At 52.3% G+C, this 114,659-nt stretch carries 108 protein-coding genes, 1 tRNA gene, 2 pseudogenes and 1 CRISPR repeat array (2 of these 112 running past the window's edge); of the genes and pseudogenes, 43 read left to right on the plus strand and 68 right to left on the minus strand.

Going from position 1 to position 114,659, the window contains the following annotated elements; all coding sequences use genetic code 11:
* The 17 genes from EBB_RS25825 to EBB_RS08045 form a co-directional block, all read right to left on the minus strand.
* Window positions 1-456, minus strand: partial view of a putative bifunctional diguanylate cyclase/phosphodiesterase gene (locus EBB_RS25825; RefSeq protein ID WP_223146812.1) — the 5' portion only. It extends 330 nt beyond the left edge of the window; only the first 456 of its 786 coding nucleotides appear in the window; its start codon is at window positions 454-456; its stop codon lies off the left edge, out of view.
* 45 nt (window positions 457-501) lie between these two features.
* Complete coding sequence (locus EBB_RS25830) at window positions 502-2,004, minus strand: diguanylate cyclase domain-containing protein (RefSeq protein WP_225587272.1); 1,503 nt, start codon at window positions 2,002-2,004, stop codon at window positions 502-504.
* A 59-nt stretch (window positions 2,005-2,063) separates the two neighbouring features.
* Window positions 2,064-2,975 (minus strand): phosphate/phosphite/phosphonate ABC transporter substrate-binding protein, encoded by a 912-nt coding sequence (locus tag EBB_RS07975; RefSeq protein ID WP_192393215.1) that lies wholly within the window; start codon window positions 2,973-2,975, stop codon window positions 2,064-2,066.
* 340 nt (window positions 2,976-3,315) lie between these two features.
* On the minus strand, window positions 3,316-3,624 hold the full coding sequence (locus EBB_RS07980) for a hypothetical protein (RefSeq protein WP_192393594.1): 309 nt from the start codon (window positions 3,622-3,624) through the stop codon (window positions 3,316-3,318).
* A 157-nt stretch (window positions 3,625-3,781) separates the two neighbouring features.
* Window positions 3,782-4,690, minus strand: coding sequence for a flagellar hook-associated protein FlgL (gene flgL / locus EBB_RS07985; RefSeq protein ID WP_192393216.1), 909 nt, complete (start codon window positions 4,688-4,690; stop codon window positions 3,782-3,784).
* 9 nt (window positions 4,691-4,699) lie between these two features.
* Entirely contained in the window at window positions 4,700-6,367 is a 1,668-nt protein-coding gene (gene flgK, locus EBB_RS07990; protein WP_192393217.1) for a flagellar hook-associated protein FlgK, read from the minus strand.
* Window positions 6,368-6,376: 9 nt separating this feature from the next.
* A complete protein-coding gene (gene flgJ / locus EBB_RS07995) occupies window positions 6,377-7,426 on the minus strand; it encodes a flagellar assembly peptidoglycan hydrolase FlgJ (protein ID WP_192393218.1) in 1,050 nt (349 codons plus the stop codon).
* A 45-nt stretch (window positions 7,427-7,471) separates the two neighbouring features.
* Window positions 7,472-8,560: a flagellar basal body P-ring protein FlgI gene (locus tag EBB_RS08000; RefSeq protein WP_192393219.1), complete on the minus strand. Its 1,089-nt coding sequence runs from the start codon at window positions 8,558-8,560 to the stop codon at window positions 7,472-7,474.
* Window positions 8,561-8,582: 22 nt separating this feature from the next.
* Window positions 8,583-9,287 carry a flagellar basal body L-ring protein FlgH gene (flgH, locus tag EBB_RS08005; RefSeq protein WP_192393220.1) on the minus strand — a complete coding sequence of 235 codons (705 nt, stop codon included), beginning with the start codon at window positions 9,285-9,287 and terminating at the stop codon, window positions 8,583-8,585.
* A 15-nt stretch (window positions 9,288-9,302) separates the two neighbouring features.
* On the minus strand, window positions 9,303-10,091 hold the full coding sequence (flgG, locus tag EBB_RS08010) for a flagellar basal-body rod protein FlgG (protein WP_033159262.1): 789 nt from the start codon (window positions 10,089-10,091) through the stop codon (window positions 9,303-9,305).
* Window positions 10,092-10,142: 51 nt separating this feature from the next.
* On the minus strand, window positions 10,143-10,886 hold the full coding sequence (flgF, locus tag EBB_RS08015) for a flagellar basal-body rod protein FlgF (protein WP_192393221.1): 744 nt from the start codon (window positions 10,884-10,886) through the stop codon (window positions 10,143-10,145).
* A 16-nt stretch (window positions 10,887-10,902) separates the two neighbouring features.
* Window positions 10,903-12,234: a flagellar hook protein FlgE gene (flgE, locus tag EBB_RS08020; RefSeq protein ID WP_192393222.1), complete on the minus strand. Its 1,332-nt coding sequence runs from the start codon at window positions 12,232-12,234 to the stop codon at window positions 10,903-10,905.
* A 13-nt stretch (window positions 12,235-12,247) separates the two neighbouring features.
* Window positions 12,248-12,928, minus strand: coding sequence for a flagellar hook assembly protein FlgD (locus EBB_RS08025; protein ID WP_192393223.1), 681 nt, complete (start codon window positions 12,926-12,928; stop codon window positions 12,248-12,250).
* Between the two features lie 7 nt (window positions 12,929-12,935).
* Window positions 12,936-13,352: a flagellar basal body rod protein FlgC gene (gene flgC, locus EBB_RS08030; RefSeq protein ID WP_192393224.1), complete on the minus strand. Its 417-nt coding sequence runs from the start codon at window positions 13,350-13,352 to the stop codon at window positions 12,936-12,938.
* Between the two features lie 2 nt (window positions 13,353-13,354).
* Entirely contained in the window at window positions 13,355-13,750 is a 396-nt protein-coding gene (flgB, locus tag EBB_RS08035) for a flagellar basal body rod protein FlgB (protein ID WP_192393225.1), read from the minus strand.
* Between the two features lie 178 nt (window positions 13,751-13,928).
* Window positions 13,929-14,795 carry a CheR family methyltransferase gene (locus EBB_RS08040; RefSeq protein ID WP_192393226.1) on the minus strand — a complete coding sequence of 289 codons (867 nt, stop codon included), beginning with the start codon at window positions 14,793-14,795 and terminating at the stop codon, window positions 13,929-13,931.
* 38 nt (window positions 14,796-14,833) lie between these two features.
* A complete protein-coding gene (locus EBB_RS08045) occupies window positions 14,834-15,766 on the minus strand; it encodes a chemotaxis protein CheV (protein WP_192393227.1) in 933 nt (310 codons plus the stop codon).
* A 117-nt stretch (window positions 15,767-15,883) separates the two neighbouring features.
* On the opposite strand from EBB_RS08045, the gene flgA reads away from it, so the two are divergent.
* From flgA to EBB_RS08080, 7 genes are all read left to right on the plus strand, one after another.
* Window positions 15,884-16,573 carry a flagellar basal body P-ring formation chaperone FlgA gene (flgA, locus tag EBB_RS08050; RefSeq protein ID WP_192393228.1) on the plus strand — a complete coding sequence of 230 codons (690 nt, stop codon included), beginning with the start codon at window positions 15,884-15,886 and terminating at the stop codon, window positions 16,571-16,573.
* A gap of 69 nt (window positions 16,574-16,642) precedes the next feature.
* The gene (gene flgM / locus EBB_RS08055) at window positions 16,643-16,948 is read left to right on the plus strand and encodes a flagellar biosynthesis anti-sigma factor FlgM (RefSeq protein ID WP_101052429.1); all 306 of its coding nucleotides are present in this window, start codon (window positions 16,643-16,645) and stop codon (window positions 16,946-16,948) included.
* Between the two features lie 4 nt (window positions 16,949-16,952).
* On the plus strand, window positions 16,953-17,447 hold the full coding sequence (locus tag EBB_RS08060) for a flagella synthesis protein FlgN (RefSeq protein WP_192393229.1): 495 nt from the start codon (window positions 16,953-16,955) through the stop codon (window positions 17,445-17,447).
* Between the two features lie 33 nt (window positions 17,448-17,480).
* Window positions 17,481-18,260 carry a flagellar brake protein gene (locus tag EBB_RS08065; RefSeq protein WP_192393230.1) on the plus strand — a complete coding sequence of 260 codons (780 nt, stop codon included), beginning with the start codon at window positions 17,481-17,483 and terminating at the stop codon, window positions 18,258-18,260.
* 32 nt (window positions 18,261-18,292) lie between these two features.
* Window positions 18,293-18,369 (plus strand) — tRNA-Arg (locus EBB_RS08070).
* Window positions 18,370-18,478: 109 nt separating this feature from the next.
* On the plus strand, window positions 18,479-19,456 hold the full coding sequence (locus tag EBB_RS08075; RefSeq protein WP_192393231.1) for a site-specific integrase: 978 nt from the start codon (window positions 18,479-18,481) through the stop codon (window positions 19,454-19,456).
* 115 nt (window positions 19,457-19,571) lie between these two features.
* Window positions 19,572-19,841: a CopG family ribbon-helix-helix protein gene (locus EBB_RS08080; protein ID WP_192393232.1), complete on the plus strand. Its 270-nt coding sequence runs from the start codon at window positions 19,572-19,574 to the stop codon at window positions 19,839-19,841.
* Between the two features lie 144 nt (window positions 19,842-19,985).
* Here EBB_RS08080 and istB read toward each other — a convergent pair whose 3' ends face one another.
* From istB to EBB_RS08095, 4 genes are all read right to left on the minus strand, one after another.
* Complete coding sequence (istB, locus tag EBB_RS08085; RefSeq protein ID WP_020485619.1) at window positions 19,986-20,735, minus strand: IS21-like element helper ATPase IstB; 750 nt, start codon at window positions 20,733-20,735, stop codon at window positions 19,986-19,988.
* Window positions 20,725-20,961: a hypothetical protein gene (locus tag EBB_RS25835; protein WP_225587273.1), complete on the minus strand. Its 237-nt coding sequence runs from the start codon at window positions 20,959-20,961 to the stop codon at window positions 20,725-20,727. Before EBB_RS25835 ends, istB begins: the two co-directional genes overlap by 11 nt.
* The gene (istA, locus tag EBB_RS08090) at window positions 20,904-22,259 is read right to left on the minus strand and encodes an IS21 family transposase (protein ID WP_225587274.1); all 1,356 of its coding nucleotides are present in this window, start codon (window positions 22,257-22,259) and stop codon (window positions 20,904-20,906) included. The genes EBB_RS25835 and istA overlap by 58 nt, the downstream gene beginning before the upstream one ends.
* 280 nt (window positions 22,260-22,539) lie before the next feature.
* A complete protein-coding gene (locus EBB_RS08095) occupies window positions 22,540-23,052 on the minus strand; it encodes a hypothetical protein (RefSeq protein ID WP_225587275.1) in 513 nt (170 codons plus the stop codon).
* Window positions 23,053-23,307: 255 nt separating this feature from the next.
* Here EBB_RS08095 and EBB_RS08100 point away from each other — a divergent pair, with 255 nt between their 5' ends.
* Window positions 23,308-24,147: a CvfB family protein gene (locus tag EBB_RS08100; RefSeq protein ID WP_192393233.1), complete on the plus strand. Its 840-nt coding sequence runs from the start codon at window positions 23,308-23,310 to the stop codon at window positions 24,145-24,147.
* Between the two features lie 62 nt (window positions 24,148-24,209).
* Here the strand turns inward: EBB_RS08100 and EBB_RS08105 are convergent, their stop codons facing one another.
* The 8 genes from EBB_RS08105 to gshA all read right to left on the minus strand — a co-directional run bounded on the left by EBB_RS08105 (window position 24,210) and on the right by gshA (window position 30,493).
* Window positions 24,210-24,692: a cytochrome P460 family protein gene (locus EBB_RS08105; RefSeq protein ID WP_192393234.1), complete on the minus strand. Its 483-nt coding sequence runs from the start codon at window positions 24,690-24,692 to the stop codon at window positions 24,210-24,212.
* Between the two features lie 246 nt (window positions 24,693-24,938).
* A complete protein-coding gene (gene fae / locus EBB_RS08110; RefSeq protein ID WP_192393235.1) occupies window positions 24,939-25,487 on the minus strand; it encodes a formaldehyde-activating enzyme in 549 nt (182 codons plus the stop codon).
* Between the two features lie 51 nt (window positions 25,488-25,538).
* Entirely contained in the window at window positions 25,539-26,195 is a 657-nt protein-coding gene (locus EBB_RS08115; protein ID WP_192393236.1) for a pyridoxamine 5'-phosphate oxidase family protein, read from the minus strand.
* 141 nt (window positions 26,196-26,336) lie between these two features.
* Complete coding sequence (locus EBB_RS08120; RefSeq protein WP_192393237.1) at window positions 26,337-26,816, minus strand: DUF4231 domain-containing protein; 480 nt, start codon at window positions 26,814-26,816, stop codon at window positions 26,337-26,339.
* Between the two features lie 363 nt (window positions 26,817-27,179).
* Window positions 27,180-27,644, minus strand: coding sequence for a hypothetical protein (locus EBB_RS08125; protein ID WP_192393238.1), 465 nt, complete (start codon window positions 27,642-27,644; stop codon window positions 27,180-27,182).
* A 236-nt stretch (window positions 27,645-27,880) separates the two neighbouring features.
* Window positions 27,881-28,120, minus strand: coding sequence for an integrase (locus EBB_RS08130; protein WP_101052192.1), 240 nt, complete (start codon window positions 28,118-28,120; stop codon window positions 27,881-27,883).
* A gap of 56 nt (window positions 28,121-28,176) precedes the next feature.
* A complete protein-coding gene (locus EBB_RS08135; protein WP_192393239.1) occupies window positions 28,177-28,902 on the minus strand; it encodes a phosphoadenylyl-sulfate reductase in 726 nt (241 codons plus the stop codon).
* A gap of 4 nt (window positions 28,903-28,906) precedes the next feature.
* Window positions 28,907-30,493, minus strand: a complete 1,587-nt coding sequence (gene gshA / locus EBB_RS08140) for a glutamate--cysteine ligase (RefSeq protein ID WP_192393240.1) — start codon at window positions 30,491-30,493, stop codon at window positions 28,907-28,909.
* Between the two features lie 85 nt (window positions 30,494-30,578).
* On the opposite strand from gshA, the gene EBB_RS08145 reads away from it, so the two are divergent.
* Together EBB_RS08145 and recQ are read left to right on the plus strand one after the other, a co-directional pair.
* Window positions 30,579-30,737: a hypothetical protein gene (locus EBB_RS08145; RefSeq protein ID WP_192393241.1), complete on the plus strand. Its 159-nt coding sequence runs from the start codon at window positions 30,579-30,581 to the stop codon at window positions 30,735-30,737.
* On the plus strand, window positions 30,734-32,866 hold the full coding sequence (recQ, locus tag EBB_RS08150) for a DNA helicase RecQ (protein WP_192393242.1): 2,133 nt from the start codon (window positions 30,734-30,736) through the stop codon (window positions 32,864-32,866). The genes EBB_RS08145 and recQ overlap by 4 nt, the downstream gene beginning before the upstream one ends.
* Here recQ and EBB_RS08155 read toward each other — a convergent pair.
* Genes EBB_RS08155 through EBB_RS08165 form a run of 3 tightly spaced genes read right to left on the minus strand, consistent with a single transcriptional unit; the run spans window position 32,835 to window position 34,042 of the window.
* Window positions 32,835-33,299 (minus strand): DUF1249 domain-containing protein, encoded by a 465-nt coding sequence (locus tag EBB_RS08155; RefSeq protein ID WP_192393243.1) that lies wholly within the window; start codon window positions 33,297-33,299, stop codon window positions 32,835-32,837. The genes recQ and EBB_RS08155 overlap by 32 nt on opposite strands.
* 2 nt (window positions 33,300-33,301) lie before the next feature.
* Window positions 33,302-33,706, minus strand: a complete 405-nt coding sequence (locus EBB_RS08160; RefSeq protein WP_192393244.1) for a 6-pyruvoyl trahydropterin synthase family protein — start codon at window positions 33,704-33,706, stop codon at window positions 33,302-33,304.
* 36 nt (window positions 33,707-33,742) lie between these two features.
* A complete protein-coding gene (locus tag EBB_RS08165; protein ID WP_192393245.1) occupies window positions 33,743-34,042 on the minus strand; it encodes a PilZ domain-containing protein in 300 nt (99 codons plus the stop codon).
* Between the two features lie 249 nt (window positions 34,043-34,291).
* Here EBB_RS08165 and EBB_RS08170 point away from each other — a divergent pair, with 249 nt between their 5' ends.
* The 6 genes from EBB_RS08170 (at window position 34,292) to EBB_RS08195 (ending at window position 41,486) form a co-directional block, all read left to right on the plus strand.
* Entirely contained in the window at window positions 34,292-35,305 is a 1,014-nt protein-coding gene (locus tag EBB_RS08170; RefSeq protein ID WP_192393246.1) for a tryptophan--tRNA ligase, read from the plus strand.
* Between the two features lie 107 nt (window positions 35,306-35,412).
* A complete protein-coding gene (locus tag EBB_RS08175) occupies window positions 35,413-36,171 on the plus strand; it encodes a YdcF family protein (protein ID WP_192393247.1) in 759 nt (252 codons plus the stop codon).
* A gap of 91 nt (window positions 36,172-36,262) precedes the next feature.
* The gene (locus EBB_RS08180; protein WP_192393248.1) at window positions 36,263-38,080 is read left to right on the plus strand and encodes an ABC transporter ATP-binding protein; all 1,818 of its coding nucleotides are present in this window, start codon (window positions 36,263-36,265) and stop codon (window positions 38,078-38,080) included.
* 129 nt (window positions 38,081-38,209) lie between these two features.
* A complete protein-coding gene (locus EBB_RS08185; RefSeq protein ID WP_192393249.1) occupies window positions 38,210-38,671 on the plus strand; it encodes a hypothetical protein in 462 nt (153 codons plus the stop codon).
* A complete protein-coding gene (locus EBB_RS08190) occupies window positions 38,668-40,011 on the plus strand; it encodes a ParA family protein (RefSeq protein ID WP_192393250.1) in 1,344 nt (447 codons plus the stop codon). Before EBB_RS08185 ends, EBB_RS08190 begins: the two co-directional genes overlap by 4 nt.
* Window positions 40,008-41,486 carry a hypothetical protein gene (locus EBB_RS08195; RefSeq protein ID WP_192393251.1) on the plus strand — a complete coding sequence of 493 codons (1,479 nt, stop codon included), beginning with the start codon at window positions 40,008-40,010 and terminating at the stop codon, window positions 41,484-41,486. The genes EBB_RS08190 and EBB_RS08195 overlap by 4 nt, the downstream gene beginning before the upstream one ends.
* A gap of 67 nt (window positions 41,487-41,553) precedes the next feature.
* Here the strand turns inward: EBB_RS08195 and EBB_RS08200 are convergent, their stop codons facing one another.
* The 4 genes from EBB_RS08200 to EBB_RS08215 form a co-directional block, all read right to left on the minus strand.
* Window positions 41,554-42,054, minus strand: coding sequence for a peroxiredoxin (locus EBB_RS08200; protein ID WP_192393252.1), 501 nt, complete (start codon window positions 42,052-42,054; stop codon window positions 41,554-41,556).
* A gap of 232 nt (window positions 42,055-42,286) precedes the next feature.
* A complete protein-coding gene (locus EBB_RS08205; RefSeq protein ID WP_225587276.1) occupies window positions 42,287-43,717 on the minus strand; it encodes a TolC family protein in 1,431 nt (476 codons plus the stop codon).
* A complete protein-coding gene (locus EBB_RS08210; RefSeq protein ID WP_192393254.1) occupies window positions 43,707-46,880 on the minus strand; it encodes an efflux RND transporter permease subunit in 3,174 nt (1,057 codons plus the stop codon). Before EBB_RS08210 ends, EBB_RS08205 begins: the two co-directional genes overlap by 11 nt.
* A gap of 21 nt (window positions 46,881-46,901) precedes the next feature.
* Entirely contained in the window at window positions 46,902-47,879 is a 978-nt protein-coding gene (locus EBB_RS08215) for an efflux RND transporter periplasmic adaptor subunit (RefSeq protein ID WP_225587277.1), read from the minus strand.
* Window positions 47,880-48,441: 562 nt separating this feature from the next.
* Here EBB_RS08215 and EBB_RS08220 point away from each other — a divergent pair.
* From EBB_RS08220 to EBB_RS08245, 6 genes are all read left to right on the plus strand, one after another.
* Window positions 48,442-49,116: a response regulator gene (locus tag EBB_RS08220; RefSeq protein WP_192393256.1), complete on the plus strand. Its 675-nt coding sequence runs from the start codon at window positions 48,442-48,444 to the stop codon at window positions 49,114-49,116.
* Window positions 49,109-50,506 (plus strand): sensor histidine kinase, encoded by a 1,398-nt coding sequence (locus tag EBB_RS08225; protein ID WP_192393257.1) that lies wholly within the window; start codon window positions 49,109-49,111, stop codon window positions 50,504-50,506. The genes EBB_RS08220 and EBB_RS08225 overlap by 8 nt, the downstream gene beginning before the upstream one ends.
* A 100-nt stretch (window positions 50,507-50,606) precedes the next feature.
* On the plus strand, window positions 50,607-51,233 hold the full coding sequence (gene can, locus EBB_RS08230) for a carbonate dehydratase (RefSeq protein WP_192393258.1): 627 nt from the start codon (window positions 50,607-50,609) through the stop codon (window positions 51,231-51,233).
* 170 nt (window positions 51,234-51,403) lie between these two features.
* Window positions 51,404-52,357 carry an MlaA family lipoprotein gene (locus EBB_RS08235; RefSeq protein WP_192393259.1) on the plus strand — a complete coding sequence of 318 codons (954 nt, stop codon included), beginning with the start codon at window positions 51,404-51,406 and terminating at the stop codon, window positions 52,355-52,357.
* A gap of 117 nt (window positions 52,358-52,474) precedes the next feature.
* The gene (locus tag EBB_RS08240) at window positions 52,475-52,831 is read left to right on the plus strand and encodes a hypothetical protein (RefSeq protein ID WP_192393260.1); all 357 of its coding nucleotides are present in this window, start codon (window positions 52,475-52,477) and stop codon (window positions 52,829-52,831) included.
* A 56-nt stretch (window positions 52,832-52,887) separates the two neighbouring features.
* On the plus strand, window positions 52,888-53,313 hold the full coding sequence (locus EBB_RS08245; protein ID WP_192393261.1) for a hypothetical protein: 426 nt from the start codon (window positions 52,888-52,890) through the stop codon (window positions 53,311-53,313).
* Window positions 53,314-53,392: 79 nt separating this feature from the next.
* Here the strand turns inward: EBB_RS08245 and rpiA are convergent, their stop codons facing one another.
* From rpiA to EBB_RS08260, 3 genes are all read right to left on the minus strand, one after another.
* Window positions 53,393-54,070, minus strand: a complete 678-nt coding sequence (rpiA, locus tag EBB_RS08250; protein WP_192393262.1) for a ribose-5-phosphate isomerase RpiA — start codon at window positions 54,068-54,070, stop codon at window positions 53,393-53,395.
* Between the two features lie 92 nt (window positions 54,071-54,162).
* Window positions 54,163-55,191 (minus strand): UDP-3-O-(3-hydroxymyristoyl)glucosamine N-acyltransferase, encoded by a 1,029-nt coding sequence (lpxD, locus tag EBB_RS08255; RefSeq protein ID WP_192393263.1) that lies wholly within the window; start codon window positions 55,189-55,191, stop codon window positions 54,163-54,165.
* 8 nt (window positions 55,192-55,199) lie between these two features.
* Window positions 55,200-57,428: a fused MFS/spermidine synthase gene (locus EBB_RS08260; RefSeq protein WP_192393264.1), complete on the minus strand. Its 2,229-nt coding sequence runs from the start codon at window positions 57,426-57,428 to the stop codon at window positions 55,200-55,202.
* A 152-nt stretch (window positions 57,429-57,580) separates the two neighbouring features.
* On the opposite strand from EBB_RS08260, the gene EBB_RS08265 reads away from it, so the two are divergent.
* Both EBB_RS08265 and EBB_RS08270 read left to right on the plus strand, forming a co-directional pair.
* Complete coding sequence (locus EBB_RS08265) at window positions 57,581-58,282, plus strand: penicillin-insensitive murein endopeptidase (protein ID WP_192393265.1); 702 nt, start codon at window positions 57,581-57,583, stop codon at window positions 58,280-58,282.
* Window positions 58,283-58,426: 144 nt separating this feature from the next.
* Window positions 58,427-59,680 (plus strand): glutamate-5-semialdehyde dehydrogenase, encoded by a 1,254-nt coding sequence (locus EBB_RS08270; RefSeq protein ID WP_192393266.1) that lies wholly within the window; start codon window positions 58,427-58,429, stop codon window positions 59,678-59,680.
* Between the two features lie 48 nt (window positions 59,681-59,728).
* Here EBB_RS08270 and EBB_RS08275 read toward each other — a convergent pair whose 3' ends face one another.
* The 4 genes from EBB_RS08275 to EBB_RS08290 form a co-directional block, all read right to left on the minus strand.
* Window positions 59,729-60,661 carry a hypothetical protein gene (locus EBB_RS08275; RefSeq protein WP_225587278.1) on the minus strand — a complete coding sequence of 311 codons (933 nt, stop codon included), beginning with the start codon at window positions 60,659-60,661 and terminating at the stop codon, window positions 59,729-59,731.
* 380 nt (window positions 60,662-61,041) lie between these two features.
* Window positions 61,042-61,491 (minus strand): hypothetical protein, encoded by a 450-nt coding sequence (locus EBB_RS08280; RefSeq protein WP_192393267.1) that lies wholly within the window; start codon window positions 61,489-61,491, stop codon window positions 61,042-61,044.
* A gap of 120 nt (window positions 61,492-61,611) precedes the next feature.
* Window positions 61,612-62,037, minus strand: coding sequence for a VOC family protein (locus tag EBB_RS08285; RefSeq protein WP_192393268.1), 426 nt, complete (start codon window positions 62,035-62,037; stop codon window positions 61,612-61,614).
* Window positions 62,038-62,119: 82 nt separating this feature from the next.
* The gene (locus EBB_RS08290; protein ID WP_192393269.1) at window positions 62,120-63,484 is read right to left on the minus strand and encodes a cytochrome P450; all 1,365 of its coding nucleotides are present in this window, start codon (window positions 63,482-63,484) and stop codon (window positions 62,120-62,122) included.
* A gap of 356 nt (window positions 63,485-63,840) precedes the next feature.
* On the opposite strand from EBB_RS08290, the gene EBB_RS08295 reads away from it, so the two are divergent.
* The 5 genes from EBB_RS08295 to csb2 all read left to right on the plus strand — a co-directional run bounded on the left by EBB_RS08295 (window position 63,841) and on the right by csb2 (window position 72,224).
* Complete coding sequence (locus EBB_RS08295) at window positions 63,841-64,812, plus strand: helix-turn-helix transcriptional regulator (protein WP_192393270.1); 972 nt, start codon at window positions 63,841-63,843, stop codon at window positions 64,810-64,812.
* A gap of 89 nt (window positions 64,813-64,901) precedes the next feature.
* On the plus strand, window positions 64,902-67,256 hold the full coding sequence (gene cas3g, locus EBB_RS08300) for a type I-G CRISPR-associated helicase/endonuclease Cas3g (protein ID WP_192393271.1): 2,355 nt from the start codon (window positions 64,902-64,904) through the stop codon (window positions 67,254-67,256).
* Window positions 67,253-69,544 (plus strand): type I-G CRISPR-associated protein Cas8g1/Csx17, encoded by a 2,292-nt coding sequence (gene cas8g1 / locus EBB_RS08305; protein ID WP_192393272.1) that lies wholly within the window; start codon window positions 67,253-67,255, stop codon window positions 69,542-69,544. Before cas3g ends, cas8g1 begins: the two co-directional genes overlap by 4 nt.
* A 163-nt stretch (window positions 69,545-69,707) precedes the next feature.
* Window positions 69,708-70,703: a type I-G CRISPR-associated RAMP protein Csb1/Cas7g gene (cas7g, locus tag EBB_RS08310; protein WP_192393273.1), complete on the plus strand. Its 996-nt coding sequence runs from the start codon at window positions 69,708-69,710 to the stop codon at window positions 70,701-70,703.
* A gap of 3 nt (window positions 70,704-70,706) precedes the next feature.
* Window positions 70,707-72,224 (plus strand): type I-G CRISPR-associated protein Csb2, encoded by a 1,518-nt coding sequence (csb2, locus tag EBB_RS08315; RefSeq protein ID WP_192393274.1) that lies wholly within the window; start codon window positions 70,707-70,709, stop codon window positions 72,222-72,224.
* A gap of 4 nt (window positions 72,225-72,228) precedes the next feature.
* Here csb2 and EBB_RS08320 read toward each other — a convergent pair whose 3' ends face one another.
* Complete coding sequence (locus EBB_RS08320; protein ID WP_223146814.1) at window positions 72,229-72,573, minus strand: type II toxin-antitoxin system PemK/MazF family toxin; 345 nt, start codon at window positions 72,571-72,573, stop codon at window positions 72,229-72,231.
* Entirely contained in the window at window positions 72,570-72,878 is a 309-nt protein-coding gene (locus tag EBB_RS08325) for a ribbon-helix-helix protein, CopG family (RefSeq protein WP_192393276.1), read from the minus strand. Before EBB_RS08325 ends, EBB_RS08320 begins: the two co-directional genes overlap by 4 nt.
* Before the next feature lie 46 nt (window positions 72,879-72,924).
* Here EBB_RS08325 and cas4g/cas1g point away from each other — a divergent pair, with 46 nt between their 5' ends.
* The 4 genes from cas4g/cas1g to EBB_RS08345 all read left to right on the plus strand — a co-directional run bounded on the left by cas4g/cas1g (window position 72,925) and on the right by EBB_RS08345 (window position 82,448).
* The gene (gene cas4g/cas1g, locus EBB_RS08330; RefSeq protein ID WP_192393277.1) at window positions 72,925-74,649 is read left to right on the plus strand and encodes a CRISPR-associated endonuclease Cas4g/Cas1g; all 1,725 of its coding nucleotides are present in this window, start codon (window positions 72,925-72,927) and stop codon (window positions 74,647-74,649) included.
* The gene (gene cas2 / locus EBB_RS08335; protein WP_054761773.1) at window positions 74,649-74,945 is read left to right on the plus strand and encodes a CRISPR-associated endonuclease Cas2; all 297 of its coding nucleotides are present in this window, start codon (window positions 74,649-74,651) and stop codon (window positions 74,943-74,945) included. The genes cas4g/cas1g and cas2 overlap by 1 nt, the downstream gene beginning before the upstream one ends.
* A gap of 209 nt (window positions 74,946-75,154) precedes the next feature.
* Window positions 75,155-76,566: a CRISPR direct-repeat array (repeat unit 36 nt; unit sequence GCATTCCCCGGCTTCCCGCCGGGGCCTCATTGAAGC).
* A gap of 416 nt (window positions 76,567-76,982) precedes the next feature.
* Window positions 76,983-80,879, plus strand: coding sequence for a PAS domain S-box protein (locus tag EBB_RS08340; RefSeq protein ID WP_192393278.1), 3,897 nt, complete (start codon window positions 76,983-76,985; stop codon window positions 80,877-80,879).
* A 306-nt stretch (window positions 80,880-81,185) separates the two neighbouring features.
* A complete protein-coding gene (locus tag EBB_RS08345) occupies window positions 81,186-82,448 on the plus strand; it encodes an alpha/beta hydrolase (RefSeq protein WP_192393279.1) in 1,263 nt (420 codons plus the stop codon).
* 90 nt (window positions 82,449-82,538) lie between these two features.
* On the opposite strand, the gene EBB_RS08350 is transcribed toward EBB_RS08345, so the two are convergent.
* Both EBB_RS08350 and EBB_RS08355 read right to left on the minus strand, forming a co-directional pair.
* Entirely contained in the window at window positions 82,539-83,162 is a 624-nt protein-coding gene (locus EBB_RS08350; RefSeq protein WP_192393280.1) for an NUDIX domain-containing protein, read from the minus strand.
* Window positions 83,159-84,268 carry a PQQ-dependent sugar dehydrogenase gene (locus EBB_RS08355; RefSeq protein WP_192393281.1) on the minus strand — a complete coding sequence of 370 codons (1,110 nt, stop codon included), beginning with the start codon at window positions 84,266-84,268 and terminating at the stop codon, window positions 83,159-83,161. The genes EBB_RS08350 and EBB_RS08355 overlap by 4 nt, the downstream gene beginning before the upstream one ends.
* A 112-nt stretch (window positions 84,269-84,380) precedes the next feature.
* On the opposite strand from EBB_RS08355, the gene htpX reads away from it, so the two are divergent.
* Both htpX and EBB_RS08365 read left to right on the plus strand, forming a co-directional pair.
* Window positions 84,381-85,256 (plus strand): protease HtpX, encoded by an 876-nt coding sequence (htpX, locus tag EBB_RS08360; protein ID WP_192393282.1) that lies wholly within the window; start codon window positions 84,381-84,383, stop codon window positions 85,254-85,256.
* Between the two features lie 42 nt (window positions 85,257-85,298).
* Complete coding sequence (locus tag EBB_RS08365; protein WP_192393283.1) at window positions 85,299-85,526, plus strand: DUF2835 domain-containing protein; 228 nt, start codon at window positions 85,299-85,301, stop codon at window positions 85,524-85,526.
* A gap of 174 nt (window positions 85,527-85,700) precedes the next feature.
* On the opposite strand, the gene EBB_RS08370 is transcribed toward EBB_RS08365, so the two are convergent.
* Window positions 85,701-86,207, minus strand: coding sequence for an RNA polymerase sigma factor (locus EBB_RS08370; RefSeq protein ID WP_192393284.1), 507 nt, complete (start codon window positions 86,205-86,207; stop codon window positions 85,701-85,703).
* A gap of 316 nt (window positions 86,208-86,523) precedes the next feature.
* A complete protein-coding gene (locus EBB_RS08375; protein WP_192393285.1) occupies window positions 86,524-88,917 on the minus strand; it encodes a TonB-dependent siderophore receptor in 2,394 nt (797 codons plus the stop codon).
* Between the two features lie 406 nt (window positions 88,918-89,323).
* Here EBB_RS08375 and EBB_RS08380 point away from each other — a divergent pair, with 406 nt between their 5' ends.
* Together EBB_RS08380 and EBB_RS08385 are read left to right on the plus strand one after the other, a co-directional pair.
* A complete protein-coding gene (locus EBB_RS08380) occupies window positions 89,324-89,569 on the plus strand; it encodes a type II toxin-antitoxin system Phd/YefM family antitoxin (protein WP_033157050.1) in 246 nt (81 codons plus the stop codon).
* A 5-nt stretch (window positions 89,570-89,574) separates the two neighbouring features.
* Window positions 89,575-89,982, plus strand: coding sequence for a type II toxin-antitoxin system VapC family toxin (locus EBB_RS08385; protein WP_225587363.1), 408 nt, complete (start codon window positions 89,575-89,577; stop codon window positions 89,980-89,982).
* A gap of 51 nt (window positions 89,983-90,033) precedes the next feature.
* Here the strand turns inward: EBB_RS08385 and EBB_RS08390 are convergent, their stop codons facing one another.
* From EBB_RS08390 to EBB_RS08440, 12 genes are all read right to left on the minus strand, one after another.
* Complete coding sequence (locus EBB_RS08390) at window positions 90,034-91,092, minus strand: FecR family protein (protein ID WP_192393287.1); 1,059 nt, start codon at window positions 91,090-91,092, stop codon at window positions 90,034-90,036.
* Between the two features lie 48 nt (window positions 91,093-91,140).
* A complete protein-coding gene (locus EBB_RS08395; protein WP_192393288.1) occupies window positions 91,141-91,662 on the minus strand; it encodes an RNA polymerase sigma factor in 522 nt (173 codons plus the stop codon).
* A gap of 610 nt (window positions 91,663-92,272) precedes the next feature.
* Entirely contained in the window at window positions 92,273-92,605 is a 333-nt protein-coding gene (locus EBB_RS08400) for an RNA polymerase sigma factor (RefSeq protein ID WP_192393289.1), read from the minus strand.
* A gap of 308 nt (window positions 92,606-92,913) precedes the next feature.
* On the minus strand, window positions 92,914-94,071 hold the full coding sequence (locus tag EBB_RS08405) for a PepSY-associated TM helix domain-containing protein (protein WP_225587279.1): 1,158 nt from the start codon (window positions 94,069-94,071) through the stop codon (window positions 92,914-92,916).
* Between the two features lie 17 nt (window positions 94,072-94,088).
* Window positions 94,089-95,006, minus strand: a complete 918-nt coding sequence (locus EBB_RS25840) for a TonB-dependent siderophore receptor (RefSeq protein ID WP_229427547.1) — start codon at window positions 95,004-95,006, stop codon at window positions 94,089-94,091.
* A gap of 11 nt (window positions 95,007-95,017) precedes the next feature.
* Complete coding sequence (locus tag EBB_RS25845) at window positions 95,018-96,502, minus strand: TonB-dependent siderophore receptor (RefSeq protein WP_225587280.1); 1,485 nt, start codon at window positions 96,500-96,502, stop codon at window positions 95,018-95,020.
* A 234-nt stretch (window positions 96,503-96,736) separates the two neighbouring features.
* A complete protein-coding gene (locus EBB_RS08415; protein ID WP_225587281.1) occupies window positions 96,737-97,717 on the minus strand; it encodes a FecR family protein in 981 nt (326 codons plus the stop codon).
* 96 nt (window positions 97,718-97,813) lie between these two features.
* Entirely contained in the window at window positions 97,814-98,338 is a 525-nt protein-coding gene (locus tag EBB_RS08420) for an RNA polymerase sigma factor (protein ID WP_192393290.1), read from the minus strand.
* Window positions 98,339-99,034: 696 nt separating this feature from the next.
* Window positions 99,035-99,286: a hypothetical protein gene (locus tag EBB_RS08425; protein WP_192393291.1), complete on the minus strand. Its 252-nt coding sequence runs from the start codon at window positions 99,284-99,286 to the stop codon at window positions 99,035-99,037.
* A 27-nt stretch (window positions 99,287-99,313) separates the two neighbouring features.
* The gene (locus tag EBB_RS08430; RefSeq protein ID WP_192393292.1) at window positions 99,314-99,820 is read right to left on the minus strand and encodes an RNA polymerase sigma factor; all 507 of its coding nucleotides are present in this window, start codon (window positions 99,818-99,820) and stop codon (window positions 99,314-99,316) included.
* A complete protein-coding gene (locus tag EBB_RS08435; RefSeq protein ID WP_192393293.1) occupies window positions 99,796-100,242 on the minus strand; it encodes an RNA polymerase sigma factor in 447 nt (148 codons plus the stop codon). The genes EBB_RS08430 and EBB_RS08435 overlap by 25 nt, the downstream gene beginning before the upstream one ends.
* A gap of 401 nt (window positions 100,243-100,643) precedes the next feature.
* A complete protein-coding gene (locus tag EBB_RS08440) occupies window positions 100,644-103,097 on the minus strand; it encodes a TonB-dependent siderophore receptor (protein WP_192393294.1) in 2,454 nt (817 codons plus the stop codon).
* A gap of 416 nt (window positions 103,098-103,513) precedes the next feature.
* Here EBB_RS08440 and EBB_RS08445 point away from each other — a divergent pair.
* Window positions 103,514-103,774 (plus strand): annotated as a pseudogene (locus EBB_RS08445) (BrnT family toxin); the annotation flags it as partial.
* Window positions 103,761-104,066, plus strand: coding sequence for a BrnA antitoxin family protein (locus tag EBB_RS08450; protein ID WP_192393295.1), 306 nt, complete (start codon window positions 103,761-103,763; stop codon window positions 104,064-104,066). The pseudogene EBB_RS08445 and the gene EBB_RS08450, both read left to right, overlap by 14 nt.
* A gap of 45 nt (window positions 104,067-104,111) precedes the next feature.
* On the opposite strand, the gene EBB_RS08455 is transcribed toward EBB_RS08450, so the two are convergent.
* Window positions 104,112-105,068, minus strand: coding sequence for a FecR domain-containing protein (locus tag EBB_RS08455; RefSeq protein ID WP_225587282.1), 957 nt, complete (start codon window positions 105,066-105,068; stop codon window positions 104,112-104,114).
* 15 nt (window positions 105,069-105,083) lie between these two features.
* The gene (locus EBB_RS08460; protein WP_192393297.1) at window positions 105,084-105,593 is read right to left on the minus strand and encodes a sigma-70 family RNA polymerase sigma factor; all 510 of its coding nucleotides are present in this window, start codon (window positions 105,591-105,593) and stop codon (window positions 105,084-105,086) included.
* 403 nt (window positions 105,594-105,996) lie between these two features.
* Between EBB_RS08460 and EBB_RS08465 the strand changes: the two genes are divergently transcribed.
* Window positions 105,997-107,289 (plus strand): MFS transporter, encoded by a 1,293-nt coding sequence (locus EBB_RS08465; RefSeq protein ID WP_192393298.1) that lies wholly within the window; start codon window positions 105,997-105,999, stop codon window positions 107,287-107,289.
* A 156-nt stretch (window positions 107,290-107,445) separates the two neighbouring features.
* Here EBB_RS08465 and EBB_RS08470 read toward each other — a convergent pair whose 3' ends face one another.
* The 4 genes and pseudogenes from EBB_RS08470 to EBB_RS08485 form a co-directional block, all read right to left on the minus strand.
* Window positions 107,446-107,655, minus strand: a complete 210-nt coding sequence (locus tag EBB_RS08470) for a hypothetical protein (protein WP_192393299.1) — start codon at window positions 107,653-107,655, stop codon at window positions 107,446-107,448.
* 28 nt (window positions 107,656-107,683) lie between these two features.
* Window positions 107,684-108,217, minus strand: a complete 534-nt coding sequence (locus tag EBB_RS08475; RefSeq protein WP_192393300.1) for a hypothetical protein — start codon at window positions 108,215-108,217, stop codon at window positions 107,684-107,686.
* A 76-nt stretch (window positions 108,218-108,293) separates the two neighbouring features.
* Window positions 108,294-109,699 (minus strand): annotated as a pseudogene (nhaD, locus tag EBB_RS26660) (sodium:proton antiporter NhaD).
* Between the two features lie 163 nt (window positions 109,700-109,862).
* The gene (locus EBB_RS08485; protein ID WP_192393301.1) at window positions 109,863-110,399 is read right to left on the minus strand and encodes a MarR family winged helix-turn-helix transcriptional regulator; all 537 of its coding nucleotides are present in this window, start codon (window positions 110,397-110,399) and stop codon (window positions 109,863-109,865) included.
* Between the two features lie 586 nt (window positions 110,400-110,985).
* Here EBB_RS08485 and EBB_RS08490 point away from each other — a divergent pair.
* Entirely contained in the window at window positions 110,986-111,216 is a 231-nt protein-coding gene (locus tag EBB_RS08490; protein WP_192393302.1) for a hypothetical protein, read from the plus strand.
* On the opposite strand, the gene EBB_RS08495 is transcribed toward EBB_RS08490, so the two are convergent.
* Window positions 111,204-111,374, minus strand: a complete 171-nt coding sequence (locus EBB_RS08495; RefSeq protein ID WP_192393303.1) for a hypothetical protein — start codon at window positions 111,372-111,374, stop codon at window positions 111,204-111,206. The two genes, EBB_RS08490 and EBB_RS08495, sit on opposite strands and share 13 nt — an antisense overlap.
* 752 nt (window positions 111,375-112,126) lie before the next feature.
* On the opposite strand from EBB_RS08495, the gene clcA reads away from it, so the two are divergent.
* Window positions 112,127-113,455: a H(+)/Cl(-) exchange transporter ClcA gene (gene clcA, locus EBB_RS08500; RefSeq protein WP_192393304.1), complete on the plus strand. Its 1,329-nt coding sequence runs from the start codon at window positions 112,127-112,129 to the stop codon at window positions 113,453-113,455.
* Window positions 113,452-114,659: the 5' portion of a cation:proton antiporter gene (locus EBB_RS08505; RefSeq protein WP_229427550.1), read on the plus strand. It continues 22 nt past the right edge of the window; 1,208 of the gene's 1,230 nt are visible here — the first part of the coding sequence; the start codon lies at window positions 113,452-113,454; its stop codon lies off the right edge, out of view. The genes clcA and EBB_RS08505 overlap by 4 nt, the downstream gene beginning before the upstream one ends.

Consider the following 114,659-nt stretch of genomic DNA (forward strand, 5'->3'; position numbering starts at 1 on the left):
CTTCATCTTGGTGATGGTCTCGTCAATATCGCTCAGTAACATGCTTTCGGTCAGTTCCAGTTTCAGCCGTTCGGGATCAATACCATGTTTCTGAACAGCGGCCTTTACAGCGCTGACAAATTCGGTTTGCTGAAATTGTTTGGCGCCGACGTTGACCGACAAAACCAGGTGTTTCTTCCTTTCACAGTGTTGCCAACTCATGATCACTCTGCATGCCGTATCGATAACCCATTGACCGATGGGCAGAATCAGTCCGGTTTCTTCAGCCAGTTCGATGAATTCAGAGGGAAGTAGTAAATGCCGCTGCTCACGTTGCCAGCGAATCAGGGCTTCTGCGCCTATGATATTTCCGCAATCATCAAGCTGACTTTGGTAATGAAGAATGAATTGACCGGCGTTAATAGCGTGTTGCAGGTCAGCTTCTAAGGCAACTCGATCATTGATGCTTTCCTGCATGCGCGGATCGAAGCAGCGAATACTGTTGCGCCCCGCTTTTTTGGCCTAGTACATGGCAATATCAGCTTGTTTCAGCAGATCGTCATGACTCAGTTGCTCACTGCCGTCGAACAGGACAACCCCAATGCTAGGGGTGTTGTTGTATGTATGTTGATCCAGCTGATAAGACTGATTAAGAGCGGTTATGATCTTATTCGCGATCAACTGGGCATGTTTAATCGCCTCCATAGGATAAGCGCTCAAGTTTTCCAGCATTACCACGAACTCGTCTCCACCCAGGCGGGCGACCGTGTCGCATTCGCGTACAGCCGCACTAAGACGCTGGGCAACCTGTTGCAGCAACAGGTCACCGGTAGCATGACCCAGGGTATCGTTCAGGGCCTTGAAATTATCGAGATCCAGAAACAACAACGCAGCCACCTTGCCGTTGCGTGCACACGACACGATCGCTTGTTTCAGGCGATCACTGAGCATGCGGCGATTCGGCAGGTTTGTCAGTGGATCGTAAAATGCCAGATTACGAATCTCACTTTCGAAGTGTTTACGCTCAGTAATGTCCTGCACCATAGCCGTAACATAATCCACACTGCGATCAGGTTTACGTACACAACCCACCACTAATTGCACGGGAATGTTTTTCCCGCTACGACTGATAAAGCGTTTTTCCAAGCTGTAGCCATCAATTTCGTTAGCCAGCATGCGATTGAACTGCGCGTCATCGGCAGCCAAATCATCGGGATGTGTCAATTGCGTCCAAGTCATGTTGCGCAATTCCGACTCCGAATATTCCAGCATGTGGCATAGACAATCATTGATGCGAATCCAGTCTTTTTCCGGCGAGATAATGGTCAAGCCCACCAGATTTAATTCGTAAAAAGAGCGGAGTTGCTGTTCCCGTTGATTTAAACTGTCCAGCATCCCATTGAACTGTCTGGCAAGCTTGGCAGCTTCATCATTACCCGACAGCTCGACGCGCACCTCAGGCCTTCCAAACTGCACGGCATCGGCAACTTTCTGGATAGCATAGAGCCGCCGCGTCAAAAAACGACTGGCAAGCGTAACAAAAAGCGCGCTGATGCCGATCGATACCAGGATGTACAGCAAGCCGTTGCGTTTTATCTTGGTCAATCTGGCTTTGAATGGCCTGCGATCCAGTCCAATCCGTACCCAGCCTACCTGTTTTTTACCGAGAATGATGGGACTTAAAACGTCTATCGTGCCCACTGTTTGCCGCAATTCTGGGGCAGCGGAACTTGATGGCAAGTCACTCAAGTACATTCCGATTTTACTTTTATCATTGTGCGCCAATATATGGCCACCAAGGTCAAGCACGATGGCGTAAAGCACAGCGGGATAAGCTGAAGTACTTTGCACGATTTCCTGCAAACCACTGTAGTCTCGCGAAAGGACCCATACCGCAGACGATGTGGCCAAACTATTGGAAAGCGCCGTTGCTTGTAGAGCATTTTGCTCCATTTCAGCAATCTCCTGACGACGCGTCATATCCCAGATGAACGTGACCATCATTAGAGCGACAATCAAGGTCATGCCCAAAATTAACTGTTTGCGCAGATTGCCGAAGAAAACCTGCCATAATTTTTTCAGCATTAGCGTATTTCCACGGGGCGTACTTCTTTTTCGAATCGTTCGATGTACTTCTGCACCAGGGCATAGCTGGCGTCGTCAGCCGCATAAAAATTGGCGATTTCCATGCCTGACAGTATGGCTTTGCCCTCATCTGTCTGTCGCAATCCCAGCAGCAAGGCTCTTATTTTGTCCCGGATGTCCTCCGGAATATCGTCACGCACCATGACCGAGTTATTGATCAGAGAGGGTGTTTGCCAGATCATCTTTAACTGAGCGGCTTCGTTCGGATGACTCTGTTGAAACAGTCGCCACGGCGGCGGCCAAGTGGCGCCCGCTGCTGATTTACCCAGATAGACATTCATGATGGTCGATTCCTGCGAACCGACGTAGATATTCTGAATGTCATGGTTGATATCGATACCCTGCAGGTGTAGAAAATATTGAGGCATGATCGCGGCAGCCAGAGCGGTGGGTGAAGGGTAGCTCACCACTTTACCCTTCAGATCTGTTGGTTTCTTGATATCACCGTCCTGTCGAACGATAAAGATGCCTTTGAAATCCGCGGCGTCGCCCGCCATCGCAATAACGTGGTAGCCGACTTTTTCTGCCTGTAGGGTATGCCAGGGATTGGGTAGTAAAAACTCGGGGCCACGTGCACGAAATTTCTGCTCGTACGCCTGATAATCGCGCGATGCTTCCAGTTCCAATTGGCAGTCGATCAATTGGTGATTTAGATAATCGATCAGTGGCTGATAAGCCTCGCTGAGTTTTTGCGGATTGTGCAGCGGGTGAACGGCAAAGTGATAAATGGGAAGAGCAGACTTTGGAGGCGTTAGGCTATATTGCAGCGCATTATCTTCAGGAAGTTGCTGATCACACGCCATTAAAAGCAGGCAAGCCAATAGGCATGTAAAGGCTTTGAATAGGCTCATGCGCGTCGGTTTCAATTGTTCTAAGAAGCATTAACGGTGCTGGTTAATGGCTGGTTTTGCAGTGGTTACTTATATCTTAAGACTAGCAAATATACGGCTAGTCTTAGCTATTCGATGGGAAAATTCTGTTGTCTATCGAAAAATATCTTGGCTTTACCGTTCGCCTATGAGTTACGTAATCCTTCATGACCAGCTTTATACCACAAAGTTGACTTAACTAAAGTAGCACTGCAACGGCAAGTATTGGCGGAAATTTGCCTATCAAGCCACTCCAGAAGGCCTACCGGATGATCAGGTTTGCGATAGGTTTAAAGACAATTCACAAAGATCCGAAACTACATCAGGCTTCAAAGCCTATCTCGAAGGAAGAGAAACCCGACTCGTCGCCGTATATCAACGACAGGCCGGAAGGATCGGGTATTTTGCTTTGTTTGGCCGAGTAGGCATCCAGGATTGGCGCGATGTGGCGTACCGATCTGGGCGTGGTGTAAACCAGGAAGGCGGTGTCGTCGTCGGACCAGCCGCCGAACATTGCCATGCCCTCGGGGCCGTTTCGCGCCACATAGGCGGCTCGGAACGCGCCTAACAGTACGTAGATTTCACCGGATTCATATTCCTGGCGGGAGAGGGTGATGCGGTGCCAACTCATGGTTTTTGCCATTTCATTCCTTCCGTCACTAAATCAACTTAATTGACCTAACTCGTGTTGCTGCTTGATTTTTCTCAGCCCCAAGAATCTTAACATCGGAAGGTAATATAGGCCATACAGGTGCTCACCGGGCTGCATAAATCTTGAGGCTAAAAAATTACGAAATGTAATTAAACAAAGACAAATTTTGCACCTTGGTAAACGCCTGTTGCGCGGCTTGCAGGGATATTTGTTGCAGATTAAATTTGCTCAAGGCTTCCGCATAGTCCAGATCGCCGATGTCCGAGGCGGTGGATTTGTTGTCCAGAATGTAGTCGGCATTTAAGTTTTCTTGGTCATCCAATGCGTTCAGGCGGGCGCCGGCCGAGGCGCGTATCGTATCGAAGCGCACCAGTGCGGCATCCATGTCGTTTAAAGAGCCTTTATTAGGGGTGTTGGCTTTTAAATCGGCGGATATTTGCGCGACTGCTTGAAACACGTTGCTGATGCTACCGGCTGTCAGTGGCGCGACTTGAATGCTGCCGAATACCGAGTCGCCCGGGTCGCCGTCGGTCACTTGCCGGCTGGGGCCAATAGCAATACTGCGTTGGTTGGCGTCACCTTGATAGGCGTAAGCCGGGGTGTCGGTAAATGCGGCCTGGTCGGTTTTGTATCCGGAAAAAATATACTCGCCGTTGGCATTTTTGGTATTGGCGATGCTTAACAATTGCTTGTTTAGCTCGTCGATTTCCATGGCGATTTGCTTACGGTTGGTGGCCGTGTTGCTGTCGTTCAAGCCTTGCACGGTCAATTCCCTGATCCTATGCAATACGCTGCCGGCGTTATCCAGCGCCGATTCTTCCAGGTCCAGCCTTTGCCGCGCCGCGCCGATATTGACCTGATATTGCTGGTTTTCCTTAATATTGTGATTCAAGTCGATTAGGCTGGTCGCGGCTACCGCATTTTCCGACGGGCTGAGGTATTTCTTGCCGGAGGATAGTTTTAGCTGAGTCTCGCTCAGTTTGGATTGCTGATCCAACATGGCGTTAAGCCCGAGCTGATTATTCCATGAGGTTGAAATGCGCATAATAGTCTCCTAGCGGAATGCTCCGATCAGGGTGTCGAACAGTGAATTGGCAACCGAAACAGCTTTGGCGGCCGCCTGATACGAATTTTGAAAATTGATCAGATTAGCGGCTTCTTCATCCAGATTGACGCCGGATACGCTTTCTTTAGCGCTGGTGGCTTGTTTTAACAGGGTTTCCTGCGCGGTGCGGCCAACCGAGGCGGCATGAGTTTGCGAACCCACATCGGAGATCATTTGCCCATAGACTTGGGTAAAGCTGGCTTTACCGCCGAACATTTTTGCTTGGGTTTCCAGGTTAGCCAATTTCAGCGCATTACTGTTGTCGCCGGGCAGGCCGGTGGCGCTGGCGGCGGCTATTTGCCTGGGATTGGTGATGGCCGCGTTCACTTTGATTTTGGCGGCAGCGTTAAAGTTGGGGCTGATTTGGAATGAGTCGCCAACGGTCAACGAACCGCCGCTAAAGCTGATGCTAAAACCGTTAGTCGCAGCGGTGGTCGCCAGAGTGGCGGCGCTTAAACCGGCCGTAGTGGTGTTGTCGCTTAAATTGGTCAGACTGAAAGTGGCCGCCGGCACTGTTGCGGTCACATCAAGCCGATAGGCGGCACCTAAACCCGCCGCGCTGGTCGGCGCGACAAACGCGCTGGAAACCACCAAGGTGCTATCGCTGACAGTGGCTTTGACTTGCGGAGTCGGCGAATTCAAATCAAAAAACGCTACATTGGTCGCGCCGTTGATGTCGTAGCCGGCTTTATGGATGTTGTTGAATTCGGTAGCCAAACCGGTTGCCAGCAAACCCAGCTGTTGTTGCGCGGGGTCCAGTACTTGATCTCTAAAACGCAAATTGCCGGAGATTTCGCCGCCGGATAACTGTTTTGAAATATCCTGGCCATTCAGCATGATCAGCTTTTGATTGACGTCGTTACTGTCGCCGACCACAGACAGCGTCGAAGCCGCGCTGCCCAACACCAGTGGTTGGCCCTTGCCGATAAACACGTTGTATGAGCCGTCAGCCTGACTGACATAAGTTACGTCGGCTTTTTCGGCGATTTTAGTCAGCAATAGGTCGCGCTGATCCATTAACTCGTTGGGCATTTGCTTGCCGGACGAGCGGCCGATGTCCGACACGATTTTCACATTCAATTCGGCCAGGGTTTTGGCAAAGCCGTTCAGTTCTTGAACCGAGCTGGTGATGTTATCGTTGACGCGTTTACGCAAGTCGCCGAAGCGCTCGCTCATGGTATTGAACTGCTGGGTTAACGATTCGGCTTCGGTCAACATCACCTGGCGGGCGGCCACCGAGCTGGGATCGTTGGCAACGCTGTCTATCGCATCGAAAAAGCTTTTCATGGCCGGCGCCAGACCGGTGGTTTCGTCGGCGGTGATGTTGTCGATTTGCGAAGACAAAGTGTAAAAACTGTCTATATCGTGAAACGTCGCGGTGCTGGAGCGGACCTGATTGCTGATGAACTGGTCGTAGCTGCGGGAGATATTAGCAACCTCGACGCCGTTGCCCATATAGCCGTTGCCGGTGAATTGCTCGGGGCGAGTAGCCAGTTCGACGCGTTGCCGGCTGTAGCCTTCGGTGTTGGCGTTGCTGATGTTGTTGCTGGTGGTTTCCAGCGAGCGCTGGAACGCTGTCAGCCCCGATAATGCATTGCCGAGAATGCCAATGGCCATGTTCGCCTCCTAACCCGCGCTTTTTAAAGCTGCTACCTGGGCCGCGGTTTGGCTTTGGTAGATGGTCATGACTTTTTCCGCATACCGCGGATCAGTGGCATAACCGGCTTGTTGCAGCTCGTGTAAATAGTGTCCGGCGTTGCCGGCTTTTTTCAAGGCTTCGCTGTAACGCGGATTGGTTTTGATAAAGTTCACGTAATCGTCGAAGCTCTCTTTATAGGAATCGTAAGCCCGGAAGCCGGCCATTTCTTTTTTGGCGACACCGCCGGCATATTCCAGCGTCATGGTTTTGGCTTGTTTGCCTTGCCAGGATCTGTCGGCCTTGATATTGAACAAGTTAAAGCTGTTATCGCCCTGGGGATTTTTCACCATGCCTTGGCCCCAGCCGGTTTCCAATGCCGCTTGAGCCAGTAATACATTGGGGTCCACTCCCAGGCTGCGCGCCGCTTGTTCGGCATGTGGACGCAATTGGTTAACGAACTCGTCTCTGGACGTTAGCGGCCGATCACTATCGCTGTTGACTTTGTCGTCCAGGGTTTGCCATTGGTCGGCCAGAGCATTCTGGCTACGTTCCAAGCGGGCCAAACTGCGTTCCAGGCTGCTTAAGCCGGAAGCATCCAGCGGCATCTGCTCTTCCGCCTCTTCGCTGCCGGCCCGCAGCGATTGGTGTTTGTCGGGGTTGCTGCTAGCGCCGGTGCCGGCTGCACGATTCAAGAAATCGCCAGTAGACAGTTGTTTGTCTTGTTCTTCGTCTTTATTTTGTTTGGGTGACAATTGTTGAGCAATCAAATCCGCAAAACCGAAGCCGGGTTTGCCGGCCAAGTGCACGGACATTTGTTGGTCGTACATGTCTTGATAAAACTGAGTTTGTTGGCTATCCAAAATGCCCTCGGCCAATTTAGCCTGACGCATGTTTTTCATCATCATGCCTAAAAACACCGACTCGAATTGTTTGGCGACTTCCTTGATCGCCTCGGGCGATTGCTCGCGGGCGCCTTGTTTAAGTTTCGCCAGGCCGTTGAAGTCGGTATAAACCGAAGCGCTGTCTACGTTTAACATGGGAATCTCCAAAAAATCATGCAATTGGCGGCTGTGTTACGTTGTTTAAATCACGATCAGCTCGGCCCTGAGCGCGCCGGCGGATTTCAATGCTTCCAAAATGGCCACCAAGTCGCTGGGGCCGGCGCCGACGCCGTTCACGGCTTGGACGATTTCGTCCAGCGATACGCCGGGGTTGAAGACAAACATGTGATTTTTATCTTCTTTTACTGACACATTCGATTGCGGTGTGACTACGGTACTGCCGCCGGATAAAGGGTTGGGCTGGCTGACCTGTTGGTTTTCGCTGATCGTCACCGTCAGGCTGCCATGAGACACCGCGGCCGGTTGTACTCTGACCTTGCTGTTGATAATCACGGTGCCGGTGCGGGAATTGACGATCACTTTGGCGGGCGCATCGTCCGGAGCCAATTCCAGATTTTCGATCACCGAAGCAAAGCCCACCCGTTGGTTGGGGTTAACCGGCGCTCTAACGCTGACCGAGGTGGCATCGACGGCCTGCGCGGTTTCGGCACCTAAGGCCTTATTGATGGAATCGGCCATGCGTTGCGCGGTGGTGAAGTCCGCGGAATTCAAGTTAAACACCAGGTCAGCGCTTTGATCGAAAGAGCTGGGGACGATGCGTTCCACCGTGGCGCCGTTGGGTACCCGGCCGACCAATGGATTGTTGACGGTAATTTTTGAGCCGTCCTGGCCGCCGGCGCTAAGGCCGCCCACCACTAAATTCCCTTGGGCCACCGCATAAACATTACCGTCGGCACCGCGTAAGGGGCTCATGAGCAGCGAGCCACCGCGCAGGCTTTTGGCATCGCCTATCGACGACACCGTGACGTCAATTTTTTGACCGGGTTTGGCAAAAGCGGGCAGGTCGGCGTGAATGCTGACCAACGCGACGTTTTTGGCTTTGGGGTCGGTATCGGGCGGCAAAGTCAGGCCCAGTTTGCCCATCATGCTGCGCAGGCTTTGGCCGGTAAATTTGGTTTTGTCGCCGGTTTTGTCCAGGCCTGTGACCAAGCCATAGCCCACCAATTGGTTGCTGCGCACGCCAGCGATGGCGGCGATGTCTTTAATGCGTTCCGCTTGCGCGGTATTTGCCAACAGCAGCAAGGCGATTGCAAAGAGTATTTTGTTCATCAGATTTCTCCGTCAGCCGCGGCTAGAAAGGAAACAAGGGGCTGGAAAGAATTCGCGAAATCCAGCCGGGCTTGCTGCTGTCGGCCAAGGCACCGTCGCCGGTGTACATGATGGTGGCATCGGCCACTTTGCTGGAGGACAGGGTGTTGGCGACGTTGATGTCGATAGGCCGCACGATGCCGGACAGGCGGATATATTCGCTGCCGTCGTTGAGCGTGACACGTTTCTCGCCGCGCACGCGCATATTGCCGTTGGGCAACACATCGACCACGGTCACGCTCATGCTGCCGGTCAACCGGTTACTTTGCCGGGAGTCGCCTTTGCCTTCGCTGCTGCGGTCGGTACTGTATTGGAGCGATGAGGCCAGATCATGTCCCAGCAAAGCCTCGCTGGCGACTCCGAATAGTGTTGGGGCGGAGCCTTTGATATTAATGTCAGAGTTTTTACTGGCCTTGGAATTGGCTTGCTTGGTGGCGTTGGTGTTCTCGTCGAAGGTTACCGTCAAAATATCGCCGACCCGGCGGGCGGCATGATCTTCGAATAAGCGCATGTCGTAGCCGGCCTGGTAAATCGCGCCGTTGCTTTGTTGCGGAGGACGCAGATCGGCGGGTTGGACCGGGGCGAAGTCGGGATCGCGTTTTGGCAAGGTATCGCAGCCTGCCAGTAACGCGATTGCCGCTACCAGCAAAATTTTGCCGCTTGCTTGCCGTGTGATGAATGTGTTCATTAGCTTTGTCCTGAATTAAAGTTGCTGCGTGACAAAGGACAGCATTTGGTCGGTGGTGGAAATGGCTTTGGAGTTCATCTCATAAGCACGCTGGGTTTCTATCATATTGACCAGCTCTTCCACGACGTTGACGTTCGAGGTTTCCAAGGAACCTTGAATCATGGTGCCAAGTTCGTTCTCGCCAGGCGCACCGATAATCGGCGCACCGCTAGCGACAGTTTCCCGGAATAGGTTGTCGCCAATCGGTTCCAGCCCGGCGGTGTTGATGAAGTCGGCGATCTGAATCTGTCCTACCTGATTGGCTGCCGCAGCGCCGGGTTGGGTCACCGAGACCGTGCCGTCTTGGCCGATAGTGACGCTCAGTGCGTCCTGCGGAATGGTGATGGCCGGTTCCAGGGGCATGCCGTTGGAAGTAACTACTTGGCCGGTAGAATCCATTTTGAACGAGCCGTCCCGGGTGTAGTTGATGTCGCCGTTGGGCATTAAAATCTGCATAAACCCGCGTCCGCTTACCGCTATATCCAGCGAGTTGCCGGTTTGCAGAATATTGCCTTGGGTGTGCAGTTTTTCGGTCGCCACTGTACGTACCCCGGTGCCAAGCTGTAAACCGGTGGGCAATTGGGTGTTCTGGGTGGACTGTGCACCGGCTTGACGGACGTTTTGATACATCAAGTCGGCGAAAATCGGTCTGGCTTTCTTGAAGCCGGTGGTATTGACGTTGGCCAGGTTATTGGAAATAACCGCCATGCGGGTTTGTTGGGCATCCAAACCGGATTTTGCGACCCATAATGCTCGTTCTGTCATGACAATCTCCTAATCTGACAATTTTTTGTCTTATCAGGAGTGAAGCAGTATCTATGCCACTTGCATCAACTTGGCGCTGGCGCCTGAGGTGTCGTCGATGTTTTTCATGACTTTGGATTGCAATTCGAAGTTGCGAGACAGCTCTATCATTTCCACCATCGCCGCCAAAGCATTGACGTTGCTGGATTCCAGCGAGCCTTGAATTAGCGTGACGTTGGCGTCGGGCGGGATGGCGCCGGCTTGCTTGGCGTGCATCAAGCCGTCTTCGCGTTTTTCCAGATTGGCCGGATCGGGGTTGACCAACTTGATCCGTTCAATAATCACACTGTTGGTGGCATTGACGCCTTGCGGGACGATGGAGATGGTGCCGTCGGTGCCGATTTCCATTTTTTGGGCGGGCGGAATCGTGATCGCTTCGCCACCTTCGCCAAGCACCGACAGTCCTGCGCCGTTTTGCAGTAAGCCTTCCGGTGTGATTCGCAGGTCACCGGCGCGGGTATAGGCTTCTTGGCCCTCTGCATTACGCACCGCGATCCAGCCTTGACCGTTGATTGCGACATCCAGGTCGCGGCCGGTGGTATGGATGCTGCCGCTGGCCATGTCGGTGCCGGGGCGTTCGGTCATCGAATACACCCTTGACGGGTAGCCGGGACCGAAAGCCGGCATTGCGCGAAATTGCTCGAAATCAGCCTTGAAGCCGGTGGTTTGGGCGTTGGCCAGATTATTGGCGTTGGCGCCTTGCGCCAGCAAGGTCTGCTTGGCGCCGTTCATCGCGATGTATAGGCTACGGTCCATGGTTATTCCCCATTAATTACCGAATTTGCAGTATGGTTTGCATGATGCTGTTTTCAGTGGTGATGGTTTGCGCATTGGCCTGATAATGTTGTTGGGCGACGATCAGGTTGACCAATTGCGCGGATAACTCGACATTCGAGCTTTCCAACGCGCCGGCCTGAATCAGGCCGAAGTTATTCGCGCCCGCCTCACCGGGAATCGGTTCCCCTGAGTTGGCGCTTTGTCCCCAGGCGGTGTCGCCGATTTTGGCCAAGCCGTTGGTATTGGCGAAGCGGGTCAATGCCACTTTACCCATGGTTTGCGAGCCGCCGTTACTGAAACGGGCAAATATCACCCCTTCATCGTCAATATCAATGCCCGTCAAGCGTCCGGCCGGTAAGCCGTTTTGCGTCATCGTATTCACGCTGAATTTTTCCTGGACCTGGGTGGAGCCGAAGAAGTCCATGGTGCCTATCTTCACGGGGGCCGCGCCGGTCGCTGGCAGTATGGTGTAATCACTCAAGGCGAAGCGTCCTGACACCGGGGATTGTAATTTGCCGGAGGAATCAAAAGTCATCACGGCCGGAGTCGGCAAGGTGGTGGTCGTGGCCGGAGCGGCAACTGCCGTGCCATAGGTACCGGCATTGATGGAGGTTCGGGCGGTTGGGGTGGCCGGCTCGGCCATATAATGATACACACTCCAATTCGTAGTGGAGGCTGTCGAGGCGCCCTTCACATAATAGGTGGAGAGAATATGCGGCGAGCCCAGCGAATCGTAAACAGTCACCGAGGTTTGCGAGTTGTAGGAGTTATTGTTGGTTGGGTCGAAGGGGGTTACGCTGGGAACTGTTTCGTTGGCGTTGAGATTCACCGCCAGAGAGACAGTGTCGGTCGCGCTGGGTAAACCGGTGAGAGTATTGATCTGCACCGGTTGCGTCACCCCGGTGCTGAAGCCGTCGGAGACCGCAGTGCCGTTGGGTTTATAAACCATCAGTGATTTGCCTTGGTTATTAACCAGATAGCCGTCCTTGTCCAGTTTGAATTCGCCGGATCGGGTATAAGTGATGTCATTGGTTTCTGTTGGGCTTTTTGCCATGGTAAAGAAGCCTTCGCCGCTGATCGCCAAATCCAGATTGTTGTCGGTGAACGACAAGCTGCCTTGATTAAATTGTTGAGCGACGTTGGCAACTCTGACGCCGGCGCCGGCGGTGGTGTTGCTGACGCCGCCCAGGCTGGAGGCGTAAACGTCGGCAAATTCCGAGCGCGACTTTTTAAAGCCTACGGTGTTGGCGTTGGCAATGTTGTTGCCGGTCACTGCCAGATTGTTGGATGCGGCGTTTAAGCCGCTTAATGCTGTTGTAAAAGCCATGATGCCTTCTCCTTCACAAGATTTGTTTAATTTGACTGAATTTTACGGTGCCGACGCCGTCCAGATTGACTTGCAAGCCGCTGCTGCCGCTGCCCATCGTCACGCTTTTCACCAGCGATTTAATATTGGTGGCTAATACCGTATTGACGCCGTCAATTTTGGCTTCAGCTTGAATTTTGTAGACGCCCGGGTCGGCAAATTGTTTGTTGCTGTCCTTGCCATCCCATTCAAAAGTGGTGGTGCCGGCGGCTTGCGCACCCATGTCGAGCTCTCTGACAGTTGCGCCGGTTTGCGGGTCTATGATTTTCACGCTGACATTTGGCGAGCTGCTGGGCATTTCGAAATCGCCCGAGACGCTGCCGCCGGCGCCCAGCAATGCTTCCTTGGCGGGTGCCGAAACATGGCGGCCAACCAAACCGGCTGCTTGCAGGGCCTGGTCGGAGCTGAGCGAGCTGGCAAACTCTTTGAACGAAGCCTGTAGATCTTGAATACCCGATACCGTGCTGAATTGCGCCATCTGCCCAAGAAATTCGCCGTTGTCCATGGGCTTCATCGGGTCTTGATGCGTCATTTGTGTGGTCAGCAGTTTCAGAAACTGGTCTTGCCCCAAGGTTTGTTTTTTCACGCCGCTCGATGTGTCGGCGCTGGTAGTGGCCAAGCCGAGGCTCTTAAATGTGTCTATTGCGCTGGTCATAAATGCCTCACTGTCCCATTTTCAGGGTTTGCAAAATCAGGTTTTTTGCGGTGTTCAACACCTCTACATTGTTTTCGTAGGAACGGGAAGCGGACATCATATTGGCCATTTCTTCCACGGTATTGACGTTGGATTTATAGATGTAGCCGGTCGCGTCCGCCAGCGGATGATTGGGGGCATATTCCATCACCGGCGGCGCCTGGTTTTCGACGATGCCCAGCACATTGACGCCGCTGGCGCTGCTGTTCTTGTCCATCGCGTTTTTCAGTTCGGCGGCAAACACCGGTTGGCGGGATTTATAGACCTGATCAATACTGCTACTGACGCTGCTGGCGTTGGAAATATTGCTGGCTACCAGATTGAGTCTCAGGTTTTGCGCGTTCATGCCGCTGCCGGCGACGTCGAAGATGCGAAATGCAGACATGGTTATTCTCCTTTAATGGCAGACATCAGGCCGGAAAACTTGTTGTTGATAAACCGTAAGCTGGCTTCGTACTGCACGGCGTTTTCCGCGTATTTGGCTTGCTCGATGTGCGATTCGACGGTATTGCCGTCCAGCGAGGCTTGTTGCGGATTGCGGTACAGCAGGTCTGCGCCGAGTACATTATTTTGGCTAGGCAGATGGCCTTGCTGGCTGCGTTTCAGCTCTGATCCTGCGCCGGCCAGGGTTTGTTGAAACACCGATTTGAAGTCCAGGTCGCGGGCTTTGTAATCGGGCGTGTCGGCGTTGGCCAGGTTTGAAGCCAGAATCTCGCTGCGCTTTTCGCGCAACGCCAACGCTTGCGGATGTATGCCTAAGGCACTGTCGAAATTAATAGCCATAATTGCCACCTTTGGGTTTTTTAAACCTTAAAGCAGTATATGTGCCATAAAATAAATGTGCTGTTATTTCATTTGTGTAGCGGTTTTGAGGGCTGGGGGGAGTGTCAAAAACCAGTGTTTCGGGCGGGGCGGCAAAATGCTGCCGCTGCGTTAAGTCGTCAATAAACTGACGAGCGGCTTAACCGATTTTTTTGAAGTAGCTGGTTAAGCCGGAGCGAACCAGTTCAAAGCTGTTTAAGCCTGTCGGCATCGCTTCGGTACTGCTTAGAAACAGATAGCCACCCGGTTCCAGGCTGTCGGCCATGCGGGTGAGGATGTCGCGTTTGACTTGATCGGAGAAATAGATCAGGACGTTGCGACAGAAGATCAGGTCAAAACGGCCCAAGGCAGTGAACGATTTGAGCAGGTTGAATTGTTGAAAACGCACGAGTTGGCTGACTTCCGGGGTAAGTAAGTAGCCGTCGTAATTTTTGTGGAAATACCGGGCTTTTGCCGCGCTATCCAGGCCGCGAGATAGTGCGGCTTCCGAATACACCGCTCTTTTGGCTTCCTCGAGAATGGCTTCGGAGATGTCCGTGCCGATAATTTGCACGGAGCGGGATTTGCTGGAGGCTCGGATGGCTTCCAGGGCGCATATGCCTATCGAGTAAGGTTCCTGGCCGGATGAGCAAGCGGCCGACCAAACTCTTACATTGCCGTTTTTGCGATTTAGCAAGTTGGGTAAGACTTGGTCTCTGAGTTCGACGAATTGCCGTTCGTCGCGAAACCAGAAGGTCTCGTTGGTGGTCATTGCGTCGATGACGGCGCTTTTGATTTTTTGCGCCGAAAATGACGCGGATTGCAGGCTGTTGGCCAGTTCAGCGAAGTTTGCGAATTCAAATTTGCCCATCAAGGGCAATAAACGGCTTTTTACCAAGTATTGTTTACTGTCGCCCAACTCGATGCCGCAGCTCTGGCTGAGGAATTGTTGTATGGTTTGGTATTCCGCGGCGGAAATGTCGATAATTTTACCCGCCTGACTACCCGGTTCAGCCTGGTTCAACATATCTGAGCTTTGCGGGTGTACGGCGCCTCGAGTAGCGGTCAGGAATGGGCTGCATGATAAAGTTTGAGCTGATGCTGGATGGAGTTCATCAGCGAGTCGGGATCAAATTTGGCCAGAAATTCGTTAGCACCGACTTTTTGGACCATTGATGTGTTAAACACCCCGCTTAATGAAGTATGCAAAATCAAATAGATTTTTTTCATGTTGGGGTCGGCCTTGATTTTGGTGGCGAGGGTATAGCCGTCCATGCGCGGCATTTCCACATCGGAAATGATCATCGAGTATTTGTCCTGAATATCGATACCGTCTGCCACCAGCGCGTTTAAATGATCCCAGGCTTCTTGGCCGTCTTTTAGCAGCGTACATTCGATGCCAATTTGTTGGCAAACCCGTTTAACCTGGTTTCTGGCCACCGATGAATCGTCTACCACCAGGATGTGATCGTTTTTGCTGGTGACTTCCATGTCGATGATTTCAGCAGAAGCTTCTTCACGGCCGCCGATGACTTCTTTCATCACTTTTTCGACGTCAATCACTTCTATCAGCTCACCGTCGATTTCAGTCACTGCGGTTAGATAGCTTTCTTTGCCGGTGCCGGTAGGTGGGGCTTTTACTTGTTCCCAGCCGATATTAATGATCCGGTCTACCGAGCCGACCAGGAAGCCTTGAATGGAGCGGTTGTATTCGGTCACGATGACGTAGCAGCCGGAGTCGCGCACCAAGGGCCTCATGCCGATAGCCATCGACAAATCGAGCACGGGAATGGTTTTGCCGCGTAGGTGGGCAACGCCGCAAATCACCGAATGCGAGTTGGGAATTTGCGTTAAGGGCGGGCATTGAATCACTTCCTGAACTTTGAAAACATTAATCCCAAAGCGTTGTTTACTAACAAGTTTAAACAACAAGAGTTCGAATCTGTTGTGCCCCGCCAGTTTGGTGCGCTGATCGACTCCGTCTAAGACTCCGGCCATAAAACCCCCTGAAATATACTGCTTGCAATTATAGACACTTTGCTTTTATTTACTTTATAAAATTACTGGTATGTTTCGTGCTTTGTTCTTGCAAAAGTCAAAAAAATGGCGACTGCAATGAAGATCAAAAACTTGAGAGTGATTTGGCTGTTGGTCTGCGAAACAGCGTTAGCGGGGCCGATGCAATCGGTGCCGTTGATCCAGGATGCTGTTAACCAATACATCAGTAACAACCTTGTTCCTGGCGGCAAATACGAAATAGGCGGCGCGCAAATTGATCCGCGTTTGCAATTGCCGCAGTGCGAACAACCATTGCAGGTATTTACCCAATCCGGCGAAATAAAGCCGGGCAGGAATACGGTGGGAGTGCGTTGCCAGGGTGAAAGAGGCTGGACGATTTACAGCATGGTATCGGTAAGGTCGTTTAAAGACGTATTGGTCTTGAATCGGTCATTACAGCGCAATGATGTGATTCGTGCCGAGTATTTGACTGCGGAAACCCGCGATATTGGCTTGTTGCAACAGGGTTATCTGACTGAGTTGGATGATGTCGTTGATAAGCAGGCGGTACGCAATATTCCCGCCGGCAGTGTGTTGAGCAAACTGCACGTTACCGAGTTGACGTTGGTCAAGCGGGGCGAACGGGTGAATATTCAATCAGGCAAGGCCGGAGTGCTGATTAGCGCGGTTGGCACGGCGATGGCTGATGGTGCCAAAGGTCAGAAAATCAACGTAAAAAACTTGTCTTCGCAACGCGTAATCCAGGCCACCGTGGTGGATTCCGGTCAGGTATCGGTTTATTTTTGATAAAGCGTTAAAGGAATTTATGATGATGCCGCTAAATGCTACAGATAAAACTAATTTAGGAATACCGTCATGGCTATCGACCCTATCACCAGCAAATCTGTTAGCACACCGCTACCGGCAAAACCAGCGGTTAAGGACTCGGCAGAGCTTAAAGAGAAGCCCGTCAGCGGCGCCTCCACGGACACAGTCAACATCACCGCGACCGCTCTGGACATTAAATCGGCAACCGCTGCAAGCGCTACCGCCCCGGTGGTGAACGAAGACCGAGTGGCGGCCATAAAAGCCGCTGTGCAGGACGGCAGCTATCAAGTAAACGCCGAGCGCGTTGCCGAGAAAATGTTGCAATTTGAAGGTCAACTAACCAATAGCACGTGACGTCATGATAGAGAAAACTTATCAAATTACCGAGAAACTACTAAATAACGGTTTAAAAGCAACGCAAAGTTTGCACGAGCTGCTGAACGCCGAAGCCGCAAACCTGAAACAAAAAACCGATCCGGATGCCATATCGGCAATCGCTGCCCACAAAAAAGATCTGGTTGCCCAGCTTGAGCAATTTACCAAGCAACTCGGGCAGGTACTCGCCACCGAGCAATTGGTGGTGAGTAACGATGGCATCAAAGCCTATCTTGTCAAAGCTAAGTCAGCCGGTATCAATATCTCCGAGTCCTGGAATTATTGGAATCACATCGTTAGGCTCTCCCAAACCTGTCGCACAATTAACGAACAAAACGGTGCCAGCATTGCGTTATTGAGTCGACATACGCAAAGATCACTGCAAATCTTAAGAGGCAAGTCGCCGTTAGCCGCTACCTATGGACCCGATGGCGTCACCCGCAACGAGCTGTTTTCGCATACATTAATTTCGGTGTAGACTGAGCGGCGAATAACCAGACAGGTCGCTCATATGCTGCGAAAACTCAAGCATTTATTTTCAAAACCGTTGCCGACGGAGTCCGCTCACGATGACGATGACGAGCTATTGAGTTTTGAGAACCCCAACTTTATTACCGATCCTGACAGGATTGCCAAGTTACTGGGTGAAATTGAAAATAGTTCGCCGCTATGTACCGTTCAGGTTGAGGGCGAGGACTTTAGTTCCTCGATATTGGCAGTCAAATTGGATAAGAAAGTCATTATCCTCGACGAACTGATGCCTAAACACGGTAACGATTTTTTGTTGCTTAGTCGTTCGTTGAAACTCTCTACCTTTCATAAGGGTATCCATTTATCGTTTAATCTGGCGGGAATCGAAGTCGGTCATTCACGGGGAATCAATTACTACAAAGCCCCATTCCCTGATCGCGTGTTTTATCCCCAGCGGCGGCGCACCCCGCGTCTGGAAATAAGCAGTATCGATATTCCGTTTTCCGGCGTTGTTCAGCGTACGGGTATTTCAGTCGGAGGTAGTCTGTTCGATTTATCCAGAGGCGGAGCAGGGATTACCGTTCCCGTTAATAGGGCGCGGGTTCAGCGCGGCGACACCGTCAAAAACTGCCAAATCACCTTTGAAGATTACGTAATGGATTTTGATCTGTCCGTACGCTTTGTAAAGCCGGTGTCGGCGGCATCAGCCAAAGTGCAAATCGGCGGATTATTCGAAAACCTGTCTGCAAAAAGCCAATCCAAGCTGTCCTATTTCATCACTTCGCTTGAACGCGTGGAGATTAGAAAACAGAAAGCCTAGTCTTCTGGCCTGTGGTAAAATAACGCGCTAAGGTCCCGGTAGCTCAGCAGGATAGAGCGGTCCCCTCCTAAGGGACAGGTCGGACGTTCGAATCGTCTCCGGGACGCCATAAAAATCAATTGCTTGCCAAGAGATCAGCTGGAAAAGTAGAATTCAGATTGATTTTTTGGGGCAAATTTGGGGCATTGCTTGCTACAGGGACACATTGGCAAGCTTATATGGCGACTTTCGAAAAGCGTGGTGATTATCAATGGCGGGCAAAAGTCCGCATTAAAGGCTTTCCGTCCCAATCGAAAACTTTTGATACCAAGTCTGATGCGGAATCATGGGCGAAAGTAGTGGAAAGCGAGATGGTGCGTGGCGTTTGGGTTTCTCACTCTGAAGCTGAGAAAACCACCCTTCGTGAATTACTGAGGAGGTATCAGGACGAAATACTTCCGACTAAAAAATCTCAACGCCCTGTAATTTACCAAATGAAAGCAATCAATCACCACATCGGTGATTATTTTTTAGCGTCTTTAACATCCAGTAAAATAGCCAGTTACAGGGATCAGCGCCTTAAAGAGGTTGACCCGCAAACAGTGCGCAAAGATTTATCTCTCATTCAAAGAGTCATCAATATAGCTATGAAAGAATGGGGCATTGCTTTACCTCAAGGTAATCCAGTCCTACAAATTAAGATGCCAAAACAACCTGAAGGCCGTGATCGCCGTCTACAAGATGGTGAAGAACAGAAAATCTCACTTGAATTAAGTGAAAATATTTTGATGCACTCAGTTTTTTTATTTGCTATTGAAACTGGGATGCGTAGAGGTGAAATTGTGTCTATGCGTTGGGAGGATGTTGACTTCAATGTTTGTGTCGTCAAAATTCCTCAAACAAAAACAGATGTTTCAAGAAAAATACCCCTGAGTTCTAAGGCTAGTGAGATTTTGATGGCTTTACCTCGCAGAATTGATCAGAGAGTTTGGAGTATCAAGCCAGATTCGATAACTCAGGCATTTGATCGCGCATGTGTCCGGGCAAATATTCAAAATCTTCGTTTCCACGATTTGCGCCACGAAGCCACTAGTCGCTTCTTTGAGCGTGGATTGAATATAATTGAGGTCGCAACCATCACAGGCCATAAGGATCTGAAAATGCTTAAACGGTATACTCATTTAAGAGCTGAGGATTTAGCAAAAAAACTTGGCTAGCTGTTTCGGTACTATCGGCAATCTGCTCTCGATAAGAGAAAAGCAGAGAAACTTGATTAGACTAACTGGGCAGAGTAGGATTGGGCATTACCTTTTAATACCGGATCGGTTAGCCATGACTACTAAAGCTGTTAAGTTAGATGATGCTCTTTATGATCGCTTGAAAGTTTTAGGCGAGTCACAGCAACGCTCACCACATTGGCTAATGAAAGAAGCAATCCGGCAATTTATAGACCGAGAAGAAGCTGCGCAACAAATTCGCCGAGATACGCTACAACGTTTAGCTACATATGAGCAAGATGGCAAAGCTATTAGCCATGACGAGGTGGATCTTTGGTTGGCTGCTTGGGGGACTGATAGCGAGGGGCAATGCCCCCTCGCCTGATCTGGCTACCACAAGCCCTCACTGATTTAGTCCGCCTTCGCGAGTTTATCCATGTACACAGTCCGACTGCTGTCAAACGGCTTAGAAAACTTTCCAAAAGTATCCAGGAAAGATCGTCGAAAAGTTTCCAGTTACAGCGACGGGTTATTGGTTTTCCACCGCCTTTTTTCGTTGCTTGAATCGATAGGAATCATTGCCGGTTTCCAAAATATCGCAGTGGTGGGTAATACGATCTAAAAGCGCCGTGGTCATCTTGGCATCGCCGAATACCTGAACCCATTCGCCGAAATTGAGATTGGTGGTGATGATCAAGGATGTTTTTTCATAGAGTTGGCTGATCAGGTGGAATAGCAAGGCGCCACCGGATGCGGGAAAAGGTAGATAACCCAATTCATCTAGGATGACAGCATCCATGGTGGTCAGTTGCTTCGCGAGATTACCGGCTTTGCCCTGCTGTTTTTCTTTATCCAATTGGTTGACGAGATCGACGGCGTTGTAGAAGCGTAACCGCTTGCCTTGGTGAATGGCCGCCACGCCCAAGGCCGTTGCGAGATGGGTTTTACCGGTGCCAGTACCGCCGACTAAAATGAGGTTGTAGGCTTGATCCATGAAGCCAGCGGTCGCGAGCTGTTCGATTCTGGCTTTGGGCAGCGGTGTTTCTACCCAGTCAAAATTCATCAAGTCACGATGAATGGGAAAGCGCGCCGCTTTGAGTTGATAATTCAAACTGCGTGCCTGGCGATCCGCTAGTTCCGTGGCAATCAAGCGATCCAACCAGACTTCCGGCATAACGGGTTTTTGCTGAAGCCCATATTCGGCTTGCCATTCGTTCCAGGCAGAGGCCATACCGAACAGATGCAGGGTTTTCAGTTGCGCAGCGCGATCAATGGACATGGCGAGCGCTCCGTAAGGTGTCGTAACGGCTGCAATCGGCGACGGGTTCGAGCGTGAGTGTGGGTGTCGATGCCGGTGTATTCGCCAACGGTTTTGGTTGAGCGGCTTCCGTTAGGCGTCGCATTTCATTGAGTACGATGGCCGCGCTAATCACGCCGGTTTGCAAGGTCAGATCACAGGCCACGTCCAGCGTGTCCAGACCGGCTTCCCCCAGGTCTCTCGCCACTTGTGCCCTGTGGGTATTAACAGCAGATCGACAAAGGCTCTATCGCCCTTGTCTTGCTTGAGGATACGATCATGTACCACTTTGATGGCAACCGGCAAATCCCAGGTCACAAACGGCGCACCATGACGGAGTGCACCGGGTTTTTTTTCGAGTACCGGCAGATAATGCCAGGGATCACAGATTAACTGATCTCGCCCAAAACGGCGCTCATGGTCGGCAATCACTTTGCCATCCGCCACTATGCCGATGCGATGCGCCGTGAGTCGTACTGATACCACGCGATTGGCCCATGCGGCCGGGACACTATACCGATTGCGATCAATACAGATCAGGCACTGGCTGGATACTCGGCGCATCGATTCCACATAACCCTCGAATGGCGCCTTGATGGGCAACAGCAATGGCCGCTCTTCCGCGAAGCATTCCGCTGTTGAGCGACTAGTCTGCTCGGGATGCGGTCGAGCCGCCAGTTCTTGGCAACGTCTTGCCAGCCAAGCATTCAGCTCGGTAAAGTTGGCACAATGTGGCAGCGGCGTGAATAGCCATTCGCGGATATTACCAACCTGATTTTCGACCTGGCCTTTCTCCCAGCCCGCTTCGGGCGTACAGGCTATAGGCTCGAACAGATAGTGATTGGCTAAGGCTAGGAAACGGCGATTAAAGCGCCGCTCCTTGCCGACAAAGATCGCGTCCACCACGGTTTTCAGATTGTCATAGACCATACGTTTGGGTACACCGCCGAAGAATGCGAATGCCTGATTATGGGCGTCCAATACCATTTCCTGGGTTTCACGCGGATAAGCAATGACAAACATTTGCCGACTGTAGGTCAAACGGAAATGCGCCACCTTGACGATTTGTTCCACGCCGCCCAGCACCGCTGTTTCATGACTCCAGTCAAACTGGCACGTTTCGCCGGGTGGAAAGGCTAACGGGACGAAAGCCTGTTTGACACTGGGTTTGCCAGAGTGATTTAGCTTCCAGTCTTTGACACGACGCTGCACCGCCGTGTACCCACCGATATAACCTTCAATCTGCAAACACTCGAATAGCCGTTGGGCGGTGCGTCTTTGCTTGCGGGGCAAGCAAGCGTCTTTTGCCAGCCAGTCATCTAGCAGTTTGAGATAGTCGCCTAGCTTCGGGTGAGGTTGATCCTTTCGGATCGGATAAACCGGCTCTTCGACCGTCTTGAGGTGTTTACGAATAGTGGGACGGGACAGCTTGAATAATTTCGCCAAGGCGCTGACGGTGACATTCTCAACAAAATGCAATCGCCTGATTTCGGTTATGACTTCCATTTTTATCACTCCAGGTTTCTCCGGCAAAAAGCCGGTCATTGAACAACCTGGGGTGGAAACTTTTCAACGCTCTTTTCCCCAGGAACCTGGAAAGTTTTGCACGCCGTTTTGCAGTTATGGGTAATCAGGTAAATTTTTCCAAAAAATTACGTTATAAGGTTTTGGTAAAAACACAGTGGTCATGCGGAAAGCGGCACTTGTTTTTATAAAGTTTCGATAAAATCGACAATAAGCAAGATCCGGGCTGGCACTACTATGTGCCGGCCTGGAGTCTACTGTTTTAGATGTCCATCAACAGCATCGGTATGCCATAAGTCATCACGAAATAACCAAACGCATAAACCACGCTAACGCTGGTTGGGTAACTGAAGAAAGCGCGAAAGATATAGCTGACGATGGAGATATACCAGACAACCAAAAACACCGCGATGCCTATGCCTATTTCTTCGCGGTAGATATGGTTTTGCAATACCAGCCAATAGTCGAGCGCTTCGGCAGCGACAGCCAAAGTCATGATGAAATTCTCGCAAACGAAAATCGAGGTATACAACTGGTTGAAGCAGCCCCATTTTTTTTCCATCAGCAATAAAATCGCCACCGAGCCGAAGGCCATGGTGGTGCGACCTAAAACTTCCAACGTGCCGTCCGCCGGATCGGAGATCAAGCCTTCAACGATCATCCCGGAAATCAGATAGAACGCCACATTTTTCCACATAAACGAGTTGGGCGGGACTAAGTCCGACGGATTGTTCAGAAACCAGCAAGAGGACAGGTATTTCAGCAGTAGAGTCATAATCGGTGTTTTTATTCGATAAACGCGGGTTTTATCGAATCGAAAAAATCGTCCATTATAGACGGGCGGCAGCATAACGGGGTTTTGACTTCGTTTTACGTGCGTATCGTCACCTTTGGCAAGCTTTACAAGGTGCGGCCGTTTAAGGAGAAGCGGTCTGCCGTTTTGCCGATTCGTTTGTATAATAGCCGTTCATTTCTCCGCGTGTGGCCAGCAAGTGCCTACGCTCATGCCCAACCAAACTCCGGAACCTTCATGATCGAACTAGGCAAATTCAACACTTTAACCGTCGTCAGCCAGCGTGATAATCAGTATGGTCTGGATGGTGGGGAACTTGGCGAGATTGGGTTGGCGGACAAAGATGCACCGGATAATCTTAAGGTCGGCGATACCGTAAACGCCTTTGTCTATATCGACGGTAAGAATCAAACCATCGCTACCTTGCAAACCCCGCTTGCCCAAGTCGATAAGGTGGCGTGGTTAAAATGTATATCGCTCAGCCATGCCGGTGCGTTTTTGGGATGGGGATTACCCAAGGATTTGTTGCTGCCGTTCAGCGAACAGAAGGGCAAAGTCGTTGAAGGCCGTTCATATTTGGTGCGGCTATTTTTAGACGAAAACAACCGCATCGCCGCGACGATGATGCTGGATGATTTCATTCAGGATCAGGCGTTTTATTACAAAGACGGCCAAGCGGTGCAACTCATCATCGCCGACGAAACCGATTTGGGCTTTAAAGCGGTGGTGGACAATCAATATTGGGGCGTGTTGTATAAAAGCGAGACTTTTCAGCCCTTGCAAAAAGGCCAGTCTCTGAGCGGATTCATCAAAAAAGTTCGCCCGGACAATAAGCTGGATTTGGTCCTGAGCCAGGAAAAATACGGTCAGAAAGTCGATGCAACGTCCGAAAAAATTCTGGCGATACTGGCAAAGCGCGGTGGCTATGTGGCGCTGACCGACAAAAGTGCGCCGGAGATTATTTACGACACCTTTGGCGTCAGTAAAAAGGTCTTCAAGCAGGCGATAGGCGGCTTGTATAAGCAACGACGGATCGTCATCGAAGAAGCGGGTGTCCGTTTGCTTGATCAGGCCTAAAACTATTCTTGGGTAAGGTAGAGACGCCATATTATGCGTCCCTACCTTGTTAGTCTGGGATCTTAAGGCCGATATTGCGAGAACACATAATCGGTTTTTTGCTCGGATGCATGGCAGGCAAAGCAAGAAGTACCGCCGTCTTTCACCAGCCGTTCGGTTTTGCTGTTGCCGGCAAAGCCTTCAAAGCCCCAGCCGCCGGTCGCGGCAAATTTTTTCGCGTCTTTCAGCATCACGCCCACAAGCTTGCGTTCGCTTTCCTGAATGGTTTTATCCTTTTCCTGATACTGCAGTAAATCGAACACCAGCACCGAGCCGTCGGCGTACTTACCGGTTTTCAAACCGGCTTCCGCTTGTTTATTGGCGTAGACATGATGCAGGCCTTGAAACGGATTTTCCAGGGCGTGGCCGGATTGAATCAGCATGCTTTTAGCGTGCAGCCAGTTGCGATAGCCCTCCGGAAACGGCACGGCCTGATCGGCGGCAAACGCGGTAACGGCGGTTGTGCTTAGCAGGCCCATAAGCAATATCGAAATGCTTTTTTTCATGATCGTATCCCCCATAAAAAGTAAATGCGCACATAATTTCGAATCGAAACTATGTGGTCTTTTTAAGCGGGTTTGCGGCTTTTGTCAAACAAATAGTGATGCGCTATTAGTTTGCTTGGTGAAGCGAGGCGCGGCTGGATGGTAGGTGCGGTGTTAAGCGGTAATGGCGGGCAAGACGACAGCAGGGGAGCGAAAGATGGCGTGGTGTTGGGCTGCAAAAGGCTTGCAACCCAAGTGACCAGACAATTAAATCTTGCCGTCCAACCCCATCTGAAAATACTTGTGGGTGATTTTTTCCTGGTTTTCCAGCAACCAATCAATGTCCGGCGTGTTGGTCATGGCTTTATGAATGGCTTTGGCCATGGCCTCGCGGTGGATGTTGAACAAAATTTGATGATCCAGATTGTCGTCTTTGATCACGCTAGGATTCAGCCAGACCGAGCAAATAATCCCCAAATCGTTGGCTTTTTCTTTGGGAATATCACCCGCGCGCACCGCATCCAATACCCCATTGGCAATCGCCGCTTGCACGGTGCCCATCAAAATATTGGTGTAACGGCTATTTTTAACCGTCACCTTACTGACCATCAGCGTGACCGGACGCACCTGAATATCGGTATTTAAAATCGCGAATACCCGCGAGTGGCCCTGCACTTGATCGCCGGTTAACGTGGCAATTGCGGTGCCAACCGGACCGTCCAATTCGCCGATGATGATTTCCGGTTCCGCCGCCGTACCGGCTGGTCCGCCCGCTACCAGGGCTTCGCCGGTGCGCATAATGATTCTTTCGCTCATGTGGGTCTCCAAATGTATGTTGAGGTTAGTAATTCTGAGGTAGGGGGTGAGCTAAGCGTCGCCGTTCAACACCATCGCTCCGTATTCTTCCGGTGTGATTATTCCGCCCAGCCTTTCCGCGACGTGACTATCGCAAGCTGGCAACACATCCTGCACAGCATCGATACGCTTCCATTGCGGTAACGGTGTGTCTTGATGGGCTTGCGGCACGTATTTCGAGCTGGCAACCCGGCTCATGCGGTGAATGTAACGCGGACAGTTGATAAAAATCTCGCTAATCGCCACCCGCACAATCAGCTCCGCTCCGGGATAGTCTGCCAGTAAGGGATCGTTGGCTTCAATGCGGGCGTCGCCATGCACCCGAATCCGGTGTGGGGTTTCGAAGTCGATAAACAACATGCCGATTTTCGAGTTGCCGTTGATATTGCCCATCGATAAAAACATGCCATTGCCGTCGTAACTGGGAAAGGCCAGTTCTTGCGGATTAACCACCTTCACCAGGCCAGGATTGCCGCCCTTATACGAGCATGTCGGGTAACCGCGTTGGTCTATCGTGGTCAGAAAGAAAAAATCCCGGCTCTCGATAAACGGCTGATGCTGCTCGCTTAGCTGCTGTTCAACAATGATTTGTTCCAATCTGTCAGCCAGATTAACGGTGTCGTGCTGTTCTTGCAATTGGCGGTGCTGCGGGCTGTAAAAGTCGCTCATGGGCGGTGCTCCTGTTTTGGATGGTGCGGCGATTCTAACAGGAATGGCGATTAGGCTGGTTTTACGGTTGGATGATGCAGAGCGTCTGGGGAGGCGTTCCCACGCCGAGCGTGGGAACGACAAATGCGGTTAGCTTCCTGGCTATTGTCCTTGTTGGCTGATCGAAGTCTTTCCCGACGATTCGCTGGCAGTGGTCATAATGTTTAAAGTCGCGGAATTCTCGGCATAAATGGCATCTTCGACCCGCTCGACAAATTGCTTGAACGCCTCAGCGTCGTCCAGATTTTGGTAACGGCCGACCCGGGTTCTAAACATGAACTTCTCATGGCCCAACAGTTGTTCCGTAGAACGGTAGTTTTTCCATTGCTCGCGGTAGTGGTAAACGCTTTCCAGCGACACCACGATTACCACCAAGAGACTGATCACGGTGACGACGATTTGCACAATCGGCAGACCCCATAAGGTTTGCTGCGGAATATTGACCAACACCGGCACCAAGCCGCCGCCCACCACAGAAAACGCCCGCATTCCCAGGTATTTACGCTTCGCCACCACTGCCTTCGCGTCATACCAATTCTGATACTGCTCCAGCCGCTCAGAAATATATTTTTCCGGATCCATCAGTACCTCCAAAACGAATACTCATTGGTCGACGAACGGTCCTAAGCCGGAGAGACGGGTTTTCTCCCGTATGCCGCGCCGAGCACCGCAGCTTTTGAACGGATCAGCCCGAAGGGGCGATGCAGGGATGCATCGCGTTGCATGCAGGGGCTGGGAAGCCCCTTCAGGCAACCCCGTTCAAAAGCGAGGAGCGCAGGAATCAAGCGGCATCCGGGGCGCCTTTTCTTTGGATACTTTCTTTTGGCGACGCAAAAGAAAGTATCTCGGTTGTCGGTCCGAGAACCGACGTTAAAATATCAGTCGCGATAGCGACACAAAACCCGAACCCGCGTGGGCACAAAAAGCCGTGCCCACCTTACGCAACTAGGGATTATTGAGTACGCCTTTCTTCCGTAGTTCTCGAAGCAGTTCTTGAACCTGTTGTTTCACTTCTATGTGTGATTTCTTGAGAGTCTTGGAATAGCTGACCAATGCCGCATAATGGCTTTTAGCATTGGCAAGATGGATTTGGTTTTGAGTCTCCTGGGAAATCCAATATGCATGCTCGTGTTTTTGAACAAGATCATTGTTTAGGCGATAAGAGTCAACGAGGCCACGCGCTTTTGAATACGTTGAAACAATTAATTTTCGAAGATCATGGTCTTGAATACGACCTATAAAAAATGCATTTGAATTATAGATAGTGAAATATTCCTGGGTAACTGGCCAGTACAAAATTAGAGGTTCAGTTTCACCTAAAGCTTCAAGCTGGTGGCCAATATTATCAACGTAGTTATCCCAGAGGGTTTCGATTTCATCATGAATGGCTTGGAGAATTCCATGAATCATTTGTAGGTCATTTTTATCTTGATCGGAACGTTGCCATCGGTGTGATAGATAGGTGGTTATTAAAGTTAATGCACTACCGACAAAGGCGCCGATGGCAGTCGATCAAAGAATATCCCAAATTATTTGCAAAACTTTCTCCAAATCAAGAAACCGACATAAAGTTTGGGCAAGGTAATCCCCGGATTATAGCGAACACGACAATCAGGACTGTGCAGTCAGTTTAGCTGGTGCGCCGCTTACGCAAACACCTTCCACAGCATCGCCATCGTAAACGCCAAATTAAACCCAATCATCCATTTCAAGAGCTTAAACTCACCCTCGGCATACATCTGGTACTTCAGCATTTGCTCCTGGACAAAATGCAAATGATCTTCCTTGCTGAGCTGCTGGATGGCTTCCGCTGCCTTGATTGCCTTGGACTCACTGACGCCGGCTTCTTTCAAAGCTTCATAGACTTCTGTAATCATCGTAGCCATGTTTTTCCTCCGCTAACGTACTGCCAAAGTATACCAAGTTTCTGTAAATCAACGGCTCAAGCCGATTTAACATTCCCCCCATGCAACCCACATTCCTTCTTCGCCGCATCCTCCCACCACCAACGCCCAGCCCGCTCATGCTGATTCGGCAGTACCGGCCGGGTGCAAGGCTCGCAGCCGATACTGATGTAGCCGTGCTGGTGTAGTTCGTTGAACGGCACCTGATAGGCTTCGATGTAATCCCACACCTGCGCGGATGACCAGTTCAGTAGCGGGTTGAATTTGATCAGTTGTTTGCCGGTGCCGGAGAAGCCGGCATCGAGTTGCGCTTCCGGGATGTCGCCGCGGGTATCCAGGCTCTGGTCTTTACGTTGGCCGGTGATCCAGGCATCCAGTGTCGCCAGTTTGCGTTTTAAAGGTTCGACTTTGCGGATGCCGCAGCATTGTTGATGGTTGTCTTCGTAAAAGCTGAACAGGCCTTTTTCTTTGACAAAGGCATCGAGCTGCTCGCGATCCGGGCTCAAGATGTCGATGGCAATCCCGTAATGCTTACGCACTTTTTCGATGAAGCGGTAAGTCTCGGGATGCAGGCGGCCAGTGTCCAGGGAGAACACTTGAATGTCTTTTCTGATTTGCAAGGCCATGTCGATCAGTACCACATCTTCCGCACCACTGAAGGAGATGGCGATGTTATCGAAATGGGCTAGCGCGGCTTTTAAGATGGTGCGCGGATTTTTGCCTTGCAACTCGGTTTGGGCGGTGCTTAAGTCGAATTCAGTCATGGATTTAGCTCTGGGCAAAGTAACGGGATAAATACTCGTCAAAGTCCAACTTGTCGTTGGCTTCGATGTCGGCTTGTTTTTGCAACGATGCGGCAGCCATGTCCTCGAACTGCCGTTGCGTGTCATCGTCCAGCGGTTCGGCGTTGAAATAATGTTTATGCAAGGCCGAGGTGTTGCTGGCGAAGCAGCCAAACTCCTGGCCGTTTTCGCGCATGCATGCCAGGATGCGGGCAGACGGCGTCAAGGCCGGGTTGTCCACGACCGCCAACTGGTGTTGCAAAGCCAATTGATACGGGCGGTCCAAACTGCCTCTGTCCAGCACCGCGCAGATCGGTTGCATGGCGTACAAGATACTGTGCGCCCATTGCTGTAAGGTGACGGTTTCGCCGCCCCGGTTTAACTGCAAACCGGGACGGCGGCCTTCATTGGCCACCAGCAGTTGGTTGCTGTTGTTGACCTGAAATTCGTCCGGGCCTTGCGGAGGACTGTCCTGCAAAAGGCAATATAGTAAGAAGGCCTCGATAAAGCGGGCGGTACTTTCGTCTATCCCAATCGGATTCAGCAGATTCAAATCCAGCGAGCGCATTTCCACATACAGCACGCCGCGCCGTTTCAACGCCAGCGTCGGTTTCTCGCCGGACTTGGCGATCTGTTTAGGGCGCATGGTGCTGTAAAACTCGTTTTCGATTTGCAGAATGTTGGCGTTCAGCTGCTGATATTCACCGTCCAGTTTCACGCCGATGGCTTCATAGTCGGGATAAGGGGTGTTGATCGCCGCGCTCAGGCTGTCCACGTAGCCGTCCAGCGAGTTGTAATCGATCTTCAAGCCAGCCTGGTTCTTGCTCTTATAACCGATGTCGCTCATCCGCAGCGAGGTGGCGTAAGGGTGGAACACGGTGTGTTCGTCAAACTCCTTGAACTGCTCCATCAATTGCGGACGGCTTTTGAAAAAGGTTTTGCAAATCGCCGGCGAGGCGCCGAACAGATACAAAATCAGCCAGCCTTGGCGATGGAAATTACGGATCAGGCCGAAATAAGCGTTGGAGATAAAATCTTCCAGGCCGGCGGTGCAGCCGCTTTGCTGGTACAGCGCCGGCCACAGCGCTTCCGGCACCGAATAATTGAAATGAATGCCGGCAATGGCTTGCATGGTGCGGCCGTAACGGTGCCACAAACCTTTCCGGTAAACGTGTTTCATCTTGCCAATATTGGACGTGCCGTATTCGGCGATGGGTATGCTCAAGTCGCCGTCGATACCGCAGGGCATGCTGGTAGCCAGCAGCATTTCCTCGCCCAAATGCGGGTAAACGAACTGGTGAAGCTGGTGCATGTAGTCCAGGGTTTGGCGGATGTCGGCAAACGGCGGAGTGATAAATTCCAGCAGCGCTTCCGAATAATCGGTGGTGATGTAAGGGTGGGTCAACGCTGAACCCAGCGCCTTGGGGTGTGGGGTTTGGGCGATTTCGCCATGCTCGGTGATGCGCAGGCTTTCTTTCTCGATGCCTTTCAGGCCTTGTTTTAACAGGTATTGTTGATCGTTATCGATCAGATATTTAAGACGGTCGGGTAAACGGCAGTAAGTAATGAGCATAGAAAATTAGGCGCCTTCCGCGGCTGGGGTAAGCGCGGCATTATATAGGGTGGATTTTGAATTGTTGAAATTGGCGTGCTGTACATTGAATCAAGAAGATTGGGGAGGTGCGTTACTATTTCAAGGCTTAGAAGGCAGCGGCGGATTTAGCCTGTCCCGGGCGCTTGCTGATGATGGCCTGATCTATGGTCTAATACCGCAACGACTTTTTGCCGGTTTAGATTTAGCAAGTAATGATTTATGACAAATAACCCCGCCCTGCAAACCCTGCGTAGCGTGTTCGGCTACGACAGTTTTCGCGGCCAGCAGCAACAGATTATCGAGCAATTAATCGGCGGCCAGGATGTGTTGGTGTTAATGCCGACCGGCGGCGGCAAGTCCTTGTGCTATCAGATTCCGGCCTTGGTGATGGATGGGGTTGGCATCGTGATTTCGCCGCTGATCGCGTTGATGCAGGATCAGGTCAGCGCCTTGCATCAGGTAGGCGTGAGAGCAGCTTATTTGAATTCGACGCTGGCGCTGGAGCAGGTACGCGAGATCGAACAGCAATTGCAGAGCGGCGAGTTGGATTTGCTGTACATCGCCCCGGAGCGCTTATCCAACGCCAGAACCCAAGCCCTGTTCGCCCGCTGCAAGATTGCGCTGTTTGCGATTGACGAAGCACACTGCGTATCGCAATGGGGGCATGACTTTCGCGCCGACTACTTGTTACTATCGGTATTGCACGAACAGTTTCCGCAAGTACCGCGGATTGCTTTAACCGCGACTGCCGACGAGCGCACCCGCCAGGAAATCATTACCCGCCTCGCATTGGAGCAGGCACAGGTCTTTGTCAGTGGTTTTGACCGGCCGAATATCCGCTATCGGATTATTCAGAAAGATAATGCCCGCCAACAGTTACTGAACTTTATCCGCACCGAACACCCCGGCGACACCGGCATCGTTTATTGCCTGTCGCGTAAAAAAGTCGAGGAAACCGCTGACTGGTTGAATCAAAAAGGCCTGAAAGCGCTGCCTTACCATGCCGGCATGGAGCATCGAGAGCGGCAGAAAAATCAACATCAGTTTTTGATGGAAGACGGCTTGATCATTGTCGCCACCATTGCTTTTGGCATGGGCATAGACAAACCCAACGTGCGCTTCGTGGCCCATCTGGATTTGCCGAAAAGTGTGGAAGCTTATTACCAAGAGACGGGTAGGGCGGGGCGCGACGGCCTGCCGGCCAATGCCTGGATGGCTTATGGTTTGCAGGACGTACTGACGCTGCGGCAAATGCTCAGCACCTCGAATGCCGACGAGGCGCACAAGCGGATTGAATTGCATAAGCTGGACGCGATGCTGGCCTTGTGCGAAATGGTCAGTTGCCGGAGGCAGGCGCTGTTGGGCTACTTTGGCGACGAACTGGAGCAGGGTTGCGGTAACTGCGATACCTGCCTGGAGCCGGTGGAAACCTGGGACGGCAGCGTCGCCGCGCAGCAAGCCTTGTCTTGTATCTATCGCACCGGCCAGCGCTTTGGCGTGACCTATTTGATTGATGTGTTACTGGGCAAGAGTGACGACCGCATGCGCCAGTTCGGCCATGATAAGCAGTCGACGTTTGGGATTGGTAAAGCCCTGGACGAAAAACAATGGCGCTCGGTGTTTCGGCAATTGGTCGCCAAGTCTTTGGTGGAAATTGATTTCGAAGGCCACGGTAGTTTGAAACTGACCGATGCCTGCCGGCCGGTGTTGCGGGGTGAGCAAACCCTGATGTTGCGCAAGGATGCGCAAATCGCCAAAACTCGGCGCGAGAAAACCGAAAAACGCCAGCCGGGAGGGGCGGCGGACAGCGCCTTGTGGAATGCCTTGCGGGCCAAGCGCAAAGAGCTGGCGGACGAGCAGGACGTGCCGCCGTATGTGATTTTTCACGATGCCACCTTGATGGCGATGGTCGATGCCCGTCCGCGCAATCATCAGCAACTGAGCATGTTGTCCGGCATTGGCCAGCGGAAACTGGAGTTGTACGGCGATGAGTTTCTGGCGGTGTTGGCGGAATTCGACGACGAGCCGCCGGCCTCGGCTACCGATACCGTCACGGAAAGTCTGGATTTATTCAGATTGGGCTATAGCGTCGAGCAAGTCGCTAAACAGCGCGGCCTGAGCGAAGACACGATTTATAACCACATGGCCAAAAGTCTGGAGCTGGGCCTGGTAGCGCTGGGCGATGTGTTGAGTTTGTCGCCGGCGGAAGTCAGTGAAATCGAGGCGGTGTTGTTAAGCTTGCCGGAAGAGCAACGCAACGCCTTGAAGCCGGTCTACGAACAATTGGGCGGCGCTTACAGTTACGGCGTGTTGCGTTGCGTCAGAGCGGCTTTACAGCAGCAGCTTGGTTGAGTTTGTCGTGCGTGAAGCGGTAATCGGTTTTCAGGCAATGATCCAGCCACTTTTGCAGGAAATAGTTTAAGCGCCACTTGTAGTTCCTGATTTCCACCAGATTGCCGGGGTCTTGGTAAACCTTATCGACCGTCGGCCGGTCGATGTCGCGCAGCACTTCCGCCAATTGCGCGTCCAGATAAATCCGAATTTTCACCGCCGGCACGATGTGCTCCGAAAGCTGTTGGTCGAAGCAATGGCTAAGTTCTATCGTCAAGGTGTAGGGATTGCGCTCCAGCACTTGCAGATACAGCGCCGGTTTGTTCTGGGTCAGGCCCACGGCGGTTTTATCAAAAGATCGCAGGTTAGGAATCAGTCTGAACAGCTTTTGATAGTTGGATTCGCAGATCTTTTCCAGACACAGCGCGGTATTGACCGGTTGTACCAAGCTCATGCTTAGTCTTCCCGATAACAAGCATTGGCGCTGGCGGTTTCCCACAACACCACTTGATCGACATTAAAGCCTTGTTGTTTGACGTGGTTGTAAATCATCTTGCTCAACACTTCGGCGGTGGGATGTTCGTCGATAGCCAAAAACTGCTCGTTGTTGGCGACCAGAGCCGGGATGATAGGGTCGTCTTTATGCAGCAAAAAATTGTGATCCAGCACCTTATTGATAAAGCCATCCACACAATCTTTCACGTCGGAAAAATCGCAGACCATGCCTTGGTCATTGAGGTTGTTTTGTTTGATGGAGATGCTGGCTTTGACGCTGTGGCCGTGCAAGTTGCGGCACTTGCCCGGATGGTTCATCAGACGGTGGCCGTAGCAAAAATAAACTTCTTTGGTGATGATATACATAGTGTGCTACGTCCTTGTCAGAAACGGGTGCTGTCCTTAATTGCCTTTGATGCTTTTGATCGAGGCGGCTATTTCAAAGCTGCCGTCGCCTTGCTTGACGCTACGCACCACTTCGATGAAGGCCGTCATCGGCGGCGTGATTTGGGTTTTGGGCATGATGCTGACTTCCATGGCCAAACCGATGTCAAAGGGTTTGTCTGCAATAAAAGACACGCCGGCGCCGCTCAGCGTCGTACATTTGCCGGTGCTGACCTCACTGGAATCGGCCAGCTTATAGGTAATGTCACAGTCCACATCCATACGGATGTAATCGCGTTTTTCATCATGATTCAGCATTGGCTTCCCCCGATTCGGATTGGCAGTGGTTGGGTAAAAAATCAGTCGCAGGGAGTTTACTATAAATAACTGCCGCTCTGGTTAGGAAATAGTGGCCCATATCGCCGGAATCAGCGGATTTTTTGGGCGGGCTGTGACGCAGTTGGCATCCAGGCAATTGCCAGGTCCGGCGGTTTTATTGCCTGACTATCCCAGGCTATTTGTGTAAAATTCCGCCACTTTTTCATTACAGACAGCGCAGGCAGCAGCATGAGTAAATCCATTGTCCTTACCGGTATCACCACCACCGGCACGCCGCATCTTGGCAATTATGCCGGGGCGATCCGGCCGGCGATCAATGCCAGCAAAGACGAGCACGTCAGACCGTTTTATTTCCTGGCCGATTACCATGCGCTGATCAAATGCAACGAGCCGGCGCGCGTCAAGCAATCCAGTTTAGAAATTGCCGCCACTTGGCTGGCGCTGGGTTTGGATACGTCTAACGCGGTGTTTTACCGGCAATCCGATGTGCCGGAAATTCTGGAACTGACCTGGATGCTGACTTGTGTCACCGCCAAAGGTTTAATGAACCGCGCGCACGCCTATAAAGCCGCCGTCGCCGAAAACGAAGAAACCGAAGGTAATGATCCGGACAAAGGCATCACCATGGGGTTGTTCAGTTACCCCATCCTGATGGCCGCCGATATTTTGATGTTCAACGCCAACAAAGTGCCGGTGGGCAAGGATCAAATCCAGCACATCGAAATGGCCCGCGACATTGCCAGCCGCTTCAATCATATCTACGGTGAACATTTTGTCTTGCCGGAAGCGGTGCTGGACGACAATGCCGCGACCTTGCTGGGCCTGGATGGTCGCAAGATGAGCAAAAGCTACAACAACACCATTCCGTTGTTCGAGCCGGAAAAGAAACTGCGCAAGCTGATCAACAAGATCAAAACCAATTCGCTGGAACCCGGCGAACCGAAAGATCCGGAAGGCTGCACTTTGTTTGGTATTTACCAGGCGTTTGCGAACCAGCATGAGCTGGATGCAATCCGCCAACGCTATGCGGAAGGCATAGGCTGGGGGGAGATGAAGCAAGTGTTGTTCGAAAAAATCAACGACGAAATCGCGCCGGCCCGCGAGCGCTACGAAGCCTTAATGGAAGCGCCGGAGCATATCGAGCAGCAATTGCAAGAAGGCGCCGAGAAAGCCCGAGCCATCACTCGGCCGTTTATCAATACCTTGCGGGAAGCGGTGGGTATTTCCAGATTGGCGATATAACGGCGCCAAGCCTGTAGAGACGCAAAATCTTGCGTCTCTAACTCACTCCCAATGTGGTTTGTCTATAGCCATATTGACTGATACTTGCTCAAGGATGATCGTATCCCATGTCCATCATCGCTATCTACGTTATCAAGCTGCTGTTGTTGCCGCCAACCTCTTTGGCGATGCTGGCGCTGGTCGGCTTACTTTTGCGCAAGCGTAAATGGGGGAAGAACATGGCGATAGTCTGTCTGGCACTGTTGTGGTTATTGAGTTTGCCGATTGTGGTTAAGCACTGGGCCATGCTCTGGGAGCGGGTTCCGCCTCTTTCTACCGAAGCCGTGCAGCAATTCAAACCACAGGCTTTGGTGGTGATAGGCGGCGGCATTGAAACGTCAGCGCCGGAGTATCCTGGGCAGGTCACTTTACATGTCAGAACCTTGCTGCGTGTGCGCTATGCTGCCAAGTTGGCCAGGGAATTGAGTCTGCCGATTCTGGCGTCCGGGGGCGGTATGCTGGAGCCGGATGACATTCCCGAAGCGGATTTGATGGCGCAAACCTTGGAGAGCGAGTTTAAAACGCCCGTGGCTTGGCGGGAGCCGCGTAGCAGCAATACTGCCGAAAACGCCCGCTTTAGCCGCGAGCTGTTAAAAGAGTTTGGCGTCAATAAGATAGTCCTAGTCACCCAGGCCTACCATATGCCGCGGGCTGCTTTGGAGTTTCGCAAAGCCGGTTTTGAGGTATTGCCCGCGCCAACGGCCTTTATCGGCCACTACGGCGAATCCCGCTGGCTGGATTGGTTGCCATCGCCGACTGCTTGGTCTAACAGCTTCTTGCTGGCCCACGAAATGGTCGGTATGTGGTGGTATCGAATTCGTTACTGATATAACGCTGCTCCACCTGGCCCTTTCATCAACGGCGCGGCCGCTGGGCAATTGGCTATAATGGCCGGCCGCTTTCTTAACTGATGCCGCCATGTCCAAATCGCCCACCAAGGAAGGTCTCCGCCGCGCCGCGGAAGCGCCGCCGTTACCCGCCAACCCTTGGCGTTTTATCCTGTTTTGCCTAAAACCGTTCCGCTGGCTGTTGCTGTTGATGCTGGTGCTGGAAACCGGGCAAGCCGCCGGCAGCATTTTGGTGCCGTATGCGATCAAAGCCTTGATGGACGCGGTTGCCAATCAGCCCGTGCCAGTGGGCGATTGGCTGGAGACTTTCAAACAACCCTTGCTGCTGCTCGCCGGCCTGAATACGGCCGAGATTATTTTCAGCCGCAGCAGTGGTGCGGTGCTGATTATCATGGGTCCACGTTTGCGGCAGGGCACGGCAAGGTCCTTATTCGCCTATCTGCAAAACCACGCTCCGCGCTACTTTGGCAACCATTTCGCCGGTGCGCTGGCGCATCGCATCAGCGAAACGGCGATGAGCGTCAATCACACCACCTGGTCCATCATCTGCGATTTCTGGCCGATAGCCGTGACGTTTACGGTGTCGGTGACGCTATTGCTGGGAGTGCATCAAGGCCTGGGTTTATTCGTGGCCGGTTGGGTGTTGATGTATGTGTTGATCTCGTATTGGCTGGCAACCCGCTGTCAGCCTTACGCGCAAGATTTTGCCGCGACCCGCAGCATGGTCAACGGCAAGATCGTCGATGCGGTGACGAATATTCTCAACGCCAAGCTGTTCGCCCGTTTGCAGCACGAACGCGAATACTTGGATGGCTTTCTGGATACCGAATTAAAAAGCGCCCGCCGCACCTTTTGGTATATGGAGCGGGTGCGCTGGTTTCAATTTACCGCTGCCGCCATTTTAAAGATCGGCACCATCGGCTACGCCTTGCAACTTTGGCAGGCCGGGGAAATCAGCGTCGGCGCCTTTGCGATGAGTACCGGCTTGGCGATTTTGGTGATAGGCGACGCCCGCAATTTGAGCCGGCGCTTTCTGGAGTTTTTTGAATACGTCGGCAACGTCGCAAACGGTGTAGATACCATCATCCAAAGGCACGAAATCATCGACCTGCCGGATGCCAAACCCCTGCACATCAGCCAGGGCCGCATCGAATTTAAAAACGTCTGCTTTAGCTACGAGCCGGGCCGGCAGGTGTTCGATGGGTTAAATGTGGTGATAGAGCCGGGGCAGCGGGTAGGATTGGTCGGCTTCTCCGGTTCCGGCAAATCCACTTTTGTGAACTTGATTCTGCGCAACTTCGAGCCGCAAGCCGGGCAGATTCTGGTCGATGGCCAGGACATTTTGTTGGCGACTCAGGATTCCTTACATGCGCAAATCAGCCTGATTCCGCAAGATCCGAGCCTATTTCACCGCAGCCTGAAAGAAAACATCGGCTACGGCAAATTGGATGCCGACGACGCGCAAATCAGCTTCGCCGCCAAACTCGCCCACGCCGAAGAGTTTATCGCGGCGATGCCGGAAGGTTATGAATCACTGGTCGGCGAGCGCGGCGTCAAACTGTCCGGCGGCCAGCGCCAGCGCATTGCCATCGCCAGGGTAATGCTAAAAGACGCGCCCATACTGATCCTGGACGAAGCCACCTCCAGCCTGGATTCGGTCACCGAAAAAACCATCCAGGAAAACCTGGAGCGGGTCATGGGCCGCAAAACCGTCATCGCCATCGCCCACCGCCTGTCCACCATCGCCCATTTGGATCGGGTGCTGGTGTTCGATCAAGGCCGCATTGTCGAGGATGGCAGCCATCAGGAGTTGCTGGTTAAGCAGGGCTTTTATTACCGGTTGTGGACCATGCAGGCCGGTGGGTTTTTGCCGGATGAGGTGGTTTAGTTTGATGAAGCAACCAATGTGGTAGCTAAGTTGTTAGCGGAAAAACACTTCTGGTTTTTGAAATAGCGGGCTTAAGGCATGCGCTATGAATTAAAATCCAGCCATCTGTTGTGAACTGGGATGGAATTAATGCCAAAAATTGACTTTAGCGCTTCAGCAAAACGCCATTTTCAGGATGCCAGTTTGTTAGAAATGAATAACCGTCAGGCTAATGCCGGACAATTATTCGGATTTTGTGCAGAATGCGGGCTCAAGGCGTTGCTGGTTTCTCTTGGTTATCCCACTGATTCTGATGGTTCGCCAATTGATCGGAAAACGCATAGAAATGATACTTCTGGGGCGCCATTCATTCGCGAACATATTGATAAACTTGTAGATGTGATGAATCAGATTGACGTTTATGCCTCTGGAAGAAGCGGGGCAAAATACCTTGCGTTGATTCCAAATATCCATTCGTTCACAGATTGGCGGGTTGACCATAGATATTACGATCAAGCTCAAATTCCTCCCTCAATAATAGCTTGGAAGCAAGCTGCGACTGAAATGATGAAAATGATGCAAGAAGCAGATAACGACAATATCTTAATATGAGCCTTAATATAATTGTTTTCAAAGATGTCTTGCCAAAAGTGGCTGACATACTATCTTCACAGGTTATGTCACTAAATTCGGAACCATTGGTGATACGTGATATTCACGGGCGGATCAAAATCGCTCTGGATAGTCCTCGAAGCGAAATCACCGATGAAATCATTTCTAATCTGGATCGAGGACTATCGGCATTAGGCGTCTATAGCAATGGTGAAGGAAAAAATGTCATATTCCGCGATGACTTTTTCGACCCAGTCAGCGTTTTTGATAGTCCTGAAATTCTGCAATGGGTTCAGCCTAACGGAGATAAAACCCTTCGAATATTAAATCGTCAGGTCACAGGACAAGAATGGGATTTGCGCACAGCAAACCTTGGATTAAAAAACACACCTCGCTTAGTATTTTTTGGGATTAAAGGCGGTGTAGGGAGGTCAACTGCTCTGGCAATATTGGCCTATAAATTGGCAAATTCAGGCAAAAAAGTTTTACTGATCGATCTCGATCTTGAATCACCTGGCTTATCCGGCCTGCTATTGCCGCCAGAACGTTTGGCTGATTTCGGCATTGTGGATTGGTTAATTGAAGATGCGTTGGGTCAAGGCGAGGAAGTTTTGCGCCGTATGACTTCAGTGAGTCCTTTGTCCGAATACACTCAAAGCGAGATTCGCATTGCCGCCGCAATGGGAATTGATGATGCCTGTTACCTGGACAAATTATCGCGGGCCTATGGGGACGTAGCTATCAATGGCAAAGTCGAAACATTCACACAGCGCATTCGCCGTTTAATAGACGCCCTCGAAGCAAGAGAGCAACCTGATGTAGTGTTAATCGACAGCCGGGCAGGTTTACATGATCTTGCTGCCGTTAGTATCGTGGGTTTAGCCACTACTGCATTCTTGTTTGCAACCGATACGGAGCAATCCTGGCAGGGTTATCGTTTGTTATTTTCCCATTGGCAGTCTTTTCCAGAAATTGCGGCTAGCGTCAGGGAGCGATTGGCAGTTGTCCAAGCATTGTTTCCTGAGAACGATCAGGCCAAACGTGCCAGAAACTTTCTGGAGTCATCATACAATTTATTTTCGGAAACACTGTATGAGGTAATTCCACCTTTTGTATCAGACCAATCAGAGATTCTAAGTTTGCAAGACGATATTTTCAACTTCGATATAGAAGTAGAGAGCGCTCCGCATTATCCTCTTCGCATAAACTGGAACAACCGGTTTCAAGAGTTCGATCCCAAGTTGCTTGGGCAAGGCTTATTCTCTGAAGCCGAGGTAGAGGCCAGTTTCGGGGATTTTCTGGACAAAGCCAAACGATTTATTGAGGAATGCATATCGTGAGTCAATACCATTTTCCCCAGATCCCTATGCGAGAGGCGTTGCGAGAAGCTCTACCCAGTAACGATCAAACGTCTGCTGAACCGACCCGCAATCCACAGTTTACTTATGTGCCCCCCAGTCATGCTCGGGCTCTTGATCCTGAAAATATTATTGTTGAAGGGATGCGAGGTGCTGGTAAAAGTCATTGGTGGGCTGTTCTAAATTCCGATCAGCATCGTAATTACTTGGCCTCAGTTTTTCCTGAAACCAGAATCACCAATAATCTTAATATATCTCAAGGTTATGGTGTTGGATTAAGGCCTAAAGACGCTCCCGGTAAAGACACATTAGCCAAACTGGTTGAAAAATACGATTCTCGGCATATATGGCAAACAGTGGTTGCAGTTCATACCGAGTTTCCAGAGCCTTTCCCGAATACGCCGGGAAAATGGGAAGTGATGGTTAAATGGGTGAAAGAGAATCCAGAGGATTTCGATAATTTGCAGGATGATGTCGATCTGCAATTAGCTAGATTGAATCAAACCAGCCTCATTCTATTCGATGGTCTCGATCGCTTGGCTAACGATTGGCAGTCTATTCGTCCGCTTGCCAGATCATTATTCCAACTGGCTTTGGATCTTCGTGCGAGCCGCGCGATTCGAATAAAGTTATTTGTACGATCCGACATGCTAGAGGATTCGGGGATATTAGCTTTCCCCGATTCGTCAAAATTGTTGGCCAGAAAAGTGCCCCTGACATGGAGGCGCGTCGATCTGTTTGCTTTGCTTTTTCAATGTCTAGCAAATGCTGATACACAAGGAGAGGGATTTCGCTTTCAATGTGAAAAGCTGTTCGGACAAAACTGGACAGTAGAATCCAATACTCGCACATGGTTACTGCCTCAAAGTATGCGTACTGACGAGGGATTACAACGCGAAATATTCCATGCTATAACTGGCTATTGGATGGGGAAAGGTCCAAAGAGGGGAGCTCCTTATACGTGGTTGCCGAATCATTTGATCGATGGGCGGGACCAAGTTAGTCCTCGTAGTTTTATGGCGGCGCTGCGTTATGCAGTCGAGAACGATCAACCTCATACGGATATTTGGCCGTGGGCGTTGCACTACAAAGCTATTAGCGCTGGTGTACAAGAGGCTTCCAGGATTCGTGTTGATGAAATTACTCGAGAAGATTACCCTTGGGTTGAAGCACTGATGCAACCGTTACGTAGTAACATCACTGTACCCTGTGATCCGAAAGAGATTATACAGCTTTGGAAAAACGACAAAACCCTAGACAAATTACAAACTAGGTGTGAACAAGGAGAAGTAAGACTCCCTCCACCGCGCATAGACGAAGGTGAGCAAGGGATATTGATAGATTTAGAAGACTTGGGTGTCATTCAACGGTTGGCCGACAAACGCATACAAATGCCCGATGTATATCGAATTGCTTTTGGATTAGGGCGGAAAGGTGGCGTTAAGCCTCTGAAATAGGCAAAAGGGGAGCCCAGTTTCATTCCTTCGTTCCTGCAATCCCTTGCTGGAACGAAGCGAGGTTTATTTAATGAATCGGCTGGTTGCTCTGCGGAGTGCTTAGAGCCTTAATAATATCCAACACCGCCTGCGCATGGCCTTCATGGTTGACGCCATACATGGCTTCGATCAGTTTGCCGTCTTTACCGATGATGAAAGTCGAACGGACGATTTTCCATTTTTTTACGCCGTCCTTTTCCACTTCCTGCCAGACCCCGTAAGCCTCGCAGACATCGCCGGAAGTGTCGGCCAGCAGTTGCACATTCAGGCCGTATTTGGCGATGAAGTCTTTATGGCTTTGGCAATCGTCCTTGCTGACGCCGATGATCACGGTGTCCTGGGCGTCGAATTCGCCGGCCAGTGCGGTAAAGTCGTTGGCTTCAATGGTGCAGCCGGGGGTGTCGTCTTTGGGGTAGAAGTATAAGACGACGTTTTTCTCGCCCTGGTAATCGGATAGATAGATTAATTTGTTGTCTTGATTGGCGGATCTAAAAAAGGGCGCTTCCTGGTTTTTTTGTAATTGTGACATGCGATTCTCCTCTTGTTTTTGGCCGGATAAGTTCCAGCACTCGGGCTGTTGGCATCGATTTAAAGCGGCGCCAGGTTTTTACGAGCGGCGTCGTTGAAACCGAAAGGCTCTGCCGTAAAAGGCTGCTCTCGGCGATTATGAACCAGGTTTCCGGCGGCATCTACCACAAATATGGTGAGATTAAGGTTGACTGCCGTGCCGGGGTTACTTGAGTCTATCTCAACAAAATGCATTATGACTGCCAACCACCACCCAGCGCTTTGTAGAGTTCTACCATGGCGCTAATCTGCTTTTGCTTGGTTTCGATCAGTTCTTTCTTGGCTTCCAATGCGTCGCGCTGGGTCAGCAATACTTCCAGATAATCGGCGCGGGCCGATATGAACAACTGGTTGGCAACGTCGATCGACTGCACCAAAGAATCGACTTGCTGGCGTTTGAGCTGGTAGTTTTTGTCCAGGTTATCGATATTGGACAGTTGGTTAGCGACTTCAGCATAGGCATTAATGATGCTTTGCTCGTATTCGTAGGCCGCCTGTACTTGCTTGGCATTGGCGTTTTTATATTCGGCGGTGATCGCGTTTTTGTTGACCAGCGGTGCCACCAGTTCGCCGGCGACCATGGCCGCCAATGATTCCGGCGTGTTGATCAGATATTTCAAGGCAAAGGCCTGAAAGCCGATGCCGGCCTTGATGCCGAACGACGGGTAGAAATTAGCTCTGGCAACGTCGATATTGAGGTCGGCAGCCTTCAACTCCAGTTCGGCTTTGCGGATGTCCGGCCGGTTTTGCAACAGCTCCGACGGTAAGCCGGCGCTCAACGCCTTGGGCTTGATGCTCATGAAACCGGCCGACGAGCGTTCGATAGGCTGCGGCGTTCGCCCCAGCAAGGTGTTGATACGGTTTTCTACGACGGTAATCTGCTGCTCGATTTCATATTGCCGAGCCTGATTTTTCGCCACCTCGGCTTCGTACCGCTTTACTGCCAACGCATTGCTGCGCGCATAAATCTGCAATTGCCTGACGACCAGCAAGCCATTCTGCTGCAGCGCGATGTTTTGCCGCAAATTTTCCAACTGGTTATCGAGGGCCAGCATTTCGTAATAGGCATGCGCCACTTCCGCGACCAGATTAGTCAACAGGAAATTACGGCCTTCACCCGACGCCATATATTCGTAGACCGCCACCTGGGTCGCGTTCCTGAGCTTCTTCCAGACGTCGATTTCCCAAGTCGAGAACAAACCGAATTGGTAGTCGCCAAGGAAAGCCGGGAAGGCCTGGCCTTTGGCAATCTCCAAATTTTCTTCGACTGCGCCGTTCCGGGTGTATTTTGCGGTTTTCTCGCCGCTTGCCGCCGCGCCAAGTTTGACGAAGGGTAAATATTCCCCTTTGCGGGCCTGGATTTCGTTTTCGGCGATGCTGATGCGTTGCAGCGCGATGTTGATTTCCTTGTTATTGGCAACGGCGGTATCGATCAAACTCAGCAGATGCGGATCGTCGAAAAATTCTTGCCATTTCACCGTCGCAGAACTGGCCTGCTCAATGACTCCCGGCTTGAATTGGTCGGGCAGTTGCTTATCCGCCATCTTGGTGGTCATGTCCGGAATGCCGCAGGCTTGCAGCAGCAAGCCGGCTGCCACCGCTGCGGCTAAACATTTAATACTCATCGTCGTCTCCATAGTGATAACGCTCGGTCAACGGTTCGACGTCTTCGTTTTTGACCAATGACTTACCTTCGATCAGGTTAGCAAATAGGTAATAAAGCCCTGGGATCAGTACCACGCCGAACACGGTACCGAACAACATGCCGCCCAGTGCCGAGCTGCCGATGGTGCGGTTACCGACCGCGCCGGCGCCGGTGGCCACCACCAACGGAATCAAGCCGGCGATGAAGGCGAACGAGGTCATCAAAATCGGCCGGAACCGCGCCCTGGCACCCTCGATGGCAGCGTCTTTGACCGACATGCCCTGGCCGTGCTTTTGCACCGCGAATTCGACGATCAATACCGCGTTCTTACCCAGCAAGCCGATCAACATCACCAAGCCGACTTGGGCATAAATGTCGTTGGCCAAGCCCAGTGACTTCAACAGAAAGAACGAGCCGAAGATGCCGGCCGGCAACGAGCACAACACCGCCAGCGGTAACACGAAGCTTTCGTACTGCGCCGCCAATACCAGATAAACGAACATCAATACCACGCCAAAGATGATCAGCGCTTCGTTGCCGCGCGCCGCTTCGTCAAACGACAGGCCTTCCCAGGCAATGTCATAACCGCGCGGCAAGGTTTTGGCCGCCACGTCCCGCACCGCGTCAATCGCTTCACCGGTGGTGTAACCAGCAACCGGTTCGGCACGAATCGCCGCCGAGTTGTAAAGGTTATAGCGGGTAATTTCGTTCGGCCCCTGGCGCTGTTTGATGGTCATGAACGACGAATATGGGACCATTTCACCGGCATCGTTTTTGACGAAAAACTTCAAAATGTCCGACGGAAACCGGCGAAACTCAGGTGAGGCTTGGGCATACACCTTGAAGAAGTTGTTGAAGCGGATAAAGCCTTGTTCGTAAGTACTACCAATCATGATGTCCAGGTTTTCCATCGCCTTGTCGATAGACACGCCTTTCTGCATCGCCAGTTGGTTATCGATGACCAGTTCGTACTGTGGATAATTGGCGGCGTAAAACGTGAACAGGCCGGTCAATTCCTTGCGCTTGCCGAGCGCGGCCATGAAGTCCTGGTTAATTTTGTCGAACTTTTGGTAATCGACATCTTCGGACTTATCCAACAGGCGCAAGGCCAGACCGGACGCCGCGCCATAACCCGGCACCGGCGGCGGCTCGAAAAACTCGACCAAGGCACCAAAATCCTTGGTTTTTTCCTCCAGTTCTCGAATCACGTCGTGCACCGACATTTTACGTTGCGACCAATCCTTGAGATTGATGATGCAGGTGCCGGCGTTGGAGCCGCGGCCTTCGGTCAACACTTCATAGCCGGCCAGCGACGACACCGATTGCACGCCGTCTATCGTCGTTGCCACGCTTTGCAACTGGCGCGCCACCTGGTTGGTCACTTCTAACGTTGAACCCGGTGGGGTCTGGATAATCGCGTAAATCATGCCTTGGTCCTCACCGGGAATGAAACCGGCCGGCAAGGTTTGATTGACGAGAAAAATGCCGAACGAGAATCCACCCAAAGCCAGCAAAGTGACAATGCGCCGAGCCACAACGATGTTCAGCACTTTAACGTAGCGGCCGGTGACTTTTTCGAATAGGTAGTTAAAGCCGTCGATGAACAGGCCAATCGGAGTTCTGCGTTTCGGCTGACCGTGGGTGTTTTTCAAAATCATCGCGCACAAAACTGGCGCCAACGATAAGGCGACAATTGCAGAAATTACGATGGACGATGCCATCGCAATCGAGAACTGCCGATAAAACACGCCAACCGGGCCCGACATGAAAGCAATCGGGACAAACACCGAGGTCATCACCAAAGTGATCGCGATAATCGCGCCGCCGATTTCGCCTAACACCTTTTGCGAGGCTACGTAAGGCGTGACGTGTTCAGCTTCCATTTTGGCATGTACTGCCTCCACCACCACGATGGCGTCATCGACGACGATACCTATCGCCAGGACCAACGCAAACAGCGTGATCAGGTTAATCGACAAGCCAAACGCCGACATCACCGCGAACGAGCCGATCAAAGACACCGGTACCGCCAAAATCGGAATCAAAGTCGAGCGCCAGTCGCCGAGGAAGATGAATACCACCAAGGCCACCAGCACGAATGCCTCGCCCAAGGTATGCAGGACTTTCTCTATCGAGGCATCAAGGAAGCGGGATACGTCGTAGTCGATTTCGTAATCCATGCCTTCCGGAAACGAGGCTTTCAATTCCTCCATTTTGGCTTTGACGTCCTCAATCACCTGGCTGGCGTTGCTACCGTAGTTTTGCTTGAGCACAATCGCCGCCGACGGGAAAGAGTCCTTGTTGGAATAAATATCGTAAAACTCGCTGCTCAGATCGACTTTGGCAATGTCTTTTAAATGCAGGATTTCGCCTTCCGAATTGGCGCGTATGATGATGTACTCGTACTGCTCTGGTTTGTTGTAACGCCCCTGGTAAACCAGCACATACTCCTTGGATTGCGCGGCGATACCGGTACTTTGCCCAATCCGGCCCGGCCGGCCGATGATGCTTTGCTTGCTGATCGCGTCCATCACCTCGTCAATCGAAACCTTGTAAGCTCGCATCCGGTCCGGATTCAGCCAGATCCGCATCGCGTATTGCCGGCTGCCGAGGATTTTGGCCTGGGCGATGCCGAACACACGCTGAATTTCCGGAATGACGTTGACGTTGGCGTAATTGAACAGAAATTTCTCGTCAGCGTTTTTGTCCTTGCTGTACAAATTGACGTACATCAGCATGCTCGGTTGCACCCGCTCGACGACGACGCCTTCCAGTTGCACCAGCTTCGGCAACCGGCTCATTACCTGATCCAGGCGGGTCTTGACGTTGACCATCGCCAGGTTGGGATCGACACCCAGGCCAAAAATGACTTGAATCGTCGCTTCGCCGGCGCTAGTCGCGTCCGAGACAATGTACTTCATACCCGGCACGCCGTTGATCGCCCGCTCAATGGTGATCAGCGACGATTGCACTAACACGTCGGCGCTGGCGCCGGGAAACGCCAACGAGACGATGACTCGCGGCGGCGCAATATCCGGGAATTGCGAAATGGGTAAGGATTTGATCGATAGTGTGCCCATGAACAGAAACAACAGCGACAACACGATCGCCATCACCGGGCGTTTGATAAAGATATTAAACATGGCTTATCCCCGACTGGCGAATTACTCGGTATACAATTCCAATTCGGAACGAATCTTTTCCGGCGAAATTAAATTAATCTCCACTTTTTCGCTTGCGTGGACCTTGCGCAAACCCTCCAATAGCACCTTGTCGTCGTCTTTCAAACCCTCTTTTATAATAAATAGATGTGGCAATTCGGCTTCGATTTTTACTAAACGTTGCTCCAGCTTTCCCTCCGGGTTAACGATATAAACGTAGGTTTTATCGAGAATATCGAAGGTGGCTTTTTGCGGAATCAATAACGCATTTTTATAAGGCTTGGTCATTAATATGGTGCCCGTTTCCCCATGTCTGAGCAGTTTGTCAGGATTGGCAAACGTGGCCCGAAATTCGATATTGCCGGCGGTGTTGTCAAAATCAGCTTCTATGGTTTCTATAATACCGTTCTGATTGTACACTTGGCCGTTGGCGAGTTTTAATTGCACCTTGGTTCTGGCTTCTTCATCTTTGTGTAATTTGTAATCGAGATATTCGGCTTCCGGCACATTGAAATACACCCACAACTTACTGATGTCGGATAATGTGGTTAATAAGGCGCCGTCTTCCAACAAACTGCCAGTCCGCACATCCAGATGATCCATGATGCCTTCGAATGGCGCATTAATATTGGTAAAACCCAAATGGGTTTCCGCAAGCTTCACTTCCGCGTTAGCCTTGTCCAGCTTGGCTTTAGCCAAGGCTAGCTCATTGGGCGAGACGATTTTTTGATCGGCCAAGCCCTTGGTGTTCAGGTATTCGATATTCATCGAATTGGCTTCGGCCTGGGCTTTTAATAATTCGGCCTGGTAAATATTGGGCATGATTTTGAACATCTGTTGGCCTTGATGCACCAATTGCCCTTCATCGACAAATATATTCTGTACGTAACCCCGCTCCAGTGCGCGAATTTCAATATGTCGAAATGCGTGAATCTGGGCGACATACTCCTTGATTACCGCAGTATCTTCGCGTAGCGGCATGGTTGCTTCCAGTTTGGGTACTTCCTCTCGATGCTCAGTATCTGAGTGATTGCATCCGCTTATTAAAGCGGCTAATAAACCTATAAATATAGTTGCTTTATATTTCATTTTAAACTGCCTAATTTACAATACATATAAAATATCTATTATTAATCTTTAATTTAATAGAGGGAATTAAGTCTGCGACTGAAATAGACGTAAAGTATGCTTTTGAAATAAACTGTATTTCAGCAAATTTGATGCCAATATTTTTTTGCGATATTGAACAGTGAATAAATTCCATAAACGAATAGGGGATTTACCTTTAGTCTTAGATATTGCGTGGGTTAGAGGCGCAAATACTCCGATTTAAGGGTGTTTGATTTTTGATAAGCTTTAAGCTCCGAGATTGGTTGTCTGGTTCAAATCCACCGGCCAAAGGTTTGCAGTCCGGCAGGTTGGGGGTTTCGTGATAAGGTTTTCAAACATGACTGTGTTCTTGGATACCATGCAGCGACGCCTGGCGCGCGGCTCACCCTGTTGATACCCACAGTCATTAACCTTTCAAGATAGGAAACAAAGCATGCGAATTTTATTGGTGGAAGATGACGCAGCACTGGGGGACGGCTTGTCGCGTACCCTAAGCGATTGGGGTTTCGACACCACGCTGGCCAAGACCGGGAGTTACGCCGGTAGCGCGCTGATGACGCAACCTTACGATCTGGTGATTTTGGATTTGGGCCTGCCCGACATCGACGGCCGGGAGGTGCTGCGGCAGTTGCGGGCGCGCAAATCGGCCATTCCTGTGTTGATATTGACCGCCCGTGACGCGCTGAATGATAGGGTTAGCGGCCTGGAGCTGGGCGCCGACGACTATATGACCAAACCCTTCGAGCTGCGGGAATTGGAAGCCAGGGTCAGGGCGCTGTTGCGCCGCAGTCACGGCGGTTTTAACCACGACATTCGCTTTGGTCAATTGGTCTTAGATACCCGCAATCAACAGATCAGCGCCAATGGTACGCCGATGGTGTTGCCGCCTCGGGAATATGGCGTATTGGAAGCGCTGCTGTTGAACAGCGGCCGAGTGGTCAGCAAGGACAATATTGCGCAACGGCTGGCGGCCCATGCCGAGGAACTGGCCGACAATGCCATCGAAGTGTATGTACACAGGCTGCGCAAACGCCTGGAACCCTTGGGGATCAACATTAGAACCCTGCGTGGGCTGGGTTATTTGTTGGAGAAACATCAGGATGAATAAACCGCAAAGTCTCCGGGCGCAGCTGCTTTCCAAGCTGACTTTACCCTTGCTTTTCGTGGTATTGCTGGATGCTGCCGCTTCGTATTTCGTGGCGATGCACTATACCGATTTGGCCTACGACCGCTGGTTACTGGATTCGGTGAAGTCGTTGACGCAAGAGGTGCATGCCCAACAAAACCACGTCACTTTCGAATTACCGCCAATCGCCGTCGAAGTATTTCGTTGGGACGACGTTGATAAAACCTTTTTTAAAGTGGAGTCGCAAGCAGAGGGTTTCATGGCCGGCGACGCCGACTTGCCCAGTCCGCCCATCACGACTTTAGCCAGTAACGAGCCGTTCTTTTCGAACGGCGAGATCGAAGGCCATGAGGTGCGGATCGTATCGGTGCTGACCACGCCGACGCCCAGCTCGGAACATGTGCTGGTGTCGGTGGCGGAAACCCTGAACAAGCGCCGCAGCATGATGACCGAGATTTTATTGGCCGTGGTCTTGCCGCAATTTCTGCTGCTGTTCATCACCGGCTTTCATGTTTGGACCGGCGTCAATCGCGGACTCAGGCCGTTGAACGATCTAGTCGCGCACCTGGCCGAACGTTCAGCTAGGGACTTTAATCCGATCCTGGATGCCAACGTGCCGTTGGAAGTGCGTTCACTGACGCATACGATTAACGATTTATTGCAGCGGCTAGGTTCGACCTTAATCACTCAACAGCGCTTTATCGAAAATGCCGCGCATCAACTGCGCACCCCGCTGGCGGGTCTGAAACTACAGGCTGAACGCGCGCGGAGCGCCGACAATCCGGAGGCGATGAAAGCGGCGCTGGGCCATATCAAGAATGCTGCAGACCGCGTTGCTCACCTCAGCACGCAATTGCTGGTTCTCGCCCGCTCGGAATCGGTGTCGCACAGCGCTCCGGAATTCAAACCGGTCGATTTGGTCACGCTGGCACGGGAATCGTGCATGGATTGGGTGACCAGGGCTTTGGATCGCAATATTGAACTGGGATTCGACGCGCCGGATGCCGCCGTTACCGTCGCCGGCGACGAAGTCTTGCTGCGCGAATTGCTCAGCAATCTGCTGGACAACGCGATTTGCTACGGCAACAGCGGCGGCCATATCAATGTTGGTGTTCTGGCCTTGCCGCATGCGGCGCTGATTGTCGAGGACGACGGCCCGGGTATTTCGATTATCGAGCAGGAGAAGATTTTCGAACGCTTTTATCGAATCCAGGGCAGCCAAGGGGATGGGTGTGGTTTGGGCCTAGCTATTGTCAAAGAAATTGCCGATTTGCATGCGGCACGGGTCACGGTAGTCAGTGGCGGCCAGGGTAGGCGGGGTACTCGCTTCGAGATTGTTTTTAGTGTTGACGAAAGTGTAATCAATATTTAGCAGGCGCTTTTGCTATAGCCAGCCGTTCTTTGAAAGGTTGATGAAAGGTTAAGCCGTTAATTTAGCCTCACCATCAACTCAATAAAGGAATGTGCGTGCCATGCCTAACAAACTGCTTTTAGAAAACAAAGCCTGGTCTCAACAACTGGTAAGTAGAAATCCGGACTATTTCGCCAATTTGGCCAAGGAGCAACGTCCCGAATTTTTATGGATAGGTTGCGCCGACAGCCGGGTGCCGGCCGAGACCGTGGTTAACGCCCAGCCGGGGGAAATTTTTGTGCACCGCAACATCGCCAACCAAGTCGTTACCACCGACTTTAATTGCCTCAGCGTGTTGCAATACGCGATTGAAGTGCTGAAAGTCAAGCATGTAATCGTCTGCGGCCATTACGGTTGCGGCGGTGTCAAAGCGGCATTGCAAGCGCAAAATGTCGATTTGGCGATCACCAATAAGTGGCTGATGCACATCAAGGATGTCTATCGTCTGCATATGGACGAGTTGGATCATATCAATCCGGAGAAGCAGCTCGACCGGATGGTCGAGTTGAACATTATCGAACAGGTGTATCGCCTGGCGCATACCTCCATTATCCAATCGGCCTGGAAACAGGGCCATAAACCAACCGTGCGCGGCTGGGTGTATGGGCTTGACGATGGCTTGATTGAAGAGCTGATCAAACTTGACCATAACACCCCGATCAACCCCATTTACCGTTACGCAGCTTGATTACCGCTGCTTTTTAAACAAAAAACCGGCGTTTGCAATGGCTAACTGATATGCAGAAAAGCAATGGTGTTGCCATTAAGATAGCGATTCGCTATCTTAATGGCGTGTGAAGGGGCATTTTCAACAATCAAAAGCTGGGTCAGACCAGATAACAACAGGAGCCGCAATTCATGTTTATTCCATTAGCTTCGGGAAAAAGCTCTGCACGGATAAGTGCCGCGTATTTAATCAGCTTTAGTTTGCTGATGTCTGCTTGTGCGAGTACCGAAAAACGCGCGGACGCTACGGTCGATCCTTACGAGGGCTTTAATCGTTCCATGTACTCGTTCAACATGAGCCTGGATAAATATTTATTTAAGCCGGTGAGTGACGGCTATCAATTTGTGACACCGGATTTCCTGGAAGTGGGTGTCAGCAATTTTTTCAATAACCTGAAAGGCATCAACGTGGTGTTGAATGATGTCTTGCAAGGTAAATTCCAACAAGGTGCTGCCGATGGCGGCCGTTTCCTGGCTAATACCACGCTAGGCGTCGCCGGATTGGTGGATGTGGCCAGCGAGTTTGGTCTAAAAAACAACGTCGAAGATTTTGGACAAACCCTGGCTGTTTGGGGAGTCGAAGAAGGCGCCTATTTGGTGTTACCCATCATGGGGCCGACCACGGTTCGTGATGGTGGTGGCTTGATTGTGGACAAGGCCGCCAATCCAAGCACTTACGTACCGGGGACTGGGATTTTGGAAGGTATCAGTGAGCGAGCCAACGCCGAAAGCGCATTGAAGTTTATCGACGAGGCGGCATTGGACCCTTACGTATTTACCCGCGAATCGTTCCTGCAATACCGTCGCCATTTGATCAACGACGGCAAAACCGACATTGCCAGCTACGACTGGGATGTTGAAGGCGGGTTGGAAAATGCCGAGTATCCCCATGCTGTTGGGGTGAAGACGGTTTTAGCCACTACCGAGACATCCTCAACGGCCGCGGACAGCACATCCCCGGCGCCGCAGGTTAACGCAGTTGCCGCAACGCTTACTCCGCATTCTGACGATATGCTGCAATCCTTTGAGCAAGCTTCGATGAAGATGGATCAATTGCATCGGCAAAAGGGCGAATGGAGTTTCTAACCTTTGTACTCCCTCCGTACCTTTGCCGAATCAGGGAGTTGGTGAAGAGTGATTGTAAAAACAGCACATTGCATTAGAAAACATTGTGATCACAAATAATAAGAAAGGAGACCATCAATGAAAACTAAACACTTAGCATCGCTACTGATTGCCGCTGGATTGCTGTCTGCTTGTGCGACAGAGTCTGGCCCCAAACCGCAAAGTTGGGCAAAAACGGTACAGACCGCGGATACTCGCGATGCGCATATACGTCTTGCGGATCATTACGAAGATGTGGCTAAAACGCTGGATGCGGACGCCCAGGAAGAGTGGGAAATGCTGGATCAATATATAGCCAAACCCTGGAAGTATGGAAAACGCATTCAGGATTTGAAGGCGCGCGCTGATGCTATGGTCAGAGATTTGGAGATGGCCGCTAAAGAAAGCCGGCAAATGGCGGAATACCAAAGGCAGATGGCCATGGAAGAACGCTAAACAGCCGTTCTGATTGTTTTTCACGCCAGTTCGAATCTAAATCTTGGAGAATTGAGATGATTAAAGACCATCTTGACTTGGTTGTCGTGGGGCTGATCGCGCTATCCATCGCCATGTATGACATGGTGATTGATTTATTTCTGAATGTGCTGCATCTGTGTTTCGAGCTACTGCATTTTCTGTACGAATGGTTCGAACTAGGCATAGAGCACACGGTTGAGCACCTATTTCATACGTCCCGGCACGGTAGCCAGATTGTCACGTTCTATATTCTGTTATTGATCGCCGGTTTGTTGTTGTACGGCTTATGGCGGCTTATGCCGCGCCTGTGCCGGAAGTGCGTAGAGTGTTTGCGGTTAACTTGGGAACGCCGAAAAACCGAATGCCATTATTACTGGCTGTCGCTGCCTTTGCTGAATAAAGTGAAGCTGATTTCCACGGCAACCGGGGTTTTCAGTTTGACGTTTTATTTTGTAACGTGAGGGTAAACCGCCGAATGGGTGAGAATGAATTTACCTATTCGGCGGGATTGCTTGGGGGGCTGTTGTCTGCTCGCAGGCACTAAGCCCACTGCTCTTCAACCAGGCCGTCTTGACCGCAAAATACTGCGCGGGTTAGGCCGGAGAAAATGCCGTGTTCGACAATGCCCGGAATAGCACTCAGTTGATCGTTCAGGGTTTTGCCGTCCGGATTGGATGCGAAAGCTACATCCAGCACCAGGCTGCCGTGCGAGGTAACCACCAATCCGTCTTGATTAGCCGTTTGCCGCAACGAGCCTTGGCCGCCAATTGCCGCAACACTGCGCTGCACCAGTCGCCAGGCAAATGGGCTGACTTCTATCGGAATAGGGAATTTCTCGCCGATGCGATTGACCTTCTTGCTGGCATCAATCAATACCAGAAACTGATCCGCAGCCTTGGCCAGCAACTTTTCTCGTACCAGGTCGTAACCGCGGCCTTTGAGCAAAGTCAGGTCGGGGCTTACCTCGTCCGCGCCATCGACATATAAATCCAAGCCGTCGATATGATCCATCCCGAGCAAGGACAAGCCCAGTTGTTTGGCTTTGTTGGCACTGACTACCGAACTGGAAACCACCTTGAACTGCAGGCCTTCCTCATTTTGCCGACGTGCCAGCGCTTCGATGAAAAAATTGGCGGTGGAACCGGTGCCCAGTCCCACTATCATGCCCGGTTTGACATGTTGTACTGCGTGTTCCGCGACCAGCTGTTTGTCGTTCATGATTCTGTCCTGTTGAGTGGTATAGAAATGTGTCAAGTTGTACGGGCGAGTTGATTCGCTTTGGGCGATGCAAAGTGCCCCTACAAACCTGCTTACTCTTCCAGTTTGAGCACCCGCGCTTCCAGCGCCTTAAATTTTTGCATCAGCTCCGGCAATTTGGCCAGTGCCGCCAACTCCTTCCAGGCCACTTTGCGATCCTTGGCCGGGCTGCCGAACACTTGCGCGCCGGGGTCGATGTCGCCGGAAATGCCGCTGCGGGCCATCACGACTGCCCGCGCACCGATTTTGACGTGGTCTGCCACACCGGTGCTACCCGCCAGAATCGCACCGTCTTCGATGGTGCAAGAGCCGGAGATGCCGGACTGGCCGCAGATAATCACATTCCGGCCAACGATATTGTTATGCCCCAGTTGCACCAGATTGTCGATCTTGCTGCCCCAGCCGATTTTGGTAGCGCCCAGCGCGCCGCGATCGATACAGGTATTGGCGCCGATTTCGACGTTGTCGGCAATTTCCACATGACCGACGTGCGGTACTTTCACGTGTTGGTTGTCCCGGAATTTATAGCCAAAGCCGTCGGCCCCGATCACCGCGCCGGCATGGATGATCACGTTGTTGCCGATGATGCTGTGGTCGTAGATCACCGCGTTGGGGTGAATATGGCAGTGCTTGCCTACCATCACATGATTGCCGATACGGGCGCCGGCTTCGATTGTGCTGCTGTCGCCGATGCTGCTTTGTTGACCCACGCTAGCAAATGGCCCGACGTGTACGTCAAAACCCAAAGTCGATGTTTCAGCCAAAACCGCGTGCTCGGACACCTGGCGTTTAAAAACCGGTTCCGGATGCAGAAGTTTTACCGCGTTTAAAAAGCTGATTTCCGGGTCTTTGCAGACCAACAAGGTCAGATTTTCCGGAATCTCGCCATCAACCAGTTGTTCGGCGATAAAGCAGGCCGAAGCCTTGGAGTCTTTCAAATATTTTTTGTATTTACCGTCGCTAAGCACGGTGACTTGATGGGGGGCGGCTGACATGATGTCGGCCGCAGAATTAATAAAAGTGGTCGAGTCGCCGCCCTGGGCGGTGGCGCCGCAACGCTGGGCAAGGTCCGTAATGAGCATGTCCTATCCTATTTCCAAATGCCAATAATATGAGTGAAGTCGTCGGTCCAAGGCTGCAGACCGAACGTCAGCGGCAGTTTCTGCCAATGCCCGAGCCGGCTTTGCTGCAAGCGTTGCAGGCGCTCGGGCTGTTTTGCCATCACCACCCAGTCGGTAGCGATGACCAGAGGGACATCGGTTTCCGGTTTAAATTCCTGCAACAAGGCTGCCAAATGCAATTGGTTGACATGGTCGGCCATGACTTTTTTCAAGGCCAGATGGCGGTTGGTGATATGAAAAGCCAACAAACCGTTGTCTTTCAGCTTACTAAAGTATAGCTGCAATGCCTCGCGTGTCAGCAAATGCGTAGGCACCGCGTCTGAACTGAAGGCGTCCATAATCAGTAAATCGAAGCTGCCGTCAGCTTCTTTTAGCAACGACTGTCGGGCATCGCCGACCACCATTTCTGCGTGCTTGTTGCAGCGGCTCAGATAGGTAAACCACGCCGGGTTTTGCGCGACCTCCACCACCAGCGGGTCGATTTCATAGAATTTCCACAATTGGCCTTCTTTTGCGTAGCAGGCCAGTGCGCCGGCACCCAAGCCTACGGCGCCAATGTGCCAATGCTGGCTTTCGCCGTCAAACTCCGCAAACAATTGGCCGATGGGGCCGGGGCGGCTGTAATAGGTTAATGGTGTGGTGACGTTGGCGGCGGTCAGGCGCTGCGCGCCGTGTTTGGTGGTGCCGTGGTACAACTCGCGGACAGTTTCCGGCCGTTGGTTTTCATCGGGGATGACGGTATCGCGGACCGACATTACGCCGAAGAAACTGCGTTCCTGGTAAAGGGTGTTGGAGGCCATGCTGTGCAGGCCCAGCGTGAACAGCAAAATTACCCCGGTCAACGCGCCCAAACCGATGGGGCTATGCCGTAGCGAATAACTCACGCCGGCCAACAGAATCAGCGCGCCGCCGATCAAGTCCAGATAATCGAACAACTGCTGGGTAGTGAAATAAACCGTCAGGCCGGTGATTAAAACCAACACCGGGAATATCGGCTGCAAAAACCAACGGCCATTGAAAAAACCGGGGCGCAGCAGCAAGGCGGCGACGATCATGATCGGATATTCGTACACCGCGTTAAAGATAAACGGCGCGACGAAAGTATTGAACAAACCGCCCAGCATCCCGGCGAAAGACATCACCAGATAAAAGCGGGTCAGATAGTGCGGATGCGGCCGGCTTTTAGCCAGTTCGCCGTGGCACACCATCACCGCCAGGAAGAAGGCCAGCAAGTGCAGAATCAAATCCAGCCAGTAGGGCAAGGTGGCGGGATTGATGAAGGAATAAGCGATGAATACCGTCAATACCGCCGGCTGCGCGGCCAACATCCACGGCCTGATCCGGTCGGCCCAGGTGCTGAAGACCAGGATGAAGGTCAGCAAATACAGTGTCAGCGGCACGATCCACAGCAAGGGCACGGCGGCGATGTCGGTGCTGATGAATTGGGTCAAGCCCAGCAACAAGCTGGATGGCACGAAAGCCAGCGCCAGCCAGTGTAATTGTTGCAGTGTCGAAGGCGGTTCGATGCCGGCATCGCTTAACACTTCGTCGTCTTCCTTGTCGGCCTGGCTGCGCCAGAAGCTGATCGCGCACACTAAAATCAACGCACACAGACCGATATAGCCGCCACTCCAAATTAGTCTTTGGTTCGCCAAGCCCAGATTCGGTTCGATCAAAAACGGGTAGCTTAATAAAGCCAACAGGCTGCCGGCATTGCTGGCTGCGTACAAATAATAAGGATCGTCGCTGCTATGGTGGCCACTATGCGAAAACCATTTCTGCAGTAGCGGCGCGGTAGTGGAGACCACGAAGAACGGCAGGCCGATAGCCAGAAACAAAGTCCAGACCAGCCATAAAGTCGGATCGCCGTCGGTGGGCGGCGCGGCATTTTCCGGTAGCGCTACCGGCAGCGCAATCACGCTGAACACCAGCAACGCGGTATGAATCTGAATCTGCCGTTGACTGCCCAGCCGCGAACTCAGCCAATGCGCATACAAATAGCCCAGAAACAACAGGGTTTGGTAAAACACCATGCAGGTATTCCACACCGCCGGCGTACCGCCCAACAATGGCAGTAACAGCTTGCCGAACATCGGTTGCAGCACAAACATCAACGTGGCGCTGATGAACAGGGTGGCGGCGAATAAAATAACGGGAGAAATCAACGATTTGGCGGTGGGTTGCGGAGTGTTGTTCATTGTAATTATGCGGGTTCCGTACGTGTCCTGGCCCAATGATAAAGCATTTGGCTTTTAAAGTGGTTTTGGATGAGGGGGCAGGTATCCGGTATTGTTTTGGGGCAACGGACAGTCGTACGATATGAAGACGACATTTCATCACTTGTCAGCAAATGAAAAACACTTTTAGATTAAGCCTGTTAGCGCTTTTGCTATTTTTTAAAACTGCTAATGCAGTTGAACAGAGTCGTTGTTTCGGTAGCCCGGATAACGGACGTCTCGAAAATGGCTGGCAACTTCCTTCCAGTGGAGAAAATTATTCTGGATACAGCTATGTTGGCGTAATGACCGGTCGAAACTATGTGCACAGCAAGGTTTATGAAGTGGTGGTAGATGCCTATTCAATGCTTGAAACAAAGGCGCGGTCAAAGGTTTATGTTTATGGGGAGACAGGCTTTAGAGAAGGCGGTAAGTTTAAGCCGCATAAAACGCATCAGAACGGCTTGTCTGTCGATTTCTTTGTTCCTGTATTGGACGCCGAAGGTAGTTCAGTAAAACTTCCGACATCTGTTTTAAACAAGCTAGGCTACGGCATCGAATTCGTTGGCGCTGGTGAGTACGATGGCCTAAAAATTGATTATGGTGCGATGGCCCAGCATCTTTGGGCGTTAAAAGCTTCGGCTGATAGGCATGGTGTAAAGATCTGGCGTGTGATTTTCGATAATGAGCTACAGAAACAACTATTCAAGGCTACTGAGGCTAAAGGCTTGAGCGAGGCGTTGGTTTTTTCTACCAAGAGACCTTGGGTCAGGCATGATGAGCATTATCACGTTGATTTCAGTGTCCTATGCAATCCTCTCACGAACCCGCCGTAAGGCTCTGGAAACTAAAGAAATACAAACTCAACGGAATAAAACACACAAATTGCGATTTGTTGAACGCAACAACATCGTAAATGTTTGACCGTGTTCCTTCGCACTGGCACTTTTCATAAACTAAAAACCATCATCCTGAAAACCATGACTACCAACTCCGTCCAAGTAATCGCTCAACAAAGCCGCGCCGCCTCGCGCCAATTAGCATCAGCCTCCGAATCGGCGCGCAATCGGGCACTGGCCAAAATGGCCGAGGCGCTGGAGTCGGTCAGGCAGCAGGTGTTGGAAGTCAACGCCCAGGAAATCGTCAAAGCCCGCGACGAAGGTCAGTCGGAGGCGATGGTCAAGCGGCTGACAATAGACGACAAAACCTTTGATTACATGTTGTCGCGCCTGAAAAAAGTGGCGCAATTGCCGGACCCGTTGAATCGGATACTGACCGGCCATACCAATCCGGCCGGGCTGCGGGTTTACAAAAAATCGGTGCCGCTGGGCGTGATCGGCATTATTTACGAATCGCGCCCCAACGTTACCACCGACGCCGCCGGGGTGTGCATCAAAAGCGGCAATGCGGTGATCCTGCGCGGCGGCTCGGAAGCCATACAAACCAACGCGATACTGACCGATGCGATGATAGCTGGTGCGCTTGCTGCCGGTCTGCCGGAACATGCGATACAAATCATTCGCACGCCCGGCCACGAAGTGGTGGGCGAGCTGCTGAAAATGGATGAATACATCGACGTATTGATTCCGCGCGGCGGCAAAGGCTTGATCAAGCGCATCGCCGAAGGCACGCGGATTCCGGTCATCAAGCATTACGACGGCATTTGCCACCTGTATCTGGCCGCCGATGCCGACCCTGAGCAAGCCGTTGCCTTGGCAGTCAATTCCAAATGCCAAAGCGTGCAGGTTTGTAACGCGCTGGAAACCTTGCTGGTGGACAGCGCATGCGCCGCACAGTTGTTGCCACTGCTGCATACCGCATTTGCCGAAAATCGCATCGAACTGCGCGGCTGCGAACAAACCCAAAAGCTGTTGCCCGGTGTTGTCCCTGCGACGGAAGAAGACTGGCATAGCGAATACCTGGCGCCCATTCTGTCGGTGAAGGTCGTGGACGGCATTCAACAAGCCATAGACCATATCAACCACTACGGTTCCGGCCATACCGACGGCATCGTCACGCAAAGCCTTAGCTTGGCTCGGCAGTTTGAAGAGCAGGTGGATTCCGCGTCGGTGATGATCAACGCGTCTACAAGGTTGTCGGGCGGCGGGGATTACGGTTTGGGATCGGTGGTGGGTATCAGTACCGATAAACTGCACGTGCGCGGCCCGGTCGGGCCGGATGAGCTCACCACCTACAAGTGGGTGGCGTATGGGGATGGACATTTGCGCGGCTAGGTAGCAACGCTAGAAAGCTGTCCGCGATGTAAATACAGGAAATACCGATTATTTTTCTATCCTTAAACCAATACCCATGTGATCGGTAACAGCCGCTGTATATCTGCCGCCACCGCTCACCGGCGTTGATTGCGAGAGGTAGACCACTTCCGCCAGTTTTAGGCTAGTGGTGTTATAAACGGCTACGTCGTATTTTTTAGTGGCCGTGCTGTTAGTGCCTTCAAAGCTGCGTTGATGCGAGTCGAAGGGGTTTATGCTGTCACCGGGGTGGGCGTCGCTAAATTTGATGCCCAACGCCCGGCTAAGCACTCTGGCAGTAAAGTCGTTGGTCGGCTGATTCGTATCGCCCATTACCACGTCAATCGGCCCTAGTCCGGCTTGAATCACCACGCTGTTAATTTTTTGGTAATAGCTCATCAGGCTATTTTCATCTTTGGCGATGGAATTTGGCACGTGTACGAATACCACGATGATGTTGTAACACGCTATCGCCAGCCAACCGTCGCCTTCGCCCAGAAACTTGTTGGCCGCACTTTTAGTGGAATGGACGCTAAAGCAATTACAAGCCTTGGCAGGCGAGGATGTATGAATCAATTGCCCGGCGTTGCTATGCAGGGATGTCCAGTCCGAATGGCTGCTGTCCAGTTCGCCGCACACCAGTAAATCAGCGCCGCCGAAAGCGCGTATCAGGTTTTGGTAAATTTGCCGGACCTTATTGGCAACCATACTCGAAAAACTGTCGTTGCTGTGTTGGCCTTTATCCATATATCCGGACGACGCTGTCGCGCGCAGTTCGGCCGGACCTTGTACCGGAATGTCCGGCGAAATATCGGGCGCGGTCGGCAGAACCAGATTCCAAGGGGCCGAATTTTGCGCCATATGCTCATGTGTCATTCTCGTGAAATACTGAGAATTGGAGGCGCTGATACCGTGCTCAGAACTGGAATTGGAGTTAAGGGATTGGTATGCAATAATCGGCATGTTTATGTCCTTAAATCCGGTCAGATTTTGTTTGGAAGCAAAGGGAATATCGCGCTGAGATACGTCAAAAAATATATCGTCCGCCGATGGTAGCAGTTTGTCAGGCGGCTCTCAACAGCCTGTTTAGCGGCTTGGATAATCGGTCTTTGCGCAAATGTATTAACCAGGACTTTGAAGCCCGGAGCCTTTGGACCAATGCCGTTAAATTAAGGCTTAACCGTTCGCCCTGAGCTTGTCGAGGGGTGAATGATTAAGCCGCTCATGGTTCGACAGGCTCACCACGAACGGCATTGGCCTTTGGACCGCGCCGCGAACCCGGTATAGCCACTGTGCTTCCGTCTGCGCGGGAGCGGCGATACTGGCCATGGCTGGATTAATAATCAGTTTTCGCCTCTACTAATATTATGCTGATGCTCAATAGACTCAGTTAAGTTGTAACCATTGTCGTTGAATAAATCGCCGGTAAAAAATAAGCGCATTTCAATAATCCAGCCTATTTTTCTTTGCTTATTATTTTCGACAATAATAGTCGCCAGCTTTTGGTTGTTATCAATAACCTGAGTCACAATGGTCTTTGGATAATCAGGATCTTCTTTTAGAGCCCCGGATACTATGCGCTGAGCCGATTCCATGGTTAGTATTTGGGTGGTATTAGGTGTTGCGGTATTTTTATCGTTTATTAACGATTGGGCTTTAAAATAACCAATATCGTAAGCCAGTTTAAAAACTAGGCTAATGACAATAGCCACGCCCCAAACGGACAGGCCAATTTTTAATCGTCTTCTAACGCGAGGATGAGATAGTCTTTGCAGAAAAACTCTAAATTTCATTTTGATGTGATTATCCGGCCTTATCGGCCACTATTGAATATGAATGGTTGCAGTTTTTGCTCAATAACGCCCGAGCAACTGATATAACGGCAGTGCAAGGCGGGTTATTGGAATCTTGGTTTAGTTTGGCAGTTGCACAAAACCGTGTTGGTCGAGCGGAAAAAAAGGATTGAAACAAACTTCCCAAAGAAAGCCGTCGGGGTCGGAAAAATAACCCCTGAAGCCGCCCCAAGTCGCTTTTTCGCCAGGACGAACCAGCTTGCCCCCGGCCGAAACCGCTTCAAGCAAGGTCGCGTCAACCTCTTCTGCCGATGCGACGTTGTGGGCCAGCGAAAATCCGGGAAAACCTGAGCCATCGGCCGATACCATCGCATCGTCTGCTAATGCTTCCCGGCCATACAGCGCAAATGCCAGGCTCCCCACCTGAAAGAATGCCACTTCCTGCTGGCTGCCGGACGACTCTTGCCAACCCAGTGCCTTATAAAAACGTCGGCTTCTAGCCAAATCGGCTACGCCTAGTGTGACAAAACTAATGGTCTGTTTCATGACGCTCCCTGTTACGTAAAAAGGCCGTCTAGTCGGCCCGCGCGGCGCCGACTAGCTATGACCGTCAGCGCAGACCGTAAGCTTAACCAATTGGTTCCACTCTGCCAACAACCGGACGGTCCGGTTTCAGCGTAACGCTGAATGCTTCTTTGACGGAAATATCGGTTTCAAACGTAAATGCCTTGAAAAAACTGGCTATGACCAACAGCATTTCCAGCTCGGCAAAATGACGCCCTATGCAATTATGCAAACCGCCGCCGAACGGGAAAAAGGCGTACTTGTGTCCGCCGGGCGTCGCGGTTTCCAGAAATCTGTCGGGATTAAACGCGTCCGGGCAGTCCCAAAGCCTAGCGCTATGGTGGGTGGTGTGCATGCTCAATAACACGATGGTGCCGGCGGGAATCGCGTAATCGCCCAGCTCTATGTCCTGAACGGTTTGCGTGGACAGCGCCGATGTGGGCGGATACAGGCGCAGGGTTTCGTACAATGCGGCTTTGGTATAACTAAGCTGGTCCAAGTGCGCGGAGCTTAAGGTTTCGTTCGGCAAGCTGCGGATTTCGGCGGCGATCTTGTCGCGTACCTCCGGGTGCCTGCCGGTTAAATAAAAAAACCACACCAAGGTATTGATGGTGGTTTCCTGACCGGCGAAGAACAGATTGACTGCTTCGTCTTGCAGCAAATTGTCGGGCATTGTGTAACCGGTGCTCCGGTCGCTGGATTGCATTAACTGCGATATCAGACTTTGTCTCGGATTCGTCCGCGTCTGCGCAATTTCCCCACCGATAAAGGTTTGCAGATAGTTCACGGCGGCGAGATAACGCTTTGATTTTAGCGGGATGAAACGTTTCAAACGGCGGCCAAGGACAATTTCGCTGCCCAACTGTACCGGCAACTCCTGACAGATGATTTCGATCACCTTGATCAGCTCCGCGCCGTTGCTTAGCCGATCCACGGACTTGCCGAGCAGGATGCGGATAAAAATCCGCTGAATCAGCCGCTTTATCTCCGCGCTTAAATCAACTTGGCCGGACGCCGCCCTTTTTAACACGTCCGCCATCGCGGCCGCTTCGTCGACCATGATCAACTCATAATTTTTAACCGCCTCCTTGGTAAACAAAGGCTGCATCAAGCGGCGCTGTTTACTCCAAACCTGGCTTTCGCTATTGACCAAGCCGTTACCGAACAGCGATTTCTTGGCGTCATAGAGAAAATTACGGTTCAACTGGCCTTTGCCCTCCAGATTGAAAATCTGCTCTATATATTCCGGGTCGCAGACGAACAGAATTTTTCTGCCCAACAGCCGTCCCAACACCAGCACGCCGTATTGCTTATGAATTCGGGCCAGCGTCGCCAGCGGCCGCCAAATCAACTGCATCATCGGTAAAAGTACCGAATGCTCCGGTATTGAGGTTTTTTTCGAACGGTTCAATAAAGTCGAGTTTTCCATGGTTTCAATCGGTCATAGACTGCAGTTTTAACAAGTATTCAGCTGCAAGTGGGCTGGCGTCAGGAGCGTAAAGTAAGGTTAAAGCTTTGTTGAGCCCATTATCGCCAGCTTTATCCAAAGGGCAATGGCAGTTTTTGTATGTCTCAAGCAAGGTTGGTAAGACAAGGCATCGTATTGAGAGAGAAGGGAAGTACCCTAGTCATCACCTTGCAAAGTTTAGCGGGTAAACGTGTCATCATGCGGTTGGCTTTATCGGTTTTGGCAAACTCAGTCCGGCCCGCAAAGGTCAGCCCGGTCATGCTTGGGAAACTGGTCTAAGCTGTTAGCGACAAATCATCAGGGATAGAGATTTCTGCATGCAACACCTCGATAAAATCATCAAACTCCATGGCTTGCTGAAAAGCCGGCGCACGCCGATCTCGGGACCGGAAATAGAACAAGCACTGGAATGCTCTAAAGCCACCCGCCAGCGCGTGATAGCCGATCTGCGCGACCGCCTGAACGCCCCGCTAGTCTGCGACCGCAGCGCCGGCGGCTACTACTACGACCGCGACGACCCGCGCTATCCATTCGAACTACCCGGCATCCGGCTCACCGCCGAAGAGCTGCAAGCCTTGATTGCCTGCCAACACCTGCTCGGCAGTCTGGCGCCGGGATTATTGCAAAATGAAATCGGCCAACTCCGCGACCATTTGCAGAAATTGCTGGACCGCTCGCCGGGCGTCAAAACCCCGCAATTGGACCGCATCAAAATCCTCAGCCAAGCCTACCGCAGCCGCAACGACGACTTGTTTCTGACCTTGGTCCAAGCCTTATTCAATCAACACCGGCTACTCATCCATTACCACGCCCGCAGCGACGATCAAAGCAGCGAAAGACCGGTATCGCCGCAAAACCTGGTTTTGTACAAAGACAACTGGTACTTGGACGCCTACTGCCACCAACGCAACGAACCGCGCACCTTTGCACTGGACAGGATCAAGTCCGCAACTGACAGCGGCGAAGCCGCGCAACTGCTGGACCTGGATGTATTGCAACAACACTTCGGCTCCTCCTACGGCATTTTCTCCGGTACACCCAAACACACCGCCGTCCTCAATTTCTCCGCCAAAGCCGGCCGCTGGGTTGCCGACGAAACCTGGCACAGCCAACAAGAATCCGAGTGGCTAACCGACGGCCGCTACCAACTGCGTATCCCCTTCAACCGCCACGAAGAACTGCTGATGGATATTTTGAAATACGGCGCGGAGGTGGAGGTAGTAGAGCCGGGGTTTTTGCGGGAGTTGGTCAGGCAAGAGGCGGAGAAACTGCTGGCGCTTTACCGATGATTTGAAAAATATTTGTAAAAAAATTCCGGTATCGGCTTTTGAGACCGAGCCATGTTAGAAAACGTTTATCCTGATTCAAAAGGTTTGCCATGAGCAACTACAGCGCATTTTTCAGACAAGCAACATTGTTAGCGGAACCTTTTCCGTATCAACAAACCCTGGCCCAAGCTGCTTGGCCGGATTTCCTGGAAATTCCGACCGGCCTCGGCAAAACCGCCGCAATCATGCTGGCGTGGCTTTATAAGCGCCAAGTCGCGCATGATGCCGACACGCCGCGCCGCTTGGTGTATTGTTTGCCGATGCGGGTATTGGTTGAGCAAACCCAAGCCAACATCGAGTCCTGGTTAGAACGCTTGAATCTGCGACACCAAGTCAATGTACACATTTTGATGGGCGGTGAAGATGGCCAATCCTGGGTGATGCAACCGGAAAAAGACACCATTCTAATCGGTACCCAGGACATGCTGTTGTCGCGCGCCTTGATGCGCGGCTACGGCGTTAGCCGTTACCAATGGCCGGTGCATTTTGCCTTGCTGCATAACGATGCATTGTGGGTGTTCGACGAAGTGCAACTGATGGGTGCGGGCTTATCGACCAGCGCGCAAGTTGAAGCCTTCCGGCGTACGCTGACAACCAGTGTCATTACGAAAAGCCTCTGGGTTTCCGCCACCTTAAATCGCAATTGGTTGAACACGGTAGATTTTTCCGAGTATTTGCCAAAGACAAGCAGCTTGGCCTTGAGTGAAACGGAACAAGCCTTGCCAACAGTACAGCAGCGCGTCAAAGCGATAAAGCGCCTATCCAAAGCGGCATGCTTACTAAGCACCGAAACCAAAAAAAACTACGTCGCGCAACTCAGCGAACTGGTGAGCCAACAGCATCAAGTAGGGACGAACAGCTTGGTGATCGTCAATCGGGTTGAACGCGCCCAACAGTTATATGCGCAATTGAAAAAGCAAAAGCCGGCGGCGGAATTATTGTTGGTTCATGCCCGATTCCGGCTGCAAGAGCGGCGGCAACTCAACCAGCGTTTACAGCAAGCGGCACCGGAAGCGGGGCGCATCATCATCGCCACCCAGGCCATCGAAGCCGGGGTGGATATTTCCAGCAAGACCTTGTTTACCGAGATTGCGCCGTGGTCGTCGCTGGTGCAACGCTTCGGCCGCTGCAACCGTTACGGCGAATATAACGAAGCCGGTGGCGCGGATATTTTCTGGATCGACATCGAAGACGATACCTTGCCTTACGCGCCCGAGGATTTTGAACTTAGCCGCAGCCATTTGTTGAGTCTGGAGAGCGCCGCGCCGTCCGAACTGCCGAAAGTGACCACGGAACAGGCGATTCATCCCGTCCTGCGCAAAAAAGATTTTCTGGATTTGTTCAACACCGATGCCGACCTGAGCGGCTTCGACACCGACATTTCCCAATTCATCCGAGACCAAGGCATGCCGCAACTGCGGGTGTTTTGGCGCGACATCGAAAAGCCGCAACCGGACGAACCGCAACCCTTGCATAGCGAGCTTTGTCCGGTGTCGATGGGGCAGATCAAAGACTATTTCAAGGACAAGGAGCGAGCCGCTTTCGTTTGGGACGGCTTGGCAAAAATCTGGAAAAAAATCGATCAACCGTTTCCCGGCATGACCCTACTCCTACCTGCTCGGTACGGCGGCTACGATCTGGAATCAGGTTTCGATCCCACTAAAAAACAAGCGGTGCCGATTACGCTGCTGGAAACGACGCAAACCGACGAAAGTTATACCGGCGACCAAGATAGCCGTAAAACCAAAGCGATAGAACTGCCCGCTCATTTGCGCCACGTTTTCGAACATGCTCAACACTTGCTAGATCAGGTTCATGCGCAAGCAAGCGGAAAACATGCGGTAGTTACCGCTGCTGCTTGGCATGACGTGGGTAAATCGCACAAAGTATTTCAACACACCATGCTGCAAGATGACCGGCTGAGCGATGAAAAGCTTTGGGCCAAATCCGCGGCAAACGCCAATCACCAACGCCGATATTTCCGTCACGAACTGGCCTCAATGCTGGCTTGGCTGCTGAATAATGCCGAACACCCGCAACGCGACCTGATTGCTTATTTGATTGTCGCCCACCACGGCAAAGTGCGCTTAAGCCTGCGAGCGATGCCCGACGAAAAGCCGCCCAAGGACAAGCCGCATATTCTCTATGCCCGTGGCGTTTACCAAGGCGACTGTTTGCCGGAAGTTGCCGTCCTCGACCAAATCATGCCGGCCACCGAGTTGCGGCTGGAATTGATGCAACTGGGCGAAACCGAAGTGATGGGACCATCCTGGACCACCCGAACGCAGACCCTATTGCGCGAACACGGCCCATTCGAGCTGGCCTGGTACGAAACCCTGGTCCGCATCGCCGACTGGCGAGCCTCGGAAGCCGAACAACAAGACGGTACGGAGAATCCGCAATGAGCCACGAAATCGAATTAAAAGGCTGCGCACCTGTGCCGCTGGCCCATTACTTGAAGGCGCTGGGCATATTGCGTTTGGTGGCGGAGCAGAAAGACCCGAATGCCAAAGGCTGCTGGCGGGACGAGGCGTTTGTGTTGCAAAGCAGTTTGGATAAAGAAAGCCTGTTGCGGTTTTTTCTGGATGAATATCGACCTACGCCGATTACCGCGCCTTGGAATGGCGGGAGCGGTTTTTACTTTCAGGAAGGCAAGACCAGCGCAGTCGATCCGGAAACCGGAAAAAAATTAAAAACCGGCGTGCGAGATCAGGAGACAGAAGCTAATCGAACGGTTAAAGCCTTTATCGATAGTGAATGCGACCGTTTTGCTGTTTATCGGGATGTACTAAAACAAATTCGCTCACTGCTAACAAAATACGCTTGCCAGGAAGCACCGAAAGCAGAAGCCAAAGACCTGATTCTGCAGATTTTCCGAAATACCTTTCCCGATGTTTTTCTTAGTTGGTTGGACGCCGTTTTGCTGATCGGCACCGATAAAACCTTTTTTCCGCCATTGCTCGGAACCGGTGGCAATGACGGCAACTTGGACTTCACCAACAATTTCATGCAGCGGCAACTGCAGTTGTTCGACCCTCTAACCGGCCAAGCGACAGCATTGAGCGAAGCTTGGCTATCAAACTCGATATTTGCCGATGCCTCGCCACAGATGCACAAAGACGCCGCCATTGGACAATTTTTCCCCGGCAATGCGGGTGGCCCGAATGCGACTGCGGGATTCGAGGCCAAATCGCTAATAAATCCTTGGGACTTTGTGCTGATGCTGGAAGGGGCGTTGTTGTTTGCCGCCAATACGACCAGGCGCTTGCAGCAGGATAAAAACGGTAGCTTGAGTTACCCCTTCACCGTACGGATGGCCGGCGGTGGTAGTGGTGCGGGCAACCAAAACGACGAAGTGGATTCGCATGACGAAATCTGGTTGCCTGTGTGGTACCAAGCGACAGGTCTAAACGAGTTGAACTGCTTGTTTCAAGAAGGCCGGGCCACCGTGGGCAGAAGACCGGCCAAAGATGGCTTGGACTTCGCGCGCGCGGTGGCATCCTTGGGCGTGGATCGTGGCATTACCGAATTTCAGCGCTACGGGTTCATGATGCGTTCCGGTAAATCGTATCTGGCAACCCCGATAAGCCGGATTGCAACGCGCTCCAACCCATCGGCAGAATTGATTTACGATTTGGAACGCAACCGCTTTTTGGACAGTTTGCGCCGTTTTGCCCGCAGTGACAAAGCTTCGGCACGCTTGGCCGCCTTGGCGCATCAACTGGAAAACCGTTTGTTTGACCTCACGCGCGGCGCAGATCGGCGGGTTTGCCAAGACATTTTGATGTTACTCGGTAAAATTCAAAGTGCCGTCGGCATCAGCCCGAAAGCGAAAGAAGACATTCACCAACCAATACCTTTATTAAGCTCGCAATGGTTGGTCGCCAGCGACGATGCCAGCTCGGAGTTTCGTTTGGCCTGCGCTTTGGCCGGTTTAAAAGCCGTTGGCGGCGGATCAGCAAAATCCGCAGGGTACGAAAGCTCTACCGAATCGGTTGTCGAGGCGTCTGCCGGCTTACCTATGCGCCTGCATTTTGCCGGAATCAAACTCGACAAGAAACGCTATATCTGGGACAACGAATCGCGGCTGGCCGTTTGGGGCGAAGGTTCTCTGACGCAAAATCTTAACGAAACCCTGCGTTGCCGCTGGCTGGCGGCACAACGGCTTTCACATAAGGACAAACCCTTTGCCTATGGTGTCGGTGCAAATCAAGCCGATATAGCCGCATTTTTGGCTGGCGCGGTGGATGATCGGCGGGTTAGTGAATTGGCGCAAGGCTTGGCGTTGCTCAAGGAATTCAACTCAAGCGGGCTTCAAACACCGACAACTCTGCATGCCGCATTGCCCGCTGCCTATGCCTTGCTCAAGCCGTTTTTCGTGCCGGATCGCGAATTGGTCAGAATCGGTTTCCTGACGGAAGACGCCCACTTACCGCTACGCGGAGAATTATTGTCCTGGCTGGCCGCCAATCAAACGCAAAAGGCCGTCGATTGGGCTTGGGCCAAGTTGCGCCAGGTCGGCGTCGGTTTGCCGCATTTCCCGCAGCAAGCGCCAAGAGCAGTTGGAATTGATGGGCCGCGTTTGTTGGCTGCATTGGCTTTTCCGCTCGCATCCGGGCAACTGAAAAGTCTGTTGCTGACGCTTGGAGCCGGTGAAAAAGCGACAGAACAGCAAGCCGAACCGACCCAATGATATTTACCTCAGATGTTCCTTGTTCCAACGCGCCGCGTTGGAATACCGGGCTTGACCGCGCTGCGGTCAGCCTAGGCACCGCAGCGCGGTGCATTCTGGTTACCACGCAGCGCGTGGTAACCAGGGAATTGCATATTTTTATTTTGTTACCAGGAGATAAACCATGAGTATCGACTTTTCCGATCTGCACACCGCCCCGAGGCTGTTGATCGAGGCCGAATTGCAACCGCTGCAAGGCGCGCGTTTTCAGCCCACCGGTTTTCCGGACTTGGGCGCCGCCGTTTACGATGGTCCCAACGGTAATCGACTGCTGCTGGTGGAATCGGCGCAGAGTATGGCTAACCGAATGGAGACCGTTTGCTGGGATGCGCCGAACGACGATTGGGTTGATGCTTTAAAGGGCTTGCCCTTGATTAAGGTGATCGATAATCAAGGGAAACCTTTAACTAACACAGTACAGGAAGCCCACCGCCTAAACTCGGCATACGTCCTTGAGGGTAAAGACCAAACAGTCTTTGATCAATTGAAAGCCGAATTGGCAGATATGGACGAGGGAGCCGTAGATCTCAAAAAACTTGCTGCGGTCGTTCTGAGATACGACTCAAACGCTTTACTCCACGGCTTGTTTCTTGCGAAAAAAGAATTGGCCGGCGGCCGGTTACGGTTGCCGCGCGTCGTGTCTTCGTTCATCGAAGCGGAAGACGTCAATTTGGCGCAAAGCGGCGGCGTCAAAAACGACCACGTAAACCCGTCCGGCGATACCGCCAAAGGTTTCGGCAACGTTCCTTATTCGCGCAGCGACTACACCGCACCCAAAATCACCGCTTACTTCAACATCGATCTGGCGCAAATACGCGGCTTCGGCTTGGGCGACGCGGTGGAGCAATTGCTGATCGCCTTGGCGCTCTACAAAATCCGCGCGGTTCTGGACTTCGGTTTGCGCTTGCGCACCGCCTGCGATTTGGATGTCAAAAAACTGACCGTTACCCGTCCCACCGCCTGGGAATTGCCCGAACGTAATACCCTGGAAGCCGCGTTACCGGGGTTGATTGCCGCCGTTGCCGCCGAAAACCGTTTTGCCGAGCCGCGCATTACCACGGTCACCTGGGAAAAAGGCAAAGCCAAAAAAGCTAAGGCAGAAACCGAAAGCGAGGAATAAGCCATGCTTACGCTATCGCTCAGCTTTCCGGGCGGGCGTTACCACGCCACGCCGTGGGGCCGCCACGTCAACGAAGCTGATGTGGCTTGGCCGCCCGACCCATGGCGCTTGACCCGCGCCTTGATTGCCACTTGGCACCGCAAACTCGACCATCAGCTTTACCCTGAGATTTTGTTCACAAGCTTGCTCGGATTGTTGGCGGACGAACCGCCGCATTACCGGCTGCCGACAGCGGTACACAGCCATACCCGGCACTACATGCCCAATCGCCAAAAATCCACGTTGATTTTTGACGCCTTTGCCCGCATCGATCCAACTGAAGCGCTGATCGTGCACTGGCCCGAATGCCAACTGGACGAGGCACAAACCGCATTACTGGACGAGCTTTTAAACTGCATCGGCTATGTCGGACGCGCCGAGTCCTGGGTAGAGGCAAAACGCCTCGGTGATTGGAACGGAGAACTAAACTGTTTTCCGGGAAGCACCCAAATCGATCAGGAAACCGGCGGGATTCAGACCGAACCGGTGCAGTTGTTCGCACCGCTTACGCCCGATACCTACGCCAATTTCCAGCAGCAAATGCAGTCCGGCTTAGCCTTGCGTAAGTTGAAAACGTCGGAATTGAAAAGCATCAAGAAAACCCTGCCGATCAGTTGGTTGGAGGCGGTAGGTCTGGACACCGCCGACTTGCAAAACGCCGGCTGGAGCGCGCCGCCGGCCGCGCAAAAAATTCTCTATCAGCGCCCGATTCAAGCATTGAAAAACAGCGTTGCCAGCCGCGCCAAACCTATACCAAGCTCGTCCGCCGACACGGTGCGTTACGCCGTTTACGGCAAGCCGCTGATGCGCGAATTGGATACCATCAGATTTGCCGAGCACGTGCGCCGCGCGGTGATGGGTAAAGCCAAGTGGACATTGGGCGAAACCGCGATTCCGCCTTTGTTGTCCGGGCATGGCTTGAATGCCGATAACCGCCACTGTCACGCCTTTTACCTGCCGCAAGCCAACTCGAACGGCCTGCTCGATCACGTACTGATTCATGTCCCAGGCGGTATTAACGACGACATGCACCGGGTTTTCGGCGCGTTAAAAACGGTCAAAGGCTTTGACGGCCAGGAATGGCGTTTAATGCTGGAGCATATCGGCCCGCGTGAAGATTTCGAAAACGTCTCGCCCATCGTTCAGTCCGCCAGTGTTAGGTGGTCACAAACGCCGTATCTACACCCGTGGCATTGCAAAAAAGACTTCGATGCATCGGCACAGATTCGCCGGGAATGTCGGGAACGCCTGTTGGCCGAACCGACGGAAATCCGGCTATTACCGACCATAAAACCGCACGGCCGCGAACTTCGCCCGATTGACTTTCACCGCTTTCGAAGCAAAAGGGGGCTAGTGCAACCGGATACCCGAGGTTCGTTCTGGCAACTGACGTTCGCCGAACCCGTTTCCGGACCGCTGGCGTTGGGCTTTGGCTGCCATTTTGGTTTGGGTCTGTTTGCTCCGGTGAAAGCCAATGAATAATGGCTCACCACAACCCCATCACCCCGCGCAAACTCTTCTCCACCGCCGCCAGTTCCTCGGCGGTGACGGTGGCGAGGGGGCCTTCGCCGAAGCGGGAGCGGTCGATGGCACGCAGTTGTTCGGCCATGACGTAACTGGCGGCTTTCAGCCGGCCTTGCGGCGCAATCGGTATCCGCAACGGCGCCAGATTAGGCCGAAACTGGCTGGTCAGCGGCACCACCACAATCGTAGGCAGGCCGCCGGTAATGATCGTATCGTCCTGCAACACCAACACAGGCCTGATTTTGCCGATTTCGGCGCCTTTGTTGGGGTTCAGATTGGCGGTCCACACCTCACCGCGCTTCATCATTCCCACCATTTTTCGTCGGGATCGATGCCGGCGGCGCGTTCATCAGCAATTATTCGGTCGAGACCATCGTCCACCGCGTCGAAATCCGCGGCAATTTGCAGCGCTTCCGTCCTGGCTTGCGGATCGTTGGCCAAGGCGCGCGCCGCGGCCACCATTTCCGCCATAAACCGCTCGCGTTCGCGGCGGGCCAGGTATTCGGTGATCGCTAGTCTGGCTATTTCCGATTGGCTTTTGCCTTCCAATTGGGCTTCGGCTTTGAGGTTGGCCTCCACATCGTCGGGTAAACGCAGGCTGATGGCGGGCATGGCGGACTCCAGGTAATGCAATAATGATGACAAATTGTAATACAAAATGACCGACAACGAACGCCCGCCCATTCAACTAGAACTACCGCTGCCTTTCCCGGAACTATCCGGCGACATGCCTTTATTGCCGGCGCGGATGATTAACGAATACCAGTACTGCCCGCGTCTGGCCTATCTGGAATGGGTGCAGGGCGAATGGGCGGCGTCGGCCGATACCGTGGAAGGCGACCACGCCCATCGCCGGGTGGACAAACCGTCCAAAAGTTTTCCGGAAGCCGACGAACTGGACGACGCAGAGAAACTGCATGGCCGCTCGATTACCTTGTCCTCCAACCGTTTGGGCCTGATCGCCAAGCTGGATTTGATCGAAGCCGAGGACGGCGTGGTGACACCCGTCGATTACAAGCGCGGCAAGCGTCCGCACGTGGCGCGCGGCGCTTACGATCCGGAGCGAGTGCAGCTTTGCGTGCAGGGCATGGTGTTGCAAGAACACGGTTATGTCTGCGAGGAGGGCGCCTTGTATTTTGTGCAAAGCCGCGAGCGAGTGCGGGTGGCTTTCGACGAAGAATTGAAGCAACTCACCGCCAATGCCATCAACGGTCTGCGCTTGATCGCCGCCGGCGGCCATATTCCGGAACCCTTGCAGGACAGTCCTAAATGTTCGGGCTGCTCGCTGGTGGGTATTTGTTTGCCGGACGAAGTCAATTACCTGCGTCACGCGGACCTCGAACCTCGGCCGTTGGCGGTGATGCGCGACGAGGCCTTGCCGGTTTACGTGCAGGCCTGGAAGGCCAAGATCGGCAAGAAGGGTGAGGAGCTGGAAATCAGCATCGACGACGAAAAAGTCCAGACCGCGCGGCTGGTGGACACCTCGCAAGTGGTGGTAATGGGCAACGTGTACATCACCACACCGTGTTTGCAAGACTTGATGAAGCGCGAGATTCCGGTCAGTTGGCACAGTTACGGTGGCTGGTTTGTCGGCCACACCATCGGCACTGGCCATAAGAATGTCGAGTTGCGCACCGCCCAGTACAAAGCCAGTTTCGACGACAAAACCTGCCTGGCAATTGCCCGCAACCTGGTGCGCGCCAAAATCCAAAATTGCCGAACCCAGGCCCGCCGCAATTGGCGCGCTGACGAGCCGGTGGAAACGTTGTTGGAACCGCTGAAATCCCTGGCCGATAAATCGCAGCGCGCGCTGGATTTAGCACAATTGTTGGGTATAGAAGGTGCGGCGGCGGCCTTGTATTTCGGCGCGTTCGATAAATTGATCAAAAAGCCGGACGACAGCAAACAGATGAGCTTCGACTTTAACACCCGCAATCGCCGGCCTCCCACCGATCCCGTCAACGCCTTGCTGTCGTTTGCTTATGCCATGCTGGTACGCACTTGGACGATGAATCTGAGCGCGGTTGGTTTGGACCCGTATCGCGGCTTTTATCACCAGCCGCGTTACGGCCGGCCCGCGCTGGCGCTGGATTTGATGGAACCGTTTCGGCCCATCATCGCCGACTCCACGGTATTGCAAGTCATCAATAACGGCGAGGTGCGGCCCACCGACTTTATCTGTGCTGCCGGCAGCGTGGCCCTGAACGAGGGCGGCCGCAAGCGCTTCATCACCGCCTTCGAACGCCGCTTAAGCCAGGAAGTAACCCATCCCATCTTCGGCTACAAGGCCAATTATCGGCAGGTGTTCGAGATTCAGGCGCGCTTGTTCGGCCGCTATTTGCTCGGCGAATTGCCGGAATATCCCAACTTCACCACCCGCTGATGGCTGCCCTAGAACACCTGTATATTGTCACTTACGACATCAGCGATACCAAACGCTGGCGGCGGGTGTTTCGGCTGATGAAAGGTTACGGCGATTGGTTGCAACTGTCGGTGTTCCAATGCCGGCTCAGCCGCAAGCGCCATGCGGAATTAATCGCGCTGCTGGATGGCATTATTCACCATAGCGACGACCATATTCTGATCATTAATGTTGGGCCGGCGGAAACGGTGAAACCGTCGGTGGTCAGTTTGGGCAAGGATTTCGACGTGGTGGAACGGCAGCCGGTGATCGTCTGATGCGGATTTTCCGCCGCCGCTTTGCGAGCGCTGTAGTGGCGCGTAAAACCCGGGCAGTGCTCGCTCCGAGTAAGCTCTTTAAAAATCAGGATGTTATAAAAAACGTTTGTTTGGTAGGGCGTTTTTTGGGTACGCTTGGTACGCGTTGCCCTACAGCTCTCGCAAACGGCCCGCGCAGGCCGCGCCAATCAAGGCCTCCAGCCCGCGCTGCATTCCCCGGCTTCCCGCCGGGGCCTCATTGAAGCATCGAAACCCCCTTGAACCTCTGCCGCCAAGCTTATGCATTCCCCGGCTTCCCGCCGGGGCCTCATTGAAGCGACTGCGAGACGTGCTCACAGGACGCCACATATTCGGCATTCCCCGGCTTCCCGCCGGGGCCTCATTGAAGCCTGGCTCCCGCCGCCTCGCAAGCAAGAGGCCGTCGGGCATTCCCCGGCTTCCCGCCGGGGCCTCATTGAAGCTTCACAGTCAGAGTCAGCATGTACATCTTGAGGCCGGCATTCCCCGGCTTCCCGCCGGGGCCTCATTGAAGCAGTTATGCGTAAGTCAAATTATGGTGAGTCTTCGGGTGCATTCCCCGGCTTCCCGCCGGGGCCTCATTGAAGCTATTTGTGAACATTCACAGATGTGAACATTCACAGATGCATTCCCCGGCTTCCCGCCGGGGCCTCATTGAAGCGATTTTGAGAAGTGTTGAGCCGTGCTTAAATTGCGGCATTCCCCGGCTTCCCGCCGGGGCCTCATTGAAGCGATCATCAATCCCGTGGTTATAAAATCCCAAACGACCGCATTCCCCGGCTTCCCGCCGGGGCCTCATTGAAGCTACCTTGAGTGATTGCACGTAGCCGGCCATGTCGAACGCATTCCCCGGCTTCCCGCCGGGGCCTCATTGAAGCTTATGCCGGAAAACCAGCCAATTTCCAGCCATCGCTGCATTCCCCGGCTTCCCGCCGGGGCCTCATTGAAGCCACTCATATCGTAGTGCCTTCGGTATTTAAAAATGCCGCATTCCCCGGCTTCCCGCCGGGGCCTCATTGAAGCAAGTATTTTTTCTTCTTCGCCTGGATGTAATCGGCGGGCATTCCCCGGCTTCCCGCCGGGGCCTCATTGAAGCCGTTCGTGGATGGCTCCGGACCCAGCCAATTTGCCGCATTCCCCGGCTTCCCGCCGGGGCCTCATTGAAGCACGGTTTCCCGGCTGAACTGGTCGAGCTACGCAAGGAGCATTCCCCGGCTTCCCGCCGGGGCCTCATTGAAGCTCGGTACTGAAATACTTAACTGCTATCGGCGCCAGGCGCATTCCCCGGCTTCCCGCCGGGGCCTCATTGAAGCTAAGCCTCAACCTTGACGGGGCTAAGCTGGCAACGGCATTCCCCGGCTTCCCGCCGGGGCCTCATTGAAGCTCAAGGATTTCGGTCATAACACAGTCACCACGCGGCTGCATTCCCCGGCTTCCCGCCGGGGCCTCATTGAAGCACTTTGAACTCTCGACCGTGATTCAGCTCGTTGAATTGCATTCCCCGGCTTCCCGCCGGGGCCTCATTGAAGCTGGCCGATTACTTACCGTTACAAATCATGGATATTACGCATTCCCCGGCCTCCCGCCGGGGCCTCATTGAAGTCATTACGACGCGGCGATCAACCGCATCAGCCGCGCCGTATTCCCATGTCTCCCGCCACGGCCTCGTGAAAGCGACTGCGTTGGCGTTATCGTCCAGGTAGGGCTTCACAACCCAGGCGGTTTTATTTACCCGGCCCTTAAATACCCTTGGCCTTGAGTCTACCGAACGGCATACCCGTGATAAATAGGGTCGGGTTAATAATCGAGGCGTATCCGCCAACCATCGGCCTGCTGTCGGTATTTAATTCCACATAAAAAATGGCTAAACCTTACGCAGTTTTGGCTAGCTGCTATGTTTAGCTGTATCGAATTTAGAGAACCCAAATGCGGGTTATTCGTTAGCAAACGGATTACGCGGCGACGGTATGTCGTTCGAGTTCCCTAAATCGCGCAATCACTATTACCGACCTTCCTGCTATGAATGAAATTCTAAGGTTTCTGACCGACAATAATTTTATGCCGCATGGCTATTGCCTGAGCTGGTCGCCGGGTTTGTTGTGGACCTTCGTGATCAGCGATGGCCTGATATTTCTGTCTTACTTTTTGCTGCCGGTTGCCTTGGGTTATTTCGCGCGGCATCGGCAGGATTTTCCGTATGTCCGGGTGTTATGGCTGTTTGTGGTGTTTATTCTGGCCTGCGGTACGACTCACCTGATGGATGTCGTAGTGATTTGGGAACCACTTTACGGACTAGATGCTTTTGCAAAAGTGGTGACGGCGATAGTCTCGGTGGTGACGGTGGCGGTGCTGATACCGCTGATTCCCAAAGCGCTGCAATTGCCCAGTCCGGCTCAGTTACGCGAGGCCAACGAACAGTTGCAGCAGGAAGTGGCCGAACGTGAGCGGATCGAGCAGGCTCTGAAAGCGGCGAACGTATTGCTTGAGCAGGGCCTGGTGGCCGAGCGTACCCAGTTGGCGGCGCTGGTCAATTCTTCCGACGATGCGATTATCGGCAAAAATTTGGAAGGTATCGTCACCAGTTGGAACGGCGCGGCCGAACGTATCTTCGGTTACAGCGCCGCTGAAATTATTGGTCAGCCGATTACGCTGCTGTTTCCAGCCGAACTGGTGACCACGGAAGCCGGCTTGCTCCAGCGGATTTTCAACGGGGAGCGGATCAGCAATTACGAAACGCAGCGGGTGCGCAAGGACGGCAGCCGGATCGAGGTCGCCTCGACGATTTCGGCTATCAAGGATGGCGACGGCAAGGTCATTGGCGCGTCGAAGATCGTGCGCGACATCACTGAGCGTAAACGTATTAAGGCGGCGCTGCGGGAAAGCGAAGCGAATTTCCGCAAATTGTTTGATGTGGCGCCGGTGCCGATGGCGCTGGTCGCCGCCGACGGTGCCATGTTGGCTTTGAACCAGTCTATTGCCCGTACCTTTGGTTATACCTTGGCCGACATCCCAGCCGTCGAAGATTGGTGGCGCAACGCATATCCCGATCCGGTTTACCGGCAAACGGTTTTCGACACCTGGCAGATTTTGCAGCAGCGCGCGGCCGAGGACCAGGCGCCGATCGAGTCGTTGGAATATCAAGTGACCTGTAAAAACGGCGACGTGCGCACCGCCATCATCTCCGGGGTGACGATAGGCGATAATTTGCTGGCAACGCTGATGGACATCACCGAGCGTAAGCGTGCGGAGGAGACGCTGCGTAAATTATCCCTGGTGGTCGAGCAAAGCCCGGAGAGCATCGTTATCACCGACCTGGAGGCGCGCATCGAATATGTCAATGAAGCCGTGATCCAAACTACCGGCTACACGCGCTCGGAGCTGTTGGGCCAAAACGCCAGTCTGTTTAACTCGGGCAAGACCAAGCCGGAGTATTTTGCGGCGCTTTGGGATAATTTAACGCACGGTCGGTCCTGGCAGGGCGAATTTATCAATAAGCGCAAGGATGGCTGCGAGTTTGTGGAATCGGCTATCGTGGCGCCGATTCGCCAGCAAGACGGTCGGATTAGCCATTACATGGCGATCAAGGACGACATCACCGAGAAGAAACAGATGCTTCAAGAGCTGGAGAACTATCGCGAACATCTGGAAGAATTGGTCGTTGAGCGCACAGAACAACTAGCCGATGCGATGCAAGCGGCGGAAGTGGCCAATGTATCGAAAAGTGCCTTTTTGGCGAATATGAGCCATGAAATCCGCACGCCGATGAATGCGATCATTGGTTTGACGCATTTGCTGCAAAATACCACGCTGGATGCCAAGCAGCGTGAGCAGCTAGCGAAAATTTCGGTCGCTGCCCAGCATTTACTGGGCATCATCAACGACATTCTGGATTTCTCCAAGATCGAAGCCGGCAAATTGGTATTGGACATTGGCGATTTCGATCTTGACCAGGTTTTCAAAAGTTTGAACGACTTGATTTGCGACCGCGCCGCCGAGAAAGGTCTGGAAGTGATAAACCGTATCGACCCGGCGCTACCGGCGGTGTTGCGGGGCGATGCGCTGCGGCTGGGGCAAATTTTGATTAATTTTGCCAGTAATGCCGTTAAGTTTACCGATGCCGGGCACATCGTGTTTCGGGCTAAATTGATAGCCAAAAATCCGGTGGGGATTGTGGCTAGATTCGAAATCAGCGACACCGGCATCGGCATGAATGCTGAGCAATGCAGTCGTTTGTTTCAAGCCTTCGAGCAGGCCGATTCCACCACGTCGCGGCGTTTCGGCGGGACGGGTTTGGGCTTAGCCATCAGCAAGCGTCTGATCGAAATGATGGGCGGCACGGTGGGTGTGCAGAGTGATTTGGGGCACGGGAGTACGTTTTGGTTGGAGTTGCCGTTCGAGTATGCCGTGGGTTCTGCGCTGCAATTGCCTAAGCCGGATATTCGGAAAGGTTTAAAAGTATTGGTGGTAGACGATGTGGCCGAGGCCCGCGAAGCCATCGCCCATATGCTGACGCGGTTCGAAGCGCGGGCGAGCGTGGCCGATTCCGGTTTGGCGGCCGTGCAAAATGTTGTCGATGCACAGCAAGCCGATGCACCGTTCGATTTGGTGTTGATGGACTGGATGATGCCGGGGGTGGACGGCATTCAAACCGCGCGCAGGATGGGCGAAATGCTTGGCGAGGCCTTACCGAAAATTGTCTTAGTGACCGCCTATAGTTACGACGGCAGCGCCGAGGACTTGCGCAGCGTCGGGATTGTTGGGCATCTAGCCAAACCGGTGACGCTATCGGCCTTACACGATTTGATAGCCGGCGTGTTGTCCGGTTGGCGGCAAAAAGCACCTGCGGATGCGCGGCGTCCCGATCTATCCAGTCTGAAAGGCCGGCGGGTGTTGTTGGCCGAAGACAATCTGATCAATCAGGAAGTGGCGTTGGAGTTGTTGCAAGAGGCCGGTCTAGTGGTCGATTTGGCCGAAAATGGCCGGATAGCCTGCGATATGGTCGCTAAACAGCGGTATGACCTGATTCTGCTGGACGTGCAAATGCCAGAGATGGATGGCATCGCCGCCAGCTTGGCGATTAGGCGCATGCCGGGGCGAGAGAAGACGCCGATATTGGCCATGACCGCCAACGCTTTCGACGAAGATAGGCGCGCTTGCCTGAGCGCCGGGATGAATGACCATATTCCCAAACCGGTGAATCCGGAGGTGCTGTACGACGTGATGTTACGCTGGATGCCGCCTTTGCCGCCCAGCCAGCCAGTCCGAGTTCAGAAAACCTCGGATGCGCAAAACGACGGCAACGCGGCCCTGCACGAGCGCTTGGCCAATATTCCGGGCCTGGATTTGCAGGCCGGTTTACACAATCTGCAAAACAAGCTGCCTTTTTATCTGCGCCAGTTACACCATTTCGCGCAGCGGCATGCGGCCGAAGCCGACAATATCCGGCATTTATTGGCGGTGGGCGATTGGGAATCCGCACAAAGAGCTGCGCATTCCTTAAAAAGCAGCGCCGCAACCTTGGGAATACCCCACATCCGGCAGACCGCCGAAAGCATTGAAATCTCGTTAAAACAGCGCGCGGCCGAAGCGGCCGATTCCTTGCAACTTCCGCTCAAGCAATTGACGGAACAACTCGCCTCGTTCATTGCGCAGATTCTCGATGTGTTGCCGGCTGAGCGTGCGCTTCAAGAAATTTCGCCGCCCAGCTATTCCGAGGAAGCGCTGCGTGCGGTGGTCGAAGGCCTGCGGATATTGTTGGAGGAGGGTAATATTCAATCGCAAGTTTATGTACAAAACCACCGGGAGCAATTACGGCAAGCTTTTGGAAACGATGGTGTCGCGTCCTTGATGCGGCATGTCGAGGTATTTGCTTTCGACCAAGCCTTGGACGTTTTGCAGCGCGATCCACGCCTTTAGCCGGCTCAGACGGGTTTACCCATTTTTACAATTTACCTGCGCCGATTGATACTGCTGTCGGCGATAATGCCGCTCTCGAACCTGTCGCCGATCTTTTGCCGGAGTTGCAAAGCCATGTCCCCAGCTTATAAATTTTTTATTAACCCGGCTCTATTAACCACGGGTATGCCGTTCTGGCTGAGCGCGTCCAAGCCCCGGCGGGTGTGCCCTTCGAAAAACTCCGTACCCTCAAGGGCATTACGGCGAACGGGATTTGAGGGCTGGGCTAGTGATAAAGCGTGCCGATTGCTGTTGGCCTGCTCGCTCATGCTGTTAGTCGCCTGTTCCTCCAGACCGCCGCTGCCCAGCCAGGAAGATCAGCAGGAAAAATTGAGCGAGATACTGAGCAATGGCGGCTACAAAACCGCACGGAATTTTGCGGTGGATGTTACGCACGATGTCTGGATTTATCAGCAAACAGAAATTGAAGTGGAACTGGTCGGGCCGACTACGCCAGGAAGTTACCCGTTGATTATTTATCTGCCCAGTTTGGGCGAAGACGCTAGGGCCGGGCGTTTGTGGCGGGAAACCTGGGCCAAGGCCGGCTACCTGGTGTTTAGCATGCAGCCGGTGCTGGTCAGCCAAGCCTTGAAGGCGCTGGAGGCGGAGCGACGCTTCGATGACCCGGAGGAGATTCCGGACGACGAAAATGCGGAGCTGGCTGATGAAAATATGGCGTTGCGACCGGAGCCGACTAGCGGCGGTTGGTTTGGTGACAAGCCGCGTCGGCAATCGCGGACGGCCAGGGAAAGCGAATTGCGTTATGTCGGCCACCAATACTTTGGCATGGAGAATCTGAAAATCCGCTTGGCACAGCTCTTTTGGGCCTATGCGCAGCTGCAAACGCGCGCGGGCTTGCGGCAACCATTGTATGCGTCCGCCGACTTCAGCAAGGTGATACTGGCGGGCTACGACCTGGGTGCGCAAACCGTCACAGCGGCCTTGGGCGAGAATTTCGGTAGCGGTTTGCCGCGCGCGGACCAACTGAAGCCGGTGGCGGCGATGGTGTTAAGTCCGTCGGTGGATTTGGCGGAAGGCAATGTCCGCAGCCGATTTCAGGCTTTGCGTCTGCCGATGCTGACGATTACCGGCAGCGAAGATAACGATCCTTACGCCATCAGTTCCGCCGCCGTGCGCACGGCGGTTTGGGAACAGGCTCCGGCCGGCGGTAAATATCTGTTGTTATTGCGCGGCGCCGGGCATCGCTTGCTGTCAGGCAATGAGTTGGGTGGGCGGTTTGGCTTGAGCGGGGTGCGGCGCGGAGACTTCGGCATGGATGCGGGCGGCGGTCTGGGTGGGCACAGTGGCGGCGGGCGGCGCGGCATGAGCGGTGGCGGTCCGGGCGGCGGCTTATTTGGTAAAACGGAGCGCCGCGATCCGAACTTAGGTTATAAACAAGTCGCGGCCATCGCCAGCGTGTCCAGCGCATTTTTGGATATGCTGATTAAAAAAGACGAGTTCGCCCAAGCTTGGCTGAATGAAAAAGCCGGCAAATGGCTGGATAGGGCGGGTACTTTACAAACGCGATAGCCTGCAAAGCCTGGGCGTATCGCCTGTTAGCCGTTCAACTGGAGCCAGGCCGCTGTGTTTCGCGGGCTAGGCTCTGGTTGACTGTGGTAGTTACAACGAGGGGGAGTTAAGTTCTGCCAACCAGCGGGCACGTAATTCCTCGCGATGGATATACAGCCATTGAATGGCGAGGATGGGGATGCCGGATTCGATCTTGCCGCCTTCCAGCATTTGAAATGCCTCGTCGAATTTCACGGCGGAGACGCGGATGTCTTCATCTTCCTCGTCCAGGCCATGAATACCGCCTACCTGGCTGCTGTCGACCCGGCCGCAGAACAGGGTGATCCACTCCGAGGAGCCGCCTGGGGTGGTGAAGAACTGTTTGATTTCGATGAGTTCTGCAATCTCGCAGCCGGCTTCCTCGCGGGCTTCGCGATAAGCGACTTCTTCAGCGGTTTCACCTGTTTCAATCGCGCCGGCCACAATTTCCAGCTGCCATGCCCGTTCGGGTTGCAGGACCGCCCCGACTCGGAACTGTTCTATCAACACCACTTCGTCGCGGTCCGGATCATACAGCAGCACGGCCACGCAATTGCCGCGGCGAAACAATTCGCGCTTTAAAGAGGGGCTCCAACCGCCGTTGAACAGCGTATGTTTCAGGGTGTATTGCTCCAGCCGGAAAAAGCCTTCATAGACAACCAGCGTATCCAGTATTTGAAATTGTTTGTCGCTCATCGGCCGTAGCTTACCCGGTAGATGACGCCCAAGCTGTCGTCGCTGATCAACAAGCTGCCGTCCGGCATTTGAATAATGTCGTTTGGCCGCCCCAGTACCTGGCCGTCCGCTGTCAGCCAACCGCTGATGAAGGGGAGTTCGTTATAGGCTTGGCCTTCGCGGAACTTGACCACATTGACCTGGTAACCTTGCGGCACGGTGCGGTTCCAAGAACCATGCTGGGCGACGAACAACTGCCGGAAATAAGTGTCCGGAAATTGTTTGCCGGTATAAAAACGCATACCGAGCGGGGCAATGTGGGCTTTATATTTCCAGGCCGGCGCTTTGAATTTGTAGCATTGCTTGTCGCCTATATATTCCGGGTCGGGAATGGTCCCGGCATGGCAATAGGGGAAGCCGAAGTGTTCGCCTTTTTGGTTCCATTCGTTCAGTTCGTCCGGCGGCATGTCATCGCCCAGATAGTCGCGGCCGTTGTCATTAAAAAACAGATGGCCGCTGCGGGTTTCCCAATCGAACCCCACCGTGTTCCGGATGCCGCGCGCCAGGATTTCCATATCGCTGCCATCCGGGTCCAGGCGAATTAGCGAGCCGTAAATCGGTTTGTCCGGGTCGCAGACGTTACACGGCGCGCCGATAGCGGTGTATAACTTGCCGTCGGGTCCGAAGCGCAGGTATTTCCAGCCATGGTGGCGGTCGGCGGGAAACTGGTCGAATACCGTGACCGCTTTGGGCGGGCTGGCCAAGCGCTGGCCGACTTCGTCGAAACGAATGATGCGGTGAATTTCGGCAACATACAGCGTGCCGTCTTTGTAAGCCACGCCATTGGGTAGATTGAGTTGTTGAATGATCAGATATTTTTGTTCGGCAACACCGTCGCCATCCTTATCCTGTACCGCATAGACGCTACCTTGGCGGGAACCGACATAAACCACGCCATTGTCGCCCAGCGCCATTTGCCGGGCATTGGGCACGTCGTCGGCGAATATTCTGATGTTAAAACCCGGCGGCAGGCGCAATTGTTTCAGCACGGCTTCTTGTTCGGGGGTGGCTGCCAGGCATAGCGGTGTAACGGCAAACAGCATCAACAGCGACTTTATAATTTTCATTTTTATGTCCCTCAAGTAAACTTTGGCAGATGTTAACACTCTATAGCCTTGAAACTAATCTTTCGGCTCCCCAGATTAAACCCACTTTATAACAACACAGGAAAGTTACGCCATGATGAGAATATTGCTGTTTTTGGCTACCAACGTGGCCATTATGATTGCGATCAGCATCATATTTAGTATATTTGGCTTGCAAGGCGCACTGGATGCTCAAGGCGTCAACTTGAACATTGAAGGCCTGTTGGCTATGTCGGCTGTCATCGGTATGACAGGTTCAGTGATCTCACTGTTCATGTCCAAATGGTCGGCTAAGAGCTCGATGGGTGTGCATGTCATCGAGCGGCCGCAAAATCAAACTGAACAATGGTTGATCAGTGTGGTCGAGCGCCAAGCTCGTCAAGCCGGAATCGGCATGCCGGAAGTGGGTATCTTCGATGCGCCGGAAGCCAACGCCTTTGCCACCGGCGCCAACCGTAACAATGCTTTGGTGGCGGTCAGCACCGGACTGCTGCGCAGCATGAGTGCCGATGAAGTGGAAGCGGTGGTCGGCCACGAGATCAGCCACGTCGCCAATGGCGATATGGTGACGATGGCCCTGATGCAAGGCGTGGTGAATACCTTCGTGTATTTCTTCGCTACCATCATTGGCTACGTGGTGGATCGGGTTGTATTTAAAACCGAACGCGGTTACGGTCCGGCGTATTACGTGACGCAAATGGTCGCGCAAATCGCCTTGTCGATTTTGGCTTCAATGCTGGTGATGTGGTTCTCGCGTTACCGCGAATTTCGCGCCGACGCCGGTGGCGCCAACTTGGCAGGCCGGCAAAAAATGATAGGCGCATTGCGCGCCTTGCAGCGTGCGCATGAGCCCGCCGAACTGCCTGGCGAATTGGCGGCGTTTGGTATCAATGGTGGTGGCGTGCAACGCTTGTTTATGAGCCACCCGCCTTTGGAAGAACGCATCGCCGCTTTGCAAAACATGCGTTAGAACGCTCCCTTGCCGCGCCGGGTCAACCGGCGCGGCTTTTTTATGGCTAATCAAGTCATTCGCTTCCAACTTGATTTAAGTTACGACCAATATCTGGCCGTTTATCAAGGCGTCGCCAAAACCGTGGTGACGATTGCCGATGACGGCCGGCGCATCGTCTTTCCAGCGGGCAATATTCAACGTTACCTCACCAAAACCGGCATTCAAGGCCATTTTGAAATGGAGTTGGGGGCAGGGAATAAGTTTGTCGGCATTAAAAAGCTGGCGTGACGGCTTAAATCTTAGCCATGTGCGCCGTTAATCGTTGATGTCGTCCCAGCGGACTGGCGGGACCAGGAAACCACCGAGTGCACTGGATTTCGGTAATCCATGCCCATGACGGCTTTGACGATCTTTCAACGGCTAACGCAAACATTGCTTAAATTTTTCCGTTACCCCCTCAGGTCAACCATCATCCAAGTTCGCGTCGGCCAACATTAGTCCGGTTTGGTACAGCACCCGCTCGACCTGACGTTCCGAAATTTGTAATTCGGCGGCAATGTGCTGATGGCGCTTGCCGTCTAAACGACGCAAGCACCAGATTTGCCGATTGAGCGCGGGTAAGCCGCAAAGCCAGCTTTCGGTCGCCAACCATTGCTGCTCGCCTTGCACCAACTGCTCCGGTAAAGGGCAGGGACATTGCCAGTCTTCATTCAACGGCCCACCATCCCGCGCTTGTTGCCGGGCTTGGCTGCGCAAATAATCCAAGGCCAGATTGCCCGCCACCCGGTATAAAAACGCCCGGCAGTTGGCAATGATATCTTGCCCCGGATAGTCGGCGATGTGCAGAAAGGTATCTTGTAGCAAGTCCGCCGCCGCTTCCCGGCAATTGACCTGGCGCCACAGAAATCGTTGTAGCTCGGTTTGGTGGCGCAAGTACGCGGCGGTTAAGGGCGGGTAATGGTTGTTCATCGGCTTGTATCAAAAAATTTACCGCTTTTAAAGCTGTGCCTCAGCAGTTGTGAACGCGGACAAACCATTCGGCTGGAGCGCAAGTCATCGGCAACGCAGCAATGATCTAAAAATAATCCCTTTTGGACGAACGTAGGTTAGGGTGAGGCACGAACCCCAACACGGCAAGCGCCCAGCCGCCAACCGACCATGAAAGCGAGATATTGGGTTCAATGGTAGTCAGGGCCCAAACCGGTTAAAAATGTTGGGGTTCGTTATCTCAACCTACGGTCCTACCCAGCGCGAGTGGTAAACGAGCAAACAGATGATTTTGAAGTTAGTAATCCAATCGCAATGATCCGATAAATGAGATAGGTTCTCCCGGCAAGGCTCCACTACTATCCGTTACACGTGAACCTCGGAAATAATCTTTATCCAGCAGATTGTTGACATTGAATTGTGTAATCAACTTCGAACCGGCGATCTTCCAGTTATACGCCACCATGGCATCTACGCGGACAAAGCCGGGTAAGTCATAGGTATTATTGTCGTTACCTGCGCGCTGGCCTTGGGCAAACATACCGGCACCGATTTTAAAGCGGTCATCTGGGTGAAAGGTCAGCCACAAGCTGCCTGAGTGTTCTGGGACATTAGGTAAACGATTACCTTGTTTGGATGCCATTCCCCAGGGGGCAAATCCATTGTCTTTAGTAAAGATCGCATCGGTATAGGCATAAGTGCCGAGCAGGCTCAAGTAGTCGGTGAGTTCGCCGGTCAGGTCAAACTCTATCCCCTGGCTTCTTGCCTCACCGACAGAAGTTCTGTAGGGCAGGCCAGGCACGCCGGTTAACATGTTTTCCTTGGTTAAATGGTAGTAGGCGAGATTGGACGACAAACGGCCGTCGAAAAATTCGGTCTTGAATCCCACCTCATATTGAGTGCCAATTTCCGGCTTATTGACCGTTTTCGTAGGGGTTAAGCCGTTATTGGTGCCGATGGATTCCACATAATTGCCGAATAAGGACAGCCATTTCCAGGGTTGGTAAACGATGCCGAAGCGAGGATTCAATCTATTGTCTTCGTGATCGTCGATGTTAATCGGTTCGGAGCAACAACCGGTGCCGTAGTCCAGGATGTCGTAACGTGCTTCGACCAAGAAATGCAATTTATCCCACAGGGTGATTTGGTCCTGCGCGTAAACGCCATACCATTGATCTTTTTCCTGCCACCAAAAGTCGTTAGGCACGGCCTTGACCGCATTGGCATCCAGCATGTGATTATTGGGATTAAAAATATCCAATGCTGGTATCACGCCGTAAGTCCAATGGTTGTCATAGGTATCTGTTTTAAGCTTAAAGTAGTCAGCCCCTATCAAGAGTTTGTGCTGAGCGCCAAACGTCTTGAACTCGCCGGAAATATCCAGATTGGTGGCAAAACTTTCCCTGTCCGTGGGCCCGGTCATCAAGGCCCGATTGATCGTTTGCTGGTCGGCATTGATGTTGCCCGCCGGGAAAATAGAGTTGAATTCGTGCGTCCATTGATGCCAATTGAATTTGTGTTCTATCTTCCAATGGTCATTGAAGCGATGCGAAATGATCGTAGCGATTTGATTGCTATCCATCGAGCTATTGTTAACCGCGGCATCGCCGACAAAAAAACTTTTGGGAACCTGCGCCGGTCGGTTGCCGACAGCGGGAATGCCAAAGTCCATCACATAATCGTCATGCTGGTGTTCGAGCTGTACCGTCATCTCCGTTTGATCGGAAAGGCGCCAAGTCAACGACGGAGCGACATAAATCCGCTCGTTCTCGTTGTAATCGCGGAACGAGTTATTGCTCGAATAGGCAATGTTTAAACGGTATAGCAATGACTTATCGTCGTTGATTGGGCCTGTCGCGTCCGCCGTAGTGCGATATAAGTCGTAAGAACCGAACTGTTGTTGCAGAGAATAGTGCGCTTTATCCAGTGGTTTCTTGGTAACGTAATTAACCAAGCCTCCGGGCTGAGTACGGCCATACAGCATGGCTGCCGCCCCTTTCAAAACCTCAACCCGCTCCATGCCAGCAGGCTCGAAGTAGCCCGTGTTTTGCCTGAGACCATCCCGGTAAATGTTTGCCCCTAAACTAAAACCACGAACAATAAAGCCTTGGTACAAATCGCCGAAGTCGAAATTACGCTGTACGCCGCTTACATTTCGAATAACTGCGTCGTCAAATAAGACAATTTGCTGATCATCCATCACAGCTCTAGGCACAACCTTGATAGACATCGGCGTTTCCATAATCGGCGTATTGGTTTTGGTGGCCGTGTTAACCTTGGTTAACCGGTAGTCTTCGTTGTAAGGATCGGTGGTGTCTTGGATCGTCTGGCCCAACACCGTCACAGCCGGCAAAGTCGATGCTGCATTGCTTCCCGTTTCCGCCGCCTTTACCGCCACCGCATCCTCTGCCGTAAAGGTATAGGTCAAACCCGTGCCGGTCAGTAATTTTTGCAAGGCCTCTTTGGCGGTAAAGTCACCTTGAATGCCGCTGGTTTGCTTGCCTTTCAGCGCGTCACCATCGCTGAATATTTGGATGTGGGTTTCCGCTGCCAGTGCTTTTAATGCTTCGCTGATGCTTTGCGGGGCAATGCTCGGGTGATGGATTTGTGGTTCGGCAAGCACCGCGCCTGTTGCAGACAAGATAGTCAGTGCCAGCAGACTGCGATGCGGTTTCCAGGTGAATTTTTTCATTCTTGATCCTCTGATAGCTGAATGGTCTGTGCCGTTCATTCCGGCTCATAAAGTAAGACAGCTCAGCGCCGAAAATCTGGTCAGCTTGGCTTAGGGTTTTTGAAAAAATTTTGTTTGGTATTTGTAGTCACCCGTTATTAATTGTTCAGCTTAGGAACGCCAACCAACGCAAGTCTTTCATTGTTACCAACAGTTTATTTGCGTTGACCCATGAAGCCAGGCAACGGTTTATGGCGGCACAACTGCGCGGCGATGCGAAACAGGCTTTGAAAATGCTCGATGAATGGGATGCCTTGGGGCTTTGATTGCTCTATGGCTACGCATGTTTTGATGGCTGATTAGTGTTTTGACACACCATTTTATAAAGCTCATACTAACAACTGGTCAGACTGGACAGGAGAGATAGATGCATACTTGGCAGTTACAAGAGGCGAAGAGCCGATTCAGCGAGGTGGTGGAGCTCAGCCTGAAAGAAGGCCCGCAACTGGTGACTCGACGCGGTGAAGAGGCTGTTGTCATCTTGGCCGTTGACGATTATCGGCGCTTAAGCGGTCAATTGCCGCGTTTGAAGGACTGCCTGCTCAATGCGCCACGCGGTGAGGCGTTAGTGTTGGAACGATCCACGGAAGTGATTCGGGATCTGGCTTTGTGAAATATATGTTGGATACTTGCGCGCTCTCTGAGTTAGTCAAGAGTAAGCCCGATGCCAAAGTCCTACAGTGGTTTGAAGCAAGCAAAGCGCACGAGCTTTGCATTAGCGCGATGACTTTGGCCGAATTGCAGCGTGGTGTTAACCGGTTGCCAGAATCCAAGCGCCAATCTGAGCTTACGCTATGGCTACAGGAATTGGAGATCGGTTTTGAAGATCGGATTTTGGTATTCGACGCCAGGGTTGCAAAGGTGTGGGCGCAAATGACGGTTGAGGCAGAGACACAAGGGAAATCTCTAGCTGCCTTTGACTCGATCATTGCCGCGACTGCCCGAGCGCATGGCTGTCGATTGGTTACTCGTAATGTTCGAGACTTCAGCAACGCAGGTATTGAGGTGCTGAATCCTTGGCTTTAAACATGATGGGCTGATCAGCCTCTTGGGGCAAGGTGCTGGTTTGTATGCCTGTTAACCTTGGTTCGTCGAAATCATAATCTTGCCGTCTTGCAATTGCTGAGTTTTGATCGGTAATGCCGCTTGTAGGGTGTTGAGTATTTTGGGCAGGTTGTCGATTTCGAAGCTTGCCGATACCCGGATTTGTTTAATTGCTTCGCCGCTGTATTGGAAGCTTACTTTGTGATAACGCTGCACCTGGCTTAACACGGCTTCCAAAGGCGCCATCTCAAATACCAGCCGGCCACTTTGCCAGGCAATGACGTTGGCGGCATTGGTGGCAATCGGCGCATTGACTTGGCCTTGGTCGTTGTAGCTAATTTGCTGGCCTACTACCAATGTAGGGCTTTCGTCGTTACTCGGTGTGCTGTTCAGGTGCAGCCAAAATGCCGAACGGCTGATGACGTGATCCAGCCAGCGTGCTCCGGTTATTTTGCTGTCCGGAATGATCTGTACTTGCCCTTCGGCGACGGTGACTTGTGTTGTGTTGTTGGCCGAATAGACATTAAAGCGGGTGCCAATATCATGAATACGGCCATTGCCGGCTATCACATCGAAAGGCCGGTCTACTTCATGCGCCACAGCCACATAAACTTCGCCTTTTGCCAGACTAAGCACCCGGCGGTTGCCGGTCATTTTCACGGACAGTTGGGTATCGGTATTCAGGGTAATTTGCGAGCCGTCGACCAAATCAATCGACTTGCGTTCGCCGACTGCGGTGGCATAGCGATCCGTTAGCCGATATTCATTCAAACCAAAAGTCGTGGTCAGCACCAGCAAGCCCATCAACCCGGTGTCTTTAATTTTGCGGACAAGTTGTTTGCGTTGCATGCGCTTTGCCCGAATTTGCTGGGCCGCTTGCCGAGCCGGAAAGGAGGCGGGCTTTAGTTGATCCAACTGTTGCCAAAGCTTGAGCGCGCGCTCATATTCCAGGCGGTTGCTGTCATGTTGTGCCAGCCAATCCTGTAGCTGCTGTTCGGCAGCGGTTGTCCATTCGTCCGAATGTTGAGTAAATACCCAGAACCCTGCTTGTTCCTGCGGCGTACCGGTGAGTTTGTAAGATTTGGATTTCATCTGGCGCGGTTTGTTTGATCTTTACCTAATAAGACAGTTGAGCAGTGCTTATCTGGTCAGATTATCACCCAAAAAATCATTCCCTAGATGCTGAATAAGATGTTGCCAAGCTTTGAACACATAGCGTTGGGCCGATTTACCGGAAATGCCTAACGCTTCAGCAACTTCCGGGTAACTTAAGCCATCCAGTTTGCTCAAGATAAAAGCATGCTGCACGACTTCCGGTAGTTGAGTCAAAACGGCTAGAAAGCACTCAATTTGCTGTTGTGCAGCGATAGCAAATTCCAGAGCGGGTAATGGGCAAACCAGTTGCTCCAGTTCTATTGCTTCGTCTGGCGCGTAACGCGACCTGATCTGTTCGTGTTCGTGGGCGTTCTTGCTTAGATTGGCAGCGGTTTTGAATAAATAGGCGCGGTGGTTTTCGATAGCCGCCAGATTGGGATGTTGCATTAAGCGCAAAAAAGCTTCCTGGGTAATGTCTTCGGCGATATTGACATTGCTTTGGCGTTCAGCGAATGCCAGAAGCTCCTTTTTATGCCTGCGGAATAGTATGTCCAGTAAGTTATTCATGCGTTTTGATCGCGGCAGACTTAACGCAGTCAATCGGGCTATTTTTAGTAGAAAACCTTATCGGCCAGCAAAAAATATTCCATTAAACCGGTTTCGGGTTTGGTCTTAGTATGTGTCTTTCATGCAAGCCTAATTAAATCATGTGCTTGGGGTTTAGCTAAAACGCTAGTCAAGCCGATATTTGAACAATGCGGCCGGTGCTGGCAAGCAATGTTTTAACGAAAATCGTGGCATATGACTTATTTTCTTAGAAAAGTAAGTGAAAACTCTTAGACGCTAAGCATCAGGTTTAAAGCTTAAAGTACGTACACACAGTAATGTGCAGTGGCTTGGAGTCATCGATGACAGATCAATGACTAACGGCGGATCGGCAAAGGGTTTTTAGTCGGTGCTAAAGATCTCCCCGCAAGATCCTTTTTGCTTATTCCTAGCCTCTCTCGCGGCGTCAAAAAGCGTCTGGACTGGTCCGCGGCCAGCATTTTTCCGGTTCGGTACAATATGTGTTCGACCCGGCGTTCCGAGATCTGTAATTCGGCGGCAATGTGCTGATGGCGTTTGCCGTCTAGCCGACGCAAGCACAAAATTTACCGGCTAAGCATGGGCAAGCCGATCAGCCAGCTTTCGATCGTTCGTCATTGTTGTTCGCCTTGCACGAGCCGCTCCGGTAGCGGACAGGGACCTCATCCAACGGCCCGTCGGCCCGTGCTTGTTGCCAGGCTTGGCTGCGCAAATAATCCACGGCCAGATTGTCGGCCACCCGGTAAAAAAACGCCCGACAGTTAGCAATGGCATCTTGCCCCGGATAGTCGGCGATGTGCAGAAAGGTATCTTGTAGCAAGTCCGCCGCCGCTTCCCGGCAGTTGACCTGGCGCCACAGAAATTGTTGTAGCTCGGTTTGGTGGCGTAAGTAGGTGGCGGTTAAGGGCGGGTAATGGTTGTTCATCGTCTAGTATCAAAAAATTTGCCGCTTTTAAAACGGTGTCTCAGCATTTGCGGGCGCCGAACAAATCTATTCGGCTGGAGTCCATGTCATCAACCTACGGTCCTTTTTTGGGCATTTCCTGGCGCTTGCGATGAGCGTTGTGGACTCGGCGTTGGACGTAATTGGGATATTTATCGCGCGGTTGGCGGACGGGATATGCAATCCCGTTCTTTTCCTCTAGGGACATTAACGGCAAGTGTGAAACGTTCAGGTCGAGGTTGCCAACCCCGGCCTGCAAACTAAACAAAGACTATTGTTTGTACCTACACTTAACTTTCTTTAGTCTTTTGTTTCCACCGAATATAGCCGGTTACGTATAACAATAAGGGGGAAAAACCGGTTAGTAACACCATGACTTGACCAGGTAACCCAAACGCCTCGCCGGTATGTAGCGGATACAGCCATTCGACCAGCGCGTCACCCGACGAACTTGATACTCGATCACGCAACGCCAGCACCTCGCCGCTGTATTGATCGATCCAAATCCGCCGTTGCGATTGCAGCCGACTCGGTTCGCCGGGCGCCCGCTTTCCGACTTCGAAACTGCCAGTTGCATCGTTCGGAAAAACGATGTAACGAAACTCGCCATCTGGGCAATGCGCATCGACAATCTGTTCCAGCACCGACAAAGGGATGATCTTTTGCTTGTCGAGATTCGATGGCGGTCGGCTAGCATATTCGGGCCACGGTGAGGCAACCAGCGAGAACTGGCCGATCAAGCCTCGGCCATAACTGGGAAACTCCAGATAAATGCCGGTTGCAACGATCACCAGCAAGACGATGCTGCCGTAAACTCCACAGACTTTATGCCAGTCGTAAACCAAGCGCTCACGGCTGGCTTTAGGCTTGAAGGTCAATGCCGAGCGAAACTTGCCGGTTAGCGGCCACCAGACGATCAACCCCGCCAATACCGACAACAACATCACAATGCCGACCCAGCCAACCAGCGTCATGCCGTTTTCGCCGAAACCCAGCGAGTAATGCAGCCGCAATACGAAATCCAGCAGCGGATCGCGCCAAATCCTGTGAAAATCGATTAGCAGACGTTGGCCGGTAACTTGCGCGCGGTAGGGATCGATGAAGATTTGGTGGCGTTCTGGATAATCCCGGCCCGGCGAAGTTTGCTCAAACCACAACGCAAACGCCAAGCCATCATGCCGCGGATAATCCAGATTGATGGCTTTCGCACCGGTCGGCAGAGCTTTGATGCCTGCCGCGACGATGGCGTCCAGTGGCGCCCGGCCAGTGGATGCTTGCCGGCTAACGGCCCTGACATCCGCGTTCAGCCACTCGTCCAGCTCATGACCAAAAGCCAAAATACTGCCGGTCAAACCGATAATCACGAATATGGCCCCGGCAAACAAACCCAAGTAACGATGCAACAACAACCAGAATTTTCGACGGTGTTTTCTTTCCAAGAGCAACATAATACAAAACGCAGTAATCAATATTCGAGACGAATCGATCCCATAAAGCTTCTCGGTGCGCCGATTGCGATAAAGTTGCCGCTGTTAGTGCCCGCGTAATACCCTTTATCCAATAAGTTATCAGCATTGATTTGCGTGGTGAGTTTGGTTTTTCCAATCTTCATTTGATAGCTAGCTAGCAAACCCACTGTCATATATCCAGGCAATTGAAAAGAATTATCCGCATCGCCCTGACGCTGATCCACACCAGATACCCCGGCGCCAAACTTTAAACCCTGTAAAGAACCTGTTTGAAACTCGTAGGTATTCCATAGGCTACCGGAGTGTTCTGGGGCAAGAAACAACCGCTTTCCGGTATTAGCCAGGCCGCCGTTACTGTCATTGTCTTTGGTGATTTTTGCGAAAGGCGTGTAGGCATATGCAGCAATCATATTCCAGCCGGGCAATAATTCGCCGGATAACTCGAACTCGATGCCGCGACTTTCCGCTTCGCCGGCGGCACGTGGGAGAAATAGCGGCGCCTGGGTGCCGGCAACACGAATATTTTGTTTCGTTAGATCAAAGTAGGAAACTGTGCTGCTTAAACGCCCATCAAAAAATTCGGTTTTGACGCCCGCTTCCCACTGCTGAGCCGTTTGCGGTGGCAACCTTAATCCATCGGTTCTAAATAAGGTGCTGGAAGGCCCGAAGTTTTCAGTGTAACTTCCGTACACCGATAACCACTTCATTGGATGCCAGAGTAATCCACCCCTTGGACTCACATAATCTTCATCGGAAGTCACCTTGCCAAGTATATTATCCGATCCCTGAGCGCTGTCGTATCGAACTCCGGCCAATGCATGCAGATGGTAAGGCAATTCAATTTGATCTTGAATATATAAACCGTACCAGTCTTGGGTATAGCTGCCTTTAAATGAATTTGCGGAATCTAGCACCGGCACATTGGCTAAATATGACGGACTAAAATATTATAACTTGGTGCGGATTGGCAGCAGTTGCCAACAAATTTATCATCAATTATAAAATGATCAAACCCAAACAGAAGCTGATGGTGCACGCCAGCTGTATCAATTTTGCCGGACAAATTTAAGCTATTAAAATATCGACTGGAGTCATTTTCCGGCCCAAGATTCAAAAACCTGTCAACATCCCCGTTATTGCTGGCGGCACCAAAAAATAAAGACATGGTGCTGAAATCATAATTTTCATAGTTAAACCGATGGCTAACTTTCCAGTTATCATTAAACTCATGCGACCAATTAAATCCAACTAATACCCTGTCCCCTTTATTTTTACTCAGGAGCGGCTCGTGCAAAGCGGTATTAATTGGTACATTGGCTGGACGAGTACCAATGTTTGTAATTCCTGGATCATTGGTTTCGTCAAAGTGTTGGTATTCCAATTCAAACGTCGCTTGCGTGCGTTGACTGATATTCCATTTTAAGACCGGCGCAATGAACACGCGCTCATTGTCGACAAAATCACGGAACGATCCCGCGTTTTCGTACGACAGGTTCAACCGGTACAGCAAGGTATCGTCATTGGTTAGCGGCGCGGTGGCATCAATTGTGGTTCGGTAAAAGTCGTAAGAACCGAATTGCTGCTGCAGTGAATAGTATGGCGTTGCCAGCGGTTGCTTGGTGACCATATTAATGATTCCACCCGGTTCGGAACGGCCAAACAATATCGATCCCGGACCTTTCAGCACCTCTACTCGCTCAAGATTAGCCATCTCGCGCTTGGTTGTTCCCCCACCCAAAATGGTCGGCAACAACATGCCGTCTCGATAAGTAATATTGTTTTGAAATCCGCGAATAATGAATCCGTCGGTGGTCCCTTGATTTAACGAACTGGTATTAACACCGGCGACGTTGCGTACTGCTTGATCCAAACGCACGACTTGCTGGTCTTCTAGTACCTGTTTAGGCACCACTTGTACCGAAAACGGCGTCTCCATAATTGGCGTGTCGGTTTTGGTCGCGGTCGAGGCGTTCGGCAACCGGTAATCTGGGTTGTAGGGATCAGTGGGATCATAGACTGCTTTGCCGGTCACCGTGACGGCCGGCATTGTGGTTCTTGCATCGCTGCCCGAGTCGGCGGTTTTGATCGATACCGAACTCTCTCCGGTAAAGGTGTAGCTCAGGCCGCTGCCCGTCAGCAGTTTTTGTAGGGCTTCGCGCGAGCTGAAGCGGCCTTTGACTGCCGGAGCCGATTTGCCGGCCACCTGCTGTTCGGTAAAGAACACCGCGACACCGGCCTGGTCGGCCAATTTTTGCAGCGCGCTGTGCAAGGGTTGGGCGGGAATATCGAAAGCTTGCGGAGCGGATTCCGCGATGGCCTGGCTAGAACCGATTAGCAGGATGGTGGCAACGAGCGGAGCTGGTAGCGATGACTTCATGGTGGTTATCTCCCTGTGTTTTGAGTCGTTCAATAAATGAAACGAACAGCTCAAAAAAGGCCGCCAGCGGGGAGGTAAATTTTTTATTTTGGGTGAATGAATTCGCCCCCTACGCCATTGTTCCTGGTTGCCAGGAAATGCGGCGGAACGAAAGGATCCCCGCCCACCGGGGTAATCGACTCTACGCGAGCATGGAAACCAGAGAAGAGAAATTAGGGCGATCTCCCAAGATAGGGGCGAATTCATTCGCCCAGGCACCATGAGCTATCAGCGCTTGCCGAGCAGAATCCGACCATCGCCGGCCTGGCGTACCTGCAAATTCAGGCTACCGGCGATCGCCGCTAGATTGTCGTCCAGCCGCTCGGTGAAAAAGGTGCCGCTGACTTTACGTTCCGCCAGCGCCGGATCGGCCAAGCCGATGCTGACGCGGTGGTAGCGGCCGATTTCCGCCAATACCTCGTCGAGGCGGCGATTGTCGAATATCAGCTTGCCGCGCCGCCAGGCCGACAGCGTTTCGACGTCGGCGGCGGTTTCGACGAAGTTGCCGTTGCGGTCGTAGGCCACGGCTTGCGAGGCCGTCAAATCGCGGCTCTGCTTGGCCTCGACCCGGACGCTGCCCTCGTGCACTGCAACCACGACCTGATCGGCTTGGCGGTAGACTTCGAATTCGGTGCCGATGTCGACGCTGCGCCCGGCGCCGGCGGTAACCACGAAAGGTTGGTCGGGGTTATGCACCACGCTGAAATACACCTCGCCTTTCACCACATCCACATTACGTTGACTGCGGTTGACGCGCACCGCGACTTCGCTGTCGGTGTTCAATTCCAGTTGCGTGCCGTCGGCCAGATTGACCGTTTGCCGCGCGCCGGGCTCGGCGGAAAAATGCCGAGTGTAACCGTACCAACCAAACGGCGAGAAGGTCGCCAGCCCCACGCCGAGCAGAATCGTCGCCGCGGCCGCCAACCCGGCCTGCCGGGAAAACACAAACGATTTGGCCGGCCGGTATTGCAAGGCCGTCTTTCGGCCGGCACTATCGGCTTGCCCCACCCGTTCCAGCCATTGCATGCGCCGTTCGATTTGGGCGTAAGTCGCCTGGTGCGCCGGGCTTTGCTGCAACCAGGTTTGAAACGCCGCCCGCTCGGCGGCCGGACAATTTTCCGCGCTCAAGCGGATCAGCCATTCGACGGCTTGGTCCTGGATTGGGTCTTGGTCGGCTTCGGGGGTCATGGTTTGGCTAATTGAATTCAACGCGAGTCTGCTTACTCTGAAAGTCACTGTGATTCCGCACTTTCATGATCGTTACTATAACGAATCGGCGGCCCGCTGTCCGTCAGTGGCTGGTGGCTATTCATCGAAAGTGGAATGTTTCAACAAATGCCGTAGCGCGACGCCGACGTAACGCTCGGAGCTGCGGTCCGAAATGCCCAGGCGCTTGCCTATTTCCTTATGCGACAGGCCTTCGATGCGGTTCAGCATGAAGGCATGGCGCGGTAACTCCGGCAATTCGTTCAGCATGGTTCTTAATCTGTCCAGCTCCTGCTGCTGGCTGGCCTGGGCTTCCGGCGGCGGTTCCTTGCCGGGCATCTTGACCATCTCGGCTTCCACATCGGCGTCGGCGGAATAAACCTCAGGTTGATAGCGGGCTTCCAACATTTGCCGACGGTGATGGTCCACGGTGAGGTTGGTCGTGGTGCGGAATAGGAATGCGCGCGGGTTATCGATCGATGCCGGGTCGGGATGTTGCAACAAACGCATATAGGCTTCCTGCACCAAATCTTCCGCGGCACCGCCGGCGCGCTGAGCCGCGAAGTAAAGTAGTTCCTTGTTGTGGCGGCGGAATAATTTATCCAGTAATGGGTTGATGCTCATCGGATGGAAACGAAATGGCGGTTAGCGGGTGCGGCGTTAGCGCAACTCAAACACCAAGCAAGATTCACACCACAAGTAGAAAATTACAACAATAAGGCTTGACCGCCAAACATATCCGCTTATTTTTATTGAAAAATTCAGAGCAATAACCGCGCAAGCCGATTAACGGCGGAAAGTTTGGCCGACGATTGCGGCCGTAAAAAATAGGTGATATCGCACAGATCACGCATGCATTATGGGAATTGGCGGCAAACTCAGGATATGGTCAAAAATAACTTCCCGGAATTTGAATTGTTCAGAATGACACAAGTGTTACGCCACTCTTTGATAAAGACGACTGCATGGATGCAGAAGGTAGGGCAACGCATGGAGCAGTTGCCGAGGGGCTGGGGGAGATTTTTTTATAAATCCCCCTCGATCCCCCTTTTTAAAAGGGGGAAGTTATTTGTAACGGAATCCTAAGTTTGCCGACGGCCCGGCATTGATTTAGACGATTTTCTTGTCGGTCGCGGCCGTACCCCCGGCCAAAAACTTCGCATTTTCAAGAAAAACGAATAACGGTAACTCCCTACCAGGCAACGCGCCGTCGAGGCAGCTAGTGGCAGACGGCGGTTTACGCTCTAACGGCTTGACGCACGCCCTGTCCACCTGCTTGGGCTTTAGCTGCTCCTCCGATGCGACTTGACGGCGGGTTTTTCAATCGATGCGACATTTCAGCAGCAAAATGCGCTGCCGCAAAGGAAGTTGCGCCAGGCCCGATTGAAACAGGCTCCAGGCTTGCCGGCCGGCTGATACTGCATCCGGCCGCAGCCTAGGGCAGGCCCATTTCTCGTCGATCTCGTCGCCGTCCCATTGCCCGCGCCACGGTACGGGGGCGCTACGGCAAAACGCAAGCCATGCCAGTTTCTGGAGGGTCGTTTGTGGTGGGTTGCTTAACGGCAAATCCACCTAACAACTGATCCGTCTTACGGGTTATCAACCATCCCTCAATCCGGTTTCAACCAGCAGTTGTCCGGTCCGGCTTAGCAGGTATTCGACGTGGCGTTCAGTGACCCGCAACTCGGCGGCGATTTGCCGATGCGTCTTGCCGTCCAGACGATAGGGACACAGGGTCTGGCGATTGGCGGGCGGCAAGCCGCGAAGCCAGATTTCCACCGCTTGCCATTGCTGCCAGCCTTGCATGCAGCGTTCAGGTGGCGGACTTGGGCAGGGCCATTCGTCATCCAGCTCTCCGCCGTTCCGCGCTTGGCGGCGGGCTTGGCCGCGCAGGTAATCCAGCGCCAGATTGCCGGCCACCCGGTAAAGAAATGCCCGGCTGTTGGCGATTTGCCGTTGGGCCGAATAGTCGGCGATGTGTAGAAAAGTGTCGTGCAGCAAGTCATTGGCTGTATCGGCGCAATTCACGCGGCGCACCAGGAATTGCCGTAACTCGGTCTGATGGCGCAGAAAGGCGGCGGTTAATGGCGGATGGTTCGAGGCCATGGTCGAAAATCGATAGGGTTAGATGCAAGGGTATGCACCGCATACCACTCGATGGTTTCCGAAGAATCAAACGACAAATAAAGGTTCGCGGTGCTTACTCTACTTGGCTGCTTGCCTTGCACCAACCGCTCCGGCGGTGGACAGGGACATTGCCAGCCCTCGTCCAGCGGCCCGCCGTCCCATGCTTGTTGCCTGGCTTGGCTGCGCAAATAATCCAAGGCCAGATTACCGGCCACCCGGTATAAAAACGCCCGGCAATTGGCGATGGTATCTTGCTCCGGATAATCGGCGATGTGCAAAAAGGTATCTTGCAACAAGTCCGCTGCCGCTTCCCGGCAATCGACCTGGCGCCACAGAAATTGTTTTAGTTCGGTTTGGTGGCGTAAATACGCGGTAGTTAAGGGCGGGTAATGCTTGTTCATCGGCTTGTATCAAAAAATTTACCGCTTTTAAAACTGTGCCTCGGCACTTGCGGGCGCCGAACAAATCCATTCGGCTGGCGCGCAAGTTATCGGCAACGCAGCGATGATTTAAAAATAATCCCTTTTGGACGAACGTAGGCTGGGGTGAGGCACGAACCCCAACACGACAAGCGCCCAGCCACCATCCGACCGTGAAAGCGAGATATTCGGGTCAATGGTAGTCAGGGGCCAAACCGGTCAAAAATGTTGGGGTTTGTTATCTCAAGCCAACCTACGGTCCTTGGCTCGGGCAAAACGCCAAGCCAACCGAAGTTCCGGTGCATCGTTCGGGGTGGATTACCTAACGGCAACCACCTGACAATTCATCTGTTTTACGGGTTAATGAAATTATTTGAATATGCTCAATATTCAATCCGAACTGATCCCATAAATGTCCTGGGGGCCCCCATTTCGATACTGTTTCGACTAAACGCCGATGCGGGGTAATATTCTTTGCCCAACAAGTTGTTGACGTTTAATTGCGTGGTTAACTTGCTCGCTCCCACTTTCCAGGAATAACTGGTCAACAAATTAACGGTCGCGTAGCCGGGTAATACCACATCGTTATTAGTCGATTCAGTGCGTTGAGAGCTGCGTACTATCACCCCACCACCAAATTTCAATCCCTGCATGATGCCGGACTGCAACTCATAGGTGGTAAACAAGCTACCGCCGTGACGTGGAACGCCGGGAAACCGCTTGTCAACTTCGGTGGCTCTGCCGATTGTCGTGACAGCATCCGGCGTATAGGCATAGCTGCCTATCATATTCCAGCCCGGTAGAATTTCGCCTTTCAAATCCATCTCCAGACCCGTTACATTGGCTTCGCCGATTGCAGCAGAGAATCGAGTATCTCTTGGATCGGCTACTCTGGCATTTTGTTTGGTTAGATCGAACCAAGCCAAGGTAGCCAAAAACCGTTTGTCGAATAATTCCGTTTTTAAACCGAACTCCCACTGTTGCGCTGTTTCGGGGGCTAACAAAACACCGCCAAGTCCGGTGCCGTTAATACCTGTGAAATTCTCCGAGTAGCTGCCGTAAAGGCTGAGCTCGGGAATTGGTTGCCAAACCAGACCGCCGCGCGGTGTGACTTTATCTTGCTGTGGACTTACGTTTGGTGTCAAACTTCTGGAGTCTGTCCCAACTTGCTCAGAACTGTCATAGCGTAGCCCACCCATGAGGTGTAGATGATAGGGCAGCTTAATTTGGTCCTGCATGTACAAACCGAACCAATCTCTTTCGGTAGTGGTGGTGAAACTTGTTGATCCCGCTGCCAAGTTACTAACCCCTTCGCTCCCCAGATATATTGGATTGAAGATGTTGATTGGGGAAGAAAAAGGTGTAATTACACTTTTTGTTGATTGCCTGAAGTAGTCTCCGCCGAGCAACAAAGTATGTTGCAACCCCCATGTATCAAAATGTCCGGTCAAATTAACAGTATTGAAATAGGAGGCGTCATCTCCTGGATCAACTTTTGCTAGTTCAAAGGACCGATTCAACCTAACGTTGTCCGCATTCAAGCTCGGAAAACTCGCAACCTGATCTAAACCGTTATAAACCGCAGTAAAACGGTGACTCAATGTCCAGTTGTCATTGAAGGCATGCGACCAATTCATGTCGACCAATATGCGCTCGAACTCGCTTTGCGGGTCCGCTTCCCCAAAGAAGCGGCTACGTGGAACATCGGCCGGGCGGGAGCCAATCGCCGGTACGCCGCGATCGAATACCATATGCCCGTGGTCATATTCCAATTCGAAATTCATTCGAGTGCGCGGACTGATAATCCAACTCACGGTCGGTGCGATAAAAATGCGGTCGCTGCTAACCGTATCGCGAAACGAATTGGCGTCTTTGTATGCCAAATTGAAACGATACAGCAACGTTTTATCTTGTGTGATGGGGCCTGTGGCATCCAAAGTGGTTCGGTAGTAATCGTAAGAACCAAACTGTTGTTGCAGGGAATAATACGGCGCCGCCAGCGGCTTTTTGGTCACGTAATTGACGACACCACCCGGTGTGGCCTGGCCGTACAATAACGAAGCGGGGCCTTTCAGCACTTCAACTTGCTCGATATTGGCCAAATCCCGTCCGCCCCAGGCACTAGCAAGCGGAAACGCGCCACCGTCCCGATAGTCGCCGGTAGGAAACGGATCGAAGCCCCTTCGTTTAGTCCAGTCCAACCAATCGCCGGAATTCGCTGATCCTTGATAAATACCGCTGACGTAATTTAATGCCTCGCCCGGTCGAATAGCTTGCACATCTTCCATGACTTGCTTGGAGACTACCTGCACCGAAAACGGCGTTTCCATGATCGGCGTATCGGTCTTAGTGCCGGTGGTGGCATTGGGCAGGCTGTAATCTGGGTTATAAGGATCGGTCGAATCGTAAACCGCCTGCCCGATTACCGTCACCGCCGGCATTGCCGTCGTGCCGGATTGGGGTTGCGGCTGAGCAATTTTCAAGGTCACAGTCTTGTCGCTGGCAATAGTATGAGTGAGGCCGGAACCGGCGAGTAGTTTGCGAAAACCCTCTTCGACGCTGTACTCGCCCTCCAGTCCAACGCTGGTTTTGCCTTCGGTCAAGCTGGCTTCGGCGACGAACAACAAGCCGAACACGGTGGCAAACTGCCTTAAGGCCTGACTCAACGAGCCGCCCGCAATATGGTAACTGCGCTTAACGCTGGCATGGTCGTTACCGTTTTCCGCATGGACGGGAGCAGACACGGTGAGTGCGGAGGCCAGTAGAATGCCTAGCATGGCTAGGTGCAATCGCGAGGGGGCCAAGCCCGGATTGCTGGTGCGTAGCGTCGATGACATCGGTTTTATTTCCTTTAAAATTGTGTGTTGTCATTACCTATGTCAATCGAGACTGAAAAAGCGGAACCGGAGATTGAAAAATTTTTTGAATAATTTTTAAGGGGCTGTTTTGCTGGTAACAAAATGGTGTTTTTTATGGCCGGCGCAAAATAACATTTTGAGTATCAATCTAAAAAGAGCAGTTGGCGTGTGTTGTGGGCCGTTCGTGCCGAGCAATGTCGAAGCATGGACGGCTCAAAACACAGCTCACCCGCTGGGTGAATGAAAAATCCCGCTCGCCCTTCGACAAGCTCAGGACGAACGGGATTTTTCATGGCCAAACGACTTTTTTGAGGATCAAACATTGATGCGGTTGTGTACATACAAAAAAGTTATACCATGTTCATATGGAGCGATAGTTTGAGTGGGACGACAAGAAGGCGGCAATTAACTACCGCAAACACGGCATCCGGTTCGAGGACGCCGCGCGGGCCTTCGATGACCCGCTTGCCGTTTCAAAGCAAGACCATATCGAGAACGGTGAACAACGTTGGCAGACCATCGGTATGACGGGCGGTTGTCTGCTGCCATTAGTGGCGCACACAGTGCGCTTCGAAGATGAGGGCATTGAGATTGTACGCATCATCAGTGCCCGTCGCGTGGATCGCAAGGAGCGGAGGTGCTATGAGTGTGGTTAGATATAAACAGGGCGAGTTACCGCCGCTGACTGAAGAGCGTAAGGCGGAACTCAAGGCGTTGGCGGACAGGCCGGACAGTGAAATTGATTACAGCGACATTCCGCCGCTGGATGATTCTTTCTGGAAAAACGCTGTGCGCAATCCGTTCTACAGACCCACCAAGACGTCCACCACGGTACGCGTGGACGCGGACGTGCTGGCCTGGCTGAAGAGTCAGGGCAAGGGTTACCAGACTCGCATCAATGCGATTTTGCGCGAAGCGATGTTGCGTTCGCTGCATGACAAGCCATAAATCATCGCCAACTTGCATGGGCAGGATTTAGCGAAAGGCGCGCGCTCAGCGCGGCAAAACTTTTACCCAGTACGGCAGCGGATTGGAGAGTTTGACCGGCAAGTTGGTCGCCAGCGAGGCGAGGATTTTGTCGGTATCCTTGAGCGGGAAGGAGCCGATGATGCGCATGTCGGCAATTTCCGGCGAGCAGGTGACGTAGCCTTGCCGGTAACGATTCAGTTGTAGCAGAAACTCGCTGAGCGGGATGTCGTCGGCGACGATGACGCCTTGGGTCCAGGCGGGTTTGTCGAATTTGCTTGGCTGTATGGGTTCGATGCGATCAGCTGCAAACCGGGTATTTTGTCCGGCATGTAGCCGCTGTTTAGGGCTGTTAGGCTGGGCCGGCTGGATTTCCACGCTGTCGGCAAACACCGTGACCTCGCTGCGGTCGGTTTGTTGGCTGACGCTAAAACGGGTGCCCAGGGCCAGAACCCGGCCATCCTGGGTATCGACCACAAAGGGTCGCTGCCAACCCGCGTTATCCTTGGCGGTCTCGATATAAATTTCCCCGGACACCAGTTGCAAGCGCCGTAAATCAGCGCTGAATGCCACGTTCAAGGCGCTGCCGCTGTCCAGAACCACTGTCGAGCCGTCCGTCAAGGTGATTGTTTGGATTTGGCCTTGCGCGACATGGTAATCCGCCATCCAGGCTTGCCAATAGCCGGCACGTGAAAACTGCCAGCTCGCCAAGCCGACGCCACCGAGCAATATCAAATGTTTAATGGCGCGTCGGCGCTGTAAATCCGGCGCCGTCAACGCGGCTAACGCGGCCTTGGGCGGCAGCGACTTGAAGCGATCGATATGAAATTCCACTCTGGCCCAAGCGGCTTGATGGTCGGGGTGTGCGACTAACCAAGCTTGCCATTGCGCGGTTTCATTGGGTTGCACTTGTCCGGAGCGGAACAATGCAAACCACTCGGCCGCTTGGGCCAGGATGCGCGGGTCGATTTCCGAGTGGCGCATGTGCTGCATCGGCGTTTAATAGCCGGCGCTCAGGCACTGAAACATGGCTTGCGCCATGTATTTTCTGACCATGCGGTCACTGACGCCCAATTGCTGGCCGATTTCGGCATAGGTGAGGTCGTCGAGTTGCGCCAACAAAAAGGCCTTACGCACTTTTGCCGGTAGTTGATTGAGTAATTCGTCGATTTCCCGCAAGACTTCGAGCACGATGGCGCTATCCTCCGCCGAAATGACCTTCTCCTCGGGATAGGCCGCGAGTCGTGCCAAGTAAGCCTGTTCTATGCTGTTGCGCCGGCAGTGATTGATCAGCAGGCGTTTGGCGATGGTGGTCAGGTAGGCGCGGGGTTCATTCAGGTTTGGCGTTTTCTTAGCCGTGATGACGCGCAAAAACGTGTCTTGGGCGTGATCTTCTGCCTGTAGGCGGTCCTGCACCCGTTTTTCCAGCCATTGCAGCAGCCAAGGGTGGTGGTCCTGATACAGTCGGGTGAGGTCTTGTTGGCCGTCGTCAATACACTCTGTGCTCATCGATTTAGTTTTACATGCCCAGTTTACAAAAGGTCTTATGCTTTGCCGTTAATGCTTTTGGCCTAGCGGCCCTGCTTTTTTGCAAACTCAAAAGTAAGCAAGAACCGCTCCGAAGTCGTTGATTTAGGTGGTTTGTCTGTTTAGGGTTTTAAAAAACAAATCAAATCATCTTCTTACAGTTGCTCACGCTCAAACGAGTTGTCGAACCGGGGTATGCGTCGCTTCGAAACCGGAGGTTAAAATGCGTGATTTGGCATATTTTGTTTGGGGATGCGTGAAATCACCGAATTCCCGCAGGTCCCGCCGTTGTGGTATGGATCGGCCCTGTGACGCGGCATCGAAATGAGTGTGGTTAAGCAGGGGCGTAAGTTAAGATGGTCAAAAACTCATCGGCTTAAGTGATATGTCTGATTCTAATGACCCGCACTCTGAAACAAGGCGACTGTTCAATATTTTCAGTGGCTCGGTTGGCAACCTGGTGGAATATTTTGATTGGGCCATTTACGCCGCGTTTGCCTTGTACTTTGCCCCGGCTTTTTTCCCGGAAACCGATCAAACTGCCCAGTTGTTGAATAATGCGGCGATATTTGCGGTGGGTTTTATTTTCCGGCCTTTGGGTGGATGGTGGCTGGGTAGCTTGGCGGACCGCAAAGGTCGCAAAAGCGCTTTGCTGTTTTCGGTCAGCTTGATGTGTTTAGGGTCGTTAATCATCGCTTGCACACCGGGCTATGCGGTAATCGGTATGTGGGCGCCGGCCTTGCTATTGTTCGCTCGCATGCTGCAGGGGTTTAGTATCGGCGGGGAATACGGCAGCTCCGCCACTTATCTAAGTGAAATGGCCGCACCCGAGCGGCGCGGCTATTACTCCAGTTTTCAATACGTCACTATTGTCCTGGGGCAAATTTTGGCCCTGGGTTTATTGATGCTCTTGCAAAAATGCTTATTGAGCAGTGAGCAACTGCATGCTTGGGGCTGGCGCATCGGTTTTATCGTCGGCGGCTTGTTGGCGGTGGTGGCGATGTGCTTGCGCGGTAACATGGCCGAGACCACGGCTTTTGTCGAACAACATACTTATCCCACCCAACGCGCCCAACTGCGGGAATTGCTGAACTACCCCAAACCAGTCTTGACCGTAGTGGCATTGACCGCCGGCGGGACCTTGTCGTATTACACCTTTACCGTCTACATGCAAAAGTACTTGGTCAACACCACGGGCTTCAGCAAGGACGACGCCACGACGATCTGCACGCTGGCCTTGATCGTATTCATGTTGCTGCAGCCGCTGTTTGGCTTAATTTCCGACTACGTCGGTCGCCGCACGATGCTGATTGCCTTTGGCGGCGGCGCAACCCTGTTTACTGTGCCATTGCTTGATTTATTGGGCCACGCGCAAACGGTGGAATCGGCGTTGGGCTGGTATGTTTGTGCATTGTTGATTGTCTCGGGCTATTCGTCGGTTAATGCCATCGTCAAAGCCGAACTGTTTCCGGTGCATATTCGGGCTTTGGGGGTGGGTTTTCCCTATGCCTTGACCGTGGCGGTATTCGGCGGCACCGCCGAGTATCTGGCTCTGTGGCTGAAAAGCCTGGGTCACGCGGAATGGTTTGCTTATTACGTTAGTGCTTGTGCGGCCGTGTCGATGCTGGTGGCCTTTGCCATGAAAGAGCCGATGCGGGTGTCGCGCTTGGATTGCTGACTTATTGGGTCGTCCGATTGCTAAATAACATGCAGGGGCGATGAATCTGCATGTTTCGAAGCGGGCTTTTTAAAAATAGCGAGCCCTTAGATGGCGCAGGGGCTCGAGTATAACTGTTGGACTCCTGCCTTCGCGATCAAGAGCCGGGTGATTCGTTTAAAACCATTTCCTAACCCAAAAGCGTTGTCCCCAGTACAACAGCAAGGGAAAGATGCCCCACCATAGAAAGTGTTCAAGCGGCCCACCGGCTTCGCCGCCATACGGGACCACGAAGAATGGAATGGTGATAGCCCACAACAACGACACAGCATATTCAATGCGGTTTTTGGTGCTCAACGCGCTAAACCAAGCGCTTAGATTGTTCATGAGTTGCCCTTATTGTTTGCAAATACGCTCAAAGGTAATCCTCCTCATCTCTGAGCGATAAGCCTCTTAACAATGCGCCGACAATCACCACCACGGCAAGCGCGACGCACGCCCAAATAAACGGATCAACATAGCCAATAATGATGGTGCAGCCGATCAGGAAAAGTCCAAGCATGCTGAATTGCCAACCAATGTGGTAGCCATCCAGCATGGTGGACAATCCTAAAATCAATAAAATGACCAAGTCTGCGCTGAGGCCTTGCAGTTGCCCCGATTTATTTAGTAAAGCCGCTGCACCGACGGCAATAATCGTATGAAACCAATGCATGCCCTGGGCTTTGAGAATATCGCCAAAATCCAAGTCTTTACGCTTGGTTTGCAGCCAGGACACAAAAACCGATACCAAGCCAAACACGAATACCATCAACAGCCAGTAGCCGTAACCATCATCGGGTGAAAAATCAGTGATGAAAATTCCGCCAAGCGACAACAGGATGAGCACTACAAATACGCTGCCTTCGATTCCAAAGTGGCGTCTTTTCGGACTTCCATCGTCATACATTTGTTTGATTCCTAAGTGGGTTTAAGTCAATGGTTGTTTTAATGGGATGAGTGCGGAATCCTGAGTAGACAATCGCTTAAAAAAGCTCGGAATTTATCAAAAAGTGCGCGGCCACACTGCCTAAATACCCCAGGGCAATTACCGGCGTCCATTTTAGATGAGTCACGAAGGTGTAAATGCCCTTGGCTTGGCCCATCAGCGCCACGCCTGCTGCCGAGCCGACCGATAACAAACTACCGCCAACACCCGCCGTCAGCGTTACCAGCAGCCATTGGCCTTCCGACATCTCCGGGCGCATGGCCAAAATTGCAAACATCACCGGGATGTTGTCTATCAACGCCGAAATCAGGCCGACTAGCATATTCGCAGGGGTTGCGCCGAGTTCGCCATACAGAAACTCGGATAAATGGCGTAAATAGCCGAGAAAATTCATACCACCCACGCACAGCACCACGCCGTAGAAAAACAGCAAGGTATCCCATTCCATGCGCGCCAAATGATGAAAGACGTCGAAGCGCATACTATCCTCGCCGTCGGTAGCGGGGTTTTCCTCGCCGGACATCGGGTCAAGGCCCAGTTCCGGTTCGTCGCGGTGAGTAATATGCAGAAAATAGCCGAACAATTGCAGATAGGTCAGGCCGGCCATCATGCCCACCGCTGCCGGCATATGCAGGCTATTCTGAAAGCCGACTGCCGTGAGAACGGTGAGCAGAAACAACACCACTATACGCTTGGCGCCGCGACGCGTGACAACCTGGGCATGAAGGGGGCCGGCTGGGTTTTCGGAATGGCAAAGTGCATGATGGCAGCGGGAATCAAGAAGTTAAGCACCGAAGGCACAAACAACTTGAAGAACGCCCAGAAATCGATGATGCCTTTTTGCCAGACCATCAAAGTGGTGATGTCGCCGAACGGGCAAAACGCACCGCCGGCATTGGCGGCTACCACCGTGTTGACGCAGGCAATGCCGACAAACTTGGGGTTGTCCTTGCCGACCGCCATGACGACCGCGCACATCAGCATCGCGGTCGTCATGTTGTTGGACACCGAGGAGATGAAAAACGCCAAGACTCCGGTCACCCAAAACAGTTGGCGATAACTCAAACCTTTGTTAACCAGCCAGGCCCGCAGGCTATCAAAAACCCGCCGCTCTTCCATGGCATTGATGTAAGCAATCGAGACGATCAGGAATAGTAACAATTCACCATAATCCAACACATCGTGGCGAATCGCCGTTTCCGCGGCCGACGACAAGCCTTGGTCTTTATAAACCAGGGCAATCGCCACCCAAATCAGAGCCGCAGCCAACATCATCGGTTTGGATTTACGTAATTCCAAGACTTCTTCCAGCACTACCAGCAGATAAGCGACCGCAAACAGGCCGACACATAGATAACCTACCCAATGTCCGCTCAAGTCCAGGGATTGAGATAAGTTCTCAGCCAGCACATTGGGCGACCCTAGCAATAGTCCGGCACCCATTAAACAACCGAGCAAAATCTTGTTTAATTCTTTCATACAGTCTTCTATTTCAGTTACGCAGTGATTGTCTTTTGAGCCACTGGTTATTCTCGGGTATCAATATTCCGTATTGATGTGACAAAAGCAAACCCTGTTGCTGTAGCAGCGGGATAGGTCTAAATGCTCATGCCTTCTTTCTAGGGGAAAGCGGTTTTTTTGGCAGCGCGTTAATCGGCAGCATCGCCGCCTCGTCATCCTTGATTTTCATCTCTTGGACAAGCACATCCAGATTCTTGGCAAGAGACTTGAGAACATTCTCCGGCAAGTCAAATAACGCGTGTTGCAGTATGCCCTGAGGCGGCGACGGTACTTGGTTTAGTAATTCAATACCATTCTGAGTCAAGGTCACCGTGACGACCCGCTGGTCCTCACTAACGCGTTCCCGCAGGATCAAGCCTTTCTTGGCGAGTTTATCGAGCATATTGCTGGCGGTGGAATGATGAATCGACATCGCTTTGGCCAACTCAGTGACTTTCAATCCAGGCGTTTTTGACAATTCCCAAAGTGCCCACAGTTGAGCGCTGGTGACACCGCAATGCGTTTCGACCCATTGGGAATGTTGTTGGACAGCCTTAAAAATCAGGCGAAATTGTTTCAAGACCTCATAAGGCCATTGTTTGGAGCCGTCGGTTTTTCGGGTTTGCAGTGCGGTTTTGTCCATTGCGTTACGATTTATGCTCGGCAAAATTGCCATTAAAAGACATTATTATCCACCAAAGCGTTAATGTGGTCAGGTTGATTCCAAAGGTTTGTACGCTGTTAGTGGTTACCGGCTAAAACACAATTCATGGAAAAACAAAGGGCCCTAAGTTTGTCTTTATATGTTTATACAAACATTGTTTGCATCAACCATTATGCGGTTATTATAATGCCCTCGGCAAGTCTAAGAGCCGATCAACCGTTGTGAAAAGGCTTGATGTGGTTTCAAAAATTTAACCTGAGTTGATCTGTGTCACTTAGCTTGCCAACTAACTTTTTGAGTTGACGCGAAACAGAAAGACAAATTCTGTTTCGCACTTGCTCAAGTCCCTATGGTTTCCGTAGCAATACTTACAAAGCAGCATAGAATCCGAAACTAGAATGTTTTCAAAAAATCACATGAGACGGCTTATCTACTGGGTTTGCCTTGCCTTCCTATTGTCGCTGGCATCCTGTTGCGGTCAACACGATGCAGTCCCTATCGATCAATCTTCATCGACGACAGCGTAGCCATTTTCAAACGAGCCAAACTTACCGGAGGTCTGCGCGTGGGACAGGTGATCGCCATGTACGAAAGCCAACGCCAAGTGGTGGCTAGCATTGAATTCGTGCTGACCCTGATGTTACTGGACATCGACGGCGCACGCGATTTGCGCCGGAACTGGTACGTGATACAGGAGATGGGGGCGCTAATGCGGAAGCTGGATACGCCGCAAAACGATGGTATGAGCCGTAGAGAGCTGATAGCCAAGTGGATTCGTTTTGTTCACAAGCAGTAGTTCGAATAAATGGCACGGACATTAGAAATTCCTCCGGACATGATCGACTTCGTCAAACAAGGCAAGCCGGTCTCATGCTCGGAATAGTCAGCGGCAGCTATTTCGTTGCTGCCGATATTATGCGGTGTCGCATATTTGCCGATTTCGCATTGGCTCATACCTTGACCTCCGAGGGCGACGTCTGCAATGGACAGCTTCAAATCAATCCGATTTTTCTCGACCGACGACACCGAATATCGCGATTACTCAGCTAATCCGAACATCACCAAACCCTTGGTGTTTTTATGAGCTACATGCTTTATGTTGATGTGCTATTTCTTGTCAGTTTGCTATGTATCTTCGGCTGCGAACAGCACAATCCGGAGCCTGTAGCTCAATCTAGTCAATCAAAACGCCTTGCTGACAGTAACAAGCAAACGCACGTACATTGCCCTAAGTCGCATCCCTATACAATAAGCTCCGATAATTCAACCCGAAGTATCCGCGGACATGATTTTGAAACGGACCCGCATAGATTGTCTTGCTCAGACATTTATTATCGCAATCAGGGGCGAGTGGCTCGACACCCTAATACTCTAAAATAGGCGACAAAATATCCTCTTGCGATGTTGTTCTGTCCCCTGGTAACACCATTCACAATAAGCTCTAGAAGACGATAGTCTCCGCAATACAAATAATTAGGATAGGTGATGTTTTGCGGCAATATGTTCATACAAACATTGTTTGCTTCAACATTGACTCATCACTAAAATGCTAACGGCCTGATCGATTTCTGCCGCTCCTCAATGCATTTAAAAAGACCAGGATTATCTAAAACCCGAGCCGCAACCTAATTCACGGCCATTGGGATTACTTACTGTGTCGTGAGCCCGATAAACGTAAATTCCCCCACCTGAACCGGAGAAGGTTGTTGAAATGTGACTTATCAGAACACCAACCGGCGTCAGCGGCGGAGCTTAACCGGCAGCGGAACCGTTTGATACCCCAAGCAATCGTGCTCGGCTTACTGACCGGCGGAACTTCGGTAGTATTTCATTTTGCGATGAATAGCGCCGAAGCATGTCGACATAAATTTTTAGCCTTTTCCCATCAGAACAGCCACCTTGGCATGTGCATGGTTCTGGGGTTAGCGCTAGTCACCGTGAGTATCTCTGCCGGATTGGTCAGGCAATTTGCACCCGAGTCAAGCGGCAGTGGCATTCCCCATATTAAGGGGGTATTGATTGGGCACCGGCACTTCCGTTGGGTACGGGTGCTGCTTACCAAGTTCTTCAGTATGGTCATTGGCAGCGTTGGCGGCCTGGTGGTTGGCCGGGCCGGTCCCTGTGTGCACATGGGCAGTTCTATAGGGCAAGGGTTAGCCGATATTTGGCCTAAAAATGATAAGCGGTATCATACGATTTTGATCGCTGCTGGCGGTGGTGCCGGCCTCACGGCGGCATTCAATGCCCCGCTTTCCGGCTTGACCTTTGTACTTGAAGAACTTGAAAGGCGCTGCTCGTCGCTCGAATTCATTACCGCAGCCATTGCCTGCCTGACCGCCGATATGGTTTGCCGCGTAGCGCTTGGGCAACAATCTGTCTTCCATTTCGCCCATGTCGCTGCTGCGCCGCTTAGTCAGCTCATTGCATTCGTACCTTTGGGCTTGTTGTCAGCCCTGTTGGGTGGCTTGTTTACCCGTACTTTATTGTGGGGACAGCGCTTGATCACCCTGGGACCTTGGTCAAGATCGATCTGGTGGCTAATTTTGGCAGGCGGGTTGACTGCCACAGCTTGGTATGCACCTCAGTTATTGGGCGGTGGGCATGATTTCGTGAATGATATTCTCGTCGGTCAAGAACTCACATTACAGACCATCGGACTATTCTTTATCAGCCGATTCGTGTTGACTATTGGCAGTTCCTGCTCAGGCGCGGCCGGGGGAATTTTTATGCCGATCCTGGTGCTGGGTGCACTATTGGGGTGGGGTGTCGGTGTGTCCACCCAACTGGCTTTCCCCGGGTTAAATGTAGACCCCAGATTATTTGCCGTAGTCGGTATGGCGGCGTATTTTAGTGGCGTGGTGCAAGCGCCCTTGACCGGCATTGTGTTAATCATCGAGATGACCGGTGATTACGCGTTGATTTTGCCGCTATTCACCGCCTGTTTTACGGCATTGCTAATCGCGAATTGGTTGGGGTGTCCTCCCGTTTATGAAGCATTGTTGGAAAACGATTTGCGAAAAGAACGGATTCAGTGAATGGTTCATTGAAAACGCTTGATACTCCCCACATTGCCAACCCACACCATCAGGAGACAGTTATGGAATCTTACCGAATAGCGCTATTTGTCATTGCATTGGTAGCGGCTTGCGCTCCCTTGCTCGCCAGATTACCCACTCGCCTGCGTATGCCGGTGGTGGTCGTTGAAATGCTTTTGGGAATGCTGATTGGCCCGCATATTTTCAATTGGGTATCCCCCGATGGTTTAGTAGGCATGTTAGGCGAGCTAGGCCTGACGTTTTTGCTGTTCATGGTGGGCATGGAAATTAATCTCGGCGAAATTCACGGCAAACCCTTAGCGCTGGCCATTGGTGGCTGGTTTCTGTCGTTTACGGTAGCCATGGTGTGCATGTTTTTTGTTCATGCCATCGGCCTGATTCAGGCTCCACCCTTATTGGCTGCTATCGCCTTGTCGACCACTGCGCTGGGAATATTGGCGCCAATCCTGCGCGACGAGGGCATTTTGAATTCGGACTTTGGCAAGCTGCTTCTCTCGGCCGCGGCGATGGGAGAATTCGGCCCGCTCATGGTTGTCTCCTTACTGATCATCCCGACCCATAGTACCTTTTTGCATACTGTGTTCATCGTGGCCTTCGTGGGGATTACCTTTGTAATTGCGGATACGGCTATCAACGCGCGATCCTCCGCGTTAATCAATCTTCTGGCTCAAACCATGCAAAGCAGTGGCCAATTGCCGGTGAGAATCTGCATTGCGCTCCAAGCTTTATTAGTGGTTTTGGCCGGCGAGTTTGGTTTGAATGTGGTGATCGGAGCCTTCGCGGCCGGCATGGTGGTAAGCCTTGCCAGCCAAGGCGACCATGGCGTGATTCTGCGTCAGAAATTGGATGCCATCGGTTATGGTTTCTTAATTCCCATCTTTTTCATCGTTTCCGGGATGAAATTTGACGTGAGTGCGCTTTGGGCGAATCCGTTGGTTCCCGTTCAGATTATCTGCCTACTCGGACTACTGATTCTGATTCGCGGCGCACCGGTGCTACTTTACAACAAAGTGCTTTCACGATCAGACAGACTACCTTTTGCCCTTTATTCCGCCACCGGCCTGCCCATGATTGTCGTCATCACTGAAATGGGGGTCTCGTCCGGCCTGATGTCTCCGGATCGGGCCGCCGTTCTAGTTAGTGCCGCCATGATTTCCGTTTTGCTGTTTCCTCTCCTTGCCGA

This window comes from Methylomonas fluvii (assembly GCF_014850975.1).
GTDB classification, from domain to species: domain Bacteria; phylum Pseudomonadota; class Gammaproteobacteria; order Methylococcales; family Methylomonadaceae; genus Methylomonas; species Methylomonas fluvii.

What these genes read in the sequence shown, in the direction of transcription:
- EBB_RS25830 (WP_225587272.1), bottom strand. Translation starts at nt 2,004, where the DNA reads ATGACCTTGATTGTCGCTCTAATGATGGTCACGTTCATCTGGGATATG.
- EBB_RS07975 (WP_192393215.1), bottom strand. Translation starts at nt 2,975, where the DNA reads ATGAGCCTATTCAAAGCCTTTACATGCCTATTGGCTTGCCTGCTTTTA.
- EBB_RS07980 (WP_192393594.1), bottom strand. Translation starts at nt 3,624, where the DNA reads ATGAGTTGGCACCGCATCACCCTCTCCCGCCAGGAATATGAATCCGGT.
- flgL (WP_192393216.1), bottom strand. Translation starts at nt 4,690, where the DNA reads ATGCGCATTTCAACCTCATGGAATAATCAGCTCGGGCTTAACGCCATG.
- flgK (WP_192393217.1), bottom strand. Translation starts at nt 6,367, where the DNA reads ATGGCCATTGGCATTCTCGGCAATGCATTATCGGGGCTGACAGCGTTC.
- flgJ (WP_192393218.1), bottom strand. Translation starts at nt 7,426, where the DNA reads ATGTTAAACGTAGACAGCGCTTCGGTTTATACCGACTTCAACGGCCTG.
- EBB_RS08000 (WP_192393219.1), bottom strand. Translation starts at nt 8,560, where the DNA reads ATGAACAAAATACTCTTTGCAATCGCCTTGCTGCTGTTGGCAAATACC.
- flgH (WP_192393220.1), bottom strand. Translation starts at nt 9,287, where the DNA reads ATGAACACATTCATCACACGGCAAGCAAGCGGCAAAATTTTGCTGGTA.
- flgG (WP_033159262.1), bottom strand. Translation starts at nt 10,091, where the DNA reads ATGACAGAACGAGCATTATGGGTCGCAAAATCCGGTTTGGATGCCCAA.
- flgF (WP_192393221.1), bottom strand. Translation starts at nt 10,886, where the DNA reads ATGGACCGTAGCCTATACATCGCGATGAACGGCGCCAAGCAGACCTTG.
- flgE (WP_192393222.1), bottom strand. Translation starts at nt 12,234, where the DNA reads ATGGCTTTTACAACAGCATTAAGCGGCTTAAACGCCGCATCCAACAAT.
- EBB_RS08025 (WP_192393223.1), bottom strand. Translation starts at nt 12,928, where the DNA reads ATGACCAGCGCAATAGACACATTTAAGAGCCTCGGCTTGGCCACTACC.
- flgC (WP_192393224.1), bottom strand. Translation starts at nt 13,352, where the DNA reads ATGTCTGCATTTCGCATCTTCGACGTCGCCGGCAGCGGCATGAACGCG.
- flgB (WP_192393225.1), bottom strand. Translation starts at nt 13,750, where the DNA reads ATGGCTATTAATTTCGACAGTGCCTTAGGCATACATCCGCAAGCGTTG.
- EBB_RS08040 (WP_192393226.1), bottom strand. Translation starts at nt 14,795, where the DNA reads ATGTTGAACCAGGCTGAACCGGGTAGTCAGGCGGGTAAAATTATCGAC.
- EBB_RS08045 (WP_192393227.1), bottom strand. Translation starts at nt 15,766, where the DNA reads ATGGCCGGAGTCTTAGACGGAGTCGATCAGCGCACCAAACTGGCGGGG.
- flgA (WP_192393228.1), top strand. Translation starts at nt 15,884, where the DNA reads ATGAAGATCAAAAACTTGAGAGTGATTTGGCTGTTGGTCTGCGAAACA.
- flgM (WP_101052429.1), top strand. Translation starts at nt 16,643, where the DNA reads ATGGCTATCGACCCTATCACCAGCAAATCTGTTAGCACACCGCTACCG.
- EBB_RS08060 (WP_192393229.1), top strand. Translation starts at nt 16,953, where the DNA reads ATGATAGAGAAAACTTATCAAATTACCGAGAAACTACTAAATAACGGT.
- EBB_RS08065 (WP_192393230.1), top strand. Translation starts at nt 17,481, where the DNA reads ATGCTGCGAAAACTCAAGCATTTATTTTCAAAACCGTTGCCGACGGAG.
- EBB_RS08075 (WP_192393231.1), top strand. Translation starts at nt 18,479, where the DNA reads ATGGCGACTTTCGAAAAGCGTGGTGATTATCAATGGCGGGCAAAAGTC.
- EBB_RS08080 (WP_192393232.1), top strand. Translation starts at nt 19,572, where the DNA reads ATGACTACTAAAGCTGTTAAGTTAGATGATGCTCTTTATGATCGCTTG.
- istB (WP_020485619.1), bottom strand. Translation starts at nt 20,735, where the DNA reads ATGTCCATTGATCGCGCTGCGCAACTGAAAACCCTGCATCTGTTCGGT.
- istA (WP_225587274.1), bottom strand. Translation starts at nt 22,259, where the DNA reads ATGGAAGTCATAACCGAAATCAGGCGATTGCATTTTGTTGAGAATGTC.
- EBB_RS08095 (WP_225587275.1), bottom strand. Translation starts at nt 23,052, where the DNA reads ATGACTCTACTGCTGAAATACCTGTCCTCTTGCTGGTTTCTGAACAAT.
- EBB_RS08100 (WP_192393233.1), top strand. Translation starts at nt 23,308, where the DNA reads ATGATCGAACTAGGCAAATTCAACACTTTAACCGTCGTCAGCCAGCGT.
- EBB_RS08105 (WP_192393234.1), bottom strand. Translation starts at nt 24,692, where the DNA reads ATGAAAAAAAGCATTTCGATATTGCTTATGGGCCTGCTAAGCACAACC.
- fae (WP_192393235.1), bottom strand. Translation starts at nt 25,487, where the DNA reads ATGAGCGAAAGAATCATTATGCGCACCGGCGAAGCCCTGGTAGCGGGC.
- EBB_RS08115 (WP_192393236.1), bottom strand. Translation starts at nt 26,195, where the DNA reads ATGAGCGACTTTTACAGCCCGCAGCACCGCCAATTGCAAGAACAGCAC.
- EBB_RS08120 (WP_192393237.1), bottom strand. Translation starts at nt 26,816, where the DNA reads ATGGATCCGGAAAAATATATTTCTGAGCGGCTGGAGCAGTATCAGAAT.
- EBB_RS08125 (WP_192393238.1), bottom strand. Translation starts at nt 27,644, where the DNA reads ATGATTCATGGAATTCTCCAAGCCATTCATGATGAAATCGAAACCCTC.
- EBB_RS08130 (WP_101052192.1), bottom strand. Translation starts at nt 28,120, where the DNA reads ATGGCTACGATGATTACAGAAGTCTATGAAGCTTTGAAAGAAGCCGGC.
- EBB_RS08135 (WP_192393239.1), bottom strand. Translation starts at nt 28,902, where the DNA reads ATGACTGAATTCGACTTAAGCACCGCCCAAACCGAGTTGCAAGGCAAA.
- gshA (WP_192393240.1), bottom strand. Translation starts at nt 30,493, where the DNA reads ATGCTCATTACTTACTGCCGTTTACCCGACCGTCTTAAATATCTGATC.
- recQ (WP_192393242.1), top strand. Translation starts at nt 30,734, where the DNA reads ATGACAAATAACCCCGCCCTGCAAACCCTGCGTAGCGTGTTCGGCTAC.
- EBB_RS08155 (WP_192393243.1), bottom strand. Translation starts at nt 33,299, where the DNA reads ATGAGCTTGGTACAACCGGTCAATACCGCGCTGTGTCTGGAAAAGATC.
- EBB_RS08160 (WP_192393244.1), bottom strand. Translation starts at nt 33,706, where the DNA reads ATGTATATCATCACCAAAGAAGTTTATTTTTGCTACGGCCACCGTCTG.
- EBB_RS08165 (WP_192393245.1), bottom strand. Translation starts at nt 34,042, where the DNA reads ATGCTGAATCATGATGAAAAACGCGATTACATCCGTATGGATGTGGAC.
- EBB_RS08170 (WP_192393246.1), top strand. Translation starts at nt 34,292, where the DNA reads ATGAGTAAATCCATTGTCCTTACCGGTATCACCACCACCGGCACGCCG.
- EBB_RS08175 (WP_192393247.1), top strand. Translation starts at nt 35,413, where the DNA reads ATGTCCATCATCGCTATCTACGTTATCAAGCTGCTGTTGTTGCCGCCA.
- EBB_RS08180 (WP_192393248.1), top strand. Translation starts at nt 36,263, where the DNA reads ATGTCCAAATCGCCCACCAAGGAAGGTCTCCGCCGCGCCGCGGAAGCG.
- EBB_RS08185 (WP_192393249.1), top strand. Translation starts at nt 38,210, where the DNA reads ATGCCAAAAATTGACTTTAGCGCTTCAGCAAAACGCCATTTTCAGGAT.
- EBB_RS08190 (WP_192393250.1), top strand. Translation starts at nt 38,668, where the DNA reads ATGAGCCTTAATATAATTGTTTTCAAAGATGTCTTGCCAAAAGTGGCT.
- EBB_RS08200 (WP_192393252.1), bottom strand. Translation starts at nt 42,054, where the DNA reads ATGTCACAATTACAAAAAAACCAGGAAGCGCCCTTTTTTAGATCCGCC.
- EBB_RS08205 (WP_225587276.1), bottom strand. Translation starts at nt 43,717, where the DNA reads ATGAGTATTAAATGTTTAGCCGCAGCGGTGGCAGCCGGCTTGCTGCTG.
- EBB_RS08210 (WP_192393254.1), bottom strand. Translation starts at nt 46,880, where the DNA reads ATGTTTAATATCTTTATCAAACGCCCGGTGATGGCGATCGTGTTGTCG.
- EBB_RS08215 (WP_225587277.1), bottom strand. Translation starts at nt 47,879, where the DNA reads ATGCCGCTACGCGAAGATACTGCGGTAATCAAGGAGTATGTCGCCCAG.
- EBB_RS08220 (WP_192393256.1), top strand. Translation starts at nt 48,442, where the DNA reads ATGCGAATTTTATTGGTGGAAGATGACGCAGCACTGGGGGACGGCTTG.
- EBB_RS08225 (WP_192393257.1), top strand. Translation starts at nt 49,109, where the DNA reads ATGAATAAACCGCAAAGTCTCCGGGCGCAGCTGCTTTCCAAGCTGACT.
- can (WP_192393258.1), top strand. Translation starts at nt 50,607, where the DNA reads ATGCCTAACAAACTGCTTTTAGAAAACAAAGCCTGGTCTCAACAACTG.
- EBB_RS08235 (WP_192393259.1), top strand. Translation starts at nt 51,404, where the DNA reads ATGTTTATTCCATTAGCTTCGGGAAAAAGCTCTGCACGGATAAGTGCC.
- EBB_RS08240 (WP_192393260.1), top strand. Translation starts at nt 52,475, where the DNA reads ATGAAAACTAAACACTTAGCATCGCTACTGATTGCCGCTGGATTGCTG.
- EBB_RS08245 (WP_192393261.1), top strand. Translation starts at nt 52,888, where the DNA reads ATGATTAAAGACCATCTTGACTTGGTTGTCGTGGGGCTGATCGCGCTA.
- rpiA (WP_192393262.1), bottom strand. Translation starts at nt 54,070, where the DNA reads ATGAACGACAAACAGCTGGTCGCGGAACACGCAGTACAACATGTCAAA.
- lpxD (WP_192393263.1), bottom strand. Translation starts at nt 55,191, where the DNA reads ATGCTCATTACGGACCTTGCCCAGCGTTGCGGCGCCACCGCCCAGGGC.
- EBB_RS08260 (WP_192393264.1), bottom strand. Translation starts at nt 57,428, where the DNA reads ATGAACAACACTCCGCAACCCACCGCCAAATCGTTGATTTCTCCCGTT.
- EBB_RS08265 (WP_192393265.1), top strand. Translation starts at nt 57,581, where the DNA reads ATGAAAAACACTTTTAGATTAAGCCTGTTAGCGCTTTTGCTATTTTTT.
- EBB_RS08270 (WP_192393266.1), top strand. Translation starts at nt 58,427, where the DNA reads ATGACTACCAACTCCGTCCAAGTAATCGCTCAACAAAGCCGCGCCGCC.
- EBB_RS08275 (WP_225587278.1), bottom strand. Translation starts at nt 60,661, where the DNA reads ATGCCGATTATTGCATACCAATCCCTTAACTCCAATTCCAGTTCTGAG.
- EBB_RS08280 (WP_192393267.1), bottom strand. Translation starts at nt 61,491, where the DNA reads ATGAAATTTAGAGTTTTTCTGCAAAGACTATCTCATCCTCGCGTTAGA.
- EBB_RS08285 (WP_192393268.1), bottom strand. Translation starts at nt 62,037, where the DNA reads ATGAAACAGACCATTAGTTTTGTCACACTAGGCGTAGCCGATTTGGCT.
- EBB_RS08290 (WP_192393269.1), bottom strand. Translation starts at nt 63,484, where the DNA reads ATGGAAAACTCGACTTTATTGAACCGTTCGAAAAAAACCTCAATACCG.
- EBB_RS08295 (WP_192393270.1), top strand. Translation starts at nt 63,841, where the DNA reads ATGCAACACCTCGATAAAATCATCAAACTCCATGGCTTGCTGAAAAGC.
- cas3g (WP_192393271.1), top strand. Translation starts at nt 64,902, where the DNA reads ATGAGCAACTACAGCGCATTTTTCAGACAAGCAACATTGTTAGCGGAA.
- cas8g1 (WP_192393272.1), top strand. Translation starts at nt 67,253, where the DNA reads ATGAGCCACGAAATCGAATTAAAAGGCTGCGCACCTGTGCCGCTGGCC.
- cas7g (WP_192393273.1), top strand. Translation starts at nt 69,708, where the DNA reads ATGAGTATCGACTTTTCCGATCTGCACACCGCCCCGAGGCTGTTGATC.
- csb2 (WP_192393274.1), top strand. Translation starts at nt 70,707, where the DNA reads ATGCTTACGCTATCGCTCAGCTTTCCGGGCGGGCGTTACCACGCCACG.
- EBB_RS08320 (WP_223146814.1), bottom strand. Translation starts at nt 72,573, where the DNA reads ATGATGAAGCGCGGTGAGGTGTGGACCGCCAATCTGAACCCCAACAAA.
- EBB_RS08325 (WP_192393276.1), bottom strand. Translation starts at nt 72,878, where the DNA reads ATGCCCGCCATCAGCCTGCGTTTACCCGACGATGTGGAGGCCAACCTC.
- cas4g/cas1g (WP_192393277.1), top strand. Translation starts at nt 72,925, where the DNA reads ATGACCGACAACGAACGCCCGCCCATTCAACTAGAACTACCGCTGCCT.
- cas2 (WP_054761773.1), top strand. Translation starts at nt 74,649, where the DNA reads ATGGCTGCCCTAGAACACCTGTATATTGTCACTTACGACATCAGCGAT.
- EBB_RS08340 (WP_192393278.1), top strand. Translation starts at nt 76,983, where the DNA reads ATGAATGAAATTCTAAGGTTTCTGACCGACAATAATTTTATGCCGCAT.
- EBB_RS08345 (WP_192393279.1), top strand. Translation starts at nt 81,186, where the DNA reads ATGCTGTTAGTCGCCTGTTCCTCCAGACCGCCGCTGCCCAGCCAGGAA.
- EBB_RS08350 (WP_192393280.1), bottom strand. Translation starts at nt 83,162, where the DNA reads ATGAGCGACAAACAATTTCAAATACTGGATACGCTGGTTGTCTATGAA.
- EBB_RS08355 (WP_192393281.1), bottom strand. Translation starts at nt 84,268, where the DNA reads ATGAAAATTATAAAGTCGCTGTTGATGCTGTTTGCCGTTACACCGCTA.
- htpX (WP_192393282.1), top strand. Translation starts at nt 84,381, where the DNA reads ATGATGAGAATATTGCTGTTTTTGGCTACCAACGTGGCCATTATGATT.
- EBB_RS08365 (WP_192393283.1), top strand. Translation starts at nt 85,299, where the DNA reads ATGGCTAATCAAGTCATTCGCTTCCAACTTGATTTAAGTTACGACCAA.
- EBB_RS08370 (WP_192393284.1), bottom strand. Translation starts at nt 86,207, where the DNA reads ATGAACAACCATTACCCGCCCTTAACCGCCGCGTACTTGCGCCACCAA.
- EBB_RS08375 (WP_192393285.1), bottom strand. Translation starts at nt 88,917, where the DNA reads ATGAAAAAATTCACCTGGAAACCGCATCGCAGTCTGCTGGCACTGACT.
- EBB_RS08380 (WP_033157050.1), top strand. Translation starts at nt 89,324, where the DNA reads ATGCATACTTGGCAGTTACAAGAGGCGAAGAGCCGATTCAGCGAGGTG.
- EBB_RS08385 (WP_225587363.1), top strand. Translation starts at nt 89,575, where the DNA reads ATGTTGGATACTTGCGCGCTCTCTGAGTTAGTCAAGAGTAAGCCCGAT.
- EBB_RS08390 (WP_192393287.1), bottom strand. Translation starts at nt 91,092, where the DNA reads ATGAAATCCAAATCTTACAAACTCACCGGTACGCCGCAGGAACAAGCA.
- EBB_RS08395 (WP_192393288.1), bottom strand. Translation starts at nt 91,662, where the DNA reads ATGAATAACTTACTGGACATACTATTCCGCAGGCATAAAAAGGAGCTT.
- EBB_RS08400 (WP_192393289.1), bottom strand. Translation starts at nt 92,605, where the DNA reads ATGAACAACCATTACCCGCCCTTAACCGCCACCTACTTACGCCACCAA.
- EBB_RS08405 (WP_225587279.1), bottom strand. Translation starts at nt 94,071, where the DNA reads ATGTTGCTCTTGGAAAGAAAACACCGTCGAAAATTCTGGTTGTTGTTG.
- EBB_RS08420 (WP_192393290.1), bottom strand. Translation starts at nt 98,338, where the DNA reads ATGAGCATCAACCCATTACTGGATAAATTATTCCGCCGCCACAACAAG.
- EBB_RS08430 (WP_192393292.1), bottom strand. Translation starts at nt 99,820, where the DNA reads ATGGCCTCGAACCATCCGCCATTAACCGCCGCCTTTCTGCGCCATCAG.
- EBB_RS08435 (WP_192393293.1), bottom strand. Translation starts at nt 100,242, where the DNA reads ATGAACAAGCATTACCCGCCCTTAACTACCGCGTATTTACGCCACCAA.
- EBB_RS08440 (WP_192393294.1), bottom strand. Translation starts at nt 103,097, where the DNA reads ATGTCATCGACGCTACGCACCAGCAATCCGGGCTTGGCCCCCTCGCGA.
- EBB_RS08450 (WP_192393295.1), top strand. Translation starts at nt 103,761, where the DNA reads ATGAGTGTGGTTAGATATAAACAGGGCGAGTTACCGCCGCTGACTGAA.
- EBB_RS08455 (WP_225587282.1), bottom strand. Translation starts at nt 105,068, where the DNA reads ATGCGCCACTCGGAAATCGACCCGCGCATCCTGGCCCAAGCGGCCGAG.
- EBB_RS08460 (WP_192393297.1), bottom strand. Translation starts at nt 105,593, where the DNA reads ATGAGCACAGAGTGTATTGACGACGGCCAACAAGACCTCACCCGACTG.
- EBB_RS08465 (WP_192393298.1), top strand. Translation starts at nt 105,997, where the DNA reads ATGTCTGATTCTAATGACCCGCACTCTGAAACAAGGCGACTGTTCAAT.
- EBB_RS08470 (WP_192393299.1), bottom strand. Translation starts at nt 107,655, where the DNA reads ATGAACAATCTAAGCGCTTGGTTTAGCGCGTTGAGCACCAAAAACCGC.
- EBB_RS08475 (WP_192393300.1), bottom strand. Translation starts at nt 108,217, where the DNA reads ATGTATGACGATGGAAGTCCGAAAAGACGCCACTTTGGAATCGAAGGC.
- EBB_RS08485 (WP_192393301.1), bottom strand. Translation starts at nt 110,399, where the DNA reads ATGGACAAAACCGCACTGCAAACCCGAAAAACCGACGGCTCCAAACAA.
- EBB_RS08495 (WP_192393303.1), bottom strand. Translation starts at nt 111,374, where the DNA reads ATGAGCCAATGCGAAATCGGCAAATATGCGACACCGCATAATATCGGC.